The sequence below is a fragment of the Streptomyces peucetius genome, assembly GCF_025854275.1.
Classification (GTDB): Bacteria; Actinomycetota; Actinomycetes; order Streptomycetales; family Streptomycetaceae; genus Streptomyces; species Streptomyces peucetius_A.
Map to the genome: position 1 here is coordinate 4,898,923 of NZ_CP107567.1, position 111,963 is coordinate 5,010,885.

Sequence of the window (111,963 nt, forward strand, 5' to 3'; positions counted from 1 at the left end):
GCTCAACCAGCTCACCAAGGTCGAGGAGAAGCTCGGCACGACGGTCAAGAACACGACCGCCCTCGCCTACGACGTCAACGGCAACCCGGTGGAGACCACGCACGATGTGACGTGGTCGAAGTCCGAGTACGACATCCGCGACATGATCAACAAGATCACGAACGCGGACTCGCCGACGGCGGGCAACCAGCAGATCACCACGTTCACCTACACCGACCGCGGCCAGCCGCTGAAGCAGACGAAGCCGAACGGGAACACCGTCGACTACGCGTACTGGCTCAACGGCGCGGTCAAGTCGCAGGTGGAGAAGAAGAGCGGCGGCACGCTGGTCGCCTCGCACGACCTGGAGTACGACCCGAACGGGAACCGCTCCAAGGACACGGCGAAGGTGATGAACGCCGACAACACGGCGGACTACCTGGACACCGTCTCCGCGTTCACCTACGACCCGCAGGACCGCATCGCGCAGGTCACGAAGACCGGCGACGCGGCGGGCACGGAGACGTACGCGTACGACGGCAACTCGAACATCGTCGAGCAGACGGTGGGCTCGGTCACGTCCACGTCGACGTACGACCGCAACCGTCTGCTGAAGACGTCCGCGGGCGGTGTCGCCTCCACGTACAACTACGACCCGCTGGGCCGTCTGGACACGGTCTCGTCGAACGGGTCGGTGCAGGAGAAGTACTCGTACGACGGGTTCGACCGGATCGCCAAGCACACGGCCGGCACCGGAACGTCGGCCGTGTCGACGACGTACGAGTACGACGCGTTCGACCGCACGGTGCAGCAGGCCACGTCCGGGACGAGCGGGAAGACGACGCTCTTCACGTACCTGGGCATGGAGTCGAAGGTGCTGCGGGAGGAGGTCGCCGACAAGGCGACCAAGTCCTACCAGTACTCGCCGTGGGGTCAGAAGCTGACCCAGATCAAGCACAACGCCGATGCGACGAAGGAGTACTCGCAGTTCCTCTACCACCCCAAGGGTGACGTGGAGGCGATCACGAAGGACGAAGGCAACACCAGGGCGACGTACGGGTATTCGGCGTACGGCTCCGACGACGAGAAGCAGTTCACCGGCGTGGACAAGCATTTCCTGCGGTGACCAAGATGCCGTCGCACCCATCTGGGAGGCGGCAGTGCCTGCAGCGTGGCCCTGCTTGCGCTCGGGCTGCGGCTTTCGATCCGTCCGGAGTTCGCACTGCGACTCCTTCGGGAGGGGAACGAAAGGTGACACTCGCTGCTGTGCAGGTGCTTCGGAACATGACAGGTGTGCGGGTCCTCGTGGACGCGGTGGTGGTCGCGTCGGTCGCTTCGGCCCTCGTGATCGCGCCGCGTGCCCTGGCCCGTCGTCCCGGCACGGCCGGACCGGCGGCCCGTTCGGTGTCCCCGGCCGTGCTGCTGATGCTCGTGACGGGCCTTGTCTACGTCAACCAGGTGCTGTTCACCGTGTACGTGCTGCGCGTCCATGACGGGGACGCGTCGTTCATCGCGCGGTATCTGCCCGCCGGGTGGTTCGACCTGGCGACGGCGAATCCGGCTCTGCGCGGCCTGGCGGAGGTCTTCCCCGCGCCCGGCCTTCTCGCCCCCAGCGTGCTGCGTGTCCAGGCGTTCCTGGAACTCCCCTTCGTGCTCCTGGCGTTCGTGACCGTGGTGCGCCGGCTGGACGCCGACCTGTACCGGCGGATCGCCCGCTCGGCCCTGCTCCCGGCGGCGGCCGTGTCGTACACGGTCGTGTTCTGCCTGGTCGAGTGGGATCTGCGCAATCCGTACACCGTCGACGACGTGGTGATCCGCGCTGTGTCTGCGGTGGTCACTCCGTGGCTGATCGCCCGTGTGGCGGCGCGTGAAACGGCGACGACCCGGGTGACGGCCTCCGTGCCCGGCCTGCTGATGTTCATCGGCTGGCTGGGGGCGCTGGGCGGCCTGGTGCTCGTCGTGTACGACACCGCGCTGCTGTACAACCTGGGCCGGCTAAACGACCGCCTGCCGCTCGCCCTGGCGGCCGCGGCCGTCCTGGTCTGCCTGCACACGGCCGCCTCGCGTCTCCCGACGCGGACGGGGCCCCCGACACCGGCCCTGTCGTTCGTGGCGCACGCGCTGCGCCGCTGGCTGGTCCTGTTCTTCGTACCGGCCCTGGTGGTGCGCTACGGGCTGCTCTTCGGGACACCGCGACTGGCCCTGGCGGCGGGGGCGCTGACATCCGTCGTCGCATGCGTGCAGGCGGGCCGCGACGCCTTGGCCGAGGTGCCCGGCACGGGGGACGGGGCCGGGCCCCGGGTCCGCGCCGCCCTCCGGCTGGCCGCCTGGCTCGGGTGCGCGATCCTCGCCGCAGCGGCCGGCGCGGTCCCCGCCGTCCGGGTGACCCCTCGGTCGTACGAAGAGGTGGCCCTGCTGTCGGCCATGGCAGGGTTCCTCATCACCGGCGTTGCGGTCTGCGGACTCCTGGACACCTGGACCGGCCGTACGCGTCGTGGAACGCCCGGAACGAAATGTTCCTGAACTTTGCGTGACCAGAACGTGCCGTTGCCGCCGCGGGCCGGCGAATCACGGATCTGCTGACGGGTTCTGCCCCATCGGGCCGCTGGGGCTGTCAGTCATGAATGCCAGACTCGGCGCATGACGTTGTGCGACTACTTCTCCGCCGTCGACGACCGGACCGCTGCTGCGGTGGTCGAACGGCCCGGAGGACCGGCCGAGTCCGGGTTCGACGTGGTCCACCTCAAGAACATCGACCCGGTCGTCGCCATCGCTCAGCTCGAAGCGGTCCTGACGAACTGCACGTACGAGGAAGCCGGTCGCCGCCCGCGAGCCGGGCAGCTGCTGTCCTCCCCGCAGGACGAAGGCCCCTTCGTGTTCAGCCTGTCGGACACCCTGGTCGAGGCTCTCGCGCGAGCGACGCGAGCAGATTTCGTGCGCGCTGCCGAGCGGTGGTCCGCGACCGCTGAACCGGCGCAGTTGCGGCTCGACGAACGGGCGGCGCTGGGTGTCCTCGAGGCCCTGGCTGCCCTTGCCGGGCGCGCGCGGGCCGGTGGCCTGGGTGTGTATTGCTGGTGGGCTCTGTGAGCGGACCGACGGATTCGTCCCTCGCCTCAGGCCGGTCGGTGAGCTCCACGGCTTCTGTGCTCGCGCCAGTCCGGCGGTCTGTCTGGGGAGTCTTGAGGGACCGCACGCCCGGATAGAGGGTGATGCGTGGAATTGGTCGAATTGGTCCGCCGGTTTGACGGTCGCATGTATGTTCGTCTAATGCTTTTCCTGTTCAGATCAGGTGAGCAGTCCCGCTCCGGACCGCGAGGGATTCGTAGCCGGGGGCGCCGGGAGTGGACCCGGCCCGAGGCGAACCCGAACGAAGTCATCGGCCCGCCGCGCCGTACGTCGCCGCGCGGTGCCGCTCAGTCATGGAGGAAGGTCTGCCGTGGGTCGGCAAGCATCCCGTCGGCGTCGGCCGGCCCCGTCCGCCGGCGGCGGCCGGAGGCGTCGCACCCGTGCCCGTAGCCGCAGACGCTCCGGCGGCCAGGGTGCGGTGCGGGGGATGGCGATCGGCATATCCGTCTTCGCCGCGCTGGGCGGCGGCGTCGCCGTCGCGCACTGGCAGGAGACCCGCGCCGACTCGGCGGCCGACGGCGCCGTGGACGCCGCCGCCCCGCTGAGGGCCGATTCGGGCGGCGCGTCGCCGAGCAGCACCCCGAGTCCGTCCCTCAAGAGCAGCCCGTCCCCGAAGACCGGTCCGTCCGCGTCCCCGTCCCCGTCGGCGTCCCCGGACGCCGACAAGGTCATCGCCGTCCCCGCCACCGGCCCCGGTACGTTCACGACGGCCGGCACGGGCGGCTCGGCTGTCGGGAGCGGCAGCAAGGTGGTGCGCTACAAGGTGATGGTCGAGGACGGCATCGACATCGGAGCGAGCGACGCGGCGGCCGAGATCGCCGCCATCCTCGCCGACGAGCGGGGCTGGACCCGTGACGGTGTCCACTCGTTCCGGCGGGTGAGTTCGGGCACGTACGACCTCGCGGTGAAGATCGCGACGCCGGGAACGGTGGACCGGATCTGCGGGGCCGCCGGCCTGCGGACCCGGGGCGAGGTGAACTGCCGGGTCGGCGAGAACGTGGTGGTGAACCTCAAGCGCTGGGTGAAGGGCTCGCCCGAGTTCGACGGGCCGATCGGCGACTACCGGGCGCTGATCATCAACCACGAGGTCGGCCACGGCATCGGCCGGGGCCACGAGACCTGCCCCGGACCGGGAATGCCCGCCCCGGCGATGATGCAGCAGATCAAGGGCCTGAAGGGCTGCGTCGCCAACGCGTGGCCCTACGACCGGAACGGCGACTACCTCGGCGGCCCCGCGGTCCCGTGATCCGGCGGACCTACGCGTGACGGCTCGGTGGCCGTCTGGACGCAGGTGCCGAGCCCGTTCGTCCCGCCGCACGGCCCGTGAGCCGGGGCACGGCATTGTCAGTGCGTCTCCTTAGCCTGGGGGCGGATGCACCGACCAAGGGGGAGGGTGGCGCGATGGGTGCCAGCGGCTGGGACTACGTGACTCCGTACACGGGCAGCGTCGAGAAGTCGTTGGACGCACTCCACCGGCAGGTCTTCGAGGAGTTGTACGGCGACGACGACACGTTCGATTGTCTCGACGACCTGTGGGCGGCCGAGGAGTTCATGGGCGAGGAGGGCACGCACTCCATCCTCGACATCATGCGTGTCGTGCACTCCACCGCCGCCCCGTCTCCGAGCGACGTCGAGGACTACGGGACGCTGCGTCCGCTGGCGCACGACCGCCTGGCCCGCCACTTCGGCACCGACCGGCCCACACCCGCCCGGTTCCAGGAACTGCTCGACCTCGGCGCCACGGTCGGGCAGCGGCCCGAACCCGCGGAGACCTTGATCGACGAGTGCTGCATGCGGTGGACCGGCCTGTACGTCCTCCTGTACGCGGGCGACGAGCCGGAGCCGACCCACGTGGGCATCTTCGGGTTCTCGGGCGACTGACGCCGCGGGCGCCGTCCCGCGCGTCCTGTCGCCGCCGCCGTCGGGGTGCACGGCCCGATCTTGCTGCCTCTGAGCATGCGGGCTTCCTGTCCGGCCGGACCGGCGGGCGGCAAGCCGACAATGCCCTCGTAGAGTGACCCGGTGGTCGAGGACGAAGCCGGGAAGGCACAGGCGGTACGGCCCGCGTACATGGTCGAGGTCGGCACCGAGTCGCTGGACCGCCCGGCGCGGAACTCGGTGGGCGGCCGGCCGTTCCTCGACGACGGCCAGGAATGGCCGCGTTGTTTCTGCGGCGAGCGCATGGCGCTGTTCTTCCAGCTCGACGTACCTGCCGACGTCGAGCCCTTCGGCGGGGACCACCTGCTGGTCTTCCACTGCGGCGCGCACAACGAGGCGTCGGACCCGGTGATGGACGCGGTGATGGACGACGGCCGGCTCGTGGCCCGGTACTGGGAGGCTCCGCAGCCGCCCTGGCCGGGCACGTTCTGGCGTGTGCTGCTCCAGCGCGACGCCGTACGGCCCACGGCGGACGTCGAACCGGCGGTACGCGCCCTGCCACTGACCCTGCGGCCCTTCGTGGACACACCGGACCGGGAGCGCGGTGCCCAGGGCTTCAAGGTGGGCGGCGTCCCGTCCTGGGCCCAGTTCCCCGAGTACTACCGGTGCGCGTGCGGCACGGAGATGGCGTTCGTCTGCCAGGTGCCGGAGGGCTGGGAGTTCGACGTCCACCCCGGCCTTCCGGAACAGCCCTACAGCGCCGGCACCGACACCTACGGGCTGTTCCTAGGCAACGAGGTCTACCTCCTGGGCGGCCCGGCGCACTGCGATCCGGCGGCGGTCTGGCCGGTCAACCAGAACTGACCGTGGCGCGGGAGGACCGCGCCTGGCCGGTTGACAGATTCAGAACCTTTTTGTACGAACCCTTACCCTTGTTGGTTCTTGCTTGTCCATTGCTTGTCTCCGTGCTGGTCGAACAGGTCGAACAGTGGAGGTCGGCACCCAGCGGGTGGCCGAACCCGAAGATCAGACGACCTCCACGAGGTGGAAACAAGCATGTCCTCACGTGTCATACGCATGGCTGCGACAGCGGGAGTCACCGCTCTTACGATCTTCACGGCCACGTCCTGCTCAAGTGGAGACGGCGGGGCTGACGCGAAGGTGACACCGGCCGCGGTCGCATCGCCCCACTCGGACGGAAAGGGCGGGCAGGGCGAGAAGAAGGAAGGGGCCCACTGGGGTTACCAGGGAGCCGACGGCCCGGCGAACTGGGCGACCCTGGCAGAGGACTTCGAGGCGTGTGAGGCCGGGCGCGAGCAGTCCCCGATCGACCTCGACGACGACAAGGCGGTTCAGGCCCCGGTCGACAAGGCCGTCACGATCGACTACAGACCCGTCACGGCGGAGCTGGTGAACAACGGTCACACGATCCAGGCCAACGTCCCGGCGGGCAGCAGGATCGTCATCGACGGTACCTCCTACGAGCTCAAGCAGTTCCACTTCCACCTCCCCAGCGAGCACACGGAGGAGGGCGAGCACACCGCGATGGAGCTGCACTTCGTGCACGCGGACAAGAACGGCAAGCTCGCCGTCCTGGCCGTGCTGATGGACGAGAAGTCCGGCGCATCGGCCTTCGCCGACCTCTTCAAGAGGCTGCCGACCAAGGAGGGCGCCACGGCGAAGATCACCAAGGCTTTCGACCTGACCGCCTTCCTGCCCGGTGACCGGGACCAGTACCGGTACGAGGGGTCACTGACGACCCCGCCCTGCACCGAGGGCGTCAAGTGGACCGTCCTGAAGGACCCGGTCACGGTCGCCCCGGACGAGGTGGCCACGTACAAGGAGCTGTTCCCGAAGAGCAACCGGCCGACCCAGCCGCTGAACGACCGCAAGCTCACCGAGGTGGACAAGTAACCCCAGCCCCTGGCCCCGGCCGGAGAGTTCCTACGAGGTCGCCTTGAGGGACGCCACGAACGCGGTCCAGGCCGGGGCCGGGACGGTGAGGACCGGGCCGCTCGGGACCTTCGAGTCGCGGACGGGGACGACGCCGGGGTGGGCGTCGCACACCTCGACGCAGTTGCCGCCGTCGCCGTTGCTGTACGTGCTCTTGCGCCAGGCGGCCGCGCCGGGGAACGCCTCCGCGACCTCGACGCAGTCCCCGCCACTGCCGTTGCTGTAGCTGCTCTTGCGCCAGACGGCGGCGCTCAAGTCAATCCCGTTGCTTGCCATTTCGGTCATCCTCAGCCGCTTGCTCGATCAGGGCGAGGGACGCCTCCGGTGGCAGTGCGGCGGCCCTGAGCCGATCGTATGCCTTGCGGTACTGCTTCACGAGGGCCGGATCGTCGATGGTGTCCCCGCTGTACTGCGCCTCCGTGTAGACCAGGGGAGGAGCGTCGGGGAAGGTCATGACCATCGCCGTACCCAGCATGAGAGGGTGCGGTCCGCAGTTCCACGGAAGGATCTGGGGAAGGATCCGGTGGCGACGTGCCAGCGCCGCGATGCGCTCCAGCTGCTCGGCCGTCTGCTCCGGCGGGAGGATCGGCTGGCGCAGCAGCGACTCGGGCAGGATCGCCCAGTACTCCGGGGTCCTGTGGTTGTCCTCGAAGAGACGGGCCCGTGCCATCCGGGCGCTGACCTTCTCCTCCACCTCCTCGTCCGGCGCCAGCGGATGCGCCGAACGCACCACCGCCCGCGCGTAGGCGTCCGTCTGGAGCAGGCCCGGGATCAGGGTCGGGCACCACTCCTCGATGGTCTCCGCGTGCTTCTCCGCCTCCAGGACCCGCTCGAAGTAGCTTGCGTGGCCCCGCCGTTTCGCCCTCCGTACGTCCTCGCAGCGCCGCCGGAAGAAGCCGTCCGTGCCGAGCACCCGGTCCACGTGCTCGGCCAGCTCCGCCGGCATCCGGCGCGTGCCGCGTTCGATCTCGCTGAGGTGGCTGGGGCCGTAGAAGCTGCCCTCGACCAGCTGCTGGAGGGTGAGGCCCGCCTCCTCCCGTTTCCAACGCAACTCGCTGCCGTAGAAGGTCGGAACGCTCGCCGAGCCGTCGATGTCCTTGCGCTGCCCCATCGCCCACCGTCCCTGGTGCCGTGTACCGCCCGTTCCCCGGCGTTCCCCGGCCTCTACCAACCGCACCGCGCACACGTGCAGTTCAGGGCCGGGAGCCAGAACCTCTTTCACGCTACGCCGCCCGGCACCACGCTGTGAGCAGTTCGTCACACAGCGCACTGGAAGGTGTGAGCCCACCCATGTACGACCACTCCGAAGCCGACGACTGCACCGAGGAGCTGCGCGCCGTCCTCGCCGAGCACGGCATCACGCTCCCGTCCCTCCGCGTCGACCTGCCGACCTTCGCCGCCCGCTACCCGGCCCGGCCGCTGATCTCCCTCGGCAACTGCAACCTGCTGACCGCCCGGACGCTGATCGCCGCCCTCCGCAAGGGAGTCGCGTGATGAGCCGGCCGCCCCTGACGCTGGACCTGCTCGCGACCCCGGCCGCAGTGTCCGGCGTACGCCGCGCCCTGGGCGACCACGCCGCCGACGTCCAGCTGTGTGCGAGCGAGCTCGTCACCAACGTGATCCGCCACGTCGGCGAGGGTGCCCCCGTCACCGTCCGCGTGTCCTGCGACGGCGGCCGTACGCGACTGGAGGTCACCGACCCCGACCCGCGTGCCCTGCCCGTCCTGTGCGGGACGGCCACCGCCGACGACGAGTCGGGCCGGGGCCTCACTCTGCTCGACGCGCTGACCCTGCGGTGGGGCGTGACGCAGTGGCCCGGCGGCAAGACCGTCTGGTGCGAGCTGGCGGCGTGGCGGTCAGGGGGCCAGCGCGACGGACACCCGGGCCAGCCGGGCGGGTGGCAGGGCGAAACGGTTGGCGGGATTGCGGAAGGAATACTCGCCGTCGTTGACCCGGACCCCGTCGTCACGGGTGATCCAGGTCGCGGTTCCCGCCGGGCCCTGGCTCTCCAGGAGCGCGGCGGCGGCCGCTTCGGGGCCGTCGACGCCGACGAGGCTCCGTAGGGCGGAGGTCAGGCGCTCGACCGCGTCGTCGGGCACGTCGTCGTCGCCCTGCGCCGGCAGCAGGAGCAGCAGACGCGCGTCGGGGTCGGTGGTCGAACCGCCCGGGAGACCGTTGTCGACCGCCGTCACCAGTTCGGTCCAGGACAGGGCGGGGCCCATGAAGTGGCCGTCGTCCTGGGCGAGGTGTTCGGCCCGGTCCCAGTCGGGGTGGTGCACCAGGTAGTCGGTGCCCGGGTCGTCCTCGAAGGTGCGGAGGACGACGTGAAGGCGATGGCCTGCCGTCAGCGGGACGGTGAACGTCGGCCAGTCGGCACGCTTGTGCAGTGCGGCCTGGAACTCGCCGGCGGCGTCGTAGTCGGCGCCGAACAGCAACTCCTCCGCCTCCTCGCTGCTCTGCGCGCAGGAGTACAGGTGCCCGAGCCAGAACAGCCGCTCGTCGAGGAGTTCGGGACGGTGGGTGAGGGGACCGCCGTCGTAGCCGGGTATCCGGGTGGGGATCAGGTCCACGATGTTCGTCACGGGCGACATCATGCTGCTTCGACGCCCACTGGTTCGAGTGCTACGAGAGCGAGTTGCCGACGTGACGCCCCTGTGGTCCGAAGCAAAACTGGAGTATCCGATCGGAGCCGAGGTCCGGGGCACCGTCGAGAAGGCCGCTGCCTTCGGCATCTTCGTCTCCGTCGAAGGCGTGCGGTGTTACGGCGTCGTCGCGGACGTCGCCGGGATGCGCAAGCATGCGGCCGACGATTCGGTGGTGATCTGGCCCGGCGAGGGCGATCCGGTCACCGGTGTCGTGGTCGAGCACTCGGAGCACAACGAGCAGCTGAAGATCCACCTGACGTGACGTCCTCGGATCGACGTGCCGCCCTTGCCGGCGGGTCGCCGGGAATGTCCGCCGGGGTGATCAAGGGGCGGTGGCTGTTGTACAGTCCGCGCCCCGTCGTGACGTAAGGAAGAGGCCCATGCGAACTCGCCCCAGGCGCACCGCCGTGCTCGTAATCCCGTTCGCGCTCGTGCTGGCCGCGTGCGGCGGCGGGGCGGAGGAGCAGGACGGGGCGGGCAGCCCCGAGGTGGCGCCCTCCGCGCAGGCGCCCGAGGCGTCCGAGCAGGCCGCGCCGCCCGAGACCGCGGAGGACTTCCTGGACCTCGCCGAGAAGGCGATGGCCGAGGAGTCCGCCTGGTCCTTCTCCGTGAAGGGCGAGGAGGGGCTCACACACCAGGGGCAGAAGAGCGCCGCGACCTACGAGGGCACGGTGCGGCGCGCCGTCGGGCGGGCGGCGCTGCACACGCAGGGCGTCAGCACCAGCAGCAAGGGCAAGAAGAGGACCGAGGAGCTCTACCTCGTCGGCGAGGCGGGCTACCTGAAGGAGGGCACGGCGGACTGGAAGGCCGTGTCTCCGGCCGACCCCGAGATGCGCAACAAGGCCGACGACCCGATCGGGGTCGTCGAGGAGTTCCGGATCTACGCGCAGGCCGCCGGCGGAGACGTCGAGGTGACCGGGGCGGACGGCGGCGGCACGGTCGAGCTGCGCGTCACGAGTGGCGAGCAGAAGCTGAGCGCCGTCCAGCAGCGGGCCTGGGCCAAGAAGGCGAAGCGCGAGTTCGAGCCGACGGCCGAACAGCTCCGCGCGGCCGGCGTCCCGGTGGCGGACGGGCAGTTGACGCTCTCCGGCCTGGAGGAGGTGCTCGTCCTGGACGCCAAGACGTACCGGATCAAGAGCCACCGCTTCGAGTTCGGCTTCCTGATTCCGTACAGCGGCGGGGACATGACCTTCGAGCAGCAGGTCACCGAGGCGAACCAGGGCCCGTACGACGGGAAGATCGAGCTCCCGGCGGGCGTGCGCTGACGTGGAGATCGTTCCGCTCGCGGGGATGGCGGGCGCGGGTTTCGGGGAACCCCGCGCCTCGGTGCGGGGCGAGCGCGGCGCACCGGACTCCGCGTTCCGGCGGGGGGCCGAACCGCTGACGGACATGTACGCCGACGAGTCCTGCGTCTTCCTCGAGTACGACGACGCCGACTCTCTGCATGCGATCGAGATCGCCTCGCCCGGTCCGGTCACCCTGTACGGGATACGGCTGCTCGGGCGGCCCGAGGGCGAGGTCGTCGCCGAACTCCGTGAGGCCGGGCACGAGGTCGTGGCCGAGACGGAGGCGGGGAGTACCGGATGGTCGTTGCCGGCGCTCGGCGTCACGCTCGGTGGCACGGCTCAGGACACGGACGGGTTCGAGAGCGTGCGGCTTTGCGGTGTGGCCACGGGCCGGCACGCCTTCGAGTTCTTCGAGGCCTCCGAGGAGCCGGCGTATCCCCTGGACGGTCTGACGGTGGTCCCGCATCAGGCCGTCGGCCCGCTGCGGCTCGGCGCGGGTCGCGGCGAAATGCGCCGGTTGCTGGGGCCGGGCATCGGCTCCGTCCCGGAGTTCGGCGCTGTCTCGCAGGACACGTTCTTCTGCGGCGTGGTGCTCTCGTACGACGCGGCCGGGTCGGTTGTGCGGATCGCTCTCACGGGACGTACGTCCGTCGGGTACGCAGGTGTGCAGCTCCTGGGGCGCCCCCGGGGTGACGTGCGGGCGGAGGCGACGGGGCAGAGGCTGCGGGTCGTCGACCGGGAAGCGGAACTCGCCTTTCCCGACGCCGGTTTCAGCGTCCTGACCGCACGGGACGAGGACGGCCTGCCCACCTCGGCCGTCGTACTGGCGACGTCGACGTCGACGTCGACGTCGACGTCGACGCCGGCGCCGATGGCTGCAGGCCGACGGTGAAGACCACGGCACGGCCGGCTTCCGCGGCCCCGCGGTAGAAGTGCCCCGGACCGGCGTCCGATCGGTCCGGTGGAGGCGCGGGCGGCACCGCTCAGCCGTTCAGCCAGTCGCCGTCGAACGCTTCGCGCACGCGGTCGACGGCGTCCTCCGTGCGGCCCCGGCCCCGGATCCGGAGCCACTCGCCGCCTGCGTCGCCGACGAGCACGCCGTCGTGGAGCTACCAGCGCAGGGCGGGCTCGCCCGGCGGGGAGGCAGGGAACGGCAGGCGCGGATCGGCGTCAGAGGGGGAGGATCCAGAAGATGGTCTCCTTGTCGACTCCCAGGGGGTCGACGGTGACGTCCAGGAGGTCGGGGCCCGGCGGGACGTCGAAGACGACGTACGCCTCGAAGTGTCCGCCGGGCGGCAGGGCGCCGACCGGCTCGACGGCCAGGGCCGGGTCGTGGATCTCGACGGCCTCGGTGCCGCCCGCGTGGGCGGAGAAGCCGAAGATGGCCTCGTTGGTGGTGTCGCCGTAGTTGTCCACGGTGACGAGGAAGCGGTGGACGCGGGCGCCGTGTCCCGAACCCACGGTCGGGGTGTAGGGCTCGGCGGCGTGGAGGGTGACCTCCAGCCCGTTCGGATAGCGGTACATCTCGCTGGGGCCCATGAAGCTGGGGTCTCCTTCGAGGACGTCCTCGTCGCCGGCGGGGGACGGTGAGCCCCCGGCCGCCGGGCCGTCGCTCCCGCCACCGGAGCCGCCGGAGCCGCCCGAGCCGCCGGAGCCGCCGGAGCCGTCCGGCGAGGGGGACGGGCCGGCATCCGCCCCGCCGCCGTCCGCCCCACCGGCGCCACCGGTCTCGCCGCCGCCGCCTTCGCCGCCGCCGGTGCCTCTCGCGGGCGAGGAGGAAGCGGCCGACGGGGCGGCCGAGCCGGTCGCGTCCGGGGTGCCGGCCGGCTCCTCACAGGCGGCGAGGCCACCCACGGCCAGCACAGCCGCGACCACACCCGCCACTGCCCTCGGCCGACGGAGTCTTCGCTGTTCGGATCGCCTCAGGTTCATGTGACGCCCCCCTAATGCCGTCCCGCTGCGTCGGGACCGTGTGGAATCCAGCACAGCAGCGGGGGCGCGGGACGGGCAGTGCCCGTCGCCGACTGTTGCCCTCGCATGACACAGCGATGACGCCGCCCGCACGTTCGGGACCGGACGGCGTGAATTCCGCCGCTGCCGACCGTCCCGTGTGACGACCGTCCCGCAGCCCGGTCCCGGGGCCGGTTTCCGGGCGCCGTCACATTTGCTCGCCCTGGCGTGTCAGTACGGGTGACAGAGCAACGGCACACGCCACGTCCGATGGGAGCACCCTCATGTCCACCGCCTACGTCGTCGTCACCCTGATCGCCGCCGCCATGGTCGGCTTCTCCGCCGTCTCGGTCTTCCTGCGCGCCAAGTGGGTCGTGCAGCCCATGGCGGACTACGGCGTGCCCATGTCCTGGCTGCCCTGGCTCGGTACGGCGAAGGCCGCGGGCGCGGTCGGTCTGGTGGTCGGCCTGTTCGTGCCGTTCATCGGCGTCGCGGCCGGAATCGGCCTGGTGCTGTACTTCACCGGCGCCGTGGCCACCGTGATCCGCGCCCGCTGGTACGCGCACATCCCGTTCCCGCTGGTCTACGCGGCCCCGGTGGTCGCGGCCCTAGCCCTGGCCGCCGCGTCCTGAGCCGCGCGACCAGCGACGCCGCGTGAGCATCCCCCGCTGACCGGCCGGGCAGCGGCGGACGCTCACGCGGCGTCGGGTGGGGGGATCAGCCCAGTTCGACGCGTTCGCCGGTGTGTTCCACGGTGGTGACGGTGGTGCCCGAGGTGGAGGTCCACGTCGTGCGCGGAGTGAAGTGGCCCGCGGACAGGTCGTCCTGGGTGACGACGTGGTACGGGAAGGCGCAGGTGTACGAGGCGTCCGGCGCGAGCGTGCGCCAGCGGCAGTTGCGGATGTCGGTCTTCGGGTCGAAGTCCTCGAGGTTGCCGCTCGGCACGACCGTGGTGGCGGCGACCGAGACGTTGGTGACGGTGTACGTGAAAACCAGCTTGTCGCCGGCCTGGTATCTCTCTGTCTGCGGGTTGGTGAGGGTGCCGCCGGTGACGAGGTCCCAGAGGAAGCCCCTGTGCCGACGAGTGTCCGGCAGACATTCGCCAGCCATTCGCCAGTCATTCGGCGGGCGTAGGGCGGGCATTCGGTGGGCGTACGGCAGGCGTACGGGAGACGTTCACCTCGCAGGCCGTGCGATGTGTCCGCAATGTCCTGTGCCTGGATTTCGGCCACTGCGGCGATGTATAACCGGCCCGCCTCGAAGCGCGGCCCCGTTCTGCCGCGCCGTTCCGACGAGCCAAGGAATCCCCTGTGCTGCGTTCCCCCCGTAAGTTCCCGTCCGTGCTGGCCGTGGTCGGTGCGATGTCGCTCGTGTCCGCCTGCGGAGGGGGAGGCGAGGAGTCGGCCGGTGCGGCCGCGTCCGTCTCGCCGGAGGCCGTGAACGAGGCCGGGGCCGAGGCCGGTTCGTCCGCGTCGCCGAGCGCTTCGGCCTCGGCGTCGGCGTCCGCGTCCCCGTCGGCATCCGCCTCCCCGTCCGCCTCCGCCTCCGCGAAGGCCTCCGGCGGGGCGTCCCCCAAGGCGACCGCCACCGGATCGGGCCAGGGCAGCGGCAGCGGCAGCGGCGGGAGCGGGTCCGGCAGCTCCGAGCAGACGGGCGCACCCGCCGCGCCCGACTTCCCCGTCCCGGTCGAGGTCGGCAACGCGACCCAGGTCATCACGGTCAAGGCGAGCGGCTCGTACGCCACCGTCACCGCCTGGCAGAAGGGCTCGTCCGGCTGGAAGGCGCAGTTCTCCACGAGCGCCGGCCGGGTCGGCTCGAAGGGCGTCGTCCCCGGCTCGACCCGTCAGCAGAGCACGTACACCACGCCGTCCGGGACGTACACGATCACCGAGGGCTTCGGTGTGGAGTCCAGCGGTACCGCCATGCCGTACACGAAGGTCAACGACAGCCACTGGTGGGTCCAGGACCCGGAGTCGAAGTTCTACAACTCGATGCACACCGAGGAAGGCGCGGACTTCCCGCTGACCGAGTCCGGTGAGCGCGGCAGCGAGCACCTGATCAACTACCCGACGCAGTACGCCAAGGCACTGGTCATCAACTTCAACCGCTGGCCCGCCGTGCCCGGCCGCGGCGCCGGGATCTTCCTGCACGTGAACGGCAGCGGCGCGACCGCCGGCTGTGTCTCCGTGCCGCGCGCGACGATGGAGCGCTTCATGGGCTGGGTCCAGCCCTCCGCCCACCCGCGTATCGCGATCGGCTGACCCGTGGCGCTCCCTTCCGTCTCCTTCCTGACGGCGCTCCTCGACGCGTCCGCCCCCGAGCCGGTGCCCGTCGAGTGGGACGCGGTCGAGGCCTGGCTCGGTGTACGGCTGCCCGCCGACTACAAGGCGCTGGCGGCCTGCGGTCCGCTCGACATCGGTGAATTCGTCTGGCTGCACGTCCCGTGCACTGAGGAAGGCCGCTTCGACTACGGCTCCTGGCTGAAGTCGACGCACCGGCACTGCCGCATCGACTCGCGGAACGCTCCGCCGCACGAGCCGCCCGTCTTCAGGCCCGCGCCGGGCGGGCTCCTGGCGCTGGGCGAGACCAGGGCCACCAGCTGCCTGTTCTGGGACACTTCGGCGTCCGACGACCCGGACGAGTGGCCGGTCGTCATCTTCCATCAGGACGCGGTGCACCAGGGGGTGAACCCCTGGCTCGACTACGGGATGCCGCTGGCCGAGACACTGGTCGCGCTGCTGAGGACCGGGCTTCCGCTGCCCGGCGGCGGTGCCCTGGGGCCGCTGCCCGCCACTGTGCGGCGCACGGCCTACCTGACAGAAGCGTCGCCCTGGACGCCACCCGGACCGGGCGGGTCCCCCGAGGCGGAGGCGCTTCGCCGGGCCGCGCTGACGCAGGGGAGCGGGCTGGAGGCGCTGCGGACGCTGCTGCCGCCGCCCCCGGAGCCGTACCTCGGCGACGCCGACTGGGAGTGGGTGGCCGAGCAGCTCGGTACGCGGCTGCCGGCCGAGTACGTCGAGCTGATGGAGGCGTACGGCGGCAGCACCTGGCTGGGCTGGCTGAACCTGCCCGCACCGCTGAACACCGGGCCCGGCGGGCTGGTGGCCGAGCAGTGGTACCGCGACGCCTACCGTGAGCTGCGGGAGCAGTTCCCCGAGTACCAGCCCCTTCAGGTCTGGCCGGAGAAGGGCGGCTTCCTGCCCTTCGCGTCGACCATCGACGGTGACCAGATCTGCTGGCTGACCGAGGGCGACGACCCGGACGCCTGGCCGCTCATCGTCGTACCCCGCCACGCCGACCAGGGCGACCCGTTGCCGCAGGGGCTGACGGACACACTGCTGGAGTGGTTGCGCGGCCGCTTCCGCGCGGAGGGCTTTCCCGGCCTCGACGTGGACGACGACCCGCTGGAGTTCATCGAGCTGGTGCCGTGGGCGCCGGACGCGACCGATGCCGGAAGCGGATGACCCGCACGCGTCGCCGGCGGTCGCCCGGACCGGTCCGGACATGAAGGACGACCGGGGCCGCCACCCCCCACAGGAGAGGCCCCGGTCGTCGTTCGTGCGGGGTCCAGTAGCACCCCGTACTACTCTCAGCGCCGAGAGTGCTTTTTCTGTCACACCGTGCGCCGGGTCCCAAAGTTGTTGCAAGTTGTACAAGACGTGGACGCGGAGCAGGGAAACGACGTAGCGTGCTGCTTCGCGCAGCGACGCGCGGCAGTGATGACCAGCTGCGGTTCAGAACGACGGGTTGAGGTAGTGCTGGGGGACGACGCGGAGCTGACCGCCGCCGTGCTCGCGGCTCAGGCCGGGGACGAGAACGCGTTCCGGACTGTGTACCGCGCCGTGCATCCGCGGTTGATCGGCTATGTGCGCACGCTGGTCGGCGAGACCGATGCCGAGGACGTGACCTCGGAGGCGTGGCTCCAGATCGCCCGGGACCTCGATCGTTTCAGCGGCGACGCCGACCGGTTCCGCGGCTGGGCCGCGCGGATCGCCCGCAACCGTGCGCTTGATCACATCAGGATGCGCGGCCGCCGGCCCGCCGTCGGCGGCGACGAGACCGAGCTGACCGGCAGGCCCGCCGACTCCGACACCGTCGACGAGGCCATGGAGTCCATCTCCACCAGCCGCACCATGGCGCTCATCGCACAGCTGCCGCAGGACCAGGCGGAGGCCGTCGTGCTCCGGGTCGTGGTCGGCCTCGACGCGAAGAGCGCGGCCAAGACCCTCGGCAAGCGGCCCGGCGCCGTGCGGACCGCCGCCCACCGTGGCTTGAAACGGCTGGCGGAACTGCTGGGAGCGGAGGGTGTGACCGCCCTCGACAACGCCGGCGAAAGCGACTCCGACACCCCGCTCGGGGCCGGGGAAGGCCCGGCGGAGACGGCTCCGGAGCTCGGTGGGCTGCCCTCCCAGCGCGACTCGCGTCCCGGTGCGGCGGCACCCGCCGGTGTGACGCATTCACGTCTGCGGACGCAGAAGGACATGTGATGGCCGACGAGCGGTACGAGTGGCTCGACAGTGACGCGGCGGAGCGACTGCTGCGTGGAATGCCTGTCGATGCCGCGGACGAGCGTGCCCGCACCGACGCCGCCCGGCTCGCCGCCGCTCTGGACAGCGCGGCCGACTCCGGCCACCGGTACGACGACGGTGAACTTCCCGGCGAGGCGGCCGCGATGGCCGCCTTCCGCAAGGCGAGGGCCGACGTGACGGCCCCGGGTGCCGCGGCCGGCGCCTCGCTCGGAACCGTACGGGTCGCCCGCGCCGCACGCCCGGGACGGGGCCTCGGGCGCCCCTTCCGCTTCGGTGTCGCGACCGCGCTCGCGGGCTGCGCCATCGGCGGCGTGGCCGTCGCGGCGGGCAGCGGCGTGCTCCCCTCCTTCGGCGACGAGCGTCCGACGCCCGCGTCCTCGGTGTCTGCCGTGGCGACGCCCGGTCCGGTGGCCTCGCCGACGCACAGCGGGCCCGGGACCGGCTCGCCCTCATGGTCGCCCGGGGCGACCGGCACACCGCCGGTCGCGCCGCCCGCGCCCGGCGGCACGAGCCCGTCCCCCGGCGGTACGGGCATGCCTGCTTCCGGCGGGACGGTCGGCGACGGCGGAACGGCGCCGGGCGGCGACGACCTCGCCAAGGACAGCGAGCTGTACCGCAAGACCGTCGACGCCTGCCGTGACTACCGCAGCGGTCACATCGCCAAGGACAGCAGGCGCCGGCTGGAGGCCGCGGCCAAGGGTCCCGGGCGCGTGGAGCGGTTCTGCGACCAGCTGCTGGGTGGCGGCTCCGGTGACGGCGGCTCGGCCGGTTCCGAAGGCTCGGGCGGCTCGAGCGGCTCCGGCGGCGGCGAGGGCGGCACCGGCGGCAAGAACTCCGGCGGCGCCGGCGACCGCTCCGTCGAGGGCGACGCGGACGGCGACGCGGACGGCGACGAACTCGAGCAGCTTCCCGCCACCCCGCCGGTCTCCTGGTCGCTCACCCCTGAGCCGACGGCCGTGACGTCGCCGTCCGTCAGCCCCGCTCCCACTCTGTCGCTTGCCGCCGTACAAGCCTTCTGACCTGCGGTTCTGCGGGGCGCATCGTCGAGTGTGACGTTTTTTCGGGCTGCGGCGCAGTAGAGAGTGAGCCGACTGGTCATCGGCGGCGCGACGAGCCGGGGTTCCCCCCGTACCTACGGCTCAGCGCAAATGGCGCGGGCGGGACACGTTCCCCCGGTCCCGCCCGCGCCCTTCTTCTCACTTCTTCTGTTCGGCCCGCGTCGCGGCCAAGGCGGCCCGTCACCAGTAGACGACGACCTTGTCGCCGGTCCGCACCTGGTCGAACAGCGCGGCGATCGCACCCTTGTCCCTGACGTTGACGCAGCCGTGCGAGGCCCCGTTGTAGCCCCGGGCGGCGAAGTCCGAGGAGTAGTGCACGGCCTGGCCGCCGCTGAAGAACATCGCGTACGGCATGGGCGTGTCGTAGATCGTCGAGACGTGGTCACGGGACTTCCAGCCCACGTTGAACACGCCTTCGCGGGTCGGGGTGTACTGCGACCCGAACCGCACGTCCATCGTCGACAGCACCTTGCCGTCGATCATCCACGACAGCGTGCGCGTGGTCTTGCTGATGCACATCACCCGGCCCGTCATGCAGCGCGGGTCCAGCTTCGCCTTGGGCTTGTTGACGTCCTTGCCGTCCAGCTCGGCGCGTGTCGGCTCCGTCGTCATGCCGAGCAGCCGCTGCCAGGTGACGGTGTCCGTGCTGCCGGTCACGGGAAGGCCGCGCTTGCCCTGGAAACCCTTGACGGACGCGGTGGTGACCGGTCCGTAATTGCCCGTCGGCCTGTCGTCGAACCAGCCGATCTGTGCCAGCCGGGCCTGCAGCTCGCGCACCTGCTCGCCCTTGGCGCCCGGGGCCATCAGCACCTTGGGCGCGGGCGCCTGAGTGGAAGGCGACGGCGAAGGCTTCTTCGACGGCGCGGCCGACTCCGACGCGGACGGCGTCGGGGAGGGAGCCGACGGCGCCGGTGCCGCGCTCGGCCTGCTGTCGGTGGTCGGTGCGTCGGTCGCGGCCTCCGCCTTGCAGCCGGCCGTCACCACTGCCACGAGCAGCGCGGCCACGGCGGCCAGCGTTCTCGTACCGGCACTCTTGTCGAACATGTCGCCCCCCACGGGTCATCTGTGTACTGATGAGACAGATTCCCGTCCGGCCCGGTTGCACAATCCCGCGCATCATGGCGGTAACGGTTGGGCGACGCGGACGAAACGGACCACGTCACCCGCCTACGGCTTGTGAGCAAGGTCCCAGCGTGTGGCACTCCAACCGCCGGGCGCCCGCCGCTACAGTCCGTCGCAGAAGTTGTTACCTGTCAGTAGGTCCAACGGGAGGCACAGTCACATGGCGCGCGAGTCCGAGTCGGGACTGCCCATCGAACCGGTCTACGGTCCGGCCGACCTGACGGGCTGGGACCCGGCCGAGAAACTGGGCGAGCCCGGTGAGTACCCCTTCACCCGTGGCGTCTACCCGACGATGTACACCGGCCGGCCCTGGACGATGCGCCAGTACGCCGGTTTCGGTACGGCCGTCGAGTCCAACGCCCGCTACAAGGAGCTGATCGCCCACGGCACGGCCGGCCTCTCCGTCGCCTTCGACCTGCCGACGCAGATGGGCCACGACTCCGACGCCCCCCTCGCGCACGGCGAGGTCGGCAAGGTGGGCGTCGCCATCGACTCGATCGACGACATGCGGGTGCTGTTCGGCGGCATCCCGCTGGACAAGGTCTCCACGTCGATGACGATCAACGCCCCCGCCGCCCTCCTGCTGCTCCTCTACCAACTGGTCGGCGAGGAGCAGGGCGTGCCCGCGGACAAGCTCACCGGCACCATCCAGAACGACGTGCTCAAGGAGTACATCGCCCGCGGCACGTACATCTTCCCGCCCAAGCCGTCGCTGCGGCTGATCGCGGACATCTTCAAGTACTGCAGGGCCGAGATCCCGAAGTGGAACACGATCTCGATCTCCGGCTACCACATGGCCGAGGCCGGGGCCTCACCCGCGCAGGAGATCGCCTTCACCCTGGCCGACGGCATCGAGTACGTCCGCACCGCCGTCGCCGCCGGGATGGACGTCGACGACTTCGCACCCCGGCTGTCCTTCTTCTTCGTCGCCCGCACGACCATCCTCGAAGAGGTCGCCAAGTTCCGCGCCGCCCGCCGGATCTGGGCCCGGGTGATGAAGGAGGAGTTCGGCGCGAAGAACCCGAAGTCGCTGATGCTGCGCTTCCACACCCAGACCGCGGGCGTGCAGCTCACCGCCCAGCAGCCCGAGGTCAACCTGGTGCGCGTCGCCGTGCAGGGCCTCGGGGCGGTCCTCGGCGGCACGCAGTCCCTGCACACCAACTCCTTCGACGAGGCCATCGCGCTGCCGACGGACAAGTCCGCCCGCCTGGCGCTGCGCACCCAGCAGGTCCTGGCGTACGAGACGGACGTCACCGCCACCGTCGACCCCTTCGCGGGCAGTTACGTCGTCGAGAAGATGACCGACGACGTCGAGGCGGCGGCGCTGGCCCTGATGGAACGGGTCGAGGACCTCGGCGGCGCCGTCAACGCCATCGAACAGGGCTTCCAGAAGAACGAGATCGAGCGCAGCGCCTACCGCATCGCCCAGGAGACGGACTCCGGCGAACGCGTCGTCGTCGGTGTCAACCGCTACACGCTCGACACCGAGGAGCCGTACGAGCCGCTGCGCGTCGATCCCGCGATCGAGGCGCAGCAGGCCGAGCGCCTGGCGAAGCTGCGCGCCGAACGCGACCAGGGCGCGGTGGACACGGCGCTCGCCGAACTCAAGAAGGCGGCGGCGGGCACGGACAACGTGCTCTACCCGATGAAGCAGGCGCTGAAGGCGCGCGCGACCGTCGGCGAAGTGTGCAACGCGCTGCGCGAGGTGTGGGGGACGTACGTCCCGACCGACGCGTTCTGAGACGAATGGGCGGAGTGTCGCACCCGTGTGCGACACTCCGCCCATGCTGGGTGTCATCGATCTGCCGACCTATCTCGCCGGCCTTGTCCTGATCATTCTGCTGCCGGGGCCGAACTCGCTCTACGTGCTGTCCGTGGCCGCCCGCCGCGGTGTGCGCACGGGTTACCGGGCCGCCGCGGGCGTGTGGTGCGGCGACACCGTCCTCATGGTGCTCTCCGCCGCGGGCGTGGCCTCGCTGCTGCAGGCGAACGCGCTGCTGTTCGGAATCGTGAAGTTCGCGGGTGCCGGATATCTGACCTGGCTGGCGATCGGGATGCTGCGCGCCGCCTGGTCCATGTGGCGCACGCGGCGTGAGCGGGTGGCGGACGCGGTCGCCGACGTCCCGGAGGGGGAGCGGCCGTTCCGCCGGGCGTTCGTGATCAGCCTGCTCAACCCGAAGGCGATCCTGTTCTTCATCGCCTTCTTCGTGCAGTTCGTCGACCCGGCCTACGCGTATCCGGCGCTGTCGTTCACGGTGCTCGGCTCGCTGGCGCAGCTGGCCAGCGTCCTGTACCTGACGCTGCTGATCTTCACGGGCACGCACCTCGCGGCCGCGTTCCGCCGTCGGAAGCGGCTGTCGGCGGGCGCGACGTCGGCGGCGGGCGCGCTGTTCCTCGGCTTCGCGGTGAAGCTGTCGCTGGCGGGCGCGTAGCCTCCCGGGCCCTGCTCAGCGCGTTCTGGACAGGGCCGCCCGCAGCCGCGGGGTCAGTGGCTTCTCGACGCAGCGGTGCAGCAGCCAGGCCAGCAGCAGCATCGAGACGACCGTGAGCACGAAGGTCTCCGCCGACGCCAGGCCGAGGCCGCGGTGCAGTGCGTGGATCACCACCCAGCCGAGATGCTCGTGCACCAGGTAGAACGGATACGTCAGCGCGCCCGCCACCGTCAGCCAGCGCCAGTTCAGCCGGTTCAGCCACCCCAGCGCGATTGCCGCGACCGCCACGAAGCCGAGCGTCACCACCAGCACGATCCCGAGCGACGTCCGGTTCGAGAAGGCGTCCGGGCTCGGCGCGCGCCACAGCTCCCGGACCACGTAGTGCTGGCCGATCAGCCAGCTCACGCCGACGATGCCCCAGGCGTACGCGTCCCGGCGGTCCCGGTGGACGAGGTAGAGGCCGATGCCGCCCACGAAGAACGGCGCGTACTGAGGCATCAGAACGAGGTCGAGCAGCGGCTCGTCCACGCCCTGGGCGATCGCCGCCGCCAGCATCCACAGCGCGCAGAACAGGATCACGCGACGGCGGTTCGCTCCGGGCAGGACCACACAGAGGGCGAACAGCGCGTAGAAGCGGATCTCCGCCCACAGGGTCCAGCACACTCCCAGCACCCGGTCCACGCCGAGTGGCTGCTGAAGCATCGTGAGATTCACCAGGGCGTCGCTGGGGGAGACCGCCTCGTAGGCGACCACCGGCAGCGCGAACACCGCCGTGACCAGGAGGACCGCCGCCCAGTAGGCGGGCAGCAGACGGGAGGCGCGGGAGGCGAAGAACGACCTCAGCGGCCGGCCCCAGCCGCTCATGCAGATCACGAACCCGCTGATCACGAAGAAGATCTGCACACCCAGGCAGCCGTAGGAGAAGAAGGCGTGCAGCGTGGGGAACTGCACCTTGGGCGAGCTTCCCCAGGCCTCGGTGACGGCACCGCCGCGACCGCCGTAGTGATACGCCGCGACCATGAGGGCGGCGACCAGGCGCAGCCCGTCCAGAGCACGCAGCCGCGTTTCACGGCGGGGCTTCGCGGAGTCCTGTCGCCGGGTGGCATCGGGCGCCGGGCGGGCGATCGTGCTGGTCAAGGAAATCCCCTGCGCTCATGGTCTGCCGTGGAATCAACAGCACGCTAGTCCGATTCGCAGGCGCCACCCGGCCCACAGGCCAACGATTCCCCGTTCGGAAGCGACGAGTTCACCTCGTCGTCGTTTTGGCTTCCTAAATTCTCCCGGAAACCCCCCACGCAGAAGAAATCGCAACCGACGCCGTCGCGGAGACGGCGACCGGTTCCGCACATCAGGAGTGCCATGACGACGGTCCAGAACAGGCGGGCACGTGCGCGGGGAGGGGAGCTGGACGACTGCTTGCGCGCCTGCGCGGTGCACAGCGGCAAACTCGTCGGCAGTGTCGACCGCCGCCGCAGCGAACTTGCCGAACAGCTCAGGAAGTTGCTCGTCATGTGCACCAGCCGTTCCGCGGCTGCCCCGGCGCCCGCCCCGGGAGGCGCCGCCGCGCGGCTCAAGCGGGCCGTGAAGGGCGCGCCGGCACCGGCCTCCGACCTGTCCAACGAGATGCTGGACGCGCTGCTCGCCGTCGCCAACAAGGCCCTGGAATGCGGCTACGACGACGAGCTGAACCTCGCGCTCGTCATCAGCGACACTGTCCTGGAGCAGCGCAGGAACTCCCGCGCCGGCTGGCGGCTGCGCGCCCGGCTGCTGGAGGTCCTCGGCGACGAGGCGGAGGCCGTGGCGGCCTACGAGCGCTACCTGAGTCTGACCGACGACGACGGATTCGGTGTCGGTTCGAAGATCGCCGGACTGCGCGCCGCGGGAGAGAAGGAGCAGGAGCTGCTCGCCCTGCTGCTGCGCCAGTGCCCGCGCGCCGAGGCGTTCGCCCGCGGACCCGCCACCGACGTCTGGGCCGAGGGCCTGGCCGCGCACGCCGTGGGGGACTGGACCGAGGCGGAGCCGCGCATGGTGGGAGCGCTCCTGGCGCTGGCCGCCGGGCAGGAGCCGGTCGCCGACCGGCAGGAACTGCTCAGCCAGTACCTGGAGTTGCGCATCGCACGTGGCGACGGCCTTCCCGCACTCACCGAGGCCCTCGCGCTCTACGCGGAGCAGCGCCGCAACCGGATGCGCGGTCCCGTCGCCGACCCCACCGTCGGCGGCGTGAAGTGGATCAGCCTCGGCGAGTTCCGCAACCTCATCGCCGGCAAGTCCGTCTGCCTCGTCGCCAACTCCGGCCGCGTCGGAGCGAGTGGTCTGGGCGCCGAGATCGACGCCTACGACCTGGTGGTGCGCTTCAACTCGTACCGGATCGACCCGAAGCACACCGGCAGCCGCACCGACATCCACGCCACCATCCACAAGCACGGCTTCAACTGGGACCAGCCGGTCACCACCCGGCTCGTCTTCGGCGGCATCTCCGGCGACTGGAAGTACTCCCTGCGCAACCGCCTGGTGCCCGGCGCCCAGCAGTTCCTCGGCGACGAGTCGCTGCGCTGGCCCGTGCGCAACATCGGCAAGCTCGGCGCCGACGTCTGGTCCGGCATCCCGACCACCGGTTTGAACATGCTGTTCCTGCTGGACTTCCTGGACGTCAGCCCGGCGCTGGACCTGATCGGGTTCGACTTCTACGAGAGCGGCGCGTACCGCGTGCCGGAAGCCATGAAGATGCCCATCACGTCCGTGCACGAGTACACCAGCGAGAAGGAATGGGTCATGCAGCGGGCCCAGCGAGTGACCGACATGAGGATCTCCCTGCGATGACCACGACCTCCCCGGCCCGGGCCACCGCCTCCCCGGCCCCCGTCCCCTCGTCGGACGCGCTCACCGGCAAGCGCCGTGTCGCGTTCGCCTCCTTCGTCGACGAGAACTACCTGCCCGGCTTCCTCGCGCTGCTGCGCAGCCTCGCCCTGTCCAACCCGGGCGTGTGCGAGGACTTCGTCGTCCTCCACGACGACCTGCGCCCCGGCTCGATCGCGCGGATCCGCGCCCTGCACCCGCGCATCGTGCTGCGCCGGGTGAACGCCGAGCACTACGACGCCTACCAGAAGGGCGACCAGGACAACTACCTGGTCCGGAAGGCGTACTTCATCCTCGACGTCTTCCGGCTGCGCGAGTACGACACGATCATCACGCTCGACACCGACATGGTCGTCCTCTCGGACCTCCGTGAACTGCTGCGGCTGCGCGAAGGGCTCGCGGCCGTCCCGCAGTTCTTCTACGGGCAGCACAAGCTCAACTCCGGGCTGCTGGTCATCCAGCGCGAGTACCTCACCGACGCGTTCTGCGCGCGGCTGGACGCCGTCGGACGCAGCGGCGACTACGAACTCGACAAGCACGACCAGGGCATCCTCAACGCCGTCCTCGACGGCGACTTCGTCCGCCTCGACGCCCGCTACAACTTCGTCAAGCGGCGGCTGTCCGGCGATCTGCCCGTGCCGGAGGACACCGCGATCCTGCACTTCACCGGCCGTCACAAGCCGTGGCAGGGCGGCGAGGCCGGATACAGCCGGGCCGAGGACCGCTGGCGTGAGTTCGAGCTGTCGGACGCCGACTTCCACGCCGCCTTCCTGGCGCGGCCCGGCACCCTCCACCACGACCTGCTCGTCCACTACGGCACCCCGCACGTCCGGCGCACCGGCGACGTCGAGAGCGCCCGCAAGGTCGCCGCCGCGCACATCGCGTCCGGCGACTACCAGGACGCGGTCGACATGCTGAGCAGCGTGCACATCCCGCTCGACGAGGCCTGGCCGCACGAGGTTCTCGGGCACGCCCTGATGAGCGTCTCCCGCTACGAGGAGGCGAAGGCCCAGCTGCTGCTGGCCACCGCCGCCCCCAACCGGGCCGCCACCGCCCACGCCCGGCTCGCCCAGATGGCCTGGGTGCACGGCGACAACACCGAGGCACTGCGCCACGCCACCGCCGGTATGTCCGTCGACCCCACCCACCGCGCGAGCCGGCTGTGGGCACAGCGCGCCGCCGCCGTACCCGCGCAGGAGCAGGGCAGCGCCGAGGAGCAGCTGGCGCACGTCGCCTTCTACATGGACCGGCAGGGCAACGCGGGCGACAAGCTGCTTCCGGAGACCGTGCGCCTCGGCTTCGGCACGGACACCACCTCCCGGCGCTGGCACTCCGTCCACGCCCACCGCCTGTTCGACCGGGCGGCCCTGAAGCGGGTCAACGAACGCCGCGGACTGGTCATCGGCGGCGGCGGACTGTTCATCCCGGACACCATGCCCAACGGCAACAGCGCCTGGCAGTGGAACGTGGCCGACGAACAGCTGCGCGGCATCGACGTGCCGATCATGGTGTACGCGGTCGGGTTCAACGCCTTCGACGGGCAGTCCTACCGGGCCGGGCGGTTCCGCGAGAGCCTCAGGCTGCTGGTGGAGAAGTCGGCGTTCTTCGGACTGCGCAATCACGGCTCCATCGCGAAGGTACGGGCCATGCTCCCGGACCATCTGCACGACAAGGTCCGCTTCCAGCCCTGCCCCACCACGGTCAGCCGCCAGCTGGTGCCCGGCTGGAGCGACCCGGCGCACCGCGAGGACACCGTCCTGCTGAACGCCGCGTACGACAGGGCGGGCCTGCGTTTCGGACACGACTACGGGCACTTCCTCGCGGAGATCGCGAAGGCCGTGCGGAACATCGGCGCGCACACCGAGGTCCGGTGTGCGGCGCACTCGCTGGACGACGAGCGGATCGCCTTCGACCTGCGCCGCGAGTACGGCATCTCGCTGCCGGTGATCCCGATGTACGACTTCGACAACGACGCCATTCGGGACCTCTACGCGAAGACCCGCCTGGTCATCGGCATGCGCGGGCACGCCGGGATGATCCCGTTCGGCGTGGGCACGCCGATCATCAGCCTGATCTCGCACCCGAAGATGGCGTACTTCCTCGCCGACATCGAGCGCCCCGAGTGGGGCGTCTCGGTGCACGACCGGAACCTGGGCGCCGTGCTCACCGAGCGGGCCATCGGCATCCTGGACTCCCACGCGGCGACGGTCGCCGACGTCCACGAGCGCCAGCAGACGCTGTGGAAGGTCACCGAGGCGAACGCCTCCGACCTGCGGGCGATCCTCGGGTCGTGAAACGGGTGAGCCCCCGCGGTCCGTTCTCACGGACCGCGGGGGCTCACGCATGCCGGCTCAGCGGCCCACGGCTTCAGCGGCCCACAGCCTTCCTCACCAGCCGGGTCAGACGTGAACCGCCGTTCTCCTCGCGGTCCTGCTCGTACGCCTTGCGCAGCTGCTCGAAGTGGTCGGCGCGGGTCCGGCTCAGATACGCGTCGGAGGTCAGCGGCCTGGCCAGAGACCAGGCCCGCCGGTGCTCGCCGGCGTAGTGGGCGACGTAGGCCTTGGCGAACTCCAGGACCGACTTGAAGGGGATCCCGCCGGTGTGGTCGCGGTCGAGCCGCTCCTGGACCGCGGAGATCAGCGCCAGCTTCTCGTCGACGGAGTACGCGTCCTCCGCGATCCTCTTCAGTACGTCCTCGGGGATCGGCCGGACGACCTCGAAGGCGAGCGTGGAGCGGATCGGCGGCCCGGAGATCTCGATGTACGGCAGCAGCGCGCCCGTGCTGTGGTGCAGCCACGGAAGCCGCGGCCCGGCGAAGTCCTGGTGCAGCACGACCGAGCCCGGCCGCAGCCGGGTCAGGAACCGCTCGGTCACACAGCGGAACACCCGGGCCGTCTTGGCGATGTCGATGTGCAGGAACTCGATCGGGCTGGTGTCCGCCGGGTCGGAGGTCTGCCAGAGGTCCCCGGCATGGATCTCCAGGAACGGCAGGAACGGCTCCAGCCGCCCGCGGAAGTCGTCCAGGAAGGAGTTGTCGCCGGTGGGCTTCGCACCAGCGGTGAAGAACTTTTCCGTGGCGAACGTGCCCTTGCCCACGCGGAAGAAGTCATAGGCGTGGAGCCGCCCCGTACGCTCGTCGAAGACGGGGCTCTCGCGCAGCCCCAGCGCGAGGGCGTACGTCGACCCGCCCCCGCCGGAACCCAGTTCGACCAGCCGGTCCTCACCCGTGAGGTGATGACGTCCCAGCAGGTACAGGAACCTCAGCTCCCAGCTGCTCACCTGGGAGTAGGGGATGGTGTCCGGCAGGCGGACGTCGTCGAGGAGCGGGTAGAGCCGGCCGAGGTTCGTCATGGATGCCTCACGGGTTCGGGTGACGCACTGTCTATGGGTGGATGCATGGGGTTCGGTCAGCGGCGCGCCATCGCCCGCTGCAGGCTGCGTGCCTTGCGTGCGACCCGCCGTACGGCGGCGTTGCGCGGCAGGAATCCCAGTTGGGCCGGCACCCCGCCCGGCAGACCCAGGGACGTCAGCCGCTTTTTCTTGAAGTAGCGCCGGGTGCCGTCGTCCAGCCGCGCCGACAGGTACCGTTCGGCTTCCGCCCGCAGCTGCGGAAGGATCTTCGGCTGCATCGCGAACCCGACGGTCCGTACGAGCTCGGTGAGCGCGCCGGTGTCCGTACTCCAGCGCCGCTCGGCCACGGCCGCCTGGTCGTCCGGCGCCGGCAGCAGCGCGTCGACGATCGTGACCGGGACGCGGTTGCTGTTCTCGTACGGCTTCAACCGGGCCAGCAGCGTGTCCGTGCCGACCCGGGCGACCGGCAGGCCGTACAGCGTGGACGCGGTGAGCAGGGCCGTGGAGAAGCAGCCGACGACCAGCGCCGGACGCATCCGCTGGTACAGCACCTCGGCCAGGACCGGCGTGTCCACCACCGTGAGGTCGACGCCGAGCCGCTCGGCCTCGTCCTCCAGGGTGCGGGTGAAGCGTGCCGGGGCCGAGGGGTGCGGCTTGAACACCGCCCGGGTGTGGCCGAGGCCGACCGCGCCCTTCAGCATCCGCACATGCAGGTCCTCCTCCTCATCGGGAGAGAGGATGTTCAGCGCGGACAGGTACTGCCCCAGCAGCAGCGCGGGCTCCTCCACATCCGGCAAGGCGGCGCCGGTGTCGACCAGTTCGGCCAGCACCTTGGTGAACGCCGGGGCCGGCACCACCTCCGGCGCGACACCGAACTCGGTGAGCAGCAGCGGTTCGAGTCCCGGTACCAGGTCGAGGTGGAGCAGCCGCTCCACCCGCGTGCCGACCAGCGGGTCGATCTTGTTGCGGGTGGGGCCGTAGCTCATCAGTCCGTCGGCGTAGACGTGGAGCCTCGCGTCGGGGAAGAGCTGGGCGATCGCCAGCGCCGGGTTGACCTGGATGGACTCGACGGCCAGCTCGATCCGGTCGTCGCCCAGGTTCCACAGCAGGCGCAGATACCGTTCCCACAACGGCACGTCGTCGGCGCGCGGGGACCAGTCGCCGGGGTGGAAGGGGGCGATGGTCTCGTTCCAGGAGAGCACGTCGTCGAAGCGGTCACGCAGCCGCTCGAAGCCCGCCATCTCGTCCAGGGAGGGTGTCGTCTCGGGGATCGCCGCGTTGTTGGAGACGAGCAGCAGCCGTCGGTCCGCGTCGCTGAAGGCGCCGCTGTCGATCGCCGCGGCGAGTGTGGCGGTGCCGTAGAGGGACGAGGCGAAGAAGATCTGCGTCGTGGCCATCAGGCTGCCGCCTCCACCGAGAGCGACGCGGGGCGCCTGCGTACCTTGCGCAGCCGCGAGGCACGCGCGGTGTCCATGGAGTCGAGCGCCTCGTTCAGCACGTCCTGCGGCATGCGCCTCAGCGCGGCCGAGCTCATCGCGCGCAATTTCCTCGCCACAGCGGGCTCGTACCTTTCGATCGATCCCAGATGGTGGGAAATGAGAGCGCAATATGTGCGGACCGCCTTCGGCAACAGCCGTTCCGCATCCGGATCGTTCGCCGTTTCCTCGATCACCTGGTCGAATGCCTTGATAAAATCGAGCTGCCTGATGTCGCCGATCTGTGTGAGCGACGACGCGATTCCGCGCCGGTAGAAAATACCCAGGTGGCTGATCACGGCGAACGAGTCCGCCTCGCGGTGCAGCCGCCAGATCCACGGCCGGTCCTCCGCGGTGCGCAGCCCGTGCGTGAAGTGCAGCAGCCCCCGGTCCACGAGCCGCCGGTGGTACATCCCCGCCCAGGCGTACGGGTAGTCGACCGCGGTCGAGCGGTCGGCGGGCAGGATCACGTCACGCGGCCGCAGCACCTCGCCGCGCCGGCCGACCGGCGCCCGGTGGACCGAGCGGGCGCGGCCGGTGCACTGCACATGGTCGGTGCGCACGAAGTCGCACCCGAGGTCCTCCATGGCGCCCAGCAGGTGCGCGAAGTGGCCGGGGGCCAGCCAGTCGTCGCCGTCGAGGAAGGTGAGGTACTCGCCGCTCGCGGCGTCCAGACCGGTGTTGCGTGCGGTGGCCAGTCCACCGTTCTGTTCGTGTCTGATCAGCACCGCGCCCGGAAGCTCACGCTCCGCACGCTGCAGGATCTCCGGCGTACCGTCGGTCGAACAGTCGTCGACGAGTACGAACTCGAAGTCGTCCCGGGCATTCGCCCTGAGGCTTCGCAGTGTGTCGGGGGCATATGTCTGCACGTTGTAGAACGGCACGATGACGGAGAGCTTAACCACCCGCGTGACGTTAGGGGCGCGTTCGTCATTCGTATCGACGCTCGCAAGGATGTCAGGTGAACGCCGGGCAACAACCTTGTTAACCCACCCGTTTCCCGGGCCGCTTCGCTGTCCGTAGACCCTCTGTTAACCCTTTGTTGCAGTCGAGTTGGGCCGTGAAACGAAATGCCTTTCTAACGTCCTCGACGTGCCAACACGTAGCAGCGAGGCCGTACGGATCGCCGTACTCGCCGACTCCGACACCCGGTGGAAATGGGGTGCGCTCACCGCGCGCCGCATCGCGCCGAGCACCTCCGTCGAGCTGAGCGGCTTCCTGCTGCGCGGCCGCGCCACACCGACGGCCCGGCAGCTCGCGGAAGTCGGCGTGCGCGCCGACGACTTGCGCGAGGTCACGGGGAACGAGTTCCTGCGGGCGATGAAGGACGAGGCGTACGACGTCGTCGTGCTCGCCCTCGTCGGCGGCGGCGTCCAGGCCATGCTGCACGGACTGGCCGCACTCGGCCTCGAGCGCCGGCCCGTCGTCGTCACCGGCTACGTCGGCGTCGTCTACGAGAAGCTGTCCGACGGGCTCCTGCTGCGCCACGGCGCCGACGTCGTCCTCGCCAACTCCCGTCACGACGCGGAGCGTTTTCGCGCCGTGTACGAAGGGGTGGGAGCCGACGCCTCCTGCGTCACCGAGGCCGCGCTGCCCTTCCTCGGCGGCGCCCCCTACCGGGCCGAGGCCGGCCGCGACACCGTCGTCTTCGCCGTCCAGCCCTCCGTACCGGAGTCCCGCGCCGACCGTACGTACCTGCTGCGCAGGCTCGTCGAGCACGCCCGGCTGCACCCGGGCCGCGAGGTGCTGCTGAAGCTCCGCTCCAAGCCCGGCGAGCACACCACCCACCTCGAAGAACTCCCGTACCAGAAGCTCGTGGAGAAGCTGCCCGGCGGGCTGCCCTCCAACTTCCGTCTGGTGTACGGGCACATGGGCGAGGTGCTGGACCGCACGGACCTGCTGGTCACCGTGTCGTCCACCGCCGCCCTCGAAGCACTGCACCGCCGCATCCCCACCGCCGTGCTCACCGACCTCGGCGTGCGCGAGGCGCTCGGCAACCACCACTTCCTCGGCTCGGGCCTGCTCGCCTCCTGGGACCAGCTCGACGGCGGCCTCCGCCCCGCCCCCGACGCCGAATGGCTCGCGCGCCAGGGCGTCGCGGCCGGGGGTCCCCCCACGCCGCCCTCGGGGTCCCCCCACGCCTGCCAGGGCGTAGGGGGAGTAGGGGGAGGCTCGTACGAAGCCGCCTTCGACGAGGCCCGCAAGCGGGTCGCCGAACTGCTGCTCGTCCCCGCGCTGCCCGCGCCCGCGCCGTACTACACCCCGACCACCGCGCCCGGCTACCTGCCGGCCCTCCTCGCCCGCCACCACCTCGCCCCGGACGGCACACCGCTGGCCGGCGCCGCGCCGAAGGCCGAGGTCACCGGCGTGCGGCGGGTGGTGCGCGACGCCGTACGGGAGGTGGCGCGCGGCGCGTACCGCCACGGCGTGCAGCGAGTCGCGCCCGTGATCCGGCGGATGGGCGAGCTGTGACGGCCGGCGTCCCGCTTCACCCGACACCCCTGTTCAGCACAGCCAAGAGCGTCTGGAGCCACCGATGACCGTTCTCGCCGTGATCCCCGCCCGCGGCGGATCAAAGGGCGTCCCGGCAAAGAACCTGGCCGCGGTCGGCGGCGTCCCGCTCGTCGCACGGGCCGTCCGTGCCTGCCTCGACGCCCCGCTCGTCACCCACGTCGCGGTCTCCACCGACGACCCGCAGATCGCGGCCGTCGCCCGCGGCGCCGGGGCCGACGTCGTCCTGCGGCCCGCCGCCATCGCCGGTGACACCGCCACCAGCGAGTCGGCCGTCCTGCACGCGATGGACGCCCACGAGACCGAGCACGGCGCACCCGTCGACGTCGTCCTGCTCGTCCAGTGCACCAGCCCCTTCGTCTCCCGTGAGGACATCGAGGGCGTCGCCCGCGCCGTCGTCCTGGACGGCGCCGACAGCGCCGTGACCGTCGCGCCCTTCCACGGCTTCGTGTGGCGCGAGACCGACGAGGCGGCGAGCGCTGGGCAGGAGAGCGCCGAGCGGGCCGCCGGCGCAGGCGCCGTCCTCGTCGACACCGCCACCGGAACGGCCACCGGCACCGGCTACGGCGTCAACCACGACGCTTCGTTCCGGCCCCGCCGCCAGGACCGCCCGCAGGACTTCCTGGAGACCGGGGCCGCGTACGCCATGTCCGCGCCCGGGTTCCGCGAGGCGGGGCACCGGTTCTTCGGCCGCACCGCGCTGGTGCGCACCGACCCGGCACGGGTCCTGGAGGTCGACGACCCGCACGACCTGGCCCGCGCCCGCGCGCTCGCGCCGCTGCTGGACACCGCGGCGCTGCCCGCGCGCGAGGACGTCGACGCGGTCGTCCTCGACTTCGACGGGACGCAGACCGACGACCGGGTGCTCATCGACGCCGACGGCCGCGAGATCGTCTCCGTCCACCGCGGCGACGGCCTGGGCGTCTCCCACCTGCGCAGGGCCGGACTGGACCTGCTGATCCTGTCCACCGAGCAGAACCCCGTCGTCGCCGCCCGCGCCCGCAAGCTCAAGATCCCCGTCCTGCACGGCATCGACCGCAAGGACCTCGCGCTCAAGCAGTGGTGCGAGGAACGGGGCCTGGCGCCCGAACGGGTGCTTTACGTCGGCAACGACGTCAACGACCTTCCGTGCTTCCACCTCGTCGGCTGGCCCGTGGCCGTCGCGAGTGCGCACGACTCCGTACGCGCCGCCGCCCGTGCCGTCACCGCCACACCCGGCGGCGAGGGGGCGATCCGTGAGATCGCCGCCTGGCTCCTCGGCCCGACTCTCAACACCCCTTGAGTCCACCTCCATGTCCCCCAATAAGTAAGGAACCACCCCCATGAGCACGTCCCGTCTGCGCACCCTCGGCAACAAGACCGCCGGCCCCGGCCGGCCGGTCTACGTCACCGGTGAGATCGGCATCAACCACAACGGCGACCTGGACAACGCCTTCGCCCTGATCGACGCCGCCGCCGAAGCCGGCTGCGACGCGGTCAAGTTCCAGAAGCGCACCCCGGAGATCTGCACCCCGCGCGACCAGTGGGACATCGAGCGCGACACCCCCTGGGGCCGGATGACGTACATCGACTACCGCCACCGCGTCGAGTTCGGCGAGGACGAGTACCGCCGGATCGACGAGCACTGCAAGAAGCGCGGCATCGACTGGTTCGCCTCCCCGTGGGACACCGAGGCCGTCGCCTTCCTGGAGAAGTTCGACGTCCCCGCCCACAAGGTGGCCTCCGCGTCGCTCACCGACGACGAGCTGCTGCGCGCCCTGCGCGCCACCGGCAAGACGGTCATCCTCTCCACCGGCATGTCGACGCCGAAGCAGATCCGCCACGCCGTCGAGGTCCTCGGCAGCGACAACATCCTGCTCTGCCACGCCACCTCGACGTACCCGGCCAAGGCCGAGGAGCTCAACCTGCGCGTCATCAACACCCTGCAGGGCGAGTACCCGAACGTCCCGATCGGCTACTCCGGCCACGAGACCGGTCTGCAGACCACCCTCGCCGCCGTCGCCCTCGGCGCCGCGTTCGTCGAGCGCCACATCACCCTGGACCGCGCCATGTGGGGCTCCGACCAGGCCGCCTCCGTCGAGCCGCAGGGCCTCACCCGCCTGGTGCGCGACATCCGCACCATCGAGGAGGCCCTCGGCGACGGCGTCAAGAAGGTCTACGACTCCGAGCTCGCGCCCATGAAGAAGCTGCGCCGCGTCGTGGGTGTCGTGGCCGAGGCGGGCGACCGTGAGCCGGCCGCGGTCTGACGACCCGACCGGGGCCGCCACGCGGCCCCGGACACCGCCCCCCGGCCCGCAGGCCCCGGAGCGCACGCCGTGCGACCGGGCCACGGCCGGGGGCGTTCGGTGGGCGCCGGCACCTGGCGCGCACACCGTCCTCGCTCCCGCACAGGCCGGGCCCGCCCGGTCCGGTTACGGCGCCGGGCTTACCGGTCGGCCCTCGGCCGGGGGACGCGACGCCCGCACAGGCCGGGCCCGCCCGGTCCGGTTACGGCGCCGGGCTTACCGGTCGGCCCTCGGCCGGGGGACGCGACGCCCGCACGGAGCGGGCCCGCCCGTGGCCGGTGGCCACGAACCGAAAGCAACCCACGCCCTCGCGGGCGGTCAGCCACGGACCCGGCCGCAGGCCGGCCCGGCATCACGAGGTGACAACCAGTGAATCTCGCCTTCGTCGAGAGTCCGGTCCAGCTCCTGAACGTCCTGGAGTGGGCCCACGCCGCGCCGGCCGCACCCGGGCCCGACGGCCTCACCGTGGTCGTGCTGTCGCCCACCGACCCCATGTCGCGCGGCCAGCTGCGCCGGATGGCGGAGCTGGCGCGTGACGCCGGGTTCACCGTCCGCTGGCAGGAGGCGCGCGGCGGCGCGGGCGCCCCGCTGCGCACCGTGCGCGAGCTCGGCCCGGTGCTGCGCCGCGCCGAGCGCATCGTCATCGGGGATCCGTTCTCCCGGTACGTACAGCTCCTGCTGACACTGGTCGGCAGGAAGGACGTGACCGTCGTCGACGACGGCACCGCGACCATGGAGTTCGTCGCCCAGGTCTCGCGCGGTGAGCAGCTGGTGCGCTGGCACCGGCGCGGCGGCCGCCGCGGGCCCCGGGAGCTGGTGCTCGCGCCCGTGACGTTCCTGGCGCGGCGGCGGCTGAGCCCGTCGAAGGACCGGTCGGTCGAGGTCTTCACCTCGATGCCGGTCGAACCGCAGCCGGGGATCACCGTCACGCCCAACGACTTCGCCTGGACCCGGGCACGGTTCGGGCCGCCGCGGATCACGCGCGGTGCGGACATGGTCGGCACCTCCCTGGTGGAGACGGGCGTCGTCGATCTCGGCCAGTATCTGGAGGCGGTGTCCGCCCTCGCCCGCACCCACGGCGCGACCCGCTACTTCGCGCACCGCAGGGAGAGTGCGGACAAGCTTTACCGGCTCTCCGTGGAGACCGGGCTGGAAGTGGTCCGCCCCGAGCTGCCGCTCGAGCTGATTGCCCGCCGCGGCCCGATCGGAGCAACGGTCCTGAGTTTTCCCTCCACCGTCGTCCACACACTGCCGCTGGCCCTGGCCGGCACGGGGATCAAGGTGGCGGTCTGCGACATCGCACCCGAATGGCTCAAGGAGAACGCCTCGCCACGCGCCCGGGGCTTCCTGGCGGGGGTCACGGGCACGGCCCGCGATGTGCAGCGGCTCCCGGCTCCGGCTTGAAGAGCCGGGAGAAGAGGGAAGTGAGCGGACGGACACGGTCCGAAAGGGGAAGATCCACTCAAGAGAGAGCCGAGTGAGTTTACCCACCGCCAAATGCGACCAATCGCCGTGCGCCCAAAATTCTGTCCCCTAGGAGGCTGATGTTTTGTTGATCGCACGGTAGTTGAGGGGCGAAGGGGCATACCCTTCACTGGGTGAACCAGTTGATGTCCCGCGAGTCAGAAGATGTCGAACGGCCCGGCGCAGTCGCACTGCCCGGCACGCTGTCGGAGTCGCTGCGTGCCGAACTGATCGCGTTCCGGCGCGACTTGCACATGCACCCGGAGCTCGGCAACCAGGAGTTCCGCACCACCGCCGTGATCAAGGCGCGCCTCGAGCAGGCCGGGCTCAAGCCCCGTGTCCTCGCCGCCGGCACCGGCCTGATCTGCGACATCGGTACGCCGGCTCCCGACGCCGTACGGCCCTTCTTCGCCATCCGCGCCGACATCGACGCGCTGCCCATCCCCGACACCAAGACCGGCGTCCCCTACCGCTCCACCGTGCCCGACCGCGCCCACGCCTGCGGCCACGACGTGCACACCACCGTCGCGCTCGGCGCGGGCCTGGTGCTCGCTGAACTCGACCGGCAGGGCCTCCTGCCGCAGCCCGTCCGGCTGATCTTCCAGCCCGCGGAGGAAGTGCTGCCCGGCGGTGCGGCCGACGCGATCGAGTCCGGCGTGCTCGAAGGTGTCAACAAGATCATCGCGGTTCACTGCGACCCCAAGGTCGACGCGGGCATCGTCGGGCTGCGGCCCGGCCCCATCACCTCCGCCTGCGACCGCCTCGAAGTCACCCTCGACGGCCCCGGCGGCCACACCGCCCGCCCGCACCTGACCACCGACCTCGTCACCGCGGCGGCGAAGATCGTCACCGAGGTCCCCGCGCTCCTCAGCCGCCGCGTCGACGCCCGCTCGGGCCTCGCGGTGACCTGGGGACGCGTCGAAGCCGGCCACACCTGCAACGTCATCCCGCAGCACGCCGAGCTCTCCGGCACCGTCCGCTGCCTCGACCTGCCGGGGTGGCGCGAGGCGCCCGACCTGGTGCACGCGGCGATCGACGAGATCGCGACGCTGCACCGGGCCAAGTCCCAGATCAACTACATCCGCGGGGTCCCGCCGGTCGTGAACGACCCCGTCGTCACCGACCTGCTGCGCGACGCGCAGACCGCGCGGCGCGGGTCGTACGCGATCGAGGACACCGAGCAGAGCCTCGGCGGCGAGGACTTCTCCTGGTACCTGGAGCACGTGCCGGGCGCGATGGCACGCCTGGGCGTGCGGGTCCCGGGCGACACGGTCCGCCGGGACCTGCACCGGGGCGACTTCGACGTCGACGAGTCGGCGATCGCGGCGGGCGTCGAACTCTTCACCGCGGCAGCCCTCCTGGACGCCCGCCTGACACTCTGACCGTGGCCGGGCGGGCCCGGCCCGGGCCCGGCCCGGGGCTGGCCCGGCCTGGCCGGCTCCGCTGGTGGGTGGTGCGGGGGGGGCCTCCAAAGCGGGGCACCCGGACTGCTTTCCCGTACCTGCCCCGCCCCACCTCACGACGCCTTACGTCCGGGCACCCCCCTCCTCCGACCCCACCCCCCTCCTGCCGGTGGCGCCCGTCCCGGCCGGTGGCCGCCGCCTGAGCCGTGTCCTCCGTCCCGCCGGGGGTGGGTCCCGGTAGAAGGCGGCTCTCCGTCCCCGGGGGGTCTGGGGCGGAGCCCCTGCGGCCAGGGGCGGGTCTCCGTTGGGTGCGGCTCCCCGTTTCGGGGGCTGGTCCGGTGCCCGCCAGGGCAGGCCCCCGCGTGTCGCGGGGCTGTCCCTCGTACGCGGAGCCGTTCCGCGGGCCGCCCAGGTGCCCCGGTGCGTCGCGGTGCCGTTCCACGTCCGGCCTGGGGGCGGGCCCGGCCAGGTCCCCCGTGGGTGCGGCTCCCGTCCCGCGGTTTGGGGCGGAGCCCCTTCCGCCGGGGCCCCACGCGGGGGCGGAGCCCTTCCGCCGGGGGCGGTTCTCCCGTGCACGGGGCTGTTCCGCGTCCAGGGCCGGGACGGAGCCCCTCCACCGGGCAGGTCCCCGTGCCCGGGGGGCCTGCCCCGGTGTCCCGGGGTCTGGGGCGGAGCCCCGGTTTCGGGAAAGGGCGGGGCGGGGGACTTCTCCCTGTCCCGCACCGGCCCACCGGTGGGAGCGACGGCGTCGGCCCGGGCAGGGGGACGCGCAGGGGGCGTGGCTGGGACGTAAAGCGTCGTGAGTCAGGGCGGGGCAGGTGCGGGAAAGCAGTCCCGGACATGCCCCCGGAGCGGCACCCGGACGCCCAACAACACGGACCGGGCCGAGCCCGAGAAGCACCCGAACCCGGCGACGCCCGGAAACGGCCCGGTCGGCCGCCCGCCCAGGGCCTGGCCGACACGCCGAGACCGCCCACCGCCCCCGCCTGCGGCGTAACCTGGTCGCCGTGCGCCCAAGGGCTTCGCGACGATCCGATAACGACTGATGAACGGGTCTTTAACTGACATCTACGCGCGTTACGATCGCCGCGAACCCAGCGCCGGAAGTGGCGCTTTCGGTCAGGTTTAAAGGAGCCCCCCAGTGCGCCGGATCACCAGGATCGCCACCGTGGGCATCGCGTCCGCGGCTCTCGCACTGTCTGCCACCGCGTGTGGCAGCAAGTCGTCGTCCGAGTCGAGCGGCTCGGACGACAACGGCGGCAAGGCCGCCATCGCGTACGACATCGGTGGCCGCGGCGACCAGTCGTTCAACGACGCCGCCTTCGCGGGCCTGGAGAGGGCCGAGAAGGAACTCGACATCGAGGGCAACGACGCCGAGCCCAGCGAGGGTGAGGGCGACCCGGACAAGATCCAGCGCCTGACGGCGCTGGCGCGGGCCGGCAACAACCCCGTGATCGGTGTCGGTTTCGCCTACGCGCCCGCCATCGCCGAGGTCGCCCCGAAGTTCCCGAAGACGACCTTCGGTCTCATCGACGACACGTCGAAGACCGGCCCGAACATCGCCAACCTGGTGTTCAACGAGGAGCAGGGCTCCTACCTGGCCGGTGTCGCCGCCGCCAAGGTGACGAAGACCGACACGGTCGGCTTCATCGGCGGTGTGGAGACCCCGCTGATCAAGAAGTTCGAGGCGGGCTTCGTCCAGGGCGTCAAGGACACGAAGAAGGGCGTCAACGTCAAGGTCCAGTACCTGACGCAGCCGCCGGACTTCGGTGGCTTCTCGAAGCCGGACCTCGGCAAGGCCGCCGCGCAGGGCCAGCTCGACGCGGGCGCGGACGTGATCTACGCGGCCGCCGGCCTCGCGGGCTCCGGTTCGATCGAGGCGACCGCCAAGGCCGGCAAGTGGGCCATCGGCGTCGACTCGGACCAGTACAACCAGAAGGGTCTGGCCGCCTACAAGGACCGGATCCTGACCTCGGTCACCAAGAACGTCTCGGGTGCCGTGTTCAACCTGATCAAGTCGGTCCAGGACGGCAAGCCGCAGAACGGTGAGATCCGCTACGGCCTCGAGGACGACGGTGTCGCACTGTCCACGTCCAACCCGGCCTTCACCAAGATGACGGACGTCATCGCGGCGGTCGACAAGGCCAAGGCCGACATCATCGCCGGCAAGATCAAGGTCAAGACCGCTCCGTAACCGAGCGGCCGGTACCGCAGGTCCGCGGGCCCGGGGCGTGAGCCCCACGGCCCGCGGACCGGTTTCCGGTCCCGGGTTTTGGTATTCGGGAGCGCTACGCGCGTAGAGGGCGCCCCGGCGCGATAACTTCGCCACGCCCCCATGAGAACCACAGCCCGCCCCTTCCGCCTGCCCTCCCGCTCCTTCCGCCAAGGAGAGTGCGTCATCAACGCGTCCAGTCCGTCACCGCCGCAGGCTGCTGCCGTAGAACTGCGCGGCATCACCAAGCGCTTCCCCGGCGTCGTCGCCAACCACGACATCGACATCACGATCCATCAGGGCACCGTGCACGCCCTGGTCGGTGAGAACGGTGCCGGCAAGTCGACCCTGATGAAGATCCTCTACGGCATGCAGAAGCCGGACGAGGGCACCATCACCGTCGGCGGCGACCAGGTCACCTTCTCGAGCCCCGCCGACGCCATCGCCCGCGGCATCGGCATGGTGCACCAGCACTTCATGCTGGCCGACAACCTCACCGTCCTGGAGAACGTCGTTCTCGGCGGCGAGAAGCTGTACGGCATCGGTGCCGGGGCCCGGAAGAAGATCCAGGAGATCTCCGACGCGTACGGCCTCGGCGTGCGTCCCGACGTCCTCGTCGAGCAGCTCGGTGTCGCCGACCGCCAGCGGGTCGAGATCCTCAAGGTCCTTTACCGCGGCGCCCGCACGCTGATCCTCGACGAGCCGACCGCCGTGCTCGTCCCGCAGGAGGTCGACGCGCTCTTCGACAACCTTCGCGAGCTCAAGGCCGAGGGCCTGACCGTCATCTTCATCTCGCACAAGCTGGGCGAGGTGCTGTCGGTCGCCGACGAGATCACGGTCATCCGCCGCGGTACGACGGTGGGCACCGCCGACCCGCGGAGCACCACGACCAAGCAGCTCGCCGAGCTGATGGTCGGCACCGAGCTGCCGTCGCCGGAGACCCGCGAGTCGACGGTCACGGATGTGCCGATGCTGAAGGTCGACGACCTGAGGCTCACGGCCACCGACCCGGACGGCGTGGTCCGCGAGGTACTCGGCGGGATCGGCTTCACCATCCACAAGGGCGAAGTCATGGGCATCGCCGGTGTCGAGGGCAACGGCCAGACGGAGCTCATCGAGGCCCTGATCGGCTTGCGCGACCCCGACGGCGGTGTCATCACGCTCGACGGCGCCGACATCTCCCACGCCTCCACCCGCAGGCGCCGCGAGGGCGGCATCGGCTACATCCCGGAGGACCGGCACCGGCACGGGCTGCTGCTGGAGTCCCCGCTGTGGGAGAACCGCATTCTCGGCCATGTGACGGAGAAGCCCAACAGCAAGAACGGCCTGCTCGACCTCAAGGCCGCCCGCCGGGACACCGAGCGCATCGTGCGGGAGTACGACGTGCGCACGCCCGGCATCGAGGTCACCGCCGCGTCGCTGTCCGGCGGCAACCAGCAGAAGCTGATCGTCGGCCGCGAGATGAGCCACGCGCCCAAGCTGCTGATCGCCGCGCACCCCACCCGCGGTGTGGACGTCGGTGCGCAGGCGCAGATCTGGGACCAGATCCGCGAGGCGCGTCACGAGGGTCTGGCGGTGCTGCTGATCTCCGCCGACCTGGACGAACTCATCGGGCTCTCCGACACCCTGCGGGTGATGTACCGGGGCCGTCTGGTCGCCGACGCGGATCCCGCCACGATCACACCCGAGGAACTGGGCACTGCCATGACCGGTGCCGCGTCCGGCCACCTCGAGCACGACGAGAACGGTGAGAGCCGATGAAGAAGTTCGACAAGGACCGGCTGCTCCTGGCCCTGGCGGGTCCGGCGCTCGCCCTGGTCGTGGCCTTCCTGCTCACCTCCGTGGTGCTGCTCGTCTCGGACCTCAGCCCCACCGAGCCGTACCGGCTGATGGTCGAGCAGATCGAGTTCACGGACGTCCAGGTCCTGATCCTCAACCAGACCGGCATCTACTACCTGGCAGCCCTGGCCGTCGCCATCGGCTTCCGGATGAACCTGTTCAACATCGGTGTCGACGGCCAGTACCGCCTCGCGGTCATGCTCGCCGCCGTCGTCGGCGCAGCGGTGGAACTGCCCGGTCCGCTGCACATCCTGCTGATCGTGCTCGTCGCCATGGCCGTCGGCGCCTTCTGGGCCGGCATCGCGGGTGTCCTGAAGACCACCCGCGGCGTCAGCGAGGTCGTCTCCACGATCATGCTCAACGCCATCGCGACCAGCCTGATCGCCTGGATGATCCTGCCGGCGAACCTCGGTGTGCGGCCGGAGGGTTCCAACGACCTGAACACCGGGATCATCGCCGAGTCCGGCTGGTTCCCCGGCCTGTCGCTCGACGGCGGCACGATCTACGGCTTCACCTTCGTCGCCTTCGCGCTCGGCATCGTGTACTGGTTCGTGCTGAACCGCACCCGGTTCGGTTTCGACCTGCGCGCCACCGGCGCCAGCACGACCGCCGCCCAGGCGAGCGGTGTCGACGCCAAGAAGATGGTCCTCACCGCCATGCTGATCTCCGGTGCCATGGCGGGCCTGGCCGGTATGCCGATGCTGCTCGGCCAGACCCACACGTACAGCCTGAGCTTCCCGGTCGGTGTCGGCTTCACCGCCATCGGCATCGCGCTGCTCGGCCGCAACAACCCGATCGGCATCTTCTTCGCCTCGCTGCTCTTCGCCTTCCTCGACAAGACGGCGGAGGGCATCGGCCTGGAGGGTTACCCGAAGGAGCTCGCGACGATCATGCAGGGCCTGATCGTGATCGCGGTCGTCGTGTCCTACGAGCTGGTCCGCCAGTACGGGCTCCGCCGTCAGCAGCAGAAGGTCGGCGAGGAGCTTGCCGCGCAGGCCCGCAAGAAGAAGGAGGTCGCGGCATGAGCGAGTCGACGAGCACCGTCTCCATGGCGAACACCGCGCCGAAGAAGGGCGGCGGCCGCCGCAAGCTGTCCCTGCCCGTCGTCCTGCTGATCATCGCGGGCGGCCTCGCGCTGTTCTCGCTGGTGCGGGTCATCAGCGGCGCGAACGACCTCACCTCCGTGGGCCAGGTCTCCGGCGCCCTCCAGCTCGCCGTGCCGATCGGTCTCGCCGGTCTCGGCGGACTCTGGGCCGAGCGGGCCGGTGTCATCAACATCGGTCTCGAGGGCATGATGATCCTCGGCACCTGGTTCGGTGCCTGGGCCGGCTACCAGTGGGGCCCGTGGACGGGTGTCGTCCTCGGCATCGTCGGCGGCGCGCTGGGCGGCCTGCTGCACGCGGTGATGACGGTGACCTTCAAGGTCAACCACATCGTCTCCGGTGTCGCCATCACCATCCTGGCCACCGGCCTGACCCGGTACATGTCGAACTTCACCTTCGCCGAGACCCCGGGCGGCTCCTCCAAGCAGTCCCCGCGGATCGACGCCATCGACCGCATCACGATCCCAGGGCTCTCCGACGGGTTGGGCGACCTCCAGGCCAAGCACTGGTTCTTCGTCTCCGACCTGGCGGGCGTGCTCGGCGGCCTGGTCACCAACTTGTCGCTGCTGACCGTCGTCGCGCTGCTGCTCGTGCCGGGCACCTGGTGGGTGCTGTGGCGTACGGGCTTCGGTCTGCGACTGCGCTCCTGCGGTGAGAACCCGGTCGCCGCCGAGTCGCTCGGCGTCAACGTCTACAAGTACAAGTACATCGCCGTGATCGTCTCCGGTGGACTGGCCGGCCTCGGTGGCGCGTTCCTCGCGATCATCACCGGCATCTACCAGGAGGGCCAGACCGGCGGCCGCGGCTACATCGGTCTCGCCGCCATGATCTTCGGCAACTGGATGCCGGGCGGCATGGCGCTGGGCGCGGGCCTGTTCGGCTTCACCGACAGCCTCAAGCTGCGCGGCGGAGCGGTGAACGTCCACGCGATGCTGCTGCTGCTCGCCATCCTGCTGCTGATCGCGGTGGTCTGGATGCTGTACCGGAAGAAGTACGTGCAGGCCGTGGTCTCGGCGGTGTTCTCCGCGCTGCTGTTCGCCTGGTACGCGCTGACCGACGAGCTGCCCAGCCAGTTCGTCGACGCTGCGCCGTACGTCGCCACGCTGCTGGTGCTCGCGGTGTCCGCACAGCGGCTGCGCATGCCCAAGGCCAACGGGCAGCCGTACTTCAAGGGCCAGGGCAAGTGACGGCCGGCGACGGCTTCGACTGGGACGCCCTGCGGATACGGGCGCGTGAGGCGATGTCGCACGCGTACGCCCCCTACTCGGGCTTCCCGGTCGGGGTCGCCGCGCTCGTCGACGACGGCCGCACGGTGACCGGCTGCAACGTGGAGAACGCGTCGTACGGGCTCGGACTGTGCGCCGAGTGCGGCCTCGTCTCGCAGCTGCAGGCCACCGGTGGCGGCCGGCTGACCCACTTCACCTGCGTCGACGGCCGGGGCGAACTGCTGGTCCCGTGCGGCCGCTGCCGGCAGCTGCTGTACGAGTTCGGCGGGCCCGGACTGCTGCTGGACACGCCGGCCGGGGTCCTGCCGCTCTCGGAGATGCTGCCGCAGGCCTTCGGGCCCGGCCACCTCGACTGAGCAACACCTCGCGGCCCTTCCGCCGCCCTGGCGGAAGGGCCGCTCCTTACCCTCTTTCTATGCGCGTAGAGCGCGGGCAGATCAATCTGGAGGAAATGCCATGGACGTCATCTCCGTCATCCGCACCAAGCGGGACCGCGGCGAGCTGAGCCCCGAGCAGATCGACTGGGTGATCGACGCCTACACCCGTGGCGAGGTCGCCGACGAGCAGATGTCGGCGCTGGCCATGGCCATCCTCCTCAACGGCATGAACCGCACCGAGATCGCCCGCTGGACCGCCGCGATGATCGCCTCCGGCGAGCGGATGAACTTCGACACGCTCTCCCGCCCCACCGCGGACAAGCACTCCACCGGCGGCGTCGGCGACAAGATCACGCTGCCACTCGCCCCGCTGGTCGCCGCCTGCGGCGCGGCCGTGCCCCAGCTGAGCGGCCGCGGCCTCGGCCACACCGGCGGCACGCTCGACAAGCTGGAGTCCATCCCCGGCTGGCGGGCCCTGCTCTCCAACGAGGAGATGCTGCACGTCCTCGACACCACCGGCGCGGTCATCTGCGCCGCCGGCGACGGCCTCGCCCCCGCCGACAAGAAGCTCTACGCCCTGCGGGACGTCACGGGAACCGTCGAGGCGATCCCGCTGATCGCCTCCTCGATCATGTCGAAGAAGATCGCCGAGGGCACCGGCTCGCTCGTCCTCGACGTCAAGGTCGGCACCGGCGCCTTCATGAAGAACATCGACGACGCCCGCGAACTGGCTTCCACGATGGTCGCGTTGGGCACCGACAGCGGCGTGAAGACGGTCGCCCTGCTCACCGACATGTCCACCCCGCTCGGCCTGACGGCCGGCAACGCCCTCGAGGTCCGCGAGTCCGTCGAGGTTTTGGCGGGCGGCGGCCCCGCCGACGTCGTCGAGCTGACCCTCGCGCTCGCCCGCGAGATGCTCGACGCCGCCGGCATCAAGGACGCCGACCCGGCGAAGGCCCTCGCCGACGGCTCCGCGATGGACGTCTGGCGCCGCATGATCGCCGCGCAGGGCGGCGACCCCGACGCCACGCTGCCCGTCGCCCGCGAGCAGCACGTCGTCACCGCCCCGTCCTCGGGCGTCCTGACCCGCCTCGACGCCTACGACATCGGCATCGCCGCGTGGCGCCTCGGCGCCGGCCGGGCCCGCAAGGAGGACCCGGTCCAGGCGGGGGCGGGCGTCGAGCTGCATGCCAAGCCCGGCGACACCGTGACCGCCGGCCAGCCGCTCCTGACGCTCCACACGGACACGCCGGAGAAGTTCGACTACGCCCTCCAGCCCCTGGGCGCCGCCTACGACATCGCAGAGCCGGGCACGGAGTTCACCGCAAACCCGATCGTGCTGGACCGCATCGCCTGACCCGGGGCCGACGCGCGCCGCGGGCACGTCCGCGTCCGCGGCGATGATTTCCCGCCGCGGACGCGGTCATCCCCATGTGGACGCCATGCAGCCAATCGTCATGTACATCGCCGGGCGGGTCGCACCAGGCGATGCCGCACGCCTGTGCGAGGAGTTGACCGCCCTCCTGAGGGACGCCGGCACGACGGCCTCACCCGGAACGGCTTGGGACGACGACCTGGCGCCGGGCGGCAGCGGAGCGGCGGCAGACACGGCGCCGGACCCGGACGCGGCGGCGGGAGACGGTGTGGCGCGGCGCTGCCGGGCCGAGGTGGTGTGCGACGTGGGCGGGCTCGCCCGGACGAGCCTCGCCGTCGTCGACGTGCTCGCCCGTCTCCAGCTCACCGCCCGCCGCCACGGCACCCGCATCCGCCTGCGGAATGCCCCGCCCGACCTCGTCGCCCTGCTCGGCCTCGTCGGGCTGTCCGGGCGAGACGGGCTGGGGGAGTCCACCGTGCGGGCCGGGCCCTACTAGGGCCTCTCGTTTGGATCATGCCGGGCTCGCGGGCCCTGGCACGCACGCTCGCCGCGTTGCCGTCGGTCGGCATGGCTCCGCCATGCCTCCCTCCTCCGCCTTGCGATCGCACGCACCGGACCCCGCTACCTGATCCGGCCTGATCCAAACGAAAGACCTGGGCCCCACCCGCGGGCCGGACCGGGCCCGGCCGGCCGCTGTCACGCCGGCTCGTGCGGGCGATCTCCTGATGGGCGGCTCACAAGTGCGGGGACATGGCCCGTCTCCGGGGCGAGGCCCTGCGTCGCCGCCAGGCGGCGGTACAGACTGTCATCGCGCAGGAGGTCGCTGTGCGAGCCGACCGCCCGGACGCGGCCGTTCTCCATGACGAGTATGCGGCGCGCCCCGACCACGGTGGACAGCCGGTGTGCGACCACCAACACCGTGGTGGACCGCGCGATCCGGGACACGACGTCCTTCAACTCGGCCTCGCTCAGGGCGTCGAGCTGGGAGGTCGCTTCGTCGAGCAACAGCAGCCGTGGTCTGCGCAGCAGGGCGCGGGCGATCGCGACCCGCTGCCGCTGGCCGCCCGAGAGCGCGCTCCCACGATGGCCCACGCGGGTGTCGAGGCCCTCGGGCAGGTTGTCGACCAGCGGCCGCAGGCCGACCTGGTGGAGCACTCGTTCCAGGTCGGCGTCGGTGGCGCCGGGGGCCGCGAACAGGAGGTTGTCGCGCAGGCTGCCCGCGAGGGCGGGCGCGTCCTGCTCCACGTAGCCGATGGTCCGGCGCAGCTCCGCCGGGTCCCAGTCGCGCACGTCGTGCCCGTCGACGCGGATGCTGCCGTGCTCGGCGTCGTAGAACCTCTCCAGGAGGGCGAACAGGGTGCTCTTGCCGGCGCCGGAAGGGCCGACCACCGCGGTCAGCCCGCCGGACGGCACCTCGAACGAGGCCCCGTCCAGGACAGCGGGACCGTCCTCGCGGTAGCGGAAGACCACGTCGTCGAAGGCGAGCGCCGCCCCCATCGCGTCCGGGTCGGCCTCCGGTACCCGCCCGGGGCCGTAGGCATCCTCCTCCGTCTCCAGATCGAGCACCTCGTGGATACGGCGCACCGCGGCCACGCCCGCCTGCAGACCGCCCACTCCGCCGGCCAACTGGGCGACGGGACCGACCAGATAGAAGAGATAGAGCAGGAAGCCGATCAACGACGCGACATCCATCGCCCCGCTCGCCACCCGTGCACCGCCGAGCCCGAGGACGGTGAGAAAGGCGAGCTGCACCACGAGGCCGCTGGAGGTCCCGGCGACAGCGGTCCAGCCCGCCGCTCGGACCCCGGATCGCCAGGCGCTGTCCGCCGCCTGCTCCAGCGACCGGATCTCGCGGTGCTCGGCGCCGTTCGCCTTCACGGTACGGATCGCTCCGAGGAGACGCTCCAGACCCGAGCCGAGTTCACCGAGAGCCGCCTGCGCCTCCTGGCCGGCCCGGCTGATGCGCGGCATCACCACGGCCGTGCAGCTTCCGACGGCGAGAACGACACCCAGCACCGCGAGGAACAGGACGCCGTCGAGCCACGCCATCAGACCCAGCATCCCGGCCAGGGTGACCGCGCCGACCAGTGTGTCGACCAGATTGCTGGTCGCCGCCTCACGCAGCAGCGTGGAGTCGGCCGTCACCCGCGAGATCAGATCCCCCGGCGGACGGCGCTCCAGTTCGGCGACACGCAGCCTCGGCAGCCGCCCCACAAGCCGTCGGCGGGCGCCCAGCACCACGCTTTCTGCGGACCGTTCGACGGCATACATGCCGAGCGCCGCGGCCAGCGCCCCGCCGGCGATCAGCAGCGCCAGCAGCAGCATCTGCCGGGTCACCGGCGCGTCGGCGGCCAGCGCCTCCACGAACGACTTGGCCACCAGCGGCTGTGCCAGCCCCGCCACCGAGCCGGCCGCGGCGAGCAGGGCTCCCGTGACCAGACCCCTGCGGTGCGGGCGGGCATGGCGCAGCAGCGTACGGAAGGCGGAATCCTGCATCGTGACGTGTTCCTCGGGTCGTCGGACCCGGCCGCGCGGGCACGACCGGGCAGGGCCTGGTGGACAGCGCGCGGGTCAGGAGGCCCGCAGCGCGGTGAGAACCTCCGGCGCCCGCGCATGCAGCCGACGGGCCATCGAGCGCAACGTGATCACGACCGCGAGCACGCCGTAGGCCGTACCCAGCGGCAGCAGCAGCCAGGAATGCGGTGACCCCTCCAGCACGACCGCACCGACGACGAACGGGGAGACGGCGAGCAGGCCGATAAGGGTGCCCGCGAAGTTGGCCGTGTGATAGCCGCCGTTCTGCCCGGGCGCGCTCACCTCGAAGGGGTCCTCCGGGTACGGGTAGGGCCAGTAGACGCTGATGACCATGCCGATGGCGAACGTCAGCCCCAGCAGCGCGAAGGTCAGTCCGAGGGCCGCCGCGAGCTGATCGCCCCGCCCGGTGAGCAGCGCGACGACCACGGCCGTCGCGGTGACCCACGGGACGATCAGCGCCACCTGCGGCAGCATCCTGCCCGCGAGTTCGGCCCGGGCCTGCGCACGCGTACGCAGCGTGGCGATGTTGCTCCAGATCGCCGACCCGTCCATCGCGAACAGCACGCCCGGGGCGGTCAGTCCGAACACCCAGGCACCGCCGACGGCAACGTACGGACTCTTCGCCCCGACGGGCACGCACACCACAGGGAACAGCAGCGCGTAGGCCAGCGCGGCGATCAGCGTCATCCGGTGCCGCGGCGCGCGCAGGAACAACGTGAACTGGTGATGGGCGATCAGCAGCGTGCGGCTCGACGTCAGCAGCCGGGCCATGGTTCCCGAACGCGCGCCTCGCTCCCGGACGGCCTGGGCCGTCGACGCGTCCACGGTGGTCATCAGCCGGTTCAGCGACCTGTGCCACCAGACCATCAGCAGCGCCGTCAGCGCGACGGCGGCCGCCGCCTCCGCCAGCACGACCGCCGCCCGCCCCTCGGCGGCGGCTCGGATGCTGTCCGCGATCCAGCCCGGCGGCGACCAACGGAGCATGCGGACCACGAAGGACGGCAGCTGCGGACCGGAACCGGCCGTGCTCAGCAGCAGATACGCGGCATAGCCGCCGACCGCCGTCAGGACGCCGCCCAGCGCCGCCGCGTCCTTGCCGCGCCGCCCGGTCAACGCCCGCGCGAAGGAGGCCAGTACGGCACGCGAAGCGATCACGCACAGCAGCAGCATCAGGACGGACGCCACCACGGCCGCCCCTGCCGCGGCCGAGGACCCTCCGGTTGCACGGGCGGCCCCGGTCGCGGCGCCCACGACGAGGATCAGTGAGCACAGCGGCCCCGGGCCGACGAGCGCGGCGGCGGTGGCGCCGGTGATCAGTGCACGAGGGCGTACGGGGAGGACCACGAGCCGCGTCGGGTCGGCGCTCTCGTCACCGCCCCCGCCGAAGGACAGCGGCAGCGCGAGCCATGCCACGGCGAGGCCGGTGAAGACGAGCACCGTGAGATCGGCCGCTTCGTTCGCCGGGCGAGCCCCGGCCAGGTGCACGGACGTCCAGCAGGAGCCGACGACGGCGGCGGTCGTCCCGACGACGAACCCCACGGCCCGGGACCTGCTGCGCCGCAGACTGCTGTGCAGGAGGGCGACTTTCAGCCCGACGAAGACCCCAACCATGCGAGGCTGCCTCCCTTCGCCTTCGAGGCGGGGGAACCCACCAGCTCCATGAACCGCTCGCCCAGCGTCCGCCCGGCGCGCACCTCGTCCAGCGTTCCGTCGGCGACGACCCGGCCCGCAGCCATGACGGCGACATGGCTGCACAGCGCGGACACGAGCTCCATCACGTGACTGGAGAAGATCACCGTCGAGCCGGTGCCCGTGTACTGCCGCAGCACCTCCCGGATCGTCTCGGCGGAGACGGGATCCACGCTCTCGAACGGCTCGTCGAGGAACAGCACCGGCGGATTGTGCAGCAGGGCCGCGGCCAGCCCGATCTTCTTTCGCATGCCGGTCGAGTAGTCGACGACCATTTTGCCGGCGGCCTCGGTGAGCCCGAGGACCTCCAGCAACTCCTCCGCTCGCTCTTCGGTCTGATGCGCCGGCAGCTGCCGCAAACGCCCTGTGTAGCGCAGCAGTTCGCGACCGTTCAGTCGTTCGAACAGACGTAGCCCGTCGGGCAGGATGCCGATCCGGTGCTTGGCCTCGTACGGGTCCCGCCAGACGTCATGACCGGCGACCGTCACGGTCCCCGAGTCCGGTCGCAGCAGACCGGTGATCATCGACAGGCTGGTCGTCTTGCCGGCGCCGTTGGGGCCGACGAGCCCGTAGAAGCTGCCCGCCGGGACGGTGAGGTCGATGCCGTCCACAGCTGCCTTGCTGTCGAACTCCTTCCGCAACTGCCGTACGTCGACGGCAGCGAGAGGCATGCCGTCCGGAGGGGGGTGGTGCATGGTGTGCCCTTCCGCGTGATGTGGGGGTGATGCGCCGGGCCCCGGCCACGGTGCCCGCAGGAGGCCGGGCGGGGTCCGAGTGAGTGAACCGGGGGGCCCGGCGCCGGTTCAGCGTCCCGGGAGCTCGGGCGAGCCCGAGTTCCGGTACGGGGCCAGCGGGTCGGCACCGGCCTCGGTGAACGCCCGGGCGGCAGCCTCCATGTCCCCGCCGCCGGACAGCCGTACGACGGCCTCTGCCAGGGCCGCCGCCCGGTGCTGGCCGAAGCTCAGCCCGCCGGCACCGGGCCGCGGATCGTCGGGCTCCCAGGCGACCGCGGCGCCGGGGCCAAGCCGGTGGGCGAACACCGACACGTCCTCACCTGTGCCGGGTACGCCCCGTACGGCGCCGGCGACGGTGTGGCAGGCGCGCCAGGACTCGCTGCCCAGGTAGACGACGAGCGCATCGCGCCGGGGGTACTCGTCACGGTTCGACAGCACCTTGGCGTGGTAGTGCGCTCCGGCGTCCTCCAGGGCGCCGAGCACAGCCCCCCAGAGCCCGGGGGCGTGCTCGGGGGCGCTGATGTGGACGTAGACCCGGAGGAGTTCGCCGTCGAGGCTCGGTTCACGGCTGCCCATGGCGTAGAAGAAGCCGGGCGACAGCGCGGGCCGGGCGGGGGAGACGCGATGGCTCACCGCGGCCCCAGGGACGAGCGGCCCCTGTTCCCCGAATGAACGGGCCGGCACGCGTACCCGTACACCGTCCCAGGACACGATCGCCTCGCCTCCGTCGCCTCCGTCGCCGCCACGGCCACCGGCCTCGCGGCCCCGGGTGCCCTCGCCCAGCGGGGCGCGCAGCAACACGCCGGAGCGGTGGACCTTGCGGTGCGGCAGAGCCGCCTCGAGTGCCCGCTCGAAGTCGGGGTCCCGCAGGACCAGGCGCCGTGTGCGTGGGCCGGCTTCGGCGCGGCCGGTGTGGCACACCTCGTACAGGGCCGCGCCGAGCCGCTGCTGAAGCTCACGCGGCGAATCGCCGTCGACGCTGCGGGGGCCGACGGCCGCGGCGCAGCCGTCGGCGGACAGCCGGATGTCCCGCAAGGCGTCCACCAGTGCGGGGGCGAGGGGTGAGGGCACGGTCAAGAGGGGTCTCCCAAGCCGATGACGGAGGCGAAACGGCCGGGCTGGAGCAGCGCGGTGCGGCCGATGCCGGCTGCGGCACGCTCGATTCCGAGCAGCCGGTTGCTGCGGGCGGCCCCGGCGAGCAGGCGGTCCAGCAGATGCCAGCCCGCGAAGGCGGTGGCGCGTTCGGCGAGCCCCGGATCGGCGTCGGGGCGGGCCTGTCGGTAACCGCGCCAGAACTCCTGGACGATCGGGCGCAGTCGGGTGATTTTCGCCGCCCCACGGGCGACGACGTCCTCCCGAGTCATGGACAGCCCGGCGAACGCGGAGGTGTCGCCGTCACCCCGCGAGGTGACGATGTCGAGCACCGCGCGGTGCAGCCACTCACCCGCGAAGCCGCCGATGTCGCGGGCGGGGTCGGCGAGACGGAACTCCTCCCAGTCCGCGACGTACAGGCTCGTGTCGGGACCTGCTTCCCCGCCTGTCACCGGGCCGCACACGAGGACCTGGTCCAGCCGGAAGTCACAGTGGGCGGGCACCCCGGGCGCGGCACGCTCGGCAGCCAGCAGCTGTTCCACGGCGGCGATCAGCGGGTCGTCACCCTGCAGCAGCCGCCATGTCTGAAGCTCCGCTCCGCTCAGCTCCTCGAACATCGCGGCGGGCAGCGCCTCCAGGAGCACGGACGAGGGCAGAGCAGGCGGGCCGGTCTCCGGTGCCGCCGTCTCGCACGCGTGCAGCAGTCGGGTCGCCGTACCCGCTGCGTACCCCAGCTGCGGCGTGAACTGCTGGTCAGCCATCAGTTCCGCACCGCTGCGCGCGTCGCGAAGGTACCGGAACGCCAGCAGTCGTGCCCCGCGGTCGCTGCCGAGCAGCGCTGGGCCGCGCAGGATCCCGGGCGGGGCGGCAGCGGCCGTCCGTTCGAACGCGAGCGCACGGTCCATCCTCGCGGCGGTGTCCTCGCCGTCTCCGGTCAGCCGCTTCACGAACACCTCCGTGCCGGTTGCCGTACGGCCCGCCCATGTGTCGTTGCGTCCCGGCAGCGCCGTGACGTCGGAGCGGTCGAACGGGCCGACGCCGATACGGTCGAGCAGGGCGTCGACCTCCGGAACGGTGTCCAGATCGACCGCTACGAAGCGGAGTTCGGTCCGGTCCGGCCGCCGGTGGGACGCCTGGCGGGAAGCAGGGGCGCCGCCCGCGGAGTGCGGGGCGGTGATGCGTGTCACGGCGTGTCCTCTGCCGGGTCTGCCGCCGCGCCGACGAGTACTCCGGCGTAGGCGGGATGGGCGAACAGTGCTGCACAGTCACGGACGACGTCGTCGACCGCGACCTCGTGGAGGGCGTCGGTGAAGCCGTCGAGCTCGGCGGCCCGGGCGCCGGTCGCGACCCAAGCCCCGACCTGGTCGGCGAGCTCGCTCTGGGTGCCGCGCACCAGAGCGAGCTGTCCGGCGCAGTAGCGTCGGGCAGCGTCCACATCGGCGCCCACCGGAGGCGCCTCACCGATCCGGCGCAGGGCGTCGCGGACCAGGCCGGCGCCCAGGACGGCGTCCTGGGGCGGAAGTTGGGCCCCCACTTGGACGAGCGCGCCGTCGCCGGGCCCCAGCCCGGGAAAGCGGCCCGCGTACGCGGTGAAGCCGTGCGGGGCGCCCGGTGTGCGCAGCCCGGTGAGCCGCGCGCCCGGCTGGCCGCCGCCGACCACGGCCGTGGCCAGCCAGCGGGCGGCGAGCGGCACGGCTCGTGGCGGCTCCGGTGTCGCCCACACGACATGGGCGACTGCGGGCGTCTGCTGCGCCGGGGGCAGACGCAGCAGCGCAAGGCCCTCGGCCGGCGCGGACTCCTCGGTGCGGTCCGGCAGCCGGATGGTCAGCGGGCGCAGGGCACCGGTCGCCGCCTGAACCCAGCGCTCGGGGTCGAGGTCACCGACGGCGACGACGGTGACAGCGCCGGCGTGCGCAGCGGCGCCAAGAGCGAGACGCTGCCGAACGGCCTGGTCGGCCAGCCACCACGGGTCGCCCGCGCAGGCCGCGACACGGGCGCGGGCCCGTGGCGCGGCCCGTTCCCACTCCGCGGCGGTCGGCGCGGCGGCCAGCAGGCCGGCGAGGAGCACCGGGTCCGGGCCGGGGGCGGGGAACCAGGCGTCGACCACGACGGTCCCGGCCTCGGTCCGCACGGTACGACCGCCGGTCGTGGTCCGCCTGCCCCACTGGGCGTCCCACCGGTCCGCGACGACCTGACACAGATGCTCCTGCCGGGCCGGGGGCGTGCCGGGGGGCGTGGGGAGCCGCAGGCGGAACTCGACGACCGGCGCCCGGCTGTCGCGCACGGCGACGACCCTCGCCTCACCGGGCCCGCCGCTCTCGACGAGCCCGGGCAGCCGAAGCCCCGCCCGTCGGGGTCGGCGCCGGGTTCCGGCGGGATGCGGGGGCGCGGCGGACGGTCCGTCGGAGCAGGCACGGTCGCCGCCGGATGCTGCGCAGGCTTCCGCAGGTGGCCGGCCCCGCGTGGCTGCGTCGTCCGAACGGGCCACCGGCCGATCCGCGGTCACAGGCTCTCCGGCTGCTGCGCGTTCACTGTCCGTGCGTCCTTCGGTCTCTGTGCGGTTGTCCGTGCGTCCTTCGGCCTGTGCCCGGTCGGTGTCCACGTGCCCTTCGGCCGGTGCGGGGTCGACGGCTGCAGGCCCGGCAGGCCGGAGCCCGGATTCCGCAGGCCCCGTTTCCATAGGCTCGGCTTCCCTGGGAGAGCCGGCGGGCTGTCCCTGGGGCCCAGCTGCGGCGCGGACCGGCACGGCGGCCAAGACCGCGCGGTGGGCGGTCAGCAGTCTCGCGGCCGCCGCGCCGACGCGCTCCGCGCCCACGGCACGGATGCGGCCCGGCAGTTCGTCGACGAGCACCGCGCGGCCGAACAGGAGCTCCAGCCGTCCCAGCGCCGCCGCCCGCGCAGCAGGGCCGTGGTGGTCGCGGATGTGCTCGGCGGCGAGGCGCCCGGTCGTCCGGCGCACCGCCTCCTCGCCGTAGGCGCCATCGGCGATGCCCCGCAGCGCCGCGTCGAACCCGCTGAGAGCGGCTGCCATCCCGTCCGCGGGCATGGCCAGGCCCACGACAAGGGTGTCCGGGTCCACGGCGTCGAACGGCCTGAAGAAGCCGCAGCCCGCATTCCGCGGCGGTGCGGTGAGCAGCCGGGCCAGCACGAGGTGAGCGAGATAGCCGTCGAGATCGGCGGCGGGATCGGGCAACCGGTACCCCAGCGACAGGGCTCCATCGCGCGTCGCGGTCGGCCGTACGGCCACCCGGTCCTCGGCGAGCGGGGGCTCGGTGAGGACGGGACGCGCGGCCGGTGCGGAGCGGACCGGAATCTCGCCGAAGTGCCGGGCGACGAGGCCGGCGACGTGGTCGGGTTCGCCACCCCCGGATACGGTGACGACGGCGTTGGCCGGGGTGTAGTGGTCGCGGAAGAAGCCGGCACAGTCGTCGGGTGTGAGTTCGGCCAGGGTCTCCAGGGCGCCGTAGCCGTCGTGGGAGTTGGCCCAGCGGTCGTACAGCACGCCGGGCAGCACCTGCCAGGGCAGCCCACCGAGGCGCGCGCCGTACACGGCGGCCCTGATCTCTGCCTCCACACCGGCGAGTTGCTCCGCGAATCCCCGCGTAGTGAACAGCGGGGCGCGCATCCGGTCGGCCTCGGCGACGAGGGCGTCCTCCAGCGCGTGGGCGGGCACGACGTGGACGTAGTCCGTGTAGTCCTGGTGCGTGGTTCCGGTGGCGGAGCCACCGGAGGCGAGGAGATCCGCGAAGTAGGCGCGGTCAGGGTGCCGTTCGCTTCCCTCGAACATCATGTGCTCGACGAGATGGGCAAGTCCGGCCCGGCCCCGCGGCTCCGAGCGGAACCCGGCGCCGTAGTGAACGGCGACGGCGGTCAGCGGTTCGCCCGGCACCGTGTCGACCAGGATCCGCAGACCGTTGCCGAGAACGTGCTTCCGCGGAGGCGCAGGCACGAGCGAGCGGGTCATGACGCCGCCTCGGCGGTCAGGCGGGCGGCGAGTACGCCGTACAGCGCGGCCGGCCCCTTGCCCTGCGCCACGTACGAAGCCGAGTCGTGCGCGTGCAGCGCGACCCGGAGCGCTGTTCCGCGCCTGTGGTGTCCGCCCGACGCGGCCTCGCCGCCGTAGCCGTCCAGGAACGCGTCGACGAGTGCCTGCCAGGCACCCGGGTCGGCGGCTCGGCCCAGCAGCCAGCGCAGTTCGACAAGCTCGCCGGTCAGCCAACCGACGTCCAGGTGGCGCGGTGCGGCACAGATGTCCTCGCCCGTCAGGAGGACGGCGCGGTCTCCGGCAGGCGAGGGTACGAGCGAGCCGAGGCCGGGTGCACCGTGGGACAGGACATGGGCGTCGGCATGCGTGACGGCTTCCGCCGCCCACGCGGTCAGTGGCGCGACGGCAGCCGACCCCAGCAGCGCCACGGCATCGGCGCCGCCCGCCGCAGTGGCCCCGGACAGCCAGGCGTGCAGGCGCGCGATCCCCCGCGAGGGCCGCCGGACCTCCGGTGTGACGGGCTGCCGGTGGAGGGACGCCAGCAACGCCCCCGTGCCGTGCAGGATGTGCTCGACCGCGTGCCGTCCGCCAGGGGCGGCGTGCGGTCCCCCGCCCGCCATGAGGACATGGGCGAGGGAGTAGGGGCCCGAAGCGGTGTACTCGCGGCTTCCGTCGGGCGCTGCTTCCCCGGTTGCCGCTTGCGTTCCGTGGAAGTCGTAGGTGTGCGGGACCAGCGCGCGCAACGGGGCGGTGAGCGTGTGGAAGGGCGCGGGACAGGCCGGTCCGGGGCGGCGGTGCCAGCGGTGCAGGCCGCCGGGGAGTGCGGTCACGGTGGTGACGAGCAGGCCGGTGCTGTGCTCGTCGACGATGTGCCCGGCCGCATGGGAAGCGGAACGGTCAGTCATTCCGGGCTCCCTCCTGGGACGTCTGTCGCCGCCCCGGCGGCGCCTGCGACGAGTCGGCGGCGCAGCTGAGCGACCTGCTCGAGGAGGTCCGGCAGCTCCGCGGGAGCCCAGCTGTCCATGCGACCGGTCGTCAAACTGAGCGCGGGGACCGGGGGCGCGACGACGTAGTTGGGCCTGGCCGCCAGGGATGCGGCGTGGGCGCGGTAGGCGTGACTCTCGACGCCGCCCGGCGGCAGTGCCGGCGCGACACCGACAGGTGCGGCGGTGCACTGCGCTGTCAGCAGCGAGGGGCTGTTGGCCAGGCCGAGGGCCAGCCGGGCTGTGTAGGAGAACGTCGAGGGGTGGACGAGGACGGCCTCCGCCCAGGCGGTCAGGTCGACATGGGGGGCACGCAGGACCGGCTCGTCCGGCCACGCGTCGATGACGGTCCGGCGCCCTGTCAGCAGGTTGAGCGTCTCGCGGGTGACGAAACGCAGGGCGCTGCGGGTCAGTACCGTCTGGATCTCCAAGGCGGGACAGGTGGCGCGTATGCGCGCGATCTGCTCGGGCAGCGTGGAAACGCAGACCGCACCGGTGCCCACGAGGAGGAGGCGGGTGAACCCGAGTGCGAGCCCAGGCGGCGTCGGCCGATGCGGGTCCCCGGCGGGCCCGGCTGCCGTGGTGTTCGCTGTCCGTTCGGTCACGTCTACCAGCCGTTTCCGTCGAACAGCGGCTCGAGGTCGCGCAGGACGGCGCGCGGGCCCTCGGTCAGCGCCACACCGGCGCCGTTGACGACGACCTCGTCGGCACCAGCCTCGTGGTACGCGGTGATGCCCGCGCGGATGTCGTCCGTGCTGCCGGTCAGCGCTCCGCGTGCGGCGATCAGCGCATCGGCCGTTGCCACGGGATCCTCGGGAACCACGCCCACGCCGGCGCGTTCGAGCATGTCCTGGTAGTGAGGCATGGCGAAGTGCCCGGAGCTCCCGGCGGCCACCGCTTCCTTGGGCACGCGGGAGCCTGTCGCGGCTGCCATGGCGACGACCGAGACGACGCGCGGCACTGGGCGGTCGGCGGCCCGCGCGCCCTCGGTGAGTGCCGGGACGATGACATCGCGCACGTACGACGGCGGAGTCAGCCAGGTGATCGCCACGTCCGCCACCTCACCGGCGAGCCTGGCCATTCCCGGGCGCAGCACTCCGAGCCCCACCTCGACGGGCGGGGCGGGCGAGGCGGGAAGGGAACCGGTGTAGGAGAAGTATTCGCCGGACTGATCGATCTCCCGGCCGTCGAGAAGTGTGCGGACAACGGTCAGGTATTCGCGGCAGGCAGTGAGCGGGCTCGCGTAAGGAGCGCCGAGCGCCATCCGCTGGAAAACGCGGGCACCCGGCCCGAATCCGGCGGTGACCGGATGTCCGGAGGCGGCTGCGAGCGTACGGGCCTCGATGGCCGCCTGGACGGGATGACGCAGCGGCATCAAGGAGACACCGAGTCCGAAAGGCACCCGCATTCCGAGGCCGCTCAATTGCGCCATGATCTGGTGCTGTTCATTGAGAAGCGCCTGGCCCTGCCAGAGAGCGCGTGCGCCGCGCCATTGCACGAACGCGGCGAAAGGGGCCGCCTGTTCGGCACGGGTGGGGACGATCGGCAGAAGGACAGAGACACTTCGGCTCATCGCCGGACCTCCGGTGTCGCGGGATAAAGTGCAAGGGCTCGCGGGCGCAGGCCCGTACGGGACGGACACGAGGACCGCCCCGTACAGGTGTCACCTGGCGATCGCCGGCGGCAGCTGCGGTCCTGGGCGCCTTGCCCGCGCCCAGGACCGCTGCGGGTCGACCGTCGGCTCGACCGCTCGACTAGGCGGTCAGCAGCCCCACTTGACCGACGCCGAGACGCTGGCGACGCTCACCTTGGTGTAGGCGATGGTGGTGAGGGTCGGCGTGATCGCCGGGGCGTCGGCCGACGCCTCGAAGTTCAGCTCGGCGGCCTCGGCGTAGGACTCGAAGCCACCGACGAGCTCCATGATGTCGACCGTGTCGTTCTTCTGCACTGTGCTCTCCGATCTCGCGGATGTCCGCCGGTGGTCCGGCCGACAACGCCAAGTCAACAACCCGGCACAGTACGACTGCTATTGGTCGTTGGTGAGGTGTCCTTCGGGACAATGGCCCGCGGGGCACAGCAACTTGTGGTGGAGGTGAGCCATCAGTCCGGCCTCCAGCCGAGAACTCACCCCGAGCTTCTCGACAATGCTCGACACATGGGCCTTTGCCGTGCGTTCGACGATTCCGAGTCGTCTGGCGATCAGTCGGTTGGCCAGTCCCTGGCCGAGCAGGGTGAGAACCTGCCGTTCACGCTCCGTCAGTTTTGTAAACCCCGTACGTCATTCACCGCGCCCTGCAGCAGGGCGCACTCGCAACTGCACGCAGCGTGCGATTTCGCGTCGATTCGCCTGGAGTGCTGGTCAGGCACTCTGGTGGCGATGGATCGGTGTTGCGCTTCATTACGCAATGGCTGTCACACCCCCGGTATCAACAGTCCTGAAAGTCATCTTAAGTGATCGACTTGCGCTCCCAGGTGGAGGGTTCGCGAGCCGAGGGGTGGGCCGTCCGCCGGGGCGGCACCGGGGGTGCAGAGAAGGCTACTGGTCGATCATCGGTGCGCCCTCCTTGTCCAGCCGCGCCGGCAGGTCGAACAGCGGATACCAGCGCTTGGTGTCCAGGAAGAAGTCCATCCCGCCGACCTTGCCGTCGGAGAGCTCGAGGACGATCAGCGCCCACGGCTCGTACCCCTCGCCGTCCGCCGACGGGTGGTAGTGGGCGAAGGCCGGGGCGCCGTTAGCCACGGTCGGCACCAGCTTCGAGCCCCGGCAGACGTCGCCGACGCCGAGCATCCAGCCCACGATGTCGTCGTGCCCGCGCAGCCACAGGTCATACGGCGGCATGGACATCGTCGCGTCCTCGTGGAGGAGCGCCGTCAGCGCCTTCATGTCGTATCCCTCGAAGGCCGCGACATAGCGGTTCAGCAGGTCCTGCTGCTCCTCGTCGAGCGGGTCGGCCGCGTCCGAGGAGGTGGGCCGCTGCTCGGCGAGGGTCGCCCTGGCCCGCTGGAGGGCGCTGTTGACCGAGGCGACCGTGGTGTCGAGGAGCTCGGCGACCTCGCTCGCCTTCCAGGCCAGCACCTCGCGCAGGATCAGCACGGCCCGCTGCTTGGGCGGCAGATGCTGCAGCGCGGCGAGGAAGGCGAGCCGGATCGTCTCCCGCTCCACCGCCGTCTCCGCAGGGTCCGCCACCGACGGCAGCACCCGCCCGTCCGGCACCGGCTCCAGCCAGGTGATCTCCGGGCGGGCGTTGAGCTGGGCCTGGGCGACCGGCGTCGGGCCGGACAGATCCATCGGCCGGGCGCGGCGATTGCCCGCGTTCAGCATGTCGAGGCACACGTTCGTCGCGATCCGGTACAGCCATGAGCGCAGCGAGGAACGGCCCTCGAACTTGTCGAAGCTGCGCCACGCCCGGACCATCGTGTCCTGGACCGCGTCCTCCGCCTCGAAGGACGAGCCGAGCATCCGATAGCAGTAGCCGGTCAGCTCTCTTCGGTGCCGCTCCAGCCGCGATTCCAGGTCCTGCGTCGTCACGAGGTCACTCATGCGGGTCCACCCCTGTCACCCATCGGTACCACCGCTTCGAAAGCTACCGCAGGCCACTGACACTCACCCCCGGACGCGGGAAAGCAGGGCGGAATCCAGGGGCGCTGGCTACCGTGGCGCGGCCGCTCAGTGTCCCGCGCCCGCCGGTACCAGCCGTGCCTGCGTCCGCGCCGCGTGCGTCCCGTACAGCGTGATCGACACGACCCCGAGGACCGCCAGCAGTCCCAGCAGGACCGTGCCGCTCCAGCCGCCGGCGTGGAAGGCGACCGCGCCGAGCGTGCCGCCGGCGCTGCTGCCGAGGTAGTACGCGGACTGGTAGAGCGCCGACGCCTGGGCGCGGCCCGTCGTCGCCGTACGGCTCACCGAGGACGAGGCCACCGCGTGGCCCGCGAAGAAACCGGCGGTGATCAGGACGAGGCCGAGCAGCACCGACGCCAGCGTGTCCGCGAGGGACAGCAGCAGACCCGCGGTGGTCGTCGTCACGGCCAGGTACAGCGCGCCCCTGCGGCCCATGCGGGCGACCAGCCCGCCGGCCGCCGCGGAGGAGACCGTACCGACGAGGTACACCAGGAAGATGGAGCCGATCACGCCCTGGGGCAGGCTGAACGGCGCCTCGGCCAGGCGGTATCCGATCACCGTGTAGACGGCTCCGAAGACGGTCATGAACAGTGCGCCGATCGCGTACAGCCGCAGCAGCAGCGGATCGGCGAGATGGCCCCGGACCGTCTTCGCCAGGGTGCGCGGGTTCAGCGTGCCGGGCGTGAAGTGCCGCGCCTTCGGCAGCAGCGCGCGGAAGACGAGCGCGCAGAGCAGCGCCATCACACCGACCGCGGCGAGCCCGGCCCGCCAGCCGAAGGCCTGCGCCACCCAGCCGGTGACGATCCGGCCGCTCATGCCTCCGATGCTGTTGCCCGCCACGAACAGACCGATCGCGCCGACCAGGGCCTTTGGCCTGACCTCCTCCGCGAGGAACGCCATCGCCGACGCCGGCAGCCCGGCCAGCGCCGCGCCCTGTACGGCGCGCAGCGCCACCAGCGACTCGACGTTCGGTGCGAACGGCACGAGCAGGCCCACCACGACCGCGACGGCGAGGGACACGTTCATGACGGTGGTCCGCCCGTAGCGCTCGGACAGCGTGCTGAGCGGCAGTACGCACAGAGCCAGCGCGCCCGTCGCGGCGGAGACCGTCCAGCTGGCGGTGCCCGCGGTGACGCCGAAGTCGGCGGAGACGGCCGGCAGCAGTGCCTGCGTGGAGTAGAGGAGGGCGAAGGTCGCCATTCCGGCGGCGAAGAGCGCGAAGCTCATGCGGCGGTAGCCGGGCGCGCCGGGGGAGAGGAGTTCGGGGGACGACGGGGCGGCGCCCACGGTGGTGGACGCCTTGGTACTGGCAGGAGGCATACGTCGAAGGTAGGCCGCCGTTTTTCATGCGTCCAATGCATGAAACAGCGATAATCGTTCCCATGGTGCATGAACGCAGCTCAGGGCCTCGGCTGTCACCGGGTGGTTACGAAGAAGACATCACGCTGGAGCTTGCGCCCCGCCTCGCGTACTTCGCGGGAGTGGCCCGTCATGAGCATGTGACGCGCGCGGCGCAGGAGATGGGCGTCCCGCAGTCGACGCTGTCGCGGGCGATCGTCCGCCTCGAAGCGGACCTGGGCGTCACGCTGTTCGCCCGCAAGGGCCGCACGGTCTCGCTCACCCCCGCCGGCCGGACGTTCCTCGCCTCGGTCGAACGGGCGCTGGCGGAGGTGGAGCGGGCCGCCGAGTCCGTACGTGCCGACACCGATCCGCACTCGGGCAAGGTCGCGTTCGGCTTTCTGCACACCATGGGCTCGGAGACGGTGCCCGGTCTGATCCGTGCGTTCCGCGCGGACCACCCGGGCATCCGCTTCACCCTCGTCCAGAACTACGGCGAGGCGATGATCGAACGGCTCCGGGCGGGCGAGCTGGACCTGTGTCTCACCTCGCCCGTGCCCGACGCCCCCGACCTGGTCGCGCGCCGGCTCGACGAACAGCGGCTGCGGCTGGTCGTCCCCGACGACCACCGGCTCGCGGGCCGCAGACGCGTCCGCCTCGCGGAGGCGGCCGACGAGACCTTCGTGACCCTCGAACCCGGCTACGGTCTCCGGCGGATCACCGACGACCTGTGCGCCCAGGCGGGCTTCAGCCCGCGCGTCGCCTTCGAGGGCGAGGAGGCGGAAACGCTGCGCGGGCTGGTGGCGGCGGGTCTGGGGGTGGCCCTGCTGCCGCCGCCGGCCGTCGCACGGCCGGGGGTGGTGGAACTGACGGTGACGGCACCCAGGGCGGCCCGCGAGATCGGCGTGGCCTGGCTCGACGGCCACCCGGACACGCCACCGGTCGCGGAGTTCAAACGCTTCCTCCTGTCCCGGCGCGGCCGCCTCCTGCCGGACTGACCACCCGCCCCGCTCCGCGCGGCCGGTACCTGCCGCGCCGCCCCGGTCCGCCCCGGTCCGCCCCGGTCCGCTCCACCCCGCCCTGCCCCGCGCCGGTCCGCCCGCCCCGCCCCGTACGCCCCGACCGGGGCCCGCGTCAGTGTGCCGCGTCGAGGCGTGATCGCTGCTCGGGCGTCAGCTCCAGGTCGACCGCCGCCAGGTTCTCGTTCAGCTGCGCCACCGAGGACGCCCCCGCCAGGGGGATCACCGGGAGCGGGCCGCCGATCTGCCAGGCCAGTACCACCTGGTTCACGCTCGCCCCGGTCTCCTGCGCGACCTCGCGCAGCACCGCCAGCCGGGCGGGCGTGCCCGGGTGGTCGTAGTCCGGCGGCAGCGGCTTGTCCTCACGGACGTACGCGCCGGCGAGCAGCGGCGAGTACGCGACCAGGGTGAGCCCGGGCTCGGCGCGCAGATAGCTCAGCAGCTCCGCGCCCGCGTGTCCGAGGCTGCCGTCCCGGAAGAAGTCCGTGGGGACGTCCATGCGCGGCCGCAGATGGCTGTGCTGGTACTGCAGGACCTCGTAGCCGGCCAGCCCGGCCGCCGCGGCCAGGGCGCGGGCGCGTTCGACCCGCCAGATCGCGTGGTTGCTCGCCCCGAGCAGCCCCACCGCCCCCTCCGCCACGAGCTCGCCGAACGCGCCGACCGTCTCCTCCAGGGCGACGGACCGGTCCTCGATGTGCGCGTACAGCATGTCCAGCCTGTCGACCCCCAGCCGCTCGCGGCTGCGGTCGGCGGCCACGCGGATGGCCTTGGCCGACAGGCCCTCCCCGTTGTCGACGTAACCCGTGCCGGGGGCCAGCGGCTCCGCGCCCAGCTTGGTCGCGATGACGATCTCGTCGCCGATGCCGCGGCTCTTCCGCCACCGGCCGAGCAGTGCCTCGCTCTGGCCGCCGAGGCCGCCGTCGACCCAGTAGGCGTAGTTGTCGGAGGTGTCGATGAACGTGCCGCCCGCCTCCACATACCGGTCCAGGACGGCGAACGAGGTCTTCTCGTCGGTCAGGGTGCCGAAAAGCATGGCGCCGAGGGCCAGCACGCTGACCTCGCGCCGGGTCCGCGGGTCGGTGCCGATGGTGCGGTACTTCATGGTGGTCCCCTCCTTCTCGGAGCCCGGAGTGCCGGGCCCGGGAAGGGAGTCTGCTTCTTGAAGCGCACTTCAGGGCAAACCCCGCACGGACCCCGGCGACCGCCTCAGCCGCGCAGCGACCGCCCGAAGCCGGCCGCCAGCGGCATCCGCAGGCCGAGCGGCGGCGGCGCCGCCAGCGCGTCCGCGAGCGGGCGCGCGTAGCTGCCCGTGAAGAGCGAGCCGCGCACGAAGTCGACGGCCAGCGCGTGCACTTCCTCCTGGTACTGGCGCAGCGCGTGCCCGTCCGAGTGCACCTCGAAGCGGCAGATGTCACGGTGGGACTTCTTGGCGCGTTCGGCGAGCCGGTAGGAGAGTTCCGGGTCCGTGCGGGCGTCGTTGGTGCCGTGCACGATGAGCACCCGCCGGTCCGCCAGCTGCTCCACCGGCTCGGGTTCCGCCGCCATGTCGTCCTCCGGCAGCCAAGGGGCCAGCGCCAGCACCGAGTTGACCGCGGGATGCCCCGCCGCGCGCAGTGCGGCCCGTCCGCCCATGCCGTGGCCGGCCAGACACACGGGCACGTCGCCGTAACGGCGTACGACCTCCTCGACCGCCCAGGCCGCGTCCGTGGCGAGCTGCGCGTCGGCGCCGTTCCAGCCCCGGCCGCGGTAGCGGACGCTGTGCACGGTCAGCCCGTCGTCGCGTCCCGCCCTGGCCAGCGTGCGTCCGAGCGGCAGCGCCGCGGCGTACGACAGGGCCGAGGCCCTGCGCGGCGACTGGGGCTCACCGTCCGGCAGCAGCACCACCACACCGGCCACCGCGGGGTCGACCCCGTCGCCCCTGGCCGAGGAACGCCGCGGCAGACTGCCCAGCTTCGCCTGGGGCGGTGTCCGCCCCGCCCGTGCCACGTGTGCGACCGTCGTCCCACCGTGGGCGCTCGCCCCTCCGGCCGCAGCGGCCGGACGCCCCCACCACCGGGGCAGTGCGTGGTGTCCCATGGCAGAACAGTCTCAGAAGGCGAGGTGTACGCCACCCGTACGCACGGTCACTGTTACGTATCGACAAGCGATCCGAGGGGGCGCGCTCTACGCGCGTAGGGGCTAGAGTGCGCAGATGACGAGCCAGACCCTCAATTCGCCCACCGCGGACCAGATCCGCCGCGCCCCGAAGGTGCTGCTCCACGACCACCTGGACGGTGGTCTGCGGCCCGGCACGATCATCGAACTCGCCCGTGACGCCGGCTACGAGGCACTGCCGGAGACCGAGCCCGACAAGCTCGGCATCTGGTTCCGGGAGGCCGCCGACTCCGGCTCGCTGGAGCGGTACCTGGAGACCTTCGCGCACACCTGCGCCGTCATGCAGAGCCGTGACGCGCTGTTCCGGGTGGCCGCCGAGTGCGCGCAGGACCTGGCAGAGGACGGAGTCGTCTACGCGGAGGTCCGGTACGCCCCCGAGCAGCACCTCGAGGGCGGGCTCACCCTGGAGCAGGTCGTCGAGGCGGTCAACGACGGCTTCCGCGAGGGTGAGCGGCGGGCCAAGGAAGAAGGCCACCGCATCAGGGTCGGCGCACTGCTGACCGCGATGCGGCACGCGGCCCGCGCGCTGGAGATCGCCGAGCTCGCCAACGGCTACCGCGACAACGGCGTCGTCGGCTTCGACATCGCCGGCGCGGAGGCCGGTTTCCCGCCCACCCGGCACCTCGACGCCTTCGAGTACCTCAAGCGCGAGAACAACCACTTCACCATCCACGCGGGTGAGGCGTTCGGGCTGCCGTCGATCTGGCAGGCCCTCCAGTGGTGCGGCGCCGACCGGCTCGGCCACGGCGTACGGATCATCGACGACATCGAGGTCGCCGACGACGGCTCCGTGACGCTGGGCAGGCTCGCGGCGTACGTACGGGACAAGCGCATCCCGCTGGAGATGTGCCCGACGTCCAACCTGCAGACCGGGGCGGCGGACTCGATCGCCGAGCACCCCATCGGGCTGCTGCGGAAGCTGCACTTCAGGGCCACCGTCAACACCGACAACCGGCTGATGAGCGGCACCAGCATGAGCCGTGAATTCGAGCTGCTGACCGAAGCGTTCGGATACACGCTCGACGACATGCAGTGGTTCACCGTCAACGCGATGAAATCCGCGTTCATCCCTTTCGATGAACGACTGGCGATGATCAACGATGTGATCAAGCCCGGATACGCCGAGCTCAAGTCCGAATGGCTGTTCAGGCAGACCGCCACCACCGGGAACTGAGCACCCGCCGTCACCCGTACGGCACCTACACGAAGCGGCCGGAGTCGTCAAGTTCCGGCCGCTTCGCGGTGTTTGCGGTGGCTGTGCGAGGCTGGCTAGCTTGCAGAGCCGCTCATGTTCCCGTCCCCAAGGATTCGTTCCTGATGAAGCAGTCTGCTGCAAGGACCCTCGGTGTCGCCGCTCTCGGTGCCGCCTTCGCCGCTGCCGCCGCAGGTTCCGCCTCCGCGGCCCACACGGTGCCCGCCCCGACCGGCGCGCTCGGCAACGTCTCCCACACGCTGCCGCTGAACGAGGTCACCGAGAAGCTCCCGGCGGGCGCCGCCGAGTCGCTGACCGGTGGTCAGAGCGCGCTGACCCAGAGCGCGTCCGCTCTCCCCGCGACCGCACAGAGCGCCGTCGGCGAGGTCGCCCCGGCCGGAGCGAGTGAGCAGGTCGCCGGTCTGCTCGGCGGCCTCCCGGTGCTCGGCGGCGGTTCGCCGCTCGGCGCCCTGGGCGGCGGCCTGCCCGGCCTCGGGGCCTGACCACACCGCCCTCGGGCGACGTGCGCGGGGCGCACACCCGGACCGGGTGTGCGCCCCGCGGCGCTTGTGCCAGGATCGCCGCCATGCGAGCCACGACCACCGGCCTCCGTGCATTCGGTGCCCTCTGCGCCCTGCTGCTGGCCACCGCCGCCTGTACGAGCCACGACGGCTCCGCGTCCGCCCCGGGCAGCGGCGCCCGTACGGGGACGGGCCCGGCGCCCGGCACCGACGCGGCCAAGGGCGGCGACGGTACCGGCGGTGACGCGTCCGTGCCGCTCACCGCGCCGCAGCTGGAGCGGGCGGCCCTCGCCACCGGCGACCTCCCGGGTTACCAGGTCCTGGCCGGGAAGAGCGCGCTCGCGCCCACCGGACAGCCCGTCGCCGACAAGGCCGCGTGCCGGCCGCTCGCCGACGCCATGGGGGCGGAACCGGACGCGCGGGCCACGCACACCGTCAGCAGGGGACTCGGCTCGCTCGACGACCTCGGCCTGGCCGTCTCGGTGTCACTCAGCTCGTACAGCGTGGACGATGCCGAGGAACTGATCGGCGGCCTCGAAGCGGCGGTCGCCGCGTGCGGAGCCGGATTCCGGGCGACGCTGGACGGCCGGAGCACCACCTACCGCGACGTGAAGGCGGTGCCGTTCGCCGCCCGCGGCGGCGACCGGACGGTCAGTTGGACCGCCGTCGCCGCCGACGAGGGGGCCGTCTCGCCCGTGCACCTGGTCGTCGTCGGAAGGGGCGCGACCGTGGCACGTTTCACGGCGTTCGACCTCGCGGGCGGAAAGCCGCCGCGGGTACCCGGAGCCGTCGTCGTCAGACAGCTCGCGAAGATCGCGCGGCAGGTCGCCGGCTGACGGCCCCGGGGCGGCCGGTCACCAGGCGCCGGCGGCCGTCTTCTCGGCCGGCAGCAGAATCCACAGCGCCAGGTAGAGCAGGAACTGAGGGCCCGGCAGCAGGCAGGAGGCCACGAAGATCACACGCATCGTGGTGGCGGACGTACCGAAGCGCCGGGCCAGCGCCGCGCACACTCCGCCGATCATCCGGCCGTCACGGGGGCGGACAATTGCGGTCATGGTGGGCTCCTTCGCGAGTGGTTTCCCGGGAACCTCTCCGTGTGCTCCCGATGTCTCCATGGTGACTTCGCGAAGGTGACGAAGCATCGCTCTACGGGGCGATCCCGACCCTGGGAATCGTCGGGGTAGCACCCTGAGCGCCGCCCTCCCGGAGCACGGCTCCGCGTCGTACCTCGTGCTCACGGCCGCGCAGCGCCGTCCCACCGCCCCGCGTACGCAGCAGCCTGCGGCGCAGCCGGGCCCGGCCCGCGGGCACGACGGCGAGGTGGGCGAGCGCCACGCCTGCCGTGTTCAGCATCAGCGAGTCGACGTCGACGACCTGGCCGGGCACCCCGGTCTGCAACAGCTCGATCCCGAGCGACATCAGCGCACCCGCGGCGACCGTACGGGCCAGTGACGCCCACGGGGACACGGCGAGCCGGCCGCTCACCATGGGCAGCAGGACCCCGAGAGGCGCCAGCAGCAGCAGGCCGCCGCCGATGTGCCGGACGGCCTCGACGGGCCCCAGCTCCAGGGCGGTCTCGATTCCGGCGAAAGGTTCCAGATTTGCCGCCGTCACCCACATCACGTCGAGTGGTCGCAGCGTCAGCCAGGAGACGAGCAGCAGATGGGCGAGGAGGAGGACGACCCCCGCCGCGCGGAAGCGGATGGCGGCACTGCCGCCCGAACCTTGACGCTGCACGCACCCCTAGACGCACACTCGGCGGGAAACGGTTCCGCACGGACCCGCGCCGGCTTCCGCGCCGTGCGCGAGTGCTCCTACGAGGCGCTGGGGCCGGGTGAGGGCAGTGTGCTCAGCGTGGGCACCGCGCCCTCCGGCCGCTCCTTGGTGAACGCGCTGCACGCGTACGCGCGCGGCGCGTAGTCCCCGGGCCCGCCGAGCACCACGCCGCCGCCCGCCCCGGCGGCCCGGCTCTCCGCCAGGGTGCACACGATCTGGGCCAGCGCCGGCGTCGGCAGGTCCTCCGGCTGGCGGCTCAGCCGCAGTGTCCCGGCGGGGTCGCCGTCCCGGGCGCCGTTCACCAGCAGCGGCCCGCGGACGAACGTCGTGAAGCCCGCCTCGTGCTCCGGCGACGACGGTTCCCTCAGCAACTCGTCCAGGACCGTCTGCGCGAACTGCAGCGGGCTGTCGGCGGCCTTGCTCCCGGAGATCTCCGCCGTGCGGTCGACGGACACCAGCCGCGTGGCGCAGACCAGGTAGACCCGGACCGGTACGCCCTGCTCCTGCGCCTGCGGGGTGAGGCTCTCGCCGGACACCTCGCACGGGACCCGTGAGGGCGCCGCCCCGGCGTCCACGGGCACCTGCGTCGTCCTGATCCCGCACCCGCCGAGGGCGAGCACCCCGGCGACCGCCGCGACGGCGGCCACCACCGCCCGACCGCGCCTGCCGCGGCGCAGGCGCGTGCCGTCCGCGCCTGCCGTGTACGCGACACGTGCGCGCCCCGTGCCGTCCGCGCCGGCCCCGGTCCCCACCGCTGTCACCGTGCGTCCTCCTCTCCCCGTTCGTCGCTCCCGTCCGCCTCCGCGCTGTCCCCTTCGCCGCCGGAACGGGCCGAGACGTCGCGCGGCAGCCGCAGCACGAACACCGCGCCGTCGCCGTCGGGGGAGTTCGCCGCGGTGATGTCGCCGCCGTGGATGTGCGCGTTCTCCACGGCGATCGACAGTCCGAGACCGCTGCCCTCGGAACGCGGCCGTGACGCGCTCGCCTTGTAGAACCGGTCGAACACGTGCGGCAGGACCTCCTCCGGAATGCCGGGGCCGTGGTCGCGCACCTCGATCACCAGCTCGTCGTCGGCGGGCCGCACGGACACCCGGACCGGGGAGCCGCCGTGCTTGAGCGCGTTGCCGATCAGGTTGGCCAGGATCACGTCCAGCCGGCGCGGGTCGAGCCGCGCCATGATGCCGCGCTCCGCGTCCAGCTCCACCGCGTCCAGCCAGGCACGGGCGTCGATGCAGGCGGTGACCTGGTCGGCGACGTCCACCGTGTCCAGCACGAGCCGTGCGGTACCCGCGTCGAAGCGGGTGACCTCCATCAGGTTCTCCACCAGGTCGTACAGCCGCCGGGTCTCGCTGACCACCAGGTTCACGGCCGGCGCGATCATCGGGTCGAGGCTGTCCGCCTCGTCCTCCAGCACCTCGGTGACGGCGGTCAGCGCGGTCAGCGGGGTGCGCAGCTCGTGCGACATGTCGGCGACGAAGCGCCGGCTGGACTCGTCCCGGGCGCTCATGTCGGCGACCTTCTTCTCCAGCGCCGCCGCCGTCTTGTTGAACGTCCTCGACAGTTCGGCGAGTTCGTCCGTGCCGGAGACCCGCAGGCGGGTGTCGAGCTTGCCCTCGCCGAGCTGCCTGGCGGCCTCGCCCAGCCGGTGCACCGGCCGCAGCACGGTCGTCGCCGCGGCCTGCGCGAGCAGCGCGGAGCCGACGAGCGCGAGCAGGGTGGCGATGCCGAGCGACCAGGCGAGCGAGTTGAGGTCCTGGCGCTCCTGGTCGAGCGACTTGAACATGTAGCCGGTCGGCCCGCCGCCGATGATCCGCGTGCCGCCCACCAGGTACGGCGTGCCGCCGCGCTCGGTGCGCTGCCAGAACAGGTGGTAGGGGACCGAGTTGCCCGCGGCGATCTCCTGCCGGTCGTCGACCGCGTCCCGCAGCGACTGCGGCACGTCCTTCATGGTGAAGGTGTCCGGGTCGGAGACGCCGGCGATCGGCTTGCCCTCCGCGCGTTCGCCGATCAGCAGCACGCTGTAGCCCTTGTCGCCGTCCGCCATCCGCTCGGCGGTCCGCTGCAGCTCTTCCTGCGTGGGCCGCAGCGGCAGCGTGGCGGCACGGGTCTGCATGTCCTGCCGGAAGTCGTCGAGTGCCGCGTCCTGCGTACGGGTCAGCACCGCCTCGCGGTTGAGCCAGTACGCGATGCCCGACGCGGAAACGGCCGCCGTGAGCGCGACGAGCCCGAAGACCACCACCAGGCGCAGCCGCAGACTGGTCAGGCGGATGCCGACGAGAATGCCGCGTCGTGGCCCGCCGGCCTCCTCGGTACCACGGCTCACCGGGCGGTCCCGTTCCGCGGGTGCGCGTCGGTCACTGCGGGACGTCCAGCCGGTAGCCCACGCCACGCACCGTGCGGATCAAGGTCGGTGAGGACGGCACGTCCTCCACCTTCGCCCGCAGCCGCTGCACACACGCGTCCACCAGACGCGAGTCGCCGAGGTAGTCGTGCTCCCACACCAGCCGCAGCAGCTGCTGGCGCGACAGCGCCTGTCCGGGCCGGCGGCTCAACTCCAGCAGGAGACGCAGCTCGGTCGGCGTGAGCTGCAGATCCTCGCCGTTCTTGGTGACCGTCATCGCCGAACGGTCGATCACCAGGGAGCCGAACGTCGCCGAGTCGGTCGACTCCCGCTCGCCACGCCGCAGTACGGCACGGATACGGGCGTCCAGCACCCGCCCCTGGACCGGCTTGACGACATAGTCGTCGGCACCCGACTCCAGACCCACCACGACGTCGATGTCGTCGCTGCGGGCGGTCAGCAGGATGATCGGCAACTGGTCGGTGCGCCTGATCCGGCGGCACACCTCGAAACCGTCGATCCCGGGCAGCATCACATCCAGCACGATCAGATCCGGCCGCTGCTCACGCAGCAGTTTCAGGCCGTCCTCGCCCGTCGCCGCGGTGGCCACTCGGTGGCCCTGGCGTGACAGGGAGAGTTCGAGGGCCGTGCGGATGGCGTCGTCGTCCTCGATCAGCAACAGGAAAGGCACGGGGGTCATTCTGGCCCATGGGAAGCCCCAGTTCGACTCCCCGGGTCCAAGGGACCCTCATGCACACGACTCCTCCCCTTGTGACGCGCCTGTGACAGTCGGCGGACACCCCCATGAAAGAGCCCGGGCAAGCTTCTTGGCACACGGAACGAAACAGACTCCACTCGACGGGGGGCGCGGGATGAACGCACTGCACAGCACCACCTCAAGCGCAGTTGTGACACGTCTCCACGACGTCACCGTCGTGCGGAGCACCGAGAAGTCCGGCGCCGCTGGGGGTACCTCCCTGCTCGGGCGCAGCCCTGAGCATGGGGGAGGGCGGGGGTGCGTTCGCGGCGCCGGGCGTCAGCACAAGCCGTCGTCCGCGGAGCAGGGGCGCAAGCCCTACATGACGGTGGTTGACGCAACCGCGGCGGCAAGCGGGACGGCGGCCGGGGAGCGGACGTCCTGCTCGGAGGCCGAGTTCACGGCCTACGTCCAGGAACGCCGCGCCTCCCTGTACGCGACCGCCTACCACCTGACCGGCGACCGCTACGAGGCCGAGGACCTGCTGCAGAGCGCGCTCTTCTCCACGTACCGGGCCTGGGACCGGATCAGTGACAAGGCGGCGGTCGGGGGCTATCTGCGCCGCACGATGACGAACCTGCACATCAGCGCCTGGCGCCGGCGCAAGCTCAACGAGTACCCCACGGAGGAGCTGCCGGAGACGGCCGGCGACACCGACGCGATGCGCGGCACCGAGCTGCGCGCGGTCCTGTGGCAGGCGCTCGCCAGGCTCCCCGAGCTCCAGCGGACGATGTTGGTCCTGCGCTACTACGAGGGCCGCACCGACCCGGAGATCGCGGACATCCTGGACATCAGTGTCGGCACGGTCAAGTCGAGCATCTGGCGGTCGCTCCGCCGGCTGCGCGAGGACGACGTCCTCAGCTTCGGCCGTGACGAGGAAGAGTCCTTCGGCGAGCTGGTGGCCTGAAGGCAACGGGGGAAACACGGGGGAGCACGGGGGCCGTCGTTTCGGGGGAGACGGCGGAGGATCCACGGGGGACACGGGGATCCACGTGGTACGGAGCGGGGTCGGACAGACCGGGGGGTTCTGTCCGGCCCCGCTTCCGTGTCCGCGCGCGGAGTTCGGGCTTCCGCCGGGCTGCTTCCGTGCCGGGGGCCGGCCTTACGCCGGGCGGTCCCGTGTCCGGGGCCGGGCCCGGCCCTCCTTCAGACCGCTGACGCGCTCGCGCTCGGGGCCGGCCTGACGCGCCGGCCGGCCGCCGCGGCCGTGAGGCGGTTCAGCGCCTCGTCCTTGCCGCAGGGGTGCGCGCCCAGCCCGGCCTGGCGGGCGACGATGCCGCGCTCCGCACGCATCAGGCGCCAGCCGCGGCGCAGCAGGAACGGAACGGACTTGCGGCCCTCGCGCAGATCCCGCGCCAGCCGGCGGCGGAACGTCGTGGACGGCCGGCCGCGCAGGCACAGGGCGTCGGCGAGGACGCCCAGCTCCTCGCAGCGGCGCACGACGTCGGCCGCGAAGATGCCCTCCGCGACGAACAGCGGTGTGCGGGCGATGTCGAGCGTCTCGGTCCCCGTCCGGGAACTGGTGGCGAGGTCGTACACCGGCACGGCGGTCCGGCCGCTGCGGCACAGCTCCGCTATCGCCGCGACCGCGGCGTCCGCGTCCCAGGAGGACGGTGAGTCCCAGTCGATGTCCGTGCTGCCCGTCACCAGTGGAAGCGTCGGGTCGTTGCCCTCTTTGTAGAAGTCGTCCAGGCGCAGGACCGGCAGGCCGGTGCGGGCGGCGAGAGAGGACTTTCCGGAACCTGAGGGGCCCGCGAGCAGCACGACGCGGGTCGGGATGGGTTGGGAACTCACGGGAGACAAGTGTGACGCATGAACGGGCGCCGGGAACCCCTCGGTCCCCCGGTTGGTACGAGCGTCACAACCTCGACTACGTAACGTACGCAAGCGACCACGCGATTGGCTGGGAAATCATGGCTCGTCACGCAGCTTCCAAGAACCGTCACCGCGCCCTGCTGCGCGCCGGACTGACCTTCGCCGCGGCGGGCGCCGCGGTCGGCGCGGGCGGGGCGGCGGCCCATGCGGCGCCGCCCGCGCCGCTGGGCGCGGTGACCGGGCTGGTCGGCAACTCGGTGAGCGGGGTCAGCGAGCTCAAGAGTCTTCAGCTGCACCCGCTGGCGAACACCAGTGTCGACCCGCTGGACAACACGGTGGGCACTCAGGTCGCCGACTTCAAGCCGGTCAGCACCGCGATCGCGACGGACCACATCACCAAGGGCCAGGCGCTCGAGGACCTGCCGGTGGCGGGCCCGGTCGTCGGCGGGCTGCTGCCGTAGCCGTCCATGGAAGAAGCCCCTGCCTCCGGACGGAGAGGCAGGGGCTTCGGCCTGTGGGCGTCGGTACGCCGGACCGGGCGTCAGTACGCCGAACCGGAGGCGCCGAGCGAACCCGTCGGGTGCCAGACCGTCTTCGTCTCCAGGAACGCCGTCAGACGGTGCGTGCCGGGGTCGGCCGGCCAGTCGTTGTCCACAGCCTGGGGACGCAGGACGCGCTTCAGGTTGTCCGCCGCCGCGATCTCGAGCTCCTTCGCCAGGACCTCGTCCGCGCCGGTCAGGTCGATGCCGTTGACGTCCTGGTGCGCGGCGAGCGGCGTCGCGATCTCGGCCGTACGGCCGGAGAGCACGTTCACCACACCGCCGGGCAGGTCGGAGGTGGCCAGCACCTCGCCCAGGGAGAGCGCCGGGAGAGGCGCCTTCTCCGAGGCGATCACGATCACGGTGTTGCCGGCCGCGATGACGGGGGCGACGACCGAGACGAGCCCGAGGAACGACGACTCCTGCGGCGCGACGACCGTCACGACGCCCGTCGGCTCCGGGGTGGAGAGATTGAAGAACGGGCCCGCGACCGGGTTCGCCCCGCCCACGACCTGAGCGATCTTGTCCGTCCAGCCCGCGTACCAGACCCAGCGGTCGATCGCCGCGTCGACGACGGCCGCCGCCTTCGACTTCGACAGGCCCTCGGACTGCGCGACCTCGCGGACGAACTGCTCCTTGCGGCCCTCCAGCATCTCGGCGATGCGGTAGAGGATCTGGCCGCGGTTGTACGCCGTGGCACCCGACCAGCCGCCGAACGCCTTGCGGGCGGCGACGACCGCGTCACGCGCGTCCTTGCGGGAGGAGAGCGGCACGTTGGCCAGCCACTTGCCCTTCGAGTCCGTCACCTCGTACACCCGGCCGCTCTCGGAGCGGGGGAACTTGCCCCCGACGTACAGCTTGTAGGTCTTGAAGACGCTCAGACGCATCGGCTCAGACATCGAGGTAGGCCTCCAGACCGTGGCGGCCGCCCTCGCGACCGAAGCCCGACTCCTTGTAGCCGCCGAACGGCGAGGTCGGGTCGAACTTGTTGAACGTGTTGGCCCACACCACACCCGCGCGGAGCTTGTTCGCCACCGCGAGGATCCGGGAGCCCTTCTCCGTCCAGATGCCGGCGGACAGGCCGTACTGGCTGTTGTTGGCCTTGGCGACCGCCTCGTCCGGGGTGCGGAACGTCAGCACGGACAGCACCGGGCCGAAGATCTCGTCGCGGGCGATCCGGTGCGCCTGGGTGACGTTCGTGAACAGCGTCGGCGCGAACCAGTAGCCCGAGGACGGCAGCTCGCACGCCGGGGACCAGCGCTCCGCGCCCTCCGCCTCGCCCGCCTCGACGAGCGTGGTGATCCGGGAGAGCTGCTCCTCGGAGTTGATCGCGCCGATGTCGGTGTTCTTGTCGAGCGGGTCGCCGAGGCGCAGCGTGGACAGCCGGCGCTTCAGCGAGTCGAGCAGCTCGTCCTGGACCGACTCCTGGACCAGCAGACGCGATCCCGCGCAGCAGACCTGGCCCTGGTTGAAGAAGATGCCGTTGACGATGCCCTCGACGGCCTGGTCGATCGGAGCGTCGTCGAAGACGATGTTGGCGCCCTTGCCGCCGAGCTCCAGGGTGACCTTCTTCCGCGTGCCGGCGACCTCGCGGGCGATGGCCTTGCCGACCGCGGTCGAGCCGGTGAAGGCGACCTTGTTCACATCCGGGTGCGCGACGAGCGCGGCACCGGTGTCCCCGTAGCCGGGAAGGATGTTGACCACGCCGTTCGGCAGGCCGGCCTGGCGGCAGATGTCGGCGAAGAACAGCGCGGACAGCGGCGTCGTCTCGGCGGGCTTGAGGACCACCGTGTTGCCGGTGGCCAGCGCCGGGGCGATCTTCCACGCCAGCATCAGCAGCGGGAAGTTCCACGGGATGACCTGGCCGGCGACGCCCAGCGGACGAGGGTTCGCCCCGTACCCGGCGTGGTCGAGCTTGTCGGCCCAGCCCGCGTAGTAGAAGAAGTGCGCGGCGACCAGCGGGAGGTCCGCGTCGCGGGTCTCCTTGATCGGCTTGCCGTTGTCCAGCGTCTCCAGGACGGCCAGCTCACGGCTGCGCTCCTGGATGATCCGCGCGATACGGAACAGGTACTTGGCCCGCTCGGCGCCGGGCAGCGCCGACCACTTGGCGAACGCCTTGCGGGCGGCCTTCACCGCGCGGTCCACGTCCTCCGCGCCCGCCCGGGCGACTTCGGAGAGGACCTCCTCGCTCGACGGCGAGACGGTCTTGAAGACCTTGCCGTCGGCGGCGTCGGTGAACTCGCCGTCGATGAACAGCCCGTACGACGGGGCGATGTCGACGATCGACCGCGACTCGGGTGCGGGTGCGTATTCGAATACGGAAGCCATGATGATCAGTCCACCGTCACGTAGTCGGGGCCGGAGTAGCGGCCGGTCGCCAGCTTCTGCCGCTGCATCAGCAGGTCGTTGAGCAGGCTCGACGCGCCGAAGCGGAACCAGTGGCTGTCCAGCCAGTCCTCGCCCGTGGTCTCGTTCACCAGGACCAGGAACTTGATGGCGTCCTTGGCTGTACGGATACCGCCGGCGGGCTTCACGCCCACCTGTACCCCAGTCTGCTCCCGGAAGTCCCGGACGGCCTGCAGCATCAGCAGGGTGTTCGCCGGGGTCGCGTTCACCGCGACCTTTCCGGTCGACGTCTTGATGAAGTCCGCGCCGGCGATCATGCCGAGCCACGACGCACGGCGGATGTTGTCGTACGTGGAGAGCTCGCCGGTCTCGAAGATGACCTTGAGCCTGGCGCTGCCGGAGGCCTCCTTCACCGCCCGGATCTCCTCGTACACCTTCATGTAGTCGCCCGCCAGGAAGGCGCCGCGGTCGATCACCATGTCGATCTCGTCCGCCCCGGCGGCGACCGCGTCACGGACGTCCGCGATCTTCACGGGGAGAGCGGCGCGGCCGGCCGGGAAGGCGGTGGCCACGGAGGCGACCTTGACGTCGGAGCCCTTCAGGGCCTCCTTGGCGGTCGCCACCATGTCGGGGTAGACGCAGACCGCGGCGGTCGTCGGGGTGGTGCGGTCGGTCGGGTCGGGGTTGACGGCCTTGGCGGCGAGCGCCCGGACCTTGCCCGGGGTGTCCGCGCCTTCGAGCGTCGTCAGGTCGATCATGGAGATGGCCAGATCGATGGCGTACGCCTTGGCCGTGGTCTTGATGGAACGCGTGCCGAGGGACGCCGCGCGACCTTCCAGACCGACGGCGTCGACGCCGGGCAGCCCGTGCAGGAAGCGGCGCAGAGTGCTGTCGGACGCGGTCACGTCGGCGAATGCGGGTGCGGTGGTGGGCATGGTCACCAGATGAGCATATCTACGCGCGTAGCGACCTGTACAGGGGGCACGGTGTGATACGTGCCGGACGCCGCGGCGGGGCGCGCCCGTGTGTGCGGCAGAATCGGAACCATGACGAGCCCCCAGCAGCCAGCGCCCCCCACCGACAGCGAACGGGTCTTCCGCTCGAACGCCGGAATGGCGGGCGGTGCGCTGCTGCTCGCGCTCATGGGCTGGATGGTCGTCGACGCGGTCGTCGCCGGCGAGGGCCGGACGCCGTGGCTGGCTCTCGCCGGCACGCTCCTGGCGGCGCCGCTCGTCGTCGCCTTCACTCTCAGGCCCGCGGTGTTCGTCGGCGAGGACCGCATCCGGATCAGGAACCCGTTCCGCAGCATCGTCCTGCCGTGGGGCACGGTGAGCGACGTACGGGCCTCGTACTCGAGCGAGATCTTCACGCAGAGCGGTACGAAGTACCAGCTGTGGGCGATCCCCGTCTCGCTGCGCAAGCGCAAGATCGCCGCGCGCAGGCAGGCACAGGCCGCCCACGACGACCCGCACGGCAGGACCTCCGTGCACGCCGACGTCGGCGACTCGAAGTCCCGGGTCGCGCCGACCGACCAGACCATCGCCGACCTGCGGGAACTGGCCGAACGCCGCTCGCACGCGCCGGAGGCGCAGGGCGAGCCGCAGATCCGCTGGGCGTACGAGGTGCTGGCCCCGGCGGCAGCCGGGGCGGTCTTGCTGGCGATCCTCCTGGCCACGGCCTGACGCTTCCGGGGGCCTTGCGCTGTGCGCGGGCCGACTCCCTCGGCCTCCGGGTGCCGCTCCCAGGGCGTGTCCGGGACTGCTTTCCTCACCGCGCCTCGCGCGAGTCGCGGCGCCTCACGTCCCGGACACGCCCACTGCACGTCCGCCTGCCCCCGGCAGGGCCGTTCAGATGCCCGCCGCGGCGGCCAGGTCGCGCTTGACGGCCGCCAGTACCGCTGCCGCCCGTTCCCGCGCGGAGACCAGACCGCTCGCGTCGGCGACCGGCACCACGACCTCCAGGTAGCACTTCAGCTTCGGCTCCGTACCGCTCGGGCGCACGATCACACGGGCCTTGAACTCACCCTCGAGGTAGTACCGCAGACCGTCGGTCGGCGGGAGCCTGTCCGTCCCCAGGGTCAGGTCCTCGGCGGTGGTCACCCGCAGCCCGGCCAGCTCCGTCGGCGGCTGCTCGCGCAGCGCCCGCATCGCGTTCGCGATGACGCTCAGGTCCTCGACCCGTACGGACAGCTGGTCGGTCGCGTGCAGCCCGTGCGCGACGGCGAGGTCGTCGAGGAGATCGCTGAGCGTACGGCCCTGTTCCTTGAGCTCGGAGACCAGCTCGGCGACGAGCAGTGCGGCCGTGATGCCGTCCTTGTCGCGCACGCCTTCGGGGTCGACGCAGTAGCCGAGCGCCTCCTCGTAGCCGTAGCGCAGGCCGTCGACGCGGGCGATCCACTTGAAACCGGTGAGGGTCTCCTCGTGTCCCAGGCCCGCCGCGTCGGCGATCCGGCCCAGGAGGGACGAGGACACGATCGACTCGGCGAAGACGCCGGTGGCGCCCTTGTGGACCAGGTGCTCGGCGAGCAGCGCTCCGACCTCGTCGCCGCGGAGCATCCGCCAGCCCGCGTCCGTCGTGTCGTCGGGGACGGCGACGGCGCAGCGGTCGGCGTCCGGGTCGTTGGCGATGACCACGTCCGGGGCCACGGCACGGGCCGCCTCGAACGCCAGGTCCATCGCCCCGGGCTCCTCCGGGTTGGGGAAGGCCACCGTGGGGAACGCGGGGTCGGGGTCGGCCTGTTCGGCGACCAGGGCCGGCGGCGGGAAGCCCGCCCGGTGGAAGGCGGCCGTCAGGACTTCCTTGCCGACGCCGTGCATGGCCGTGTAGACGATGCGGGCGGTACGGGGCGACCCGGCGGTCAGTACGGCGTCCGTCCGGGCCAGGTACGCGTCGACCACCTCGTCGCCGAGGGTCTGCCAGCCCTCGTCGGCGCGCGGGACGTCCTCGAGGCTGCGGATCGCGTCGATCTCGGCGGCGATCTCCGCGTCGGCCGGCGGCACGATCTGCGAACCGTCGCCCAGATAGACCTTGTAGCCGTTGTCGCGCGGCGGGTTGTGGCTCGCGGTCACCTCGACACCGGCCACGGCCCCCAGCTGCCTTATGGCGAAGGCCAGTACGGGCGTGGGCAGCGGCCGCGGCAGCACGGCGGCGCGCAGGCCGGCGGCGACCATGACGGCGGCGGTGTCGCGGGCGAAGTCCTCGGACTTGTAGCGGGCGTCGTACCCGACGACGACGAGCCCGCCGCTCTGCCCCTTGGCCTTCAGATGGGCCGCGAGCCCGGCGGCCGCACGGATCACGACGGCCCGGTTCATCCGCATCGGCCCGGCCCCGAGCTCGCCGCGCAGCCCGGCGGTGCCGAACTGGAGCGTGCCGCTGAACCGGTCGGCCAGCGCGTCGAGGTCCTGCGCGTCGATGAGCTTGCCGAGTTCGTCCCGGGTCTCACTGTCGGGGTCCTCCGCGAGCCATGCCTTGGCCCGAGCGATGAGGTCCTGGTGCACGGTTGATCCGCCTCTCGTCTCTGCGTGTGTCGAGTGTGCGCGGTGGGCGGGGGAGTGTCCCGCATTCGCCACGGGGGCGTGTGGGCGCGGCGGGCGCGTGGCCGTTCCCCCTCCCGCCCCTTCCCGAAACCGGGGCCCGCCCCGGCCCCCGGTCCGCCCTGCGGGCGGCGTTCGGGGCTCCGCCCCGGGCCCCGGTCTGCCCTGCGGGCGGTGTTCGGGGTTCCGCCCGCGGACCTGTGCCGCCCTGCGGTACCGGGTTCCGCCCCGGGCCTCGGTCTGCCCTGCGGGCGGTGTTCGGGGTTCCGCCCGCGGACCTGTGCCGCCCTGCGGTACCGGGCTCCGCCCCGGGCCCCGGACTGCCCTGCGGGCGGTGTTCGGGGTTCCGCCCGCGGACCTGTGCCGCCCTGCGGTACCGGGTTCGGCCCCGGGCCTCGGTCTGCCCTGCGGGCGGTGTTCGGGGTTCCGCCCGCGGACCTGTGCCGCCCTGCGGTACCGGGCTCCGCCCCGGCCCCGGTCCGCCCTCCGGACGGAGTTCCGGGCTCCGTTCGGGGGGCTCCGCCCCGGGCCCCGGTACCGCGCTGCGCGCGGTGGCCTCAATCGCCGGCCGGGCTTGATGTGCCGCTGCGCGGCACACCAGCCCGCCGGGCGGGAGCGAAATACAGCCCCGCTGGGGGTCCCTGGCACGGCCGCCAGGCCGTAGGGGGAGTTTGAGGCGCCGGGTTCGGGGCGGAGCCCGACAAGACGGGCAAGTTCAGCCCCGCCGGCGATTGAGGCGCAGCGGTCCGGGGGCGGAGCCACCGGACCGCGGGTGGGTCAGATGCGGTCCAGGACCCTCGTCAGCAGCGCCCCCATCCGCGCCGCCGAATCCCGCCCCGCCTGCAGCACTTCCTCGTGGTTCAGCGGCTCGCCCGACAGTCCCGCCGCCAGGTTGGTGACCAGGGAGATGCCGAGCACCTCCGCGCCCGCCTCGCGTGCGGCGATCGCCTCCAGGACCGTGGACATGCCGACCAGGTCGCCGCCGAGCACGCGAACCATGTTGATCTCGGCCGGGGTCTCGTAGTGCGGGCCGGGGAACTGGACGTACACGCCCTCCTCGAGCGTGTCGTCCACCTCCTTGCACAGGGCCCGCAGGCGCGGCGAGTAGAGGTCCGTCAGGTCGACGAAGTTCGCGCCGATGATCGGCGACGCCGCCGTCAGGTTGATGTGGTCCCTGATCAGTACCGGTTGTCCCGGGCGCATGCCCTCGCGCAGACCGCCGCAGCCGTTGGTGAGGATGACGGTCTTGCAGCCGGCGGCGACCGCGGTGCGCACGCCGTGGGAGACGGCGGAGACGCCGCGGCCCTCGTAGAAGTGCGTACGGCCGAGGAAGACGAGCGCGCGCTTCTGGCCGATGCGGTACGAGCGGATCTTGCCGCCGTGGCCCTCGACCGCCGGCGGCGGGAAGCCGGGCAGCTCGGTGACGGGGAACTCGGCCTCGGGGGCGCCGAGCGCGTCGACGGCCGGAGCCCAGCCGGAGCCCATCACCAGTGCGACGTCGTGGGTCTCGGTGCCCGTCAGCTCGCGCAGGCGTGCGGCGGCGGCGTCGGCCGCGGCGTGGGGGTCGGCGAGTGCGCCGACGAGGTCCGGATTCACAGATGCGTTCACGCGGATGAGGGTAACCCGTGAAGTCCTACGCGCGTAGATGACGCAGCCGACGGTCTTCGGATCGTTGTCTTGTCGTTTCCGACGAACAGCGCGACCCCGCGCCCGGCGGCCCCCGCCGGTGTCAGCAGGGGCGCTTGCGGAGCTCCATCACATAGTCGTGCGGCGCGCCCGCCGACTCCGCGGCGTCCGCGATCTCGCCGAGGTAGCGGGCGGACGGGAAACCGCCCTCGTAGGCGTTCAGTACGTACACCCAGGCCGCCTCCTCGCCGTCCAGCGTGGCGACCCGGACCCGCATCCGCCGGTATATGTCGAGACCGACGCCCTCCCAGCGGTCCATCGAGTCCTCGTCCATCGGCGCGATGTCGTACAGCGCGACGAAGACCTGCGAGCGCGGCGCCTCCACGATCGTGGCCAGCGCTCCTTCCCAGCCCATCTGCTCGCCGCCGAAGGTCAGCCGCCAGCCGTTGAGCCAGCCGGTGCCGCGCAGCGGTGAGTGCGGTGCGCGGCGGGACATCAGCCGCGCGTCGAGGTTGCCGGCGTACGCGGCGTAGAGCGACATGGGGTCGAGGGTACGGGAGGGCGGCCGAGGACCGCCCGCGCCGCGTGGTGCGGCGGGGCCGGACGGTACTGGACATGCCAACCCTGGTGGTCGGGGCCCTATGGAGCCCCCGAGGGGAGAACGCCTGAACGATGCGGGACAATGAAGTACGTACTGCATGCCACCGGGGGCGTCCCCGGTACCCCGGCAGAGCGGGCAGGCAGGCCGGGATCGACAATGCGAGGCGGACTTTTTCGTGACCCGGATCGTGATCATCGGCGGCGGACCCGGAGGGTATGAGGCGGCCCTGGTGGCCGCTCAGCTCGGTGCGGAGGTGACCGTCGTCGACTGCGACGGGCTGGGCGGGGCGTCGGTGCTGACCGACTGCGTACCGTCGAAGACCCTCATCGCAACCGCTGAAGTCATGACGACCTTCGACTCCTCCTACCAGGAGCTCGGCATCATCGTGGCCGACGACACCCCGCACATCGAGCAGGCGGCCCGGGTCGTCGGCGTCGACCTGGGCAAGGTCAACCGGCGTGTGAAGCGCCTCGCGCTCGCCCAGTCCCACGACATCACCGCCTCCGTCACCCGGGCCGGCGCGCGTGTCGTGCGGGGCCGCGGCCGGCTGGACGGTCAGCAGGCGACGGACGGCTCCCGCAAGGTGATCGTGCGCGCGGCCGACGGCACGGAGGAGACGATCGTCGCGGACGCCGTGCTGATCGCGACCGGCGGTCACCCGCGGGAGATCCCCGACGCCAAGCCCGACGGCGAGCGCATCCTCAACTGGACGCAGGTGTACGACCTGGACGAGCTCCCCGAGGAGCTCATCGTGGTCGGCTCCGGTGTCACCGGCGCCGAGTTCGCGGGTGCGTACCAGGCGCTCGGCTCGCGGGTCACCCTCGTCTCCTCCCGTGACCGCGTGCTGCCCGGCGAGGACCCGGACGCGGCCGCGGTCCTCGAGGAGGTCTTCCGCCGCCGGGGCATGAACGTCATGGCCCGCTCCCGCGCCGAGTCCGCGAAGCGCGTCGGCGACCGGGTGGAGGTCACGCTCTCCGACGGCCGCGTCATCTCCGGCACGCACTGCCTGATGGCCGTCGGCGCCGTCCCGAACACCGCGGGGATGGGCCTGGAGGAGGCGGGCGTCAGGCTCAAGGACTCGGGCCACATCCGGACCGACCGGGTGTCCCGTACGTCGGCGCCCGGCGTGTACGCGGCCGGTGACGTCACCGGCATCTTCGCCCTCGCGTCGGTCGCGGCGATGCAGGGCCGTATCGCGATGTACCACTTCCTCGGCGACGCGGTGGCCCCGCTGAACCTGAAGACCGTGTCGGCCAACGTCTTCACCGACCCCGAGATCGCGACGGTCGGCTACAGCCAGGCCGACGTCGACGCCGGGAAGATCGACGCCCGCGTCGTCAAGCTGCCGCTGCTGCGCAACCCGCGCGCCAAGATGCAGGGCATCAGGGACGGCTTCGTCAAGATCTTCTGCCGGCCGGGCACGGGCATCGTGGTCGGCGGCGTGGTCGTGTCGCCACGTGCTTCGGAACTGATCCACCCCATCTCGATCGCGGTCGACAACAACCTGACGGTCGAACAGATCGCAAACGCCTTCACGGTCTACCCGTCTCTGTCGGGCTCGATCGCCGAGGTGGCACGCCAGTTGCACACCCGGAAGGCGGCGGGCGAAGCGTAAAACCGGCGAACTCCGGGCACTCCGCCCGGGAGCCGATCAACTAAGAGGCCGCCTATACCACTTGGCGGCCTCTTAAGTGCGCAATTTCCGCTATCCAGCGCATAGAGCTGAAAACTGACGAGCGGTGGGGTTACTGTCAGTTTCGTGTTCGCTGCAGAACGTCGTCAGTTGATCCTCGAAATGGTGCGTGCCAACGGTGCCGTGTCGCTCCGTGAGCTCGCCCGCGTCGTCCAGACCTCAGAAGTGACCGTACGGCGTGACGTGCGGGCACTGGAGGCAGAAGGACTCCTCGACCGCCGGCACGGCGGTGCGGTACTGCCGGGCGGTTTCACCCGCGAATCCGGCTTCCCGCAGAAATCCCTGTCCGCGACCGCCGAGAAGACGGCCATCGCCGATCTCGCGGCGGCCCTCGTCGAGGAGGGCGAGGCCATCGTGGTCGGCGCCGGCACGACGACGCAGGAGCTGGCACGCCGGCTCGCGCGCGTCCCCGGCCTGACCGTGGTCACCAACTCCCTGCTGGTCGCCCAGGCCCTCGCCCACGCCAACCGGGTCGAAGTCGTGATGACGGGCGGTACTTTGCGCGGCTCCAACTACGCGCTGGTCGGGAGCGGCGCGGAGCAGTCCCTCCAGGGCCTGCGGGTCTCCCGCGCGTTCCTGTCCGGGAGCGGGCTCACGGCCGAGCGCGGCCTGTCCACGTCCAACATGCTCTCCGCGAGCGTGGACCGGGCGCTGGTGCAGGCGGCGGCCGAGGTCGTGGTCCTGGCCGACCACACCAAGCTCGGTACGGACACGATGTTCCAGACCGTGCCCACCGATGTGATCACGCGCCTCGTGACGGACGAGCCGCCGGCGCACGACGAACGGGCGGCGACGGAGCTGCAGGCGCTGGCGGACCAGGGCGTGCAGATCGCGGTCGCGGGGGCGGGCGCGGCCGCGGCGGTGCCGCGGCAGGAGGTGCCGCTGCCGGGGCAGCGGCGCACCCGGGCGGGCCTGCGCAGCACGGCGGGCGCGCTCACACCGGACCCGCTCCCGGACCGCCCGGCCCGGGTCGCGGACCTCCGCCGCCGCTGAGGTTGCGCCGACGGCCGGTCTTGTCGGGGCTCTGCCCCGAGTCCCGCGCCTCAATCGCCGGCGGGGCTGGGTGTGGCCGGGGTTGTCGGGGCTCCGCCCCGAGCCCCGCGCCTCAATCGCCGGCGGGGCTGGAGGTGCGGCGGGAGCGACGGCGTCGGCCTGGGGGGAGGGGGACGCGCAGGGGGCGTGTTCGGGACGTAAAGCGTCGTGAGACAGGGCGGGGCAGGTACGGGAAAGCAGTCCCGGGCATGCCCCCGGAGCGGCACCCGGACGCCAAGCAACCCGGACCGGGCCGCGCCCGGGAACCTCCGGACCGGCCATGCTCGGGGGTGCGACCCGGGACGACCGGGCCACGCACGGATACGTGCCCGGCCGGGCACGGGAGCGTCAGGCCCGCAGGCCCCGCAGGGTCAGCGTCAGCAGGCGGTCCGCCAACTCCGCGTCGGCCGGATCCTGTTCCGCTGCGAGGGCGATCGCGTTCGTCAGCTGCATCAGATCGCCGATTGAGACGTCCGTACGGACCGTGCCGGACTCCTGCGCCCGGGCCAGGAGGCGTTCGCCGGCGTCGCGCAGCGGGACGCTGCATGCCGACAGGGCCGAGTTCTCGTCGTGGGACGCCGACATCAGCGCCCGGGCCAGACCGCGGTACTCACCCGCATGGGTGATGAGGGCCCGCAGCCATGTGACGAGCGCCGCGCACGGCTCCTCCGCGTCCGCCAGCTCGTGCGAGCGCCTCAGCAGGTCGGCCAGTGCCTCCTGGAACACCGCGCTCATCATGGCGTGGCGGTTCGGGAAGTGGCGGTACAGGGTGCCGATGCCCACGCCCGAGCGGCGTGCGATCTCCTCGAGCGACGCGTCGGTGCCGCGTTCCGCGAACGCGGCCCGTGCCTCGGTCAGCAGTCGTTCGTAGTTACGGCGTGCGTCGGCGCGTTTGGGCCTCAAGTCGGTCACGTGGTCAAGGATGCCGGACATCACCGGGCAGGCGGCTGCGGCGGGCAGCACCCGGGCGGCGCCGGCTCCGCCCGGTACGGCGCGAAGGCGGCGTCCGCGGCGGGGCGGTACGGCCGCCGGGACATCCGCGTCACCAGCAGCCACATCTCGCGCTCCTTGCCCAGGTCCTGCGGGAGCACGAGCCCCAGGGCGTCCGCCAGCGGCTTGCGCCCCGTGTTCACCAGGGCCCGCACCGCGGCGGCCCACTCGTCCGTGGCGGCCACCGCGGCCCGGTACCAGACCGGGACCAGCAGGAGGAGGACCACCGCGGTGACGATGAGCAGCGGAACGTCCGGCGTCCCCACGGGGAGGGCCGCCAGCGCGGCGGCGGCCGTCGCGCCGTGCCCGTACAGCAGGGCCACGAAGAAGTCGGCGCTGCTGCGCGCGGTGTCGACCTGGCGGCCGACGTCCTTGGGGGCCGTGCCGGTGAGCTCGTTCCACAGGACCTGGGTGTCGAGGCGGTAGCGGTCGTACCCGTACTCCTCGAAACGGCGGATGGCGTTGCCGAGCCGGGTCGGGGCGATCTGCTCGTCGGCGGCCGGGTAGCGGGCGAGGCGCTCCTGCAGCAGGGCGGCCTGGATCGGTGCCCGGACGCCGGTCCGCTCGATACGGGCGGCGATCGCCTCCTTGCGGGCGCGCTGGACGCGGCAGCCACGGTCGTACACACGGCGCGGCCACAGAAGGTAGCCCTCCAGCAGCCGGTAGAGCGGTGCCTGGAGGGCGTTGAGCACGAGTCCGAGCAGGACGGAGGCCACGAGGAGCAGCAGCATCGTGTGGGCCGAGGACGCCGGCCACAGCCGTTCCATGAGCGCCGTCCCCCGCAGGCCCGGCGCGACGGCGGAGAAGAACACGGCGAGGTTGATCGCGGTGGGCAGGATCCAGCCGGCGACGAGCGACCAGCCGCCACCGAGGACGCCTTTGGCGATGTCACCCACGGCTCAGTCCCGGTCCCAGTCGTCGTCCGGATCGAGGACCGGCCCGGGCGGGCCGACGTGCCAGTCACCGGCGATCCGCGCGGCTCCTTCCGCGACCGGCGGTATCCCATCGAGGTCGTCCGGCTCGAGCACCGTGATGGGCGGGCCACTGTGATGCGGCCCGGACGTCTCGGCCAGAATCCGGACGAGTTCCTCCGGCAGGGGCGTGCCGTCGGCGGTCGCGGCGACGACGTCCGGGGAGCCGGAGCGCCCGGCACGCCAGGCCGCGACCGACCAGGCGAGGCCCGCCGCGCCGCTCTCTTCCGGGAGCACCACGGCCACCGTGTTCGTGCCGTACCGCAGCTCCGTCTCCCAGCGGTCCTCGCGGCTGCCGTCGCGTCGGAGCCAGTCGGCCAGTGAACGAGTGTGTTCCGCCGCGGGGTCGGGGTCGTCCACCGTGAGCCGGATCTCCATACGTGTTCCCCCGTCCGGTCGGCATCGTGCGGCAGGTGCAGCATAGGACGACGCAGCCGAAGGGCCCCCGGCGGATGCCGGAGGCCCTTCGGCGGACGGACGAAGAGATCAGTCCTTGATCTCGCAGATCGTCGCGCCGGACGTCAGCGACGCGCCGACCTCCGCCGCGAGGCCCTTGATCGTGCCGGAGCGGTGGGCGTTGAGAGGCTGCTCCATCTTCATCGCCTCGAGGACGACGACCAGGTCGCCCTCCTTGACCTCCTGGCCCTCCTCGACCGCGACCTTGACGATCGTGCCCTGCATCGGCGAGGTGAGGGTGTCACCGGACGCGGCCGACGACGACTTCTTCGCCGCGCGGCGCTTGGGCTTCGCGCCCGCCGCGAGACCGGTGCGCGCCAGCGTCATGCCGAGCGACGACGGCAGCGACACCTCGAGGCGCTTGCCGCCGACCTCGACGACGATGGTCTCCCGGCCGGCCTCGTCCTCCTCCGCGTCCGCGGGGACGGCGAAGGGCTTGATCTCGTTGACGAACTCGGTCTCGATCCACCGGGTGTGGATGCGGAACGGGTCGGCCGTGAAATCCGGGTCGACGACGACCGCGCGGTGGAACGGGATGGCCGTGGCCATGCCCTCGACCTGGAACTCGGCCAGCGCGCGGGCGGCGCGCTGGAGCGCCTGCTCGCGCGTCGCGCCGGTGACGATCAGCTTGGCGAGGAGGGAGTCCCACGCCGGGCCGATCACGGAACCGGCCTCGACACCCGCGTCGAGCCGCACACCGGGGCCGGCGGGCGGCGAGAACGTGGTGACGGTGCCGGGCGCCGGGAGGAAGTTCCGGCCCGGGTCCTCGCCGTTGATCCGGAACTCGAACGAGTGGCCGCGCACGGCCGGGTCGTCGTAGCCGAGCTCCTCGCCGTCGGCGATGCGGAACATCTCGCGGACGAGGTCGATGCCGGTGACCTCCTCGGTCACCGGGTGCTCGACCTGCAGGCGGGTGTTGACCTCCAGGAAGGAGATCGTGCCGTCGAGGCCGACGAGGAACTCGACCGTGCCGGCGCCCACGTACCCGGCCTCCTTGAGGATGGCCTTCGACGCGCGGTACAGCTCGGCGTTCTGAGCCTCCGACAGGAACGGCGCCGGGGCCTCCTCCACCAGCTTCTGGTGGCGGCGCTGCAGCGAGCAGTCACGCGTGGAGACGACGACCACGTTGCCGTGCGAGTCGGCCAGGCACTGGGTCTCGACGTGACGCGGCTTGTCGAGGTAGCGCTCGACGAAGCACTCGCCGCGGCCGAAGGCGGCGACGGCCTCGCGGACCGCGGAGTCGTACAGCTCGGGCACCTCTTCGAGGGTGCGGGCGACCTTCAGACCGCGACCGCCACCGCCGAAGGCGGCCTTGATCGCGATCGGCAGCCCGTGCTCCTGAGCGAACGCCACGACCTCGTCGGCGCCGGACACCGGGTCCGGGGTACCCGCGACCAGCGGCGCGCCGGCCCGCTGGGCGATATGACGGGCGGCGACCTTGTCACCGAGGTCGCGGATGGCCTGCGGCGGCGGACCGATCCAGGTCAGGCCGGCGTCCATGACCGCCTGGGCGAACTCCGCGTTCTCCGACAGGAAGCCGTAGCCGGGGTGGACGGCGTCCGCCCCCGAATCGGCTGCGGCCTGAAGCACCTTGGCCATGTCCAGATAGCTGGCGGCCGGGGTGTCACCGCCCAGGGCGAACGCCTCGTCGGCCGCGCGGACATGCAGAGCATCCCGGTCCGGGTCGGCGTAGACGGCTACGCTCGCGATCCCGGCGTCCCGGCAGGCACGGGCAACGCGGACAGCGATTTCGCCACGGTTGGCGATGAGCACCTTGCGCACGATGGCTCCCTCCTTGAAACAAGCTGAGTTTAGGGACTGCCGACACGGCCTTTCGACCCGTCCCCAATGGTGAGCTTGCCCACACGGAGCGTGATTCGAGGCTCGCTCGAGCGCGAAATCCCTTGTCGCACCACGGTACGACGGGTTCCTCCCTCGCACAGTAGCCCTCTGGTGTGGTCAAGGTCTCTGTCTGTGAGCGCAGCGGGCCGAAGCGTTTCTTTGTGGAGTCCCTACGAATGGCCCAATGATTCTTTGCCGAGCGGCCCGGCGTGCCGAATCCCTTGCCCCGGCGTTTACCGGTCAGTAGCCTCGCGCTGTCGTACGTACGTCCGGTACACACAGGGTTGGGGGCGCCGTGGTGCGCAGACCGGTGGCCGTGGTGGCTGCGCTTGTCCTGCTGATGGAGGCCGTCGGCATCGTCGTGCTCAACGGCGTCATGGCCACCTTCGTCGATGCCCAGCAGATGTCGCTCGACGGCCTGGACCCCGACGTCATGGTGACCGCGACATGGGGGCTCGGGATAGGGACCGGCCTGCTGCTCGCCCTGGCCGGTGTGCTGCTGCTGGTGGTGGCCGTACGGGACCGGGCCCCCGGCCGCTTCACCCGCATCCTCCTGATCACCCTCGCCGTCGTGCACGGCGTGCTCGGCGCGCTGACGGTGGGTCTGGTCGGCTGGAGCGCCTTCGGTTTCATGATGGTCGTGCTGGGGCTGCTGGTGGCGTCGCTGATCGTGTACGGCGAGGAGCGGCCGCCCGCGGCCGGGCCGGACGACCGGGCCGACCAGGCCGGGCCGGATGTACCGGATGTGGGCGGGGCGGCGACGCCCGCCTGACGTGTGGCGCGTCGCGCGCCCTACGCCGGCGCCCACAGGTCGGTGATCGAGATCCCCAGCTCCGCGAGGAGCTTGCGCAGCAGCGGCAGCGAGAGGCCGATGACGTTGCCGGCGTCGCCGTCGATGCCGTCGATGAACGGCGCGGAGCGCCCGTCCAGGGTGAACGCGCCCGCGACGTGCAGGGGTTCGCCGCTCGCGACGTACGCGGCGACCTCGGCGTCCGACGGCTCGCCGAACCGGACCGTCGTCGACGCGGTCGCCGACGCGCGGCGGCCGGTCACCGTGTCGATCACGCAGTGCCCCGTCCGAAGGACACCCGCCCGGCCGCGCATCGCCTTCCAACGGGCGGTCGCCTCCTCGGCGTCGGCGGGCTTGCCGAGCGCCTCGCCGTCGAGCTCGAGGACGGAGTCGCACCCGATCAGCAGCGCACCGGCGGCGTCCGGGCGGGCGGCGACGGCCGCGGCCTTCGCCTCCGCGAGGACGAGCGCGAGGTCGGCGGGGGTGGGGGCGGTGAGGGCGTCCTCGTCGACGCCGCTGACGATCACCTCGGGGGCGAGGCCGGCCTGCCGCAGCAGGTTCAGCCGGGCGGGGGAGGCGGAGGCGAGTACGAGACGGGTCATGGCGCCCATCGTAGGCGGCCAGCGGGCGCACCTCCGGCGGGCCGACCCCCTGCTCCACCGGACCCGCCTTACGGGGGCTCCGCCCCCGCACCCCCGCGCCTCAATCTCTCCCTGCGCCCTGGCGGCCGTGGGCGGGCGCACCTCCCGCGCCGCCAGGCGTAGGGGGCGTACCCCCGGCGGGGCTGCACTTGCCGGTCTCGTCGGGGCTCTGCCCCGAGCCCGCGCCTCAACCGCCGGCGGGGTTGGATAGCGGGAAAGGGCGCGGTCAGCCGTGCCGCCGCCGGGGCCGCGTCACCGAAGGCCCGCCGCGAACATCGCCACCACCATCGCCAGCGCCAGCACCAGCCCCGCGCGCCGCAGCATCGTCTGCATGTCGCGGAGCTCCTTGGGGGGCTCGTTCTCCGGGTCGGACCACAGCATGCCTTCGATGGTGCTGGCGCGGACGGCCCGGCGCCTGAGTACGCGTACTCAAACCACGAACGCACCCGCCCGCGCCGCAGCCAGCGCCGCAGCGGCCGCGCTTTCCGCCGTGTCGGGTGTCAGGGGCTCGCGGCTGACCGCGAAGCGGTAGTAGAGGGGGGCGGAGACCGCCCGCAGGAGTTCCAGCGGGTCCGTGCCGGCGGGCACGGCGCCCTGTGCGACGCCGCGTTCGACCACCGGCGCCCACTCCCCCAGCCGTGTCGCGTAGAAGCCGCGCAGCGCGTCGGCGCACTGCTCGTCGCAGGCCGCCGCCGCGATCACGGCGCGGAACACGGGGCCCATACGCGCGTCGGTGAGCGTGTCGAGGACGAGACGGGCGTTGGCGCGCAGGTCGCCGTCCAGTGAGCCGGTGTCGGCGGCCGGCAGCGACTGTTCCGCCATGTCGCGCAGCAGGTCCGTCACGAGGCCGACCGCCGAGCCCCAGCGCCGGTAGACGGTGGTCTTGCCGACGCCGGCGGCCGCAGCGATCCGGTCGAGGTTCAGGGCGTGGAAGCCGCTGTCGGCCAGGGCGTCCTGGGTGGCCTCGAGTACGGCGGCGCGGACCTTCGCGGTGCGGCCGCCGGGGCGGACCGTACCCGGAGTGGCATCCAAATGGGTCTCCAGTTCCATTAATGGCGGTGTCAGTGCTAGCGTGCTCGGTATCCTAATGGAACTCTCCGCCCATTAGTGGCGGGGTGGAAGGGGTAATCCCATGAGCGAGTGGACCGCGGCCTGGGCCGCCTCCCCGCAGATGCCCAGCACAGGCTTCACGCCGAACTGGTCGCAGGAGGGCTTCTCGCACCAGACCGTGCGTCAGGTCGTGCGCGTCACCGCGGGAGGCGAGCGCCTCCGTCTGCGGCTGACGAATGCCTACGGCACGTCCCCGCTGCACCTCACCGGCGCCACCGTCGCCCGGGCGGCACGCGGCGCCGCCGTGGAGGAGGGGAGCGTACGGCACGTCACCTTCGATGGGCGGCGGTCGGTCGCCGTCCCCGCCCGCGGCGAGCTGCGCAGTGATCCGGTGCGGCTGCCGGTCGAGCCGCTCGGTCAGGTGACCGTCACCCTGCACTTCGCCGGTACGACCGGTCCCTCGACGTTCCACGCCCAGGCCTGGGCGGACACCTACCGTGCCGACGGCGACCACCGGGCCGACGCGGCGGGCGCCGCGTTCACCGCTGTCACCAGCTCCTGGTACTACCTCTCCGGCGTGGAGGTCGCCGCGGCCCGCGCGGACGGGATCGTCCTGTTCGGTGACTCCATCACCGACGGCTTCGGCTCGACCCCGGGCGCCGACCGCCGCTGGTCCGACGCGCTCGCCGGACTCACCGGCCGTCCCGTGCTCAACGCCGGCATCGGCGGGAACCTCGTCCTCAACGACTCCGCCTGGTACGGGGAGCGGGCCACCGCCCGGTTCCGCCGTGACGCCCTCGACCAGCCCGGCGTCTCCACCGTCGTCGTCCTCGAAGGCCTCAACGACATCGGCTTCAGCGAGGCCTCCGACGAACCGACCTACAAACCGGCCCCCGTCGTCACCGCGGAACGTCTCATCGGCGGATACCGCGACTTGATACGCCAGGCGCACGGCAGCGGGCTCCGCGTCATCGGCTCGACCCTGCTGCCGCTCGGCGGCTCCGACCACTGGGGCGCCCACTCGGCCCGCACGAGCCGGGAGATCAACGAGTGGGTCCGGACCGCCGGCGCGTTCGACGCGGTCGTCGATCTCGGCCGCGCCCTCGCGGACCCCGCCGACCCCGACCGTCTTCACCCGGCGTTCGACCACGGCGACCGGCTGCACCCCAACGACAAGGGGTATCAGGCCATGGCCGAGGCACTGGCCCACGTGCTGTGAACAGGGTGAAGGCCGGGCCCCCTGTGCGTCGGGGCCCGGCCTTCACGTCCCGGGGGTCAGACCGGCCAGTAGCTGCGCGCCCACGCCCGTGGTCCCGGCAGCGGCCTGCTGCTGCGCGCGATGCGTGCCGGGTCCGACCAGCCCTCGGGCGGCCTGGGGCCGTCGGCCGCGCCGCCTTCGATCGCCGCGGCGCGGGCCTGGACCACCGCCAGGGCGGCGGCCAGCTCCTCGGGGGTCGGGTTGCCTCGTACGACCTTGATCATCGTCTCGTCCCTTCCTCGGGCCTCGGGGCCCCTACAGGGGAATGTTCCCGTGCTTCTTCGGGGGCAGACTCTCCCGCTTGGTGCGCAGCTGGCGCAGGCCCTTCACGAGCTGGGCCCGGGTCTCCGACGGCATGATCACCGCGTCGATGTAGCCGCGTTCGGCCGCCGTGTACGGGTTGAGCAGGGCGTCCTCGTACTCCTGGATCAGCCGCGCCCGGGTCGCCTCCTGGTCCTCCGGCGCCTCGGCCGCGATGGTGCGGCGGTGCAGGATGTTCACCGCGCCCTGCGCGCCCATGACCGCGATCTGCGCGGTCGGCCAGGCCAGGTTGAGGTCGGCGCCGAGGTGCTTGGAGCCCATGACGTCGTACGCGCCACCGAACGCCTTGCGGGTGATGACGGTGATCAGCGGGACGGTGGCCTCGGCGTACGCGTAGATCAGCTTGGCGCCGCGGCGGATGATGCCGCCGTACTCCTGGTCCACGCCCGGCAGGAAGCCGGGCACGTCCACGAAGGTCAGCACCGGGACGTTGAAGGCGTCACAGGTGCGCACGAAGCGCGCGGCCTTCTCGGAGGCGTTGATGTCCAGGCAGCCGGCGAACTGCATCGGCTGGTTGGCGACGATGCCGACCGGGTAGCCCTCGACCCGGCCGAAGCCGGTGACGATGTTCGGGGCGAACATCGCCTGCGTCTCCAGGAACTCGCCGTCGTCGAGGACGTGCTCGATGACGGTGCGGATGTCGTACGGCTGGTTCGCCGAGTCCGGGATGAGGGTGTCCAGTTCGCGGTCCTCGTCGCTGACCGCGGTGTCCGCCTCCTCGGGGAAGGACGGCGGCTCGGAGAGGTTGTTGGACGGCAGGTACGACAGCAGGGACTTGACGTACTCGATGGCGTCCTTCTCGTCGCCCGACATGTGGTGCGCGACACCGGACGTGGTGTTGTGCGTCCGGGCGCCGCCCAGTTCCTCGAAGCCGACGTCCTCGCCGGTGACGGTCTTGATGACGTCGGGGCCGGTGATGAACATGTGCGAGGTCTGGTCGACCATCACCGTGAAGTCGGTGATCGCGGGGGAGTACACCGCACCGCCCGCGCACGGGCCGACGACCAGCGAGATCTGCGGGATGACGCCGGAGGCGTGGGTGTTGCGGCGGAAGATCTCGCCGTACATGCCGAGCGCGCTGACGCCCTCCTGGATGCGGGCGCCGCCGGAGTCGTTGATGCCGATTACCGGGCAGCCGGTCTTCAGGGCGAAGTCCATCACCTTGATGATCTTCTGTCCGAACACCTCGCCGAGAGCACCGCCGAAGACGGTGAAGTCCTGCGAGAAGACGGCGACGGGGCGGCCGTCGACCGTGCCGTAACCCGTGACGACACCGTCGCCGTAGGGACGGGTCTTCTCAAGGCCGAAGTTGGTCGAACGGTGCCGGGCGAACTCGTCGAGCTCCACGAACGAGTCCTCGTCCAGGAGCAGCTCGATCCGCTCGCGAGCCGTCAACTTGCCTTTCGCATGCTGCTTTTCCACCGCACGAGCGGAACCGGCGTGCGTCGCCTCGTCGATACGGCGCTGAAGATCCGCGATCTTTCCCGCGGTGGTGTGGCTGCTCGGATTCTGCGAGAGGGCGTTTTCCGGCTCGGACATCGGGATGCGGCTCCCTGGCTGGTCACGGGGACGACTGACGGGGACGTACTCAAGGGGGACGGTTAACGATCGGTTGCTACTGGCTCGTAGCGTATCGGCGCGGATACGGTTCGGCAGTGCGGCGTTGGACACACCTACGCTGGCTTGCATGACGCCTCCGAATGCGCCCGAGAGCCGCTGGTCCGACCTCGACCGGCCTCCTCTGAACGTCGCCGCCCTGCGCCGCGGCGTCGTCGTACCCGGAGGCCTGTGGACCTCCCTGGACGTGGTGGCGGCCACCGGCTCCACCAACTCCGACCTGGCGGCACGGGCGGCGGCCCTGCCCGAGGGCGCCGTGCTGATCGCCGAGGAGCAGACCGCGGGGCGGGGCCGGCTGGAACGCGCCTGGACCGCGCCCGCCCGCTCCGGCCTCTTCTTCTCGGTCCTCCTGCGGCCCGGCACGGACGTGCCCGTCACCCGCTGGGGCTGGCTGCCGCTGCTCGCCGGCGTCGCCGCCGCGAGCGGACTCGCACGGGCCGCGGGCGTCGACATGTCCCTCAAATGGCCCAACGACCTGCTGGTCACCGTGGACGGCGAGGAACGCAAGACCGGAGGCATCCTCCTGGAACGCGCCGGGGACGACGCCGTGGTGCTCGGCATCGGCATCAACGTGTCGCTGCGCGCCGACGAGCTCCCCGTGCCGGGTGCGGGGTCGATCGGGCTGGCGAACGCCGTCTCCACGGACCGCGACCCGCTGCTGCGGGCCGTGCTGCGCTCCCTCGAGAAGTGGTACACCGCGTGGCGCACCGCCGTCGGCGACCCGGCCGCCTGCGGGCTCCAGGAGGCGTACGCGGCGGGCTGCGCCACCCTGGGCCGCCGAGTGCGTGCGGAGCTGCCCGGCGGCACGGCCGTGACCGGAGAGGCGGTCGCCCTGGACGGCGACGGCAGGCTGGTGCTGGCCACCGACGACGGCACGCGCCGGCCCGTGAGCGCGGGCGACATCGTGCACCTGCGGCCGGCGGTCTGACGGAGACCGGGTGCCCGCGGACCGAACCGGCTCGGCCGCGGGGACGTGAGCTGGGGCACACCTGCCGTATCGTTGAGGCGATCGCGCGACAGATCGGCAGGGCATTGCGCAGGGAACGGGCAGGAGGCGGCTGGTGACCGTCGACGACACCACTTCCGGCGCGGGCGCGCAGCCGCCGTCGGACGGCTCCTCCGGCGCGTCCGCCTCCTCCGGCGCGTCCGCCTCCTCCGGCGCGTCCGCCTCCTCCTCGGGGTCCTCGGGCTCCTCGGGGTCCTCAGGGTCCTCAGGGTCCTCAGGGTCGGTGCACCCGACGCCCCACCACGAGGTCGACCACACGGCGGAGCCGTCCGACGATCCGCTGGCCATCCGGCTGGAACAGCTGATCCTCGGCGCCGAGCGGCGTTACACCGCCTTCCAGGCCGCCCGTACCGCCGGCGTCTCCATGGAGCTCGCCGCCCGTTTCTGGCGGGCCATGGGCTTCGCCGACATCGGACAGGCGAAGGCCCTCACCGAGGCGGACGTGCTCGCCCTGCGGCGGCTCGCCGGCCTGGTCGAGGCGGGCCTGCTCAGCGAACCGATGGCGGTCCAGGTCGCCCGCTCGACCGGGCAGACCACCGCCAGGCTCGCCGACTGGCAGATCGACTCCTTCCTCGAGGGACTGACCGAGCCACCCGAGCCCGGCATGACCCGCACCGAGGTCACCTACCCGCTGGTCGAGCTGCTGCTGCCGGAGCTCGAGGAGTTCCTCGTCTATGTGTGGCGGCGGCAGCTGGCGGCGGCGACCGGCCGGGTCGTCCAGGCCGCGGACGACGAGGAGATGGTCGACCGCCGCCTCGCCGTCGGCTTCGCCGACCTCGTCGGCTTCACCCGGCTGACCCGCCGGCTGGAGGAGGAGGAGCTGGGCGAGCTCGTCGAGGCGTTCGAGACCACCTGCGCGGACCTGGTCGCCGCACACAGCGGCCGGCTGATCAAGACCCTCGGCGACGAGGTCTTGTACGCGGCGGACGACGCCGGTACGGCGGCGGAGATCGCGCTCCGGCTCATCGAGACGATGACCGACGACGAGTCGATGCCGGCCCTGCGGGTGGGCATCGCCTTCGGGACGGTCACGACGCGGATGGGCGACGTCTTCGGTACGACGGTCAACCTGGCGAGCCGGCTGACGTCGATAGCGCCGAAGGACGCGCTGCTGGTGGACGGGGCGTTCGCGGAGGAACTGATCCGCACGGGCGACGCACCGGCCTCCGAGGCGGAGGCGGCGGAGGAAGCGGTCAAGGCGGAGAAGGAGGGGCGCGAGGTGCCGACGTACCGCTTCGCGCTCCAGCCGATGTGGCAGCGGCCGGTGCGGGGGCTCGGCGTCGTGGAGCCCTGGCTCCTGACCCGCCGCCCCTCCTGACTCAACCCGCACCGCCTTCGTCACCGGCGCCTCAATCGCCGGCGGGGCTGGGGCGTGCCGGTCTTGTCGGGGCTCCGCCTCCGAGCCCGGCGCCTCGATCGCCGGCGGGGCTGGACTTGCCGGTCTTGTCGGGGCTCCGCCTCCGAGCCCGGCGCCTCGATCGCCGGCGGGGCTGGGGCGTGCCGGTCTTGTCGGGGCTCCGCCTCCGAGCCCGGCGCCTCAAACCCGGCGGGGCTGGGGCGTGCCGGTCTTGTCGGGGCTCCGCCTCCGAGCCCGGCGCCTCGATCGGCGGCGGGGCTGGGGCGTGCCGGTCTTGTCGGGGCTCCGGCCCCGAGCCCGGCGCCTCAATCGGCGGCGGGGCTGGGGCGTGCCGGTCTTGTCGGAGCTCCGCCCCGAACCCCGCGCCTCAAACCCGGCGGGGCTGGAAAGCAGCCCGGCTTGGGGCACTCCCCCCCTGCGGCCGGCGGCGTGGGAGGTGTCCCCACCCACGGCCGCCAGGCCGTAGGAGGGCGTTGAGGCCACCGCGCGAAGCGCGGTACCGGGGCCCGCAGGGCGGTACCGGGCGCGGGGCGGAGCCCCGGAGGGGGTCCGGGGGCGGAGGCCCCAGGGCCCCCGCGCCCACCCCCCTCCCCATGGCCCCGCATATGATCCGGTGAGCCATCGTTAACCGTCGTTAACCGGGAGGGTGCCCCATGTCGGAGTCCGAGCAGCGGTTCGGGGAGTTCGTCGCCGTCCGCAAGCACGAACACGGCCACGTCGCCGAGCTCGTCCTGGACCGCCCCAAGGCCATGAACGCCGTCTCCACGGAGATGGCACGCTCCATCCGGGCCGCCTGCGACGCGCTCGCGGCGGACCGCGAGGTGCGCGTGGGTGTGGTCAGTTCCACCAGTGAGCGCGCCTTCTGCGTCGGCGCCGACCTGAAGGAGCGCAACTCCTTCTCGGACGCCGACCTGTCGCGGCAGCGGCCGACCACCCGCGGCGCGTACACCGGTGTGCTGGAGCTGCCGATGCCGACCGTCGCGGCCGTGCACGGGTTCGCGCTCGGCGGGGGCTTCGAGCTGGCGCTGTCGTGTGACGTGATCGTCGCCGACGCCACCGCGGTCGTCGGTCTGCCCGAGGTGTCCGTCGGGGTCATCCCCGGCGGTGGCGGCACGCAGCTGCTGCCGCGCAGGGTCGGGGCCGCCCGCGCCGCGGAGCTCGTGTTCACGGCGCGGCGCGTGGAGGCCGCCGAGGCAAGGGAGTTGGGCCTGGTCGACGTCCTCGCGGAGGACGCCCGTACCGAGGCGCTCGCCCTCGCCGCCCGGATGGCCGCGAATTCGCCGGTGGGGCTGCGCAACGCGAAGAAGGCCATGCGCCTCGGGCACGGGCTCGACCTGAGGGCCGGTCTCGAGGTCGAGGACGCCGCGTGGCGGGCGACGGCGTTCTCCGGGGACCGCGCGGAGGGCGTCGCCGCGTTCAACGAGAAGCGGAAGCCGCAGTGGCCCGGCGAGTGAGCAGGCGAGTGGGCAGCGGAGCGAGCGGGATCGTGCGGCGGGTGGCCCAGGTCCGCGACCCGGGCCCCCACAACTGATCAAATCGGTCGAAACCTCCCTAAGCTGGGTGGATGGCTGTGGATGGGCGGTTGCGAGCCGTGGTGGCGCTGGCGCAGGCGATGGCCGCGGCCCAGACGCCGCGTGAGTCCTGGCGGGCGGCGGCGCTCGGTGCCTGCGGCGCGCTCGCCGGGTCGTTCGCGGCGCTGTCCGTGTGGGAACGGGAGCGCGGGCGGCTGCGGGTGCTGGTGAACGCGGGTGAACGCGCGTCGGACGAAGAGGAGTTCCCCGACTCCGAGGCGTACCCGGTGAACCGTTTTCCCGAGATCACCGAGTTCCTTCACGAGCGCTGGGCCGGTGGCGGTGAACCGGAGGCGTGGGTGGAGACGGCGGCGGGGCCGGCGACCTCCGGGCACGGCTACTGCCACCAGAGGGTCGCCGCGCTGCGCCGACGTGGCCGGGGCTGCTGTGTCGTCGCGCCGATCGTGCTGCATGGCAGGGCGTGGGGAGAGCTGTACGTGGCCCGGCCGGAGTCGGCCGCGGTGTTCGACCGGGACGACGCCGACTTCGCGACCGTCCTGGCGTCCGTCGTGGCGGCCGGTATCGCCCAGACCGAGCGGCTCGAGGAGGTCCGTAAGCTCGCGTTCACCGACCCCCTCACCGGCCTCGCCAACCGCCGTGCGGTGGACACGCGGCTCGACGAGGCACTGGAGCGGCACCGGTCGGACGGCGCGGTCGTCAGCCTGGTGGTGTGCGACGTCAACGGGCTCAAGCGGGTGAACGACACCCAGGGCCACGCCGTCGGCGACCGGCTGCTGGAACGGTTCGGCTCGGTCCTGTCGCTCTGTGGGGCGATGCTGCCGGGTGCGCTGGCGGCCCGGCTCGGCGGTGACGAGTTCTGCCTGGTCACGGTGGGGCCGTCGGCCGACGAGGTGGTCGAGGTCGCAGGCCAACTGTGCATCCGGGCGAAGGACTTGGAGCTGGGCGAGGGCGTCGCCTGCGGGGTCGCGTCGACGGGCGACCCGATCGGCGAGGTGCGCTCGGCCCGGCGGCTCTTCCGGCTGGCGGACGCGGCCCAGTACCGGGCCAAGGCGGCGCGCTCCCCGATGCCGGTGGTGGCCGGCCGGGACGGCACGGTGATGCGGCTCGCGGACTCGCCGCCGCGTTCCGCGCAGGACCGACGCCGCTTCCGGGACGCCCGCCCGGAGGAGTCGGAGGAGGAGCCCTGGAGCGAGCCGTGAGCTCCGGCGATGAAGCGCCGCAGGGCCGTCGGCGGGGACGGTGACGGGTGGCAACACGAGTACCGGCCGGTAAGGGGTCAACATGTCCGCCGGTGGTGACAGGTTTGGATTCAGTCCGTACGCTGCTGAATATGGATATGCAAACAGTCGTGGTGGGGACGTCCGGTACCACCGCCGATGACGTCATCGCCGTGGCCCGTCACGGCGCCCGTGTCGAGCTCTCCGGCGAGGCCCTCGCCGCCCTTGCCGAGGCCCGTTCGATCGTGGACGCGCTGGCCGCCAAGCCCGAGCCCGTCTACGGCGTCTCCACCGGATTCGGCGCCCTCGCCACCCGCCACATCAGCCCCGAGCTCCGTGCCCAGCTGCAGCGCAACATCGTGCGCTCGCACGCCGCCGGCATGGGGCCGCGCGTCGAGCGCGAGGTGGTCCGCGCACTGATGTTCCTCCGTCTGAAGACCGTCTGCTCCGGCCGTACCGGCGTACGCCCCGAGGTCGCGCAGACCATGGCCGACGTGCTGAACGCGGGCATCACGCCCGTCGTCCACGAGTACGGCTCCCTCGGCTGCTCGGGCGACCTCGCCCCGCTCTCCCACTGCGCACTCGCGCTCATGGGCGAGGGCGACGCCGAGGGCCCCGACGGCACGGTCCGGCCCGCGGACGAGCTGCTCGCGGAGCACGGCATCGCTCCCGTCGAACTGCGCGAGAAGGAGGGCCTTGCCCTCCTCAACGGCACCGACGGCATGCTCGGCATGCTCGTCATGGCGCTCGCCGACCTCGACCGCCTCTACAAGTCGGCCGACATCACCGCCGCCCTGACGCTGGAGGCCCTGCTCGGCACCGAGAAGGTCCTCGCGCCGGAACTGCACGCCATTCGCCCCCACCCCGGCCAGGGGGCCTCCGCGGCGAACATGCTCGCCGTCCTGAAGGGCTCCGGCCTCACCGGTCACTTCCAGGAGGAAGAGGCACCTCGCGTCCAGGACGCCTACTCGGTGCGCTGCGCCCCGCAGGTCGCGGGCGCCGGCCGCGACACCATGGCCCATGCCCGCCTCGTCGCGGACCGCGAACTCGCCTCCGCCGTCGACAACCCGGTCGTTCTGCCCGACGGCCGCGTGGAGTCCAACGGCAACTTCCACGGCGCGCCCGTCGCGTACGTACTGGACTTCCTCGCCATCGCCGCCGCCGACCTCGGCTCCATCGCCGAGCGCCGCACCGACCGGCTCCTCGACAAGAACCGCAGCCACGGCCTGCCGCCGTTCCTCGCCGACGACGCGGGCGTCGACTCCGGCCTGATGATCGCCCAGTACACGCAGGCCGCCCTGGTCAGCGAGCTGAAGCGGCTGGCCGTCCCGGCGTCCGCCGACTCCATCCCTTCCTCCGCCATGCAGGAGGACCATGTCTCCATGGGCTGGTCGGCCGCCCGGAAGCTGCGCACCGCCGTCGGCAACCTGGGAAGGATCATCGCCGTCGAGCTGTACGCGGCGACCCGCGCCATCGAGCTGCGCCGCCATCTCACGCCGGCCCCGGCCTCGCAGGCCGCCATCGAGGCGCTGCGCGCGGCAGGCGTCCAGGGCCCCGGCCCGGACCGCTTCCTCGCGCCCGACCTGGAGGCGGCGGACGCGTTCGTACGGGAGGGACGGCTCGTCGCGGCCGTCGAGCCGGTGACCGGCCCGCTGGCCTGACACCCTTCCCGCAGCCGCAGCCGCAGCCGCAGCCGCAGCACGCAGGCCGCCCCCGCCGTCACGGCGGGGCGGCCTGCGTGCGTGGTGCCGGGAACCGTCAGACGGCGCCGGGTGCCTCCCTGCGCGTCGAAAGGGCGACGAAGCCCGCCCCGACGGCGAGGCACACCGAGCCGCCGATCACATACGGGGTGGTGTCCACGGTGCCCGTCTCCGCCAGCAGCAGTCGCTCCTGGCCGGCCTGCTGCGTCACCGAACCGGAGGACGCGGCTGCCGGCCGCTCCCCGGCAGGTCTCTCGGCAGTGGCGTTCGCCGAGGGAACGAACCACAGCCCGCACAGCAGCGTTCCTGCGGCAGTGGCGGTGATCAGCGGTCGACGTGCGACGGACACGGAATTCGGTCCCCCTTGAGGCATCTTGAGCCATCTCGGATCGGCCGGTGGGCGGATGCCTCGGCCGGTGGGCAGATGGTAGTGAACGCAGCGGGTCGTGGGAAAGCCGCGGGCCTCGAGTCATACCCTCCGTCGTATGACCAGCTCTGAGACATCACGTTATGTGCGGCTACGAGTGGAATTGGTGATCGAGGTCGACGACTCCGAGGCGCTGACCGGTGCGGCGCTCGAGCGGATCGCCGACGACGAATTCATGCCCGACGCAGAGCGGACCCATGCGCAGTCCGCGGTGAGCGAGGACGACGCGGAGGCCCTGGCCTACCTCGTGGACCCGTTCGACCTGGTCGGCGAGGTCCCCGGGATCGAGCTGGCCCAGGCGTCGTGGAGCAGCGAGGAGATCGAGTACGACCCGGACTCCGACGACTGGCAGCTGGACGCCGACGATGACGACGACATGGTCGCGGGTTACGAAAGCGGTCCCGACGGTTACCCGCTGCTGGACACCGACGGAAACGACGGGCAGCCGTAGCATGCGGATGTGCCGCAGATCGCACATATGGGGACGTGTGGCAGGCTTCGGGCCTCAGGTCGCCGGGCAGGCGAACCGAGGCCCGGTCCTTCCCGTGCCGTATTGCGGGGGCGACAATCGAAGGGCTGAAGCCGAACCGTGACCGTGAGCGGTGCAACCGGAGAGGCGGAAGCAGCGTCGATCAGTTCGGTGAGGAGCATCGGGCGGGCGTGGGGCCCGCGGGTGTGCTCGACGAGTGTTGTTGCCCACATCTTTTACCGATGTGGAACCGGATGACCTGAAGTGGGGTTGTCCGTAGTGGTTGAACAGGGGACTCGGCAGCGATGGAGAAGCGTGTGATGACGGACAGCAAGCGGCGCAGCGGCCTCAAGGTCGCATCTGCGGTGCTCGGGGGTGTGCTGGTCCTGTCGGCCTGCAACGGCGGGGAAGATGACAAGGACGCGGCCGCCGAGAACACCAGGACGTCACAGGCGCAGATCGACGAGGCGGCCGCCAAGGAAGTCTCCAAGGCCCGAATAGCGATCCTGCCGGAGAACGGCGCGACGAACGCGAGCATCAACAACGCTGCCAAGGTCACCGTGACGGACGGCACCCTGACCGAGGTCACCATGACGACCAAGGAGGGCACCCCGGTCGAGGGCACCCTCGCGGCCGACGGCAAGAGCTGGAAGCCCGACGGCCAGCTCGAGCGCTCCACCACGTACAAGATCTCCGCCACGGCGAAGGACTCCGCCGGCCTGGAGGCGCACGAGAACGCGTCGTTCACCACCGTCTCGCCCGCCAACAGCTTCATCGGCTACTTCACGCCGGAGGACGGTTCCACCGTCGGCGTCGGCATGCCCGTGTCGATCAAGTTCAACAAGGCGATCATGGACCGCAAGGCCGTCCAGTCCGCCATCACCGTCAGCTCCAGCAGCGGCCAGGAGGTCGTCGGCCACTGGTTCAACAGCCAGCGCCTGGACTTCCGCCCCGACCAGTACTGGGCCGAGGGCTCCACGGTCACGCTGAAGCTCGCCCTGGACGGCGTCGAGGGCGCCGAGGGCGTCTACGGCGTCCAGGAGAAGACCGTCACCTTCAAGGTCGGCCGCAACCAGGTCTCCACTGTCGACGCCGCCACCAAGACCATGACGGTCACCCAGGACGGCAAGACGATCAAGACCATCCCGATCTCCGCCGGCTCCCCGGAGAACCCGACCTACAACGGTCAGATGGTGATCTCCGAGAAGTTCAAGGAGACCCGGATGAACGGCGCGACGGTCGGCTTCACCGACGACGACGGCAAGGGCGAGTACGACATCAAGGACGTGCCGCACGCCATGCGGCTGTCCACGTCGGGCACGTTCATCCACGGCAACTACTGGGGCCCCGACTCCGTCTTCGGCAGCGCCAACACCAGCCACGGCTGTGTCGGCCTGAACGACGTCAAGGGCGCCGGCGACGCGAAGCAGCCCGCCGCCTGGTTCTACAACAACTCGCTCATCGGCGACGTCGTCATCGTCAAGAACTCCCAGGACACCACCATCAAGCCGGACAACGGCCTGAACGGCTGGAACATGGACTGGGCGCAGTGGAAGGCCGGCTCCGCCGTCTGACCCGCCCCCTGAGCACGTACGGTGGCGGCACCCGCGAAGGGTGCCGCCACCGCCCTTTCCCCGCCCGGTGCCACGGCGCAAATTCACGGCGGCCGTGCCCACCCGGGACGTAGCGTCCCCCGCATGACGATCACCAGCCTCCCCACGCCGCTCCCGGCGTCCGCCGTCGACGCCTGGCACACCGTGATCCACGCCGCGCACACCCACGACCTGCCCGCCCACGTGCCCCCGCCCGGCCGCGTGGAGACGGAGGGGAAGCTGCGGACCCCCTCGGTGAACTCCCGGGCGCTCCACCGTGTGGCAGTGGCGGCCGACGGTTCGTACGACGGTGTGGGCTCGCTCGTGCTGTTCACCGACGAGAACAACCGGCACACGGCCTTCCTCGACCAGCTGGCCGTGCACCCCCGGGCCAGACGGCGCGGCGTCGGCAGCCGACTCTGGGACGCCCTGCGCGGCGAAATCGCCGCCGACGGCCGCACATCGCTCTCCACCCTCCTCGAACTCGGCGGCCCGGGCGAGGCGTTCGCCGCCCGCCATGGCTTCACGAGCGCCCTGCCGCTGTCCTGGTACGTGCAGGACGTCCGCGGCGCGCTCGCCGACCACCCGGTGCCACCGGTGCTTCCCGACGGGTACGCCTACGCCCACTGGACCGGGGTCGTGCCGGACGCGCTCGCCGACGCCTTCGCCGAGGTCCACAACGCCATGGACGACGCGCCGATGGGGGACCTCGACCTGAGCGGACCCCGGTGGAACGCGGCCCGGGTACGGGCGGCGGCACAGGTGATCGAGGACCGCGGCGGCGTCCTCCTCTCCTCGGCCGTCGTGCACACCGCCGACGGCGCCGACACCGTCGCCGCCTACACGGAACTGGTGCTGCGCGACCCCTCGGACGTCCGCGCCCTCCAGTACGACACGGCCGTGGTGCCCGCCCATCGCGGCCGTGGCCTCGGCCTGGCCGTCAAGCGGCACATGATGGGCGTCGTGACCGACCGGTGCCCCAGGGTGCGGGAGACCGCCACGACCGTCGCCGACGAGAACGGCCCCATGCTCGCTGTCAACGACCGGCTGGGGTACGCGCGCGAGCGGGACATCGGCTACTTCCAGCTCCGGCTGTGAGCGCCGGGGCCCGGCGCCCGCGCCGGGCCTACCCCGGAGGTGCTCGACGGGTGCCGGGCCGTTCGGCAGCATCGGGGACACAGCGCCACCCCTGACATCGGGAGGACCCCATGACCGCGTACGCCGTCGCCCACCTGAGGCCCGCCGCGCACCTTCACGACGAGGTCTTCACCTACATAGAGTGCATCCAGTCGACCTTCGCCCCCTACGGAGGCGCCTTCCTGGTCCACGGAGTGACCCCTGAGGTTCTCGAGGGCGAGTGGCCGGGCGCGCTCGTCGTCGTCGGCTTCCCGACCCTGCGCGACGCGCGCGCCTGGTACGACTCCGAGGCGTACCAGGAGATCGCCCCGCTGCGGACCCGTCACATCCCCGGAGACGTGATCCTCGTCGACGGTGTCGCCCCCGGCTACGACGCCTCCCGCACCGTCGCCGAACTGCGCACGGCGCAGGCGGGCGCCGGCGCCGTGCCCGACAGGGGCACGGCGGCATCCTGACGGCAACGGAGCAACGCCGGTAGGAGAACGAGCAGTTGCGGCAAGCTGCCCCGTGCGTCCCCGACCGTACCGTTCGCCCCGGGCGCAACCGCGGATGCTCCACGGGAGGCCGCGGCGCTTCTACTCTGAACAAGTGAGCAGCGACGAGACGAACCGAGCCCGTGTCGTTCCCCTGCGCCCGGCCGCGGCGCCCGCGCCGGACCCCGCCGCCAGGGAGCCGCTGTGGCGGCATGTCGTCGGCGGCGTCCTGCGCCGCGAACGGCTGGCGCAGGAGCGCACCCTCAAGGACGTGGCCGACGCCGCCCGGATCTCCGTCCCGTACCTCTCCGAGCTCGAACGCGGCCGCAAGGAGGCCTCGTCCGAGGTCCTCGCGGCGGCCGCGCACGCCCTCGGCTACGGGCTCGCCGACCTGCTCGCCCTGACCCACCGCGAGCTCGTCCGCCCGGTCCGCCCGGTCCGCACGGTGAGCTCGGTGCGTTCCACGACGGCCCGGCCGGTTCCCCCCGTGTCGCGGGCCGCACTCCCGGGCGACGTGCGCCTCGCCGCGTGACGGCGGGTCAGACACCCACCGCCCGCCGGCTCAGCACCTCGTCCGCGAGGCCGTACGCCACAGCCTCGTGCGCCGTGAACACCTTGTCCCGGTCCATGTCCGCGCGGAGGACCGCCACGTCGTGACGCGTGTGCCGGGACAGCACCTCCTCCACCTGGGAGCGGATCCGCAGCATCTCCTTGGCCTGCAGACTGAGATCGGAGACGGTGCCCTGCCGGCCTGCGCTCGCCGGCTGGCCCAGCAGTACCCGCGCGTGCTCCAGGACGAACCGCCGCCCCGGGTCCCCGCCTGCCAGCAGCACCGCCGCCGTCGAGGCCGCCTGGCCGACGCAGAACGTGGAGATCGGCGCGCGCACGAACGTCATCGTGTCGTAGATCGCCATCAGCGAAGTGAACGAGCCGCCCGGTGAGTTGATGTAGACCGCGATCTCCATGTCCGGACTGGACGACTCCAGGTGGAGCAGCTGGGCGATGACGACGTTCGCCACGCCGTCGTCGATCTCCGTGCCCAGGAAGATGATCCGCTCGGACAGCAGCCGGCTGAAGACGTCGTACGACCGCTCGCCCTGCGGAGTGCGCTCGACGACGTTCGGAATCGTGTACTGGCCCATGTCAGCTCCCCAGCCCGATGCGCCGCGCCGGCCCGGCCGGCCGGACGTCCGCCAGCGACTCGACCACGTGGTCGACCATGCCGTACTCCTTGGCCTGCGCGGCCGTGAACCACCGGTCGCGGTCGCCGTCGCGCGAGACCGTCTCCTCGCTCTGCCCGGTGTGCTCCGCGGTGATCCGTTCGACGGCCCGCTTCGTGAACTCCAGGTTCTCGGCCTGGATCGCGATGTCGGCGGCCGTCCCGCCGATACCGGCCGACGGCTGGTGCATCATGATCCGCGCGTTCGGCAGCGCGAAGCGCTTGCCCGCCGTCCCCACGGTGACCAGGAACTGTCCCATGCTCGCGGCGAAGCCCATCGCGAGCGTCGACACGTCGTTGGGGATCAGCCGCATCGTGTCGTAGATCGCCAGCCCGGCCGTCACCGAGCCGCCGGGGCTGTTGATGTAGAGGCTGATGTCGCTGCGCGGGTCCTCGGCCGACAGCAGCAGCATCTGCGCACAGACCCGGTTCGCGGACACCTCGTCGACCTGCGTCCCCAGGAACACGATCCGCTGCGCCAGCAACTGCGCGGCGAGATGGTCGTCGAACCGCGACGGGGGCGTGTCCCCGTCGGCGGCTGCTCGCGGGAACGGCTCGTACGGATACGGGGCAAGCGGTGGCATCGGGGCCTCCTCGTGGTGGTCCCGCGACGGCGGCCCGCCGCGGTCCTCCCACTGTCGGCGCAAGGATGCCGCCGCTTCAGAAACCTCTGCCCGCAGCAGATTCGCCACGGGCAGAGGGCTCTCACAGGGGCTCTCGCCGGGACTGTCACCAGAGCTCTCGCCCACGGCCTCACCCGACCACCCGGCCCCCGGACAGCGCCAGCCGGTCGCCCGTGAAAGCGCCGCACAGCCGCCGGTCGTGCGAGACGACGACCACCGCTCCCTCGTACGCCTCCAGCGCCCGCTCCACCTCCTCCATCAGGCCCGGCGCCATGTGGTTGGTGGGCTCGTCGAGTACGAGCAGGTCCGCCGGCGAGGACACCGGACGCGCCAGCTCCAGCCGCCGCTGCCGCCCGACGGACAGGTCGGCCAGGTACGGGCCGTCGTCCACCGCCACCGGCCGTCCCGGCGTGCCGCCGGCCTCAGCCCTCGGCCTGCGCGAACCCGGTCGGGCAGGAGACGCCCGTGCCGCCGAGGCCGCAGTAGCCCGCCGGGTTCCGGTCCAGATACTGCTGGTGGTACGCCCGAGCCGGGTAGAACGGGTGCGCTTCGGCCGGGAGGATCTCCGTGGTGATCCGGCCGTACCCCGCGGCGGACAGGGCCTCCTGGTAGGCGTCGCGGGACGCCTCCGCAGCCGCGGCCTGGGAGGTGGAGTGGGTGAAGAGGAGGGACCTGACGTAGGTGCCGACGTCGTTGCCCTGGCGGAAGCCCTGGGTGGGGTCGTGCGACTCCCAGAAGAGCCTCAGCAGGTCGGGATAGGACACCTTCGCCGGGTCGAACACGACCCGCACGGTCTCCGCGTGCCCCGTCAGCCCGGTGCGGATCTCGTCGTCGACGGGGTGCGGCGTGAACCCGCCCTGGAAGCCGGTCACGGTGGTCCAGACGCCGGGCGTCTGCCAGAACCTGCGCTCGGCGCCCCAGAAGCAGCCGAGGGCGAACTCGGCGACCTCGAGGCCGGTGGGCCAGGGTCCCCGCAGCGGGGTCCCGAGCACGGCATGGCGCTCGGGCACCTCGTACGCGGGCGCGGAGCGGCCCGGCGGGGCCTCCTCGGGGGTGGGCAGGCGCAGATCCCGGCCTCTGGCGAACAGCATGGGCCCCTCGTTCCCTGTGACGGTGTGGTTCCCGGCCCCGCCATTGTCCCGGCACCGTACGCCGGGCGACACCCACGGACCGGCCGTCCTCGGCGGGGCGGAGGGGCGGCGCGACCGCGCGTCGTCCGGTACCGGCGGGACGGGCCTGAACTGGGCGAACGCGGTGGACGGGCGCTGCCGCACGGGCTATCTTCCGCAGGCGGCCGAGGTGTTCCCGGCCGCGTTCACCCGCGGCGTCCCTGGGGAGGAGCGCCGCTTCACTTCTGGGGGGTCTGCTTCACCATGCTCTGCACCAACTGCCGTAGACAGACGGCGACGGACGGCGACGGACGCTGCGTCGCGTGCCTGTCCACCAAGTCGCAGCCGTATGCAGCTCCGTCGCACGGGCAGGAGCCGGGTCTGACGCCGGTCGTACGGGCGCCCGCACCCCTCGTGCTGCTTTCGCCGGTCGGGCTTGGGAGGGCCGTCATGGTGCTGCTCGGCGTGGTGGCCCTCGCCGACGTCGCCGTGATCGCCGCCGTCCTCGACGTGCGTGCCCTGTTCGAGCCGCTGGCCGACGGGGACTTCCCGGCCATCACCCAGGCCGAGGCCGAACGGGCCGACTCGTTCATGCTCTTGACGAGCACCCTCCAGTTGACGGCCTACGTCGCCACGGCGGTCGTCTTCGTCATCTGGTTCCACCGCGTGCGCACGATCGCCGGTGTCCTCGCGCCCGATCTGCTCACCCGCGGCCCCGGCTGGACGATCGGCGCCTGGTTCATCCCCGTCGCCAACCTGTGGATTCCCCGTGGCATCGCCGCCGAGGTGTGGACGGCGAGCCGCTCCTCTCCCTACGCGAGCGCCACCAGCGAGCCCCGCACACCCGTGAACCTGTGGTGGGCGGGCTTCCTCGTCACCTGGTTCGCGACGCGGTTCGCCGACCGCCGGTACAGCGACGCCCAGGAGCCGGACGAGATCGTCTCCGCGACCGGCCTGCTCGTGGGCGCCGCGGCCGTCGACATCGCCGCCGCCGCGTTCGCGATCCACTTCGTGCACCGGCTCACCGCCATGCAGCGGGCCAGGGCCGAGGAGCGGGCGGCGGCGTGGCGGACCGGTCAGCCCCCGGCGGGGGCGACGCCGACCGGGCAGGAGACGCCCGTGCCGCCGATGCCGCAGTAGCCCGCCGGGTTCTTGTCGAGGTACTGCTGGTGGTACGCCTCCGCCGGGTAGAACGGGCGGTCGTCCGCCGGCAGGATCTCCGTGGTGATCGTGCCGTAGCCCGAGCCGGTCAGGACCTTCTGGTAGGCGTCGCGGGACACCTTCGCCGCCGCGGCCTGGGCGGGGGAGTGGGTGTAGACCGCCGAGCGGTACTGCGTGCCCACGTCGTTGCCCTGGCGGAAGCCCTGCGTCGGGTTGTGCGACTCCCAGAACAGCTTCAGCAGCGACTCGTACGAAACGACCGACGGGTCGAAGACGACGCGGACGGCCTCCGCGTGGCCGGTCAGGCCCGAGCAGGCCTCCTCGTACGTCGGGTTCTCGGTGTACCCGCCCTGGTAGCCGACGAGGGTCGTCCACACGCCCTCGGTCTGCCAGAACTTGCGCTCGGCACCCCAGAAGCAGCCCAGCGCGAAGTCCGCGGTCTCCAGGTGGCCGGGGTAGGGGCCGAGCAGCGGGTTGCCGAGGACCGTGTGGCGGTCGGGGACGGTGAAGGACGGGTCGGGGCGGCCCTTGAGGGCCTGCTCCGGGGTGGGCAGCACGGGCGTACGGCCGAAGAGCATGGCTGGTTCTCCTTCACGGTGTCGGCACCGGGAAGAACGTCCCGGTGCCGTCCGGAATTCCGGATGACGGGGCTCGGTGCGGACGCGGTTCGGTGAGGGCGCGGCTCAGTGCAGCAGTGTCGCCGGGCTGCCGCCGTTCGCCTCGTAGCCGGCGACCGCCAGGGCGCGGTAGACCGCGTAGGCCGCCGCCGGGTCGGGCTCGGTCGTCCAGGGCACCGCGCCCACGTGTCCGTCGACCCGTACGAGCTGGTGCATCGCCTCGGCCCACCGCTCGGAATTCACCAGGAAGACGATCAGCAGGTGGCGTACGTGCGGGAGCATCGGGTCGTCGGGGCGGGCCGAGTGCACCGCGTACAGCGCGCCTTCCATGGCCCTGGTGACGACCGCGCTCTGGTAGAAGGAGCTGACGAGGTTCACCTCGGGCAGGTGCTCGTACACCGCGAAGAGCGGCAGGGCGGCCAGCAGCGACCCGTGCGGGGCGCGGGCCGCGGCGGTGGTGGCGAAGTGGTCCGCCTCCTCGCGGGAGCCGTGCCACTTCTCGCACAGGTGGTGCAGGGCGGCGAGGTGGGCGCCCATGTGGTCGGGCGCGCGGTCGATGACCTTGGCCCACAGTTCGTCGAACTGCTCGGGGCTGTAGCCCAGCCCGCGGGCGACGGCCAGCTCGGTGATGTACGGGACGGGGTCGCCGGGTGCGAGGAGCGCGGCGTCGCCGCAGACCTTCCTCGCCTCTTCGAGGATGATCCGGAACTCGTCCGAGCCCACCGTGGCGGTGCGCCACGCCTGCTGGACGAGGAACTCGGCGTGCACCTGCGCCGCGCCCGCGTCCTTCGGGGCCTCGGAGCGCCACTTGCGCAGCCACGCGCCGCCGACGCCGGGCTGCTGCGCGAGTTCGAGGGAGGCGGCGCCGGCGAACGCCTGGACGCGCTGCCAGCGCAGCTCGCCGTCCTTCGGCGTGCCGGCGAGCAGCTGCGCGGCGGCCTTCCACTCCTGGGTGCGCTGGACGACGTCCAGTACGTCGACGAGGTCCTGGTCCGGTCCGGGGGTCCGGACGTCCAGCAGCTCCTGGCGCACGAAGCCGTACGTCTCCGGGTCGGCGGCGTCCGGCGAACCGGGCCGCACGAGCTGGACGCGGTTGCGGCGGCTCCGGATGAACGGGCCGAGGACCACGACCAGCATGCACAGCGCGATCAGGAACCAGAGAATCTCCATGGGCCCATTGTCCAGGACGCATACGGGGAGCGGCCACGGCCTGCCCCGTACGGGACTACGCTCGGGCCTCATGAGCGACCAGCACAGCTTGCACAGCTTCGAGACCCGCGCCATCCATGCGGGCAACACGGCGGATCCGCAGACCGGCGCGGTCGTCCCGCCGATCTACCAGGTGTCCACCTACAAGCAGGACGGCGTGGGCGGCCTGCGCGGTGGATACGAGTACAGCCGCAGCGCCAACCCCACGCGCACCGCCCTGGAGGAGAACCTCGCCGCGATCGAGGGCGGCCGGCGCGGCCTCGCCTTCGCGTCCGGGCTCGCGGCGGAGGACTGCCTGCTGCGGACGCTGCTGCGGCCCGGGGACCACGTGGTGATCCCGAACGACGCGTACGGCGGCACCTTCCGGCTCTTCGCCAAGGTCGTCGAGCGGTGGGGCGTGGACTTCTCGGTGGCGAACACCTCCGACCCGGCGGCGGTGCGGGCGTCGGTCACCGACCGCACGAAGGTGATCTGGGTCGAGACGCCGTCGAACCCGCTGCTCGGCATCACCGACATCGCGGCCGTCGCGGACATCGCGCGCACGGCGGGCGCGAAGCTCGTCGTCGACAACACCTTCGCCAGCCCGTATCTGCAGCAGCCGATCGCGCTCGGCGCGGACGTCGTCGTGCACTCGCTGACCAAGTACATGGGCGGTCACTCGGACGTCGTCGGCGGCGGGCTGATCGCCGCCGACGCCGAGCTGGGCGAGGAGCTGGCGTACCACCAGAACGCGATGGGTGCGGTCGCCGGGCCGTTCGACGCGTGGCTGGTGCTGCGCGGCATCAAGACCCTGCCGGTCCGGATGGACCGGCACAGCGAGAACG

At 71.9% G+C, this 111,963-nt stretch carries 107 protein-coding genes and 2 pseudogenes (2 of these 109 cut by a window edge); 56 read left to right on the forward strand and 53 right to left on the reverse strand.

What is annotated here, in order from left to right; all coding sequences use genetic code 11:
• The 7 genes from OGH68_RS22635 to OGH68_RS22665 all read left to right on the forward strand — a co-directional run.
• Nucleotides 1-1,105, forward strand: the 3' portion of a protein-coding gene (locus tag OGH68_RS22635) for a hypothetical protein (RefSeq protein WP_264246729.1). Its footprint begins 458 nt before the window's first position; 1,105 of the gene's 1,563 nt are visible here — the last part of the coding sequence; its start codon lies off the left edge, out of view; its stop codon occupies nucleotides 1,103-1,105.
• Nucleotides 1,106-1,263: 158 nt separating this feature from the next.
• Nucleotides 1,264-2,502, forward strand: coding sequence for a hypothetical protein (locus tag OGH68_RS22640; protein WP_264246730.1), 1,239 nt, complete (start codon nucleotides 1,264-1,266; stop codon nucleotides 2,500-2,502).
• A gap of 117 nt (nucleotides 2,503-2,619) precedes the next feature.
• Nucleotides 2,620-3,066: a hypothetical protein gene (locus tag OGH68_RS22645; RefSeq protein ID WP_264246731.1), complete on the forward strand. Its 447-nt coding sequence runs from the start codon at nucleotides 2,620-2,622 to the stop codon at nucleotides 3,064-3,066.
• Nucleotides 3,067-3,532: 466 nt separating this feature from the next.
• Nucleotides 3,533-4,351 carry a DUF3152 domain-containing protein gene (locus OGH68_RS22650; protein WP_319020234.1) on the forward strand — a complete coding sequence of 273 codons (819 nt, stop codon included), beginning with the start codon at nucleotides 3,533-3,535 and terminating at the stop codon, nucleotides 4,349-4,351.
• A 155-nt stretch (nucleotides 4,352-4,506) separates the two neighbouring features.
• The gene (locus OGH68_RS22655; RefSeq protein WP_264246733.1) at nucleotides 4,507-4,986 is read left to right on the forward strand and encodes a hypothetical protein; all 480 of its coding nucleotides are present in this window, start codon (nucleotides 4,507-4,509) and stop codon (nucleotides 4,984-4,986) included.
• Between the two features lie 141 nt (nucleotides 4,987-5,127).
• Nucleotides 5,128-5,847 (forward strand): hypothetical protein, encoded by a 720-nt coding sequence (locus tag OGH68_RS22660; protein WP_264246735.1) that lies wholly within the window; start codon nucleotides 5,128-5,130, stop codon nucleotides 5,845-5,847.
• A 192-nt stretch (nucleotides 5,848-6,039) separates the two neighbouring features.
• Nucleotides 6,040-6,897 (forward strand): carbonic anhydrase, encoded by an 858-nt coding sequence (locus OGH68_RS22665; protein WP_264246736.1) that lies wholly within the window; start codon nucleotides 6,040-6,042, stop codon nucleotides 6,895-6,897.
• A gap of 30 nt (nucleotides 6,898-6,927) precedes the next feature.
• Here OGH68_RS22665 and OGH68_RS22670 read toward each other — a convergent pair whose 3' ends face one another.
• On the reverse strand, nucleotides 6,928-7,212 hold the full coding sequence (locus OGH68_RS22670) for a DUF397 domain-containing protein (RefSeq protein WP_264246737.1): 285 nt from the start codon (nucleotides 7,210-7,212) through the stop codon (nucleotides 6,928-6,930).
• A complete protein-coding gene (locus tag OGH68_RS22675) occupies nucleotides 7,193-8,047 on the reverse strand; it encodes a helix-turn-helix domain-containing protein (RefSeq protein WP_264246738.1) in 855 nt (284 codons plus the stop codon). The genes OGH68_RS22670 and OGH68_RS22675 overlap by 20 nt, the downstream gene beginning before the upstream one ends.
• A 179-nt stretch (nucleotides 8,048-8,226) precedes the next feature.
• On the opposite strand from OGH68_RS22675, the gene OGH68_RS22680 reads away from it, so the two are divergent.
• Both OGH68_RS22680 and OGH68_RS22685 read left to right on the forward strand, forming a co-directional pair.
• The gene (locus OGH68_RS22680; RefSeq protein WP_264246740.1) at nucleotides 8,227-8,430 is read left to right on the forward strand and encodes a hypothetical protein; all 204 of its coding nucleotides are present in this window, start codon (nucleotides 8,227-8,229) and stop codon (nucleotides 8,428-8,430) included.
• A pseudogene (locus tag OGH68_RS22685) lies at nucleotides 8,430-8,759 on the forward strand (ATP-binding protein); the annotation flags it as partial. The gene OGH68_RS22680 and the pseudogene OGH68_RS22685, both read left to right, overlap by 1 nt.
• Before the next feature lie 33 nt (nucleotides 8,760-8,792).
• Here the strand turns inward: OGH68_RS22685 and OGH68_RS22690 are convergent.
• On the reverse strand, nucleotides 8,793-9,518 hold the full coding sequence (locus tag OGH68_RS22690; protein WP_264246743.1) for a hypothetical protein: 726 nt from the start codon (nucleotides 9,516-9,518) through the stop codon (nucleotides 8,793-8,795).
• On the opposite strand from OGH68_RS22690, the gene OGH68_RS22695 reads away from it, so the two are divergent.
• From OGH68_RS22695 to OGH68_RS22705, 3 genes are all read left to right on the forward strand, one after another.
• Nucleotides 9,508-9,843 carry a hypothetical protein gene (locus tag OGH68_RS22695; protein WP_264246745.1) on the forward strand — a complete coding sequence of 112 codons (336 nt, stop codon included), beginning with the start codon at nucleotides 9,508-9,510 and terminating at the stop codon, nucleotides 9,841-9,843. The two genes, OGH68_RS22690 and OGH68_RS22695, sit on opposite strands and share 11 nt — an antisense overlap.
• A gap of 118 nt (nucleotides 9,844-9,961) precedes the next feature.
• Nucleotides 9,962-10,846 (forward strand): hypothetical protein, encoded by an 885-nt coding sequence (locus OGH68_RS22700; RefSeq protein ID WP_264246746.1) that lies wholly within the window; start codon nucleotides 9,962-9,964, stop codon nucleotides 10,844-10,846.
• A gap of 1 nt (nucleotide 10,847) precedes the next feature.
• Complete coding sequence (locus OGH68_RS22705) at nucleotides 10,848-11,759, forward strand: hypothetical protein (RefSeq protein ID WP_264246748.1); 912 nt, start codon at nucleotides 10,848-10,850, stop codon at nucleotides 11,757-11,759.
• Between the two features lie 278 nt (nucleotides 11,760-12,037).
• Here OGH68_RS22705 and OGH68_RS22710 read toward each other — a convergent pair whose 3' ends face one another.
• Nucleotides 12,038-12,742, reverse strand: a complete 705-nt coding sequence (locus OGH68_RS22710; RefSeq protein ID WP_264246750.1) for a hypothetical protein — start codon at nucleotides 12,740-12,742, stop codon at nucleotides 12,038-12,040.
• 359 nt (nucleotides 12,743-13,101) lie between these two features.
• Here OGH68_RS22710 and OGH68_RS22715 point away from each other — a divergent pair, with 359 nt between their 5' ends.
• Nucleotides 13,102-13,449 (forward strand): DoxX family protein, encoded by a 348-nt coding sequence (locus tag OGH68_RS22715; RefSeq protein ID WP_264246752.1) that lies wholly within the window; start codon nucleotides 13,102-13,104, stop codon nucleotides 13,447-13,449.
• A gap of 85 nt (nucleotides 13,450-13,534) precedes the next feature.
• On the opposite strand, the gene OGH68_RS22720 is transcribed toward OGH68_RS22715, so the two are convergent.
• Entirely contained in the window at nucleotides 13,535-13,927 is a 393-nt protein-coding gene (locus tag OGH68_RS22720; RefSeq protein ID WP_264246754.1) for a hypothetical protein, read from the reverse strand.
• Nucleotides 13,928-14,127: 200 nt separating this feature from the next.
• Between OGH68_RS22720 and OGH68_RS22725 the strand changes: the two genes are divergently transcribed.
• The 4 genes from OGH68_RS22725 to OGH68_RS22740 all read left to right on the forward strand — a co-directional run bounded on the left by OGH68_RS22725 (nucleotide 14,128) and on the right by OGH68_RS22740 (nucleotide 18,365).
• Nucleotides 14,128-15,078, forward strand: coding sequence for a L,D-transpeptidase family protein (locus tag OGH68_RS22725; RefSeq protein ID WP_319020235.1), 951 nt, complete (start codon nucleotides 14,128-14,130; stop codon nucleotides 15,076-15,078).
• A gap of 3 nt (nucleotides 15,079-15,081) precedes the next feature.
• Nucleotides 15,082-16,281 carry an SMI1/KNR4 family protein gene (locus tag OGH68_RS22730; RefSeq protein WP_264246756.1) on the forward strand — a complete coding sequence of 400 codons (1,200 nt, stop codon included), beginning with the start codon at nucleotides 15,082-15,084 and terminating at the stop codon, nucleotides 16,279-16,281.
• A 291-nt stretch (nucleotides 16,282-16,572) separates the two neighbouring features.
• Nucleotides 16,573-17,304, forward strand: coding sequence for an RNA polymerase sigma factor (locus OGH68_RS22735; RefSeq protein ID WP_264246758.1), 732 nt, complete (start codon nucleotides 16,573-16,575; stop codon nucleotides 17,302-17,304).
• Nucleotides 17,304-18,365 carry a hypothetical protein gene (locus tag OGH68_RS22740; RefSeq protein WP_264246770.1) on the forward strand — a complete coding sequence of 354 codons (1,062 nt, stop codon included), beginning with the start codon at nucleotides 17,304-17,306 and terminating at the stop codon, nucleotides 18,363-18,365. Before OGH68_RS22735 ends, OGH68_RS22740 begins: the two co-directional genes overlap by 1 nt.
• A 219-nt stretch (nucleotides 18,366-18,584) precedes the next feature.
• Here OGH68_RS22740 and OGH68_RS22745 read toward each other — a convergent pair whose 3' ends face one another.
• Nucleotides 18,585-19,448, reverse strand: a complete 864-nt coding sequence (locus OGH68_RS22745) for a L,D-transpeptidase family protein (protein WP_264246772.1) — start codon at nucleotides 19,446-19,448, stop codon at nucleotides 18,585-18,587.
• 238 nt (nucleotides 19,449-19,686) lie between these two features.
• Between OGH68_RS22745 and OGH68_RS22750 the strand changes: the two genes are divergently transcribed.
• Nucleotides 19,687-21,267 (forward strand): methylmalonyl-CoA mutase, encoded by a 1,581-nt coding sequence (locus OGH68_RS22750; protein ID WP_264246774.1) that lies wholly within the window; start codon nucleotides 19,687-19,689, stop codon nucleotides 21,265-21,267.
• 43 nt (nucleotides 21,268-21,310) lie between these two features.
• Entirely contained in the window at nucleotides 21,311-21,958 is a 648-nt protein-coding gene (leuE, locus tag OGH68_RS22755) for a leucine efflux protein LeuE (protein ID WP_264246776.1), read from the forward strand.
• A 15-nt stretch (nucleotides 21,959-21,973) separates the two neighbouring features.
• Here leuE and OGH68_RS22760 read toward each other — a convergent pair whose 3' ends face one another.
• Nucleotides 21,974-23,095, reverse strand: a complete 1,122-nt coding sequence (locus tag OGH68_RS22760; protein ID WP_264246778.1) for an acyltransferase family protein — start codon at nucleotides 23,093-23,095, stop codon at nucleotides 21,974-21,976.
• A gap of 222 nt (nucleotides 23,096-23,317) precedes the next feature.
• On the opposite strand from OGH68_RS22760, the gene OGH68_RS22765 reads away from it, so the two are divergent.
• Together OGH68_RS22765 and OGH68_RS22770 are read left to right on the forward strand one after the other, a co-directional pair.
• Nucleotides 23,318-24,778 (forward strand): glycosyltransferase family 29 protein, encoded by a 1,461-nt coding sequence (locus OGH68_RS22765; protein WP_264246779.1) that lies wholly within the window; start codon nucleotides 23,318-23,320, stop codon nucleotides 24,776-24,778.
• Nucleotides 24,775-27,108, forward strand: a complete 2,334-nt coding sequence (locus tag OGH68_RS22770) for a glycosyltransferase (RefSeq protein ID WP_264246780.1) — start codon at nucleotides 24,775-24,777, stop codon at nucleotides 27,106-27,108. Before OGH68_RS22765 ends, OGH68_RS22770 begins: the two co-directional genes overlap by 4 nt.
• Nucleotides 27,109-27,181: 73 nt before the next feature.
• Here OGH68_RS22770 and OGH68_RS22775 read toward each other — a convergent pair whose 3' ends face one another.
• The 3 genes from OGH68_RS22775 to OGH68_RS22785 are packed head-to-tail and all read right to left on the reverse strand — an operon-like array spanning nucleotide 27,182 to nucleotide 30,545.
• A complete protein-coding gene (locus OGH68_RS22775) occupies nucleotides 27,182-28,165 on the reverse strand; it encodes a class I SAM-dependent methyltransferase (RefSeq protein WP_264246782.1) in 984 nt (327 codons plus the stop codon).
• Nucleotides 28,166-28,221: 56 nt separating this feature from the next.
• Nucleotides 28,222-29,562 (reverse strand): alpha-2,8-polysialyltransferase family protein, encoded by a 1,341-nt coding sequence (locus tag OGH68_RS22780; RefSeq protein ID WP_264246784.1) that lies wholly within the window; start codon nucleotides 29,560-29,562, stop codon nucleotides 28,222-28,224.
• Nucleotides 29,562-30,545 carry a glycosyltransferase family 2 protein gene (locus tag OGH68_RS22785; RefSeq protein WP_264246786.1) on the reverse strand — a complete coding sequence of 328 codons (984 nt, stop codon included), beginning with the start codon at nucleotides 30,543-30,545 and terminating at the stop codon, nucleotides 29,562-29,564. Before OGH68_RS22785 ends, OGH68_RS22780 begins: the two co-directional genes overlap by 1 nt.
• Before the next feature lie 187 nt (nucleotides 30,546-30,732).
• On the opposite strand from OGH68_RS22785, the gene OGH68_RS22790 reads away from it, so the two are divergent.
• The 12 genes from OGH68_RS22790 to OGH68_RS22845 all read left to right on the forward strand — a co-directional run bounded on the left by OGH68_RS22790 (nucleotide 30,733) and on the right by OGH68_RS22845 (nucleotide 45,931).
• Nucleotides 30,733-32,112 carry a DUF6716 putative glycosyltransferase gene (locus OGH68_RS22790; RefSeq protein WP_264246788.1) on the forward strand — a complete coding sequence of 460 codons (1,380 nt, stop codon included), beginning with the start codon at nucleotides 30,733-30,735 and terminating at the stop codon, nucleotides 32,110-32,112.
• A 64-nt stretch (nucleotides 32,113-32,176) separates the two neighbouring features.
• Entirely contained in the window at nucleotides 32,177-33,433 is a 1,257-nt protein-coding gene (locus OGH68_RS22795; RefSeq protein ID WP_264246790.1) for an acylneuraminate cytidylyltransferase, read from the forward strand.
• A gap of 40 nt (nucleotides 33,434-33,473) precedes the next feature.
• On the forward strand, nucleotides 33,474-34,397 hold the full coding sequence (locus OGH68_RS22800; RefSeq protein ID WP_264246792.1) for an N-acetylneuraminate synthase family protein: 924 nt from the start codon (nucleotides 33,474-33,476) through the stop codon (nucleotides 34,395-34,397).
• A gap of 408 nt (nucleotides 34,398-34,805) precedes the next feature.
• The gene (locus OGH68_RS22805) at nucleotides 34,806-35,840 is read left to right on the forward strand and encodes a hypothetical protein (RefSeq protein ID WP_264246794.1); all 1,035 of its coding nucleotides are present in this window, start codon (nucleotides 34,806-34,808) and stop codon (nucleotides 35,838-35,840) included.
• A gap of 206 nt (nucleotides 35,841-36,046) precedes the next feature.
• Nucleotides 36,047-37,282 carry an amidohydrolase gene (locus OGH68_RS22810; RefSeq protein ID WP_264250220.1) on the forward strand — a complete coding sequence of 412 codons (1,236 nt, stop codon included), beginning with the start codon at nucleotides 36,047-36,049 and terminating at the stop codon, nucleotides 37,280-37,282.
• A gap of 1,162 nt (nucleotides 37,283-38,444) precedes the next feature.
• Entirely contained in the window at nucleotides 38,445-39,497 is a 1,053-nt protein-coding gene (locus tag OGH68_RS22815; RefSeq protein WP_264246795.1) for a BMP family lipoprotein, read from the forward strand.
• A gap of 141 nt (nucleotides 39,498-39,638) precedes the next feature.
• A complete protein-coding gene (locus tag OGH68_RS22820; RefSeq protein WP_264246796.1) occupies nucleotides 39,639-41,276 on the forward strand; it encodes an ABC transporter ATP-binding protein in 1,638 nt (545 codons plus the stop codon).
• Nucleotides 41,273-42,379, forward strand: a complete 1,107-nt coding sequence (locus OGH68_RS22825) for an ABC transporter permease (protein ID WP_264246797.1) — start codon at nucleotides 41,273-41,275, stop codon at nucleotides 42,377-42,379. Before OGH68_RS22820 ends, OGH68_RS22825 begins: the two co-directional genes overlap by 4 nt.
• On the forward strand, nucleotides 42,376-43,644 hold the full coding sequence (locus OGH68_RS22830; RefSeq protein WP_264246798.1) for an ABC transporter permease: 1,269 nt from the start codon (nucleotides 42,376-42,378) through the stop codon (nucleotides 43,642-43,644). The genes OGH68_RS22825 and OGH68_RS22830 overlap by 4 nt, the downstream gene beginning before the upstream one ends.
• Nucleotides 43,641-44,039: a cytidine deaminase gene (locus tag OGH68_RS22835; RefSeq protein WP_264246800.1), complete on the forward strand. Its 399-nt coding sequence runs from the start codon at nucleotides 43,641-43,643 to the stop codon at nucleotides 44,037-44,039. Before OGH68_RS22830 ends, OGH68_RS22835 begins: the two co-directional genes overlap by 4 nt.
• Before the next feature lie 100 nt (nucleotides 44,040-44,139).
• On the forward strand, nucleotides 44,140-45,417 hold the full coding sequence (locus OGH68_RS22840) for a thymidine phosphorylase (protein ID WP_264246802.1): 1,278 nt from the start codon (nucleotides 44,140-44,142) through the stop codon (nucleotides 45,415-45,417).
• Nucleotides 45,418-45,502: 85 nt separating this feature from the next.
• Nucleotides 45,503-45,931: an STAS domain-containing protein gene (locus tag OGH68_RS22845; RefSeq protein WP_264246803.1), complete on the forward strand. Its 429-nt coding sequence runs from the start codon at nucleotides 45,503-45,505 to the stop codon at nucleotides 45,929-45,931.
• A gap of 200 nt (nucleotides 45,932-46,131) precedes the next feature.
• On the opposite strand, the gene OGH68_RS22850 is transcribed toward OGH68_RS22845, so the two are convergent.
• The 13 genes from OGH68_RS22850 to OGH68_RS22910 form a co-directional block, all read right to left on the reverse strand.
• Nucleotides 46,132-47,931 carry an ABC transporter ATP-binding protein gene (locus tag OGH68_RS22850; protein WP_264246804.1) on the reverse strand — a complete coding sequence of 600 codons (1,800 nt, stop codon included), beginning with the start codon at nucleotides 47,929-47,931 and terminating at the stop codon, nucleotides 46,132-46,134.
• Nucleotides 47,932-48,006: 75 nt separating this feature from the next.
• Nucleotides 48,007-49,581 carry a transporter gene (locus tag OGH68_RS22855; RefSeq protein WP_264246805.1) on the reverse strand — a complete coding sequence of 525 codons (1,575 nt, stop codon included), beginning with the start codon at nucleotides 49,579-49,581 and terminating at the stop codon, nucleotides 48,007-48,009.
• Nucleotides 49,557-50,354: an ABC transporter ATP-binding protein gene (locus OGH68_RS22860; RefSeq protein ID WP_264246807.1), complete on the reverse strand. Its 798-nt coding sequence runs from the start codon at nucleotides 50,352-50,354 to the stop codon at nucleotides 49,557-49,559. Before OGH68_RS22860 ends, OGH68_RS22855 begins: the two co-directional genes overlap by 25 nt.
• Before the next feature lie 108 nt (nucleotides 50,355-50,462).
• Nucleotides 50,463-51,464, reverse strand: a complete 1,002-nt coding sequence (locus OGH68_RS22865; RefSeq protein ID WP_264250222.1) for a T3SS effector HopA1 family protein — start codon at nucleotides 51,462-51,464, stop codon at nucleotides 50,463-50,465.
• Between the two features lie 2 nt (nucleotides 51,465-51,466).
• Nucleotides 51,467-52,672, reverse strand: coding sequence for a class V lanthionine synthetase subunit LxmK (gene lxmK, locus OGH68_RS22870; protein ID WP_264246809.1), 1,206 nt, complete (start codon nucleotides 52,670-52,672; stop codon nucleotides 51,467-51,469).
• Nucleotides 52,669-55,449, reverse strand: a complete 2,781-nt coding sequence (locus OGH68_RS22875; protein ID WP_264246811.1) for an insulinase family protein — start codon at nucleotides 55,447-55,449, stop codon at nucleotides 52,669-52,671. Before OGH68_RS22875 ends, lxmK begins: the two co-directional genes overlap by 4 nt.
• Complete coding sequence (locus OGH68_RS22880; protein WP_264246813.1) at nucleotides 55,446-56,375, reverse strand: hypothetical protein; 930 nt, start codon at nucleotides 56,373-56,375, stop codon at nucleotides 55,446-55,448. Before OGH68_RS22880 ends, OGH68_RS22875 begins: the two co-directional genes overlap by 4 nt.
• Complete coding sequence (locus tag OGH68_RS22885; protein ID WP_264246814.1) at nucleotides 56,372-57,058, reverse strand: flavoprotein; 687 nt, start codon at nucleotides 57,056-57,058, stop codon at nucleotides 56,372-56,374. The genes OGH68_RS22880 and OGH68_RS22885 overlap by 4 nt, the downstream gene beginning before the upstream one ends.
• Nucleotides 57,059-57,060: 2 nt before the next feature.
• A complete protein-coding gene (locus OGH68_RS22890; protein ID WP_264246816.1) occupies nucleotides 57,061-58,026 on the reverse strand; it encodes an LLM class flavin-dependent oxidoreductase in 966 nt (321 codons plus the stop codon).
• Nucleotides 58,027-58,215: 189 nt separating this feature from the next.
• Nucleotides 58,216-58,401 (reverse strand): LxmA leader domain family RiPP, encoded by a 186-nt coding sequence (locus OGH68_RS22895; RefSeq protein ID WP_264246817.1) that lies wholly within the window; start codon nucleotides 58,399-58,401, stop codon nucleotides 58,216-58,218.
• 78 nt (nucleotides 58,402-58,479) lie between these two features.
• Complete coding sequence (locus OGH68_RS22900; protein ID WP_264250224.1) at nucleotides 58,480-58,713, reverse strand: helix-turn-helix domain-containing protein; 234 nt, start codon at nucleotides 58,711-58,713, stop codon at nucleotides 58,480-58,482.
• A gap of 276 nt (nucleotides 58,714-58,989) precedes the next feature.
• Complete coding sequence (locus OGH68_RS22905) at nucleotides 58,990-59,994, reverse strand: sigma-70 family RNA polymerase sigma factor (protein ID WP_264246818.1); 1,005 nt, start codon at nucleotides 59,992-59,994, stop codon at nucleotides 58,990-58,992.
• A gap of 126 nt (nucleotides 59,995-60,120) precedes the next feature.
• Complete coding sequence (locus OGH68_RS22910; RefSeq protein ID WP_264246819.1) at nucleotides 60,121-61,392, reverse strand: MFS transporter; 1,272 nt, start codon at nucleotides 61,390-61,392, stop codon at nucleotides 60,121-60,123.
• Between the two features lie 62 nt (nucleotides 61,393-61,454).
• On the opposite strand from OGH68_RS22910, the gene OGH68_RS22915 reads away from it, so the two are divergent.
• The gene (locus tag OGH68_RS22915) at nucleotides 61,455-62,408 is read left to right on the forward strand and encodes a LysR family transcriptional regulator (protein ID WP_264246821.1); all 954 of its coding nucleotides are present in this window, start codon (nucleotides 61,455-61,457) and stop codon (nucleotides 62,406-62,408) included.
• Nucleotides 62,409-62,544: 136 nt separating this feature from the next.
• On the opposite strand, the gene OGH68_RS22920 is transcribed toward OGH68_RS22915, so the two are convergent.
• Nucleotides 62,545-63,531 (reverse strand): aldo/keto reductase, encoded by a 987-nt coding sequence (locus OGH68_RS22920; protein WP_264246823.1) that lies wholly within the window; start codon nucleotides 63,529-63,531, stop codon nucleotides 62,545-62,547.
• A 104-nt stretch (nucleotides 63,532-63,635) separates the two neighbouring features.
• Nucleotides 63,636-64,505 (reverse strand): alpha/beta hydrolase, encoded by an 870-nt coding sequence (locus OGH68_RS22925; RefSeq protein ID WP_264246825.1) that lies wholly within the window; start codon nucleotides 64,503-64,505, stop codon nucleotides 63,636-63,638.
• Nucleotides 64,506-64,620: 115 nt separating this feature from the next.
• Here OGH68_RS22925 and OGH68_RS22930 point away from each other — a divergent pair, with 115 nt between their 5' ends.
• The 3 genes from OGH68_RS22930 (at nucleotide 64,621) to OGH68_RS22940 (ending at nucleotide 67,132) form a co-directional block, all read left to right on the forward strand.
• Nucleotides 64,621-65,757 carry an adenosine deaminase gene (locus OGH68_RS22930; protein WP_264246827.1) on the forward strand — a complete coding sequence of 379 codons (1,137 nt, stop codon included), beginning with the start codon at nucleotides 64,621-64,623 and terminating at the stop codon, nucleotides 65,755-65,757.
• 143 nt (nucleotides 65,758-65,900) lie between these two features.
• Complete coding sequence (locus OGH68_RS22935; protein WP_264246830.1) at nucleotides 65,901-66,278, forward strand: ATP-binding protein; 378 nt, start codon at nucleotides 65,901-65,903, stop codon at nucleotides 66,276-66,278.
• An 83-nt stretch (nucleotides 66,279-66,361) separates the two neighbouring features.
• On the forward strand, nucleotides 66,362-67,132 hold the full coding sequence (locus OGH68_RS22940; protein ID WP_264246832.1) for a hypothetical protein: 771 nt from the start codon (nucleotides 66,362-66,364) through the stop codon (nucleotides 67,130-67,132).
• A gap of 18 nt (nucleotides 67,133-67,150) precedes the next feature.
• Here the strand turns inward: OGH68_RS22940 and OGH68_RS22945 are convergent, their stop codons facing one another.
• From OGH68_RS22945 to afsQ1, 5 genes are all read right to left on the reverse strand, one after another.
• Complete coding sequence (locus tag OGH68_RS22945) at nucleotides 67,151-67,351, reverse strand: PspC domain-containing protein (RefSeq protein ID WP_264246834.1); 201 nt, start codon at nucleotides 67,349-67,351, stop codon at nucleotides 67,151-67,153.
• Nucleotides 67,352-67,442: 91 nt separating this feature from the next.
• Complete coding sequence (locus OGH68_RS22950) at nucleotides 67,443-68,033, reverse strand: VanZ family protein (protein ID WP_264246836.1); 591 nt, start codon at nucleotides 68,031-68,033, stop codon at nucleotides 67,443-67,445.
• 77 nt (nucleotides 68,034-68,110) lie between these two features.
• The gene (locus tag OGH68_RS22955; protein WP_413471120.1) at nucleotides 68,111-68,749 is read right to left on the reverse strand and encodes a hypothetical protein; all 639 of its coding nucleotides are present in this window, start codon (nucleotides 68,747-68,749) and stop codon (nucleotides 68,111-68,113) included.
• An 80-nt stretch (nucleotides 68,750-68,829) separates the two neighbouring features.
• A complete protein-coding gene (locus OGH68_RS22960) occupies nucleotides 68,830-70,395 on the reverse strand; it encodes a sensor histidine kinase (protein ID WP_264246838.1) in 1,566 nt (521 codons plus the stop codon).
• A gap of 31 nt (nucleotides 70,396-70,426) precedes the next feature.
• Nucleotides 70,427-71,104: a two-component system response regulator AfsQ1 gene (gene afsQ1 / locus OGH68_RS22965; protein ID WP_175257369.1), complete on the reverse strand. Its 678-nt coding sequence runs from the start codon at nucleotides 71,102-71,104 to the stop codon at nucleotides 70,427-70,429.
• 181 nt (nucleotides 71,105-71,285) lie between these two features.
• Here afsQ1 and OGH68_RS22970 point away from each other — a divergent pair, with 181 nt between their 5' ends.
• Nucleotides 71,286-72,077 (forward strand): SigE family RNA polymerase sigma factor, encoded by a 792-nt coding sequence (locus tag OGH68_RS22970; protein WP_264246840.1) that lies wholly within the window; start codon nucleotides 71,286-71,288, stop codon nucleotides 72,075-72,077.
• Between the two features lie 239 nt (nucleotides 72,078-72,316).
• On the opposite strand, the gene OGH68_RS22975 is transcribed toward OGH68_RS22970, so the two are convergent.
• A complete protein-coding gene (locus tag OGH68_RS22975; protein WP_413471016.1) occupies nucleotides 72,317-72,964 on the reverse strand; it encodes a uridine kinase in 648 nt (215 codons plus the stop codon).
• Between the two features lie 119 nt (nucleotides 72,965-73,083).
• On the opposite strand from OGH68_RS22975, the gene OGH68_RS22980 reads away from it, so the two are divergent.
• A complete protein-coding gene (locus OGH68_RS22980) occupies nucleotides 73,084-73,446 on the forward strand; it encodes a hypothetical protein (protein WP_264246842.1) in 363 nt (120 codons plus the stop codon).
• 80 nt (nucleotides 73,447-73,526) lie between these two features.
• On the opposite strand, the gene OGH68_RS22985 is transcribed toward OGH68_RS22980, so the two are convergent.
• The 3 genes from OGH68_RS22985 to deoC are packed head-to-tail and all read right to left on the reverse strand — an operon-like array spanning nucleotide 73,527 to nucleotide 76,811.
• The gene (locus OGH68_RS22985; protein WP_264246843.1) at nucleotides 73,527-74,423 is read right to left on the reverse strand and encodes an aldehyde dehydrogenase family protein; all 897 of its coding nucleotides are present in this window, start codon (nucleotides 74,421-74,423) and stop codon (nucleotides 73,527-73,529) included.
• On the reverse strand, nucleotides 74,416-75,852 hold the full coding sequence (locus OGH68_RS22990) for an aldehyde dehydrogenase family protein (protein WP_264246844.1): 1,437 nt from the start codon (nucleotides 75,850-75,852) through the stop codon (nucleotides 74,416-74,418). Before OGH68_RS22990 ends, OGH68_RS22985 begins: the two co-directional genes overlap by 8 nt.
• A gap of 5 nt (nucleotides 75,853-75,857) precedes the next feature.
• Nucleotides 75,858-76,811: a deoxyribose-phosphate aldolase gene (gene deoC / locus OGH68_RS22995; protein WP_413471017.1), complete on the reverse strand. Its 954-nt coding sequence runs from the start codon at nucleotides 76,809-76,811 to the stop codon at nucleotides 75,858-75,860.
• 105 nt (nucleotides 76,812-76,916) lie between these two features.
• Between deoC and OGH68_RS23000 the strand changes: the two genes are divergently transcribed.
• Complete coding sequence (locus OGH68_RS23000; RefSeq protein WP_264246846.1) at nucleotides 76,917-77,552, forward strand: PH domain-containing protein; 636 nt, start codon at nucleotides 76,917-76,919, stop codon at nucleotides 77,550-77,552.
• Between the two features lie 165 nt (nucleotides 77,553-77,717).
• Here the strand turns inward: OGH68_RS23000 and OGH68_RS23005 are convergent, their stop codons facing one another.
• The 3 genes from OGH68_RS23005 to OGH68_RS23015 all read right to left on the reverse strand — a co-directional run bounded on the left by OGH68_RS23005 (nucleotide 77,718) and on the right by OGH68_RS23015 (nucleotide 81,570).
• Nucleotides 77,718-79,367, reverse strand: coding sequence for a phospho-sugar mutase (locus tag OGH68_RS23005; protein ID WP_264246848.1), 1,650 nt, complete (start codon nucleotides 79,365-79,367; stop codon nucleotides 77,718-77,720).
• An 813-nt stretch (nucleotides 79,368-80,180) separates the two neighbouring features.
• Nucleotides 80,181-81,011 (reverse strand): purine-nucleoside phosphorylase, encoded by an 831-nt coding sequence (locus tag OGH68_RS23010; RefSeq protein WP_264246850.1) that lies wholly within the window; start codon nucleotides 81,009-81,011, stop codon nucleotides 80,181-80,183.
• 121 nt (nucleotides 81,012-81,132) lie between these two features.
• Nucleotides 81,133-81,570: a gamma-glutamylcyclotransferase gene (locus OGH68_RS23015; protein WP_264246852.1), complete on the reverse strand. Its 438-nt coding sequence runs from the start codon at nucleotides 81,568-81,570 to the stop codon at nucleotides 81,133-81,135.
• A gap of 235 nt (nucleotides 81,571-81,805) precedes the next feature.
• On the opposite strand from OGH68_RS23015, the gene OGH68_RS23020 reads away from it, so the two are divergent.
• Both OGH68_RS23020 and OGH68_RS23025 read left to right on the forward strand, forming a co-directional pair.
• Nucleotides 81,806-83,245, forward strand: coding sequence for an NAD(P)H-quinone dehydrogenase (locus OGH68_RS23020; protein ID WP_264246853.1), 1,440 nt, complete (start codon nucleotides 81,806-81,808; stop codon nucleotides 83,243-83,245).
• A 180-nt stretch (nucleotides 83,246-83,425) separates the two neighbouring features.
• Nucleotides 83,426-84,316, forward strand: coding sequence for a DeoR/GlpR family DNA-binding transcription regulator (locus tag OGH68_RS23025; protein WP_413471121.1), 891 nt, complete (start codon nucleotides 83,426-83,428; stop codon nucleotides 84,314-84,316).
• Nucleotides 84,317-84,703: 387 nt separating this feature from the next.
• On the opposite strand, the gene OGH68_RS23030 is transcribed toward OGH68_RS23025, so the two are convergent.
• The 4 genes from OGH68_RS23030 to OGH68_RS23045 all read right to left on the reverse strand — a co-directional run bounded on the left by OGH68_RS23030 (nucleotide 84,704) and on the right by OGH68_RS23045 (nucleotide 88,554).
• Nucleotides 84,704-85,288 carry a TetR/AcrR family transcriptional regulator gene (locus OGH68_RS23030; protein WP_413471018.1) on the reverse strand — a complete coding sequence of 195 codons (585 nt, stop codon included), beginning with the start codon at nucleotides 85,286-85,288 and terminating at the stop codon, nucleotides 84,704-84,706.
• The gene (locus OGH68_RS23035) at nucleotides 85,288-86,241 is read right to left on the reverse strand and encodes a hypothetical protein (protein WP_264246859.1); all 954 of its coding nucleotides are present in this window, start codon (nucleotides 86,239-86,241) and stop codon (nucleotides 85,288-85,290) included. The genes OGH68_RS23030 and OGH68_RS23035 overlap by 1 nt, the downstream gene beginning before the upstream one ends.
• Nucleotides 86,242-86,244: 3 nt before the next feature.
• Nucleotides 86,245-86,694, reverse strand: coding sequence for an effector-associated constant component EACC1 (locus tag OGH68_RS23040; RefSeq protein ID WP_264246861.1), 450 nt, complete (start codon nucleotides 86,692-86,694; stop codon nucleotides 86,245-86,247).
• Between the two features lie 108 nt (nucleotides 86,695-86,802).
• Nucleotides 86,803-88,554, reverse strand: coding sequence for an acetyl/propionyl/methylcrotonyl-CoA carboxylase subunit alpha (locus OGH68_RS23045; RefSeq protein ID WP_264246864.1), 1,752 nt, complete (start codon nucleotides 88,552-88,554; stop codon nucleotides 86,803-86,805).
• Nucleotides 88,555-88,954: 400 nt separating this feature from the next.
• Between OGH68_RS23045 and OGH68_RS23050 the strand changes: the two genes are divergently transcribed.
• Nucleotides 88,955-89,386 carry a hypothetical protein gene (locus OGH68_RS23050; RefSeq protein ID WP_264250229.1) on the forward strand — a complete coding sequence of 144 codons (432 nt, stop codon included), beginning with the start codon at nucleotides 88,955-88,957 and terminating at the stop codon, nucleotides 89,384-89,386.
• Between the two features lie 20 nt (nucleotides 89,387-89,406).
• Here OGH68_RS23050 and OGH68_RS23055 read toward each other — a convergent pair whose 3' ends face one another.
• From OGH68_RS23055 to OGH68_RS23065, 3 genes are all read right to left on the reverse strand, one after another.
• Nucleotides 89,407-90,015, reverse strand: a complete 609-nt coding sequence (locus OGH68_RS23055) for a nucleoside triphosphate pyrophosphatase (protein WP_264246866.1) — start codon at nucleotides 90,013-90,015, stop codon at nucleotides 89,407-89,409.
• Between the two features lie 282 nt (nucleotides 90,016-90,297).
• On the reverse strand, nucleotides 90,298-90,426 hold the full coding sequence (gene mmpB / locus OGH68_RS23060) for a morphogenic membrane protein MmpB (RefSeq protein WP_259372230.1): 129 nt from the start codon (nucleotides 90,424-90,426) through the stop codon (nucleotides 90,298-90,300).
• A gap of 48 nt (nucleotides 90,427-90,474) precedes the next feature.
• Nucleotides 90,475-91,095 (reverse strand): TetR/AcrR family transcriptional regulator, encoded by a 621-nt coding sequence (locus OGH68_RS23065; RefSeq protein WP_264246868.1) that lies wholly within the window; start codon nucleotides 91,093-91,095, stop codon nucleotides 90,475-90,477.
• Between the two features lie 82 nt (nucleotides 91,096-91,177).
• Between OGH68_RS23065 and OGH68_RS23070 the strand changes: the two genes are divergently transcribed.
• Nucleotides 91,178-92,314 carry an SGNH/GDSL hydrolase family protein gene (locus OGH68_RS23070; RefSeq protein ID WP_264246869.1) on the forward strand — a complete coding sequence of 379 codons (1,137 nt, stop codon included), beginning with the start codon at nucleotides 91,178-91,180 and terminating at the stop codon, nucleotides 92,312-92,314.
• Nucleotides 92,315-92,370: 56 nt separating this feature from the next.
• Here OGH68_RS23070 and OGH68_RS23075 read toward each other — a convergent pair whose 3' ends face one another.
• Entirely contained in the window at nucleotides 92,371-92,577 is a 207-nt protein-coding gene (locus OGH68_RS23075) for an acyl-CoA carboxylase subunit epsilon (protein WP_264246870.1), read from the reverse strand.
• Nucleotides 92,578-92,608: 31 nt separating this feature from the next.
• Entirely contained in the window at nucleotides 92,609-94,213 is a 1,605-nt protein-coding gene (locus OGH68_RS23080) for an acyl-CoA carboxylase subunit beta (protein ID WP_264246871.1), read from the reverse strand.
• A 148-nt stretch (nucleotides 94,214-94,361) separates the two neighbouring features.
• Here OGH68_RS23080 and OGH68_RS23085 point away from each other — a divergent pair, with 148 nt between their 5' ends.
• The 5 genes from OGH68_RS23085 to hutH all read left to right on the forward strand — a co-directional run bounded on the left by OGH68_RS23085 (nucleotide 94,362) and on the right by hutH (nucleotide 101,064).
• Complete coding sequence (locus OGH68_RS23085) at nucleotides 94,362-95,219, forward strand: biotin--[acetyl-CoA-carboxylase] ligase (RefSeq protein ID WP_264246872.1); 858 nt, start codon at nucleotides 94,362-94,364, stop codon at nucleotides 95,217-95,219.
• A gap of 301 nt (nucleotides 95,220-95,520) precedes the next feature.
• A complete protein-coding gene (locus OGH68_RS23090; protein ID WP_264250231.1) occupies nucleotides 95,521-96,615 on the forward strand; it encodes an adenylate/guanylate cyclase domain-containing protein in 1,095 nt (364 codons plus the stop codon).
• A 692-nt stretch (nucleotides 96,616-97,307) separates the two neighbouring features.
• Nucleotides 97,308-98,108 (forward strand): enoyl-CoA hydratase/isomerase family protein, encoded by an 801-nt coding sequence (locus OGH68_RS23095; protein WP_264246873.1) that lies wholly within the window; start codon nucleotides 97,308-97,310, stop codon nucleotides 98,106-98,108.
• Nucleotides 98,109-98,218: 110 nt separating this feature from the next.
• A complete protein-coding gene (locus OGH68_RS23100) occupies nucleotides 98,219-99,385 on the forward strand; it encodes a diguanylate cyclase domain-containing protein (RefSeq protein ID WP_264246874.1) in 1,167 nt (388 codons plus the stop codon).
• A gap of 137 nt (nucleotides 99,386-99,522) precedes the next feature.
• Nucleotides 99,523-101,064 carry a histidine ammonia-lyase gene (gene hutH, locus OGH68_RS23105; protein ID WP_264250232.1) on the forward strand — a complete coding sequence of 514 codons (1,542 nt, stop codon included), beginning with the start codon at nucleotides 99,523-99,525 and terminating at the stop codon, nucleotides 101,062-101,064.
• Nucleotides 101,065-101,161: 97 nt separating this feature from the next.
• Here hutH and OGH68_RS23110 read toward each other — a convergent pair whose 3' ends face one another.
• Nucleotides 101,162-101,452, reverse strand: coding sequence for an LAETG motif-containing sortase-dependent surface protein (locus OGH68_RS23110; RefSeq protein WP_264246875.1), 291 nt, complete (start codon nucleotides 101,450-101,452; stop codon nucleotides 101,162-101,164).
• Between the two features lie 136 nt (nucleotides 101,453-101,588).
• Between OGH68_RS23110 and OGH68_RS23115 the strand changes: the two genes are divergently transcribed.
• The 5 genes from OGH68_RS23115 to OGH68_RS23135 all read left to right on the forward strand — a co-directional run bounded on the left by OGH68_RS23115 (nucleotide 101,589) and on the right by OGH68_RS23135 (nucleotide 105,733).
• The gene (locus OGH68_RS23115) at nucleotides 101,589-101,981 is read left to right on the forward strand and encodes a hypothetical protein (protein WP_264246876.1); all 393 of its coding nucleotides are present in this window, start codon (nucleotides 101,589-101,591) and stop codon (nucleotides 101,979-101,981) included.
• A gap of 323 nt (nucleotides 101,982-102,304) precedes the next feature.
• On the forward strand, nucleotides 102,305-103,573 hold the full coding sequence (locus tag OGH68_RS23120; RefSeq protein ID WP_264246877.1) for a L,D-transpeptidase: 1,269 nt from the start codon (nucleotides 102,305-102,307) through the stop codon (nucleotides 103,571-103,573).
• A gap of 123 nt (nucleotides 103,574-103,696) precedes the next feature.
• Nucleotides 103,697-104,689 (forward strand): GNAT family N-acetyltransferase, encoded by a 993-nt coding sequence (locus tag OGH68_RS23125; RefSeq protein WP_264246878.1) that lies wholly within the window; start codon nucleotides 103,697-103,699, stop codon nucleotides 104,687-104,689.
• A 110-nt stretch (nucleotides 104,690-104,799) separates the two neighbouring features.
• Complete coding sequence (locus OGH68_RS23130; protein ID WP_264246879.1) at nucleotides 104,800-105,183, forward strand: DUF1330 domain-containing protein; 384 nt, start codon at nucleotides 104,800-104,802, stop codon at nucleotides 105,181-105,183.
• A 133-nt stretch (nucleotides 105,184-105,316) separates the two neighbouring features.
• Complete coding sequence (locus OGH68_RS23135; RefSeq protein WP_264246880.1) at nucleotides 105,317-105,733, forward strand: helix-turn-helix domain-containing protein; 417 nt, start codon at nucleotides 105,317-105,319, stop codon at nucleotides 105,731-105,733.
• Between the two features lie 7 nt (nucleotides 105,734-105,740).
• Here OGH68_RS23135 and OGH68_RS23140 read toward each other — a convergent pair whose 3' ends face one another.
• From OGH68_RS23140 to msrA (OGH68_RS23155), 4 genes and pseudogenes are all read right to left on the reverse strand, one after another.
• Nucleotides 105,741-106,343 carry a ClpP family protease gene (locus OGH68_RS23140; protein WP_264246881.1) on the reverse strand — a complete coding sequence of 201 codons (603 nt, stop codon included), beginning with the start codon at nucleotides 106,341-106,343 and terminating at the stop codon, nucleotides 105,741-105,743.
• 1 nt (nucleotide 106,344) lies between these two features.
• The gene (locus OGH68_RS23145; protein WP_264246882.1) at nucleotides 106,345-107,004 is read right to left on the reverse strand and encodes a ClpP family protease; all 660 of its coding nucleotides are present in this window, start codon (nucleotides 107,002-107,004) and stop codon (nucleotides 106,345-106,347) included.
• 169 nt (nucleotides 107,005-107,173) lie between these two features.
• Nucleotides 107,174-107,410: pseudogene (locus tag OGH68_RS23150) on the reverse strand (ATP-binding cassette domain-containing protein); the annotation flags it as partial.
• A 55-nt stretch (nucleotides 107,411-107,465) separates the two neighbouring features.
• Nucleotides 107,466-108,134, reverse strand: coding sequence for a peptide-methionine (S)-S-oxide reductase MsrA (msrA, locus tag OGH68_RS23155; RefSeq protein ID WP_264246883.1), 669 nt, complete (start codon nucleotides 108,132-108,134; stop codon nucleotides 107,466-107,468).
• Between the two features lie 282 nt (nucleotides 108,135-108,416).
• On the opposite strand from msrA (OGH68_RS23155), the gene OGH68_RS23160 reads away from it, so the two are divergent.
• The gene (locus OGH68_RS23160; protein WP_264246884.1) at nucleotides 108,417-109,292 is read left to right on the forward strand and encodes a DUF4328 domain-containing protein; all 876 of its coding nucleotides are present in this window, start codon (nucleotides 108,417-108,419) and stop codon (nucleotides 109,290-109,292) included.
• Here OGH68_RS23160 and msrA (OGH68_RS23165) read toward each other — a convergent pair.
• Complete coding sequence (msrA, locus tag OGH68_RS23165) at nucleotides 109,229-109,891, reverse strand: peptide-methionine (S)-S-oxide reductase MsrA (protein ID WP_264246885.1); 663 nt, start codon at nucleotides 109,889-109,891, stop codon at nucleotides 109,229-109,231. The genes OGH68_RS23160 and msrA (OGH68_RS23165) overlap by 64 nt on opposite strands.
• A 105-nt stretch (nucleotides 109,892-109,996) precedes the next feature.
• Nucleotides 109,997-111,100 carry a hypothetical protein gene (locus tag OGH68_RS23170; protein WP_264246886.1) on the reverse strand — a complete coding sequence of 368 codons (1,104 nt, stop codon included), beginning with the start codon at nucleotides 111,098-111,100 and terminating at the stop codon, nucleotides 109,997-109,999.
• 70 nt (nucleotides 111,101-111,170) lie between these two features.
• Between OGH68_RS23170 and OGH68_RS23175 the strand changes: the two genes are divergently transcribed.
• Nucleotides 111,171-111,963, forward strand: the 5' portion of a protein-coding gene (locus OGH68_RS23175; RefSeq protein ID WP_264246887.1) for a cystathionine gamma-synthase. Its footprint extends 362 nt past the window's final position; 793 of the gene's 1,155 nt are visible here — the first part of the coding sequence; its start codon is at nucleotides 111,171-111,173; its stop codon lies beyond the right edge, outside the window.

Coding starts and splice junctions, on each gene's coding strand:
- OGH68_RS22640 (WP_264246730.1), top strand. CDS start 1,264: ATGACAGGTGTGCGGGTCCTCGTGGACGCGGTGGTGGTCGCGTCGGTC.
- OGH68_RS22645 (WP_264246731.1), top strand. CDS start 2,620: ATGACGTTGTGCGACTACTTCTCCGCCGTCGACGACCGGACCGCTGCT.
- OGH68_RS22650 (WP_319020234.1), top strand. CDS start 3,533: ATGGCGATCGGCATATCCGTCTTCGCCGCGCTGGGCGGCGGCGTCGCC.
- OGH68_RS22655 (WP_264246733.1), top strand. CDS start 4,507: ATGGGTGCCAGCGGCTGGGACTACGTGACTCCGTACACGGGCAGCGTC.
- OGH68_RS22665 (WP_264246736.1), top strand. CDS start 6,040: ATGTCCTCACGTGTCATACGCATGGCTGCGACAGCGGGAGTCACCGCT.
- OGH68_RS22670 (WP_264246737.1), bottom strand. CDS start 7,212: ATGGCAAGCAACGGGATTGACTTGAGCGCCGCCGTCTGGCGCAAGAGC.
- OGH68_RS22675 (WP_264246738.1), bottom strand. CDS start 8,047: ATGGGGCAGCGCAAGGACATCGACGGCTCGGCGAGCGTTCCGACCTTC.
- OGH68_RS22680 (WP_264246740.1), top strand. CDS start 8,227: ATGTACGACCACTCCGAAGCCGACGACTGCACCGAGGAGCTGCGCGCC.
- OGH68_RS22695 (WP_264246745.1), top strand. CDS start 9,508: ATGTTCGTCACGGGCGACATCATGCTGCTTCGACGCCCACTGGTTCGA.
- OGH68_RS22700 (WP_264246746.1), top strand. CDS start 9,962: ATGCGAACTCGCCCCAGGCGCACCGCCGTGCTCGTAATCCCGTTCGCG.
- OGH68_RS22715 (WP_264246752.1), top strand. CDS start 13,102: ATGTCCACCGCCTACGTCGTCGTCACCCTGATCGCCGCCGCCATGGTC.
- OGH68_RS22720 (WP_264246754.1), bottom strand. CDS start 13,927: ATGGCTGGCGAATGTCTGCCGGACACTCGTCGGCACAGGGGCTTCCTC.
- OGH68_RS22740 (WP_264246770.1), top strand. CDS start 17,304: ATGGCCGACGAGCGGTACGAGTGGCTCGACAGTGACGCGGCGGAGCGA.
- OGH68_RS22745 (WP_264246772.1), bottom strand. CDS start 19,448: ATGTTCGACAAGAGTGCCGGTACGAGAACGCTGGCCGCCGTGGCCGCG.
- OGH68_RS22750 (WP_264246774.1), top strand. CDS start 19,687: ATGGCGCGCGAGTCCGAGTCGGGACTGCCCATCGAACCGGTCTACGGT.
- leuE (WP_264246776.1), top strand. CDS start 21,311: ATGCTGGGTGTCATCGATCTGCCGACCTATCTCGCCGGCCTTGTCCTG.
- OGH68_RS22765 (WP_264246779.1), top strand. CDS start 23,318: ATGACGACGGTCCAGAACAGGCGGGCACGTGCGCGGGGAGGGGAGCTG.
- OGH68_RS22770 (WP_264246780.1), top strand. CDS start 24,775: ATGACCACGACCTCCCCGGCCCGGGCCACCGCCTCCCCGGCCCCCGTC.
- OGH68_RS22775 (WP_264246782.1), bottom strand. CDS start 28,165: ATGACGAACCTCGGCCGGCTCTACCCGCTCCTCGACGACGTCCGCCTG.
- OGH68_RS22780 (WP_264246784.1), bottom strand. CDS start 29,562: ATGGCCACGACGCAGATCTTCTTCGCCTCGTCCCTCTACGGCACCGCC.
- OGH68_RS22795 (WP_264246790.1), top strand. CDS start 32,177: ATGACCGTTCTCGCCGTGATCCCCGCCCGCGGCGGATCAAAGGGCGTC.
- OGH68_RS22800 (WP_264246792.1), top strand. CDS start 33,474: ATGAGCACGTCCCGTCTGCGCACCCTCGGCAACAAGACCGCCGGCCCC.
- OGH68_RS22810 (WP_264250220.1), top strand. CDS start 36,047: ATGTCCCGCGAGTCAGAAGATGTCGAACGGCCCGGCGCAGTCGCACTG.
- OGH68_RS22820 (WP_264246796.1), top strand. CDS start 39,639: ATGAGAACCACAGCCCGCCCCTTCCGCCTGCCCTCCCGCTCCTTCCGC.
- OGH68_RS22825 (WP_264246797.1), top strand. CDS start 41,273: ATGAAGAAGTTCGACAAGGACCGGCTGCTCCTGGCCCTGGCGGGTCCG.
- OGH68_RS22830 (WP_264246798.1), top strand. CDS start 42,376: ATGAGCGAGTCGACGAGCACCGTCTCCATGGCGAACACCGCGCCGAAG.
- OGH68_RS22840 (WP_264246802.1), top strand. CDS start 44,140: ATGGACGTCATCTCCGTCATCCGCACCAAGCGGGACCGCGGCGAGCTG.
- OGH68_RS22845 (WP_264246803.1), top strand. CDS start 45,503: ATGCAGCCAATCGTCATGTACATCGCCGGGCGGGTCGCACCAGGCGAT.
- OGH68_RS22850 (WP_264246804.1), bottom strand. CDS start 47,931: ATGCAGGATTCCGCCTTCCGTACGCTGCTGCGCCATGCCCGCCCGCAC.
- OGH68_RS22855 (WP_264246805.1), bottom strand. CDS start 49,581: ATGGTTGGGGTCTTCGTCGGGCTGAAAGTCGCCCTCCTGCACAGCAGT.
- OGH68_RS22860 (WP_264246807.1), bottom strand. CDS start 50,354: ATGCACCACCCCCCTCCGGACGGCATGCCTCTCGCTGCCGTCGACGTA.
- OGH68_RS22875 (WP_264246811.1), bottom strand. CDS start 55,449: ATGACCCGCTCGCTCGTGCCTGCGCCTCCGCGGAAGCACGTTCTCGGC.
- OGH68_RS22880 (WP_264246813.1), bottom strand. CDS start 56,375: ATGACTGACCGTTCCGCTTCCCATGCGGCCGGGCACATCGTCGACGAG.
- OGH68_RS22890 (WP_264246816.1), bottom strand. CDS start 58,026: ATGAGCCGAAGTGTCTCTGTCCTTCTGCCGATCGTCCCCACCCGTGCC.
- OGH68_RS22905 (WP_264246818.1), bottom strand. CDS start 59,994: ATGAGTGACCTCGTGACGACGCAGGACCTGGAATCGCGGCTGGAGCGG.
- OGH68_RS22910 (WP_264246819.1), bottom strand. CDS start 61,392: ATGCCTCCTGCCAGTACCAAGGCGTCCACCACCGTGGGCGCCGCCCCG.
- OGH68_RS22915 (WP_264246821.1), top strand. CDS start 61,455: ATGGTGCATGAACGCAGCTCAGGGCCTCGGCTGTCACCGGGTGGTTAC.
- OGH68_RS22920 (WP_264246823.1), bottom strand. CDS start 63,531: ATGAAGTACCGCACCATCGGCACCGACCCGCGGACCCGGCGCGAGGTC.
- OGH68_RS22925 (WP_264246825.1), bottom strand. CDS start 64,505: ATGGGACACCACGCACTGCCCCGGTGGTGGGGGCGTCCGGCCGCTGCG.
- OGH68_RS22930 (WP_264246827.1), top strand. CDS start 64,621: ATGACGAGCCAGACCCTCAATTCGCCCACCGCGGACCAGATCCGCCGC.
- OGH68_RS22935 (WP_264246830.1), top strand. CDS start 65,901: ATGAAGCAGTCTGCTGCAAGGACCCTCGGTGTCGCCGCTCTCGGTGCC.
- OGH68_RS22940 (WP_264246832.1), top strand. CDS start 66,362: ATGCGAGCCACGACCACCGGCCTCCGTGCATTCGGTGCCCTCTGCGCC.
- OGH68_RS22945 (WP_264246834.1), bottom strand. CDS start 67,351: ATGACCGCAATTGTCCGCCCCCGTGACGGCCGGATGATCGGCGGAGTG.
- OGH68_RS22970 (WP_264246840.1), top strand. CDS start 71,286: ATGAACGCACTGCACAGCACCACCTCAAGCGCAGTTGTGACACGTCTC.
- OGH68_RS22980 (WP_264246842.1), top strand. CDS start 73,084: ATGGCTCGTCACGCAGCTTCCAAGAACCGTCACCGCGCCCTGCTGCGC.
- OGH68_RS22985 (WP_264246843.1), bottom strand. CDS start 74,423: ATGTCTGAGCCGATGCGTCTGAGCGTCTTCAAGACCTACAAGCTGTAC.
- OGH68_RS22990 (WP_264246844.1), bottom strand. CDS start 75,852: ATGGCTTCCGTATTCGAATACGCACCCGCACCCGAGTCGCGGTCGATC.
- OGH68_RS23000 (WP_264246846.1), top strand. CDS start 76,917: ATGACGAGCCCCCAGCAGCCAGCGCCCCCCACCGACAGCGAACGGGTC.
- OGH68_RS23015 (WP_264246852.1), bottom strand. CDS start 81,570: ATGTCGCTCTACGCCGCGTACGCCGGCAACCTCGACGCGCGGCTGATG.
- OGH68_RS23025 (WP_413471121.1), top strand. CDS start 83,426: ATGGTGCGTGCCAACGGTGCCGTGTCGCTCCGTGAGCTCGCCCGCGTC.
- OGH68_RS23030 (WP_413471018.1), bottom strand. CDS start 85,288: ATGTCCGGCATCCTTGACCACGTGACCGACTTGAGGCCCAAACGCGCC.
- OGH68_RS23040 (WP_264246861.1), bottom strand. CDS start 86,694: ATGGAGATCCGGCTCACGGTGGACGACCCCGACCCCGCGGCGGAACAC.
- OGH68_RS23050 (WP_264250229.1), top strand. CDS start 88,955: ATGGAGGCCGTCGGCATCGTCGTGCTCAACGGCGTCATGGCCACCTTC.
- OGH68_RS23055 (WP_264246866.1), bottom strand. CDS start 90,015: ATGGGCGCCATGACCCGTCTCGTACTCGCCTCCGCCTCCCCCGCCCGG.
- mmpB (WP_259372230.1), bottom strand. CDS start 90,426: ATGCTGTGGTCCGACCCGGAGAACGAGCCCCCCAAGGAGCTCCGCGAC.
- OGH68_RS23065 (WP_264246868.1), bottom strand. CDS start 91,095: ATGGAACTGGAGACCCATTTGGATGCCACTCCGGGTACGGTCCGCCCC.
- OGH68_RS23070 (WP_264246869.1), top strand. CDS start 91,178: ATGAGCGAGTGGACCGCGGCCTGGGCCGCCTCCCCGCAGATGCCCAGC.
- OGH68_RS23075 (WP_264246870.1), bottom strand. CDS start 92,577: ATGATCAAGGTCGTACGAGGCAACCCGACCCCCGAGGAGCTGGCCGCC.
- OGH68_RS23080 (WP_264246871.1), bottom strand. CDS start 94,213: ATGTCCGAGCCGGAAAACGCCCTCTCGCAGAATCCGAGCAGCCACACC.
- OGH68_RS23085 (WP_264246872.1), top strand. CDS start 94,362: ATGACGCCTCCGAATGCGCCCGAGAGCCGCTGGTCCGACCTCGACCGG.
- OGH68_RS23095 (WP_264246873.1), top strand. CDS start 97,308: ATGTCGGAGTCCGAGCAGCGGTTCGGGGAGTTCGTCGCCGTCCGCAAG.
- OGH68_RS23100 (WP_264246874.1), top strand. CDS start 98,219: ATGGCTGTGGATGGGCGGTTGCGAGCCGTGGTGGCGCTGGCGCAGGCG.
- hutH (WP_264250232.1), top strand. CDS start 99,523: ATGCAAACAGTCGTGGTGGGGACGTCCGGTACCACCGCCGATGACGTC.
- OGH68_RS23115 (WP_264246876.1), top strand. CDS start 101,589: ATGACCAGCTCTGAGACATCACGTTATGTGCGGCTACGAGTGGAATTG.
- OGH68_RS23120 (WP_264246877.1), top strand. CDS start 102,305: ATGGAGAAGCGTGTGATGACGGACAGCAAGCGGCGCAGCGGCCTCAAG.
- OGH68_RS23125 (WP_264246878.1), top strand. CDS start 103,697: ATGACGATCACCAGCCTCCCCACGCCGCTCCCGGCGTCCGCCGTCGAC.
- OGH68_RS23130 (WP_264246879.1), top strand. CDS start 104,800: ATGACCGCGTACGCCGTCGCCCACCTGAGGCCCGCCGCGCACCTTCAC.
- OGH68_RS23140 (WP_264246881.1), bottom strand. CDS start 106,343: ATGGGCCAGTACACGATTCCGAACGTCGTCGAGCGCACTCCGCAGGGC.
- OGH68_RS23145 (WP_264246882.1), bottom strand. CDS start 107,004: ATGCCACCGCTTGCCCCGTATCCGTACGAGCCGTTCCCGCGAGCAGCC.
- msrA (WP_264246883.1), bottom strand. CDS start 108,134: ATGCTGTTCGCCAGAGGCCGGGATCTGCGCCTGCCCACCCCCGAGGAG.
- OGH68_RS23160 (WP_264246884.1), top strand. CDS start 108,417: ATGCTCTGCACCAACTGCCGTAGACAGACGGCGACGGACGGCGACGGA.
- msrA (WP_264246885.1), bottom strand. CDS start 109,891: ATGCTCTTCGGCCGTACGCCCGTGCTGCCCACCCCGGAGCAGGCCCTC.
- OGH68_RS23170 (WP_264246886.1), bottom strand. CDS start 111,100: ATGGAGATTCTCTGGTTCCTGATCGCGCTGTGCATGCTGGTCGTGGTC.